The organism is Candidatus Nitrosopumilus sp. (assembly GCF_028278985.1).
GTDB lineage: Archaea > Thermoproteota > Nitrososphaeria > Nitrososphaerales > Nitrosopumilaceae > Nitrosopumilus.
In genome coordinates this window covers 1-114,396 of record NZ_JANQTA010000013.1, presented here as the reverse complement: position 1 = coordinate 114,396, position 114,396 = coordinate 1, and the positions used below count along the sequence as shown (strand labels likewise).

Annotated in this window: 132 protein-coding genes, 2 tRNA genes and 1 pseudogene (1 of these 135 only partly in view); 42 read left to right on the top strand and 93 right to left on the bottom strand. The window is 33.6% G+C overall.

Annotated features, from left to right (window positions below; genetic code table 11):
• Positions 1-1,249, top strand: the 3' portion of a protein-coding gene (locus Q0941_RS04650) for an NAD-dependent succinate-semialdehyde dehydrogenase (protein WP_367277471.1). The gene continues 143 nt to the left of window position 1, outside the view; only the last 1,249 of its 1,392 coding nucleotides appear in the window; its start codon lies beyond the left edge, outside the window; its stop codon occupies positions 1,247-1,249.
• Between the two features lie 134 nt (positions 1,250-1,383).
• On the opposite strand, the gene Q0941_RS04645 is transcribed toward Q0941_RS04650, so the two are convergent.
• The 14 genes from Q0941_RS04645 to Q0941_RS04580 all read right to left on the bottom strand — a co-directional run bounded on the left by Q0941_RS04645 (position 1,384) and on the right by Q0941_RS04580 (position 9,715).
• Positions 1,384-1,686 (bottom strand): hypothetical protein, encoded by a 303-nt coding sequence (locus Q0941_RS04645; protein WP_299291834.1) that lies wholly within the window; start codon positions 1,684-1,686, stop codon positions 1,384-1,386.
• 5 nt (positions 1,687-1,691) lie between these two features.
• Positions 1,692-2,246 carry a hemerythrin domain-containing protein gene (locus Q0941_RS04640; RefSeq protein ID WP_299291832.1) on the bottom strand — a complete coding sequence of 185 codons (555 nt, stop codon included), beginning with the start codon at positions 2,244-2,246 and terminating at the stop codon, positions 1,692-1,694.
• Positions 2,247-2,342: 96 nt separating this feature from the next.
• Positions 2,343-2,615 carry a hypothetical protein gene (locus Q0941_RS04635; protein WP_299291830.1) on the bottom strand — a complete coding sequence of 91 codons (273 nt, stop codon included), beginning with the start codon at positions 2,613-2,615 and terminating at the stop codon, positions 2,343-2,345.
• A 36-nt stretch (positions 2,616-2,651) separates the two neighbouring features.
• Positions 2,652-3,308, bottom strand: a complete 657-nt coding sequence (locus tag Q0941_RS04630) for a 2,5-diamino-6-(ribosylamino)-4(3H)-pyrimidinone 5'-phosphate reductase (protein ID WP_299291828.1) — start codon at positions 3,306-3,308, stop codon at positions 2,652-2,654.
• Complete coding sequence (locus Q0941_RS04625; RefSeq protein ID WP_299291825.1) at positions 3,295-4,485, bottom strand: amidohydrolase family protein; 1,191 nt, start codon at positions 4,483-4,485, stop codon at positions 3,295-3,297. Before Q0941_RS04625 ends, Q0941_RS04630 begins: the two co-directional genes overlap by 14 nt.
• Positions 4,479-5,228, bottom strand: a complete 750-nt coding sequence (locus Q0941_RS04620; RefSeq protein ID WP_299291823.1) for a GTP cyclohydrolase IIa — start codon at positions 5,226-5,228, stop codon at positions 4,479-4,481. Before Q0941_RS04620 ends, Q0941_RS04625 begins: the two co-directional genes overlap by 7 nt.
• On the bottom strand, positions 5,225-5,641 hold the full coding sequence (gene ribH / locus Q0941_RS04615; protein ID WP_299291821.1) for a 6,7-dimethyl-8-ribityllumazine synthase: 417 nt from the start codon (positions 5,639-5,641) through the stop codon (positions 5,225-5,227). Before ribH ends, Q0941_RS04620 begins: the two co-directional genes overlap by 4 nt.
• 2 nt (positions 5,642-5,643) lie before the next feature.
• Positions 5,644-6,309, bottom strand: a complete 666-nt coding sequence (gene ribB, locus Q0941_RS04610) for a 3,4-dihydroxy-2-butanone-4-phosphate synthase (protein ID WP_299291819.1) — start codon at positions 6,307-6,309, stop codon at positions 5,644-5,646.
• A gap of 78 nt (positions 6,310-6,387) precedes the next feature.
• The gene (locus Q0941_RS04605; protein ID WP_299291818.1) at positions 6,388-6,972 is read right to left on the bottom strand and encodes a riboflavin synthase; all 585 of its coding nucleotides are present in this window, start codon (positions 6,970-6,972) and stop codon (positions 6,388-6,390) included.
• A 167-nt stretch (positions 6,973-7,139) separates the two neighbouring features.
• Positions 7,140-7,367 (bottom strand): hypothetical protein, encoded by a 228-nt coding sequence (locus tag Q0941_RS04600; protein ID WP_299291816.1) that lies wholly within the window; start codon positions 7,365-7,367, stop codon positions 7,140-7,142.
• A 138-nt stretch (positions 7,368-7,505) separates the two neighbouring features.
• A complete protein-coding gene (locus Q0941_RS04595) occupies positions 7,506-8,018 on the bottom strand; it encodes a hypothetical protein (protein WP_299291814.1) in 513 nt (170 codons plus the stop codon).
• 11 nt (positions 8,019-8,029) lie between these two features.
• Positions 8,030-8,746 (bottom strand): hypothetical protein, encoded by a 717-nt coding sequence (locus Q0941_RS04590; RefSeq protein WP_299291812.1) that lies wholly within the window; start codon positions 8,744-8,746, stop codon positions 8,030-8,032.
• Between the two features lie 17 nt (positions 8,747-8,763).
• Positions 8,764-9,072 carry a winged helix-turn-helix domain-containing protein gene (locus Q0941_RS04585; RefSeq protein WP_299291811.1) on the bottom strand — a complete coding sequence of 103 codons (309 nt, stop codon included), beginning with the start codon at positions 9,070-9,072 and terminating at the stop codon, positions 8,764-8,766.
• 169 nt (positions 9,073-9,241) lie between these two features.
• A complete protein-coding gene (locus Q0941_RS04580; protein ID WP_299291809.1) occupies positions 9,242-9,715 on the bottom strand; it encodes a hypothetical protein in 474 nt (157 codons plus the stop codon).
• A 195-nt stretch (positions 9,716-9,910) separates the two neighbouring features.
• On the opposite strand from Q0941_RS04580, the gene Q0941_RS04575 reads away from it, so the two are divergent.
• Complete coding sequence (locus tag Q0941_RS04575; protein ID WP_299291807.1) at positions 9,911-10,069, top strand: hypothetical protein; 159 nt, start codon at positions 9,911-9,913, stop codon at positions 10,067-10,069.
• Between the two features lie 42 nt (positions 10,070-10,111).
• Here Q0941_RS04575 and Q0941_RS04570 read toward each other — a convergent pair whose 3' ends face one another.
• Complete coding sequence (locus Q0941_RS04570) at positions 10,112-10,366, bottom strand: hypothetical protein (protein WP_299291805.1); 255 nt, start codon at positions 10,364-10,366, stop codon at positions 10,112-10,114.
• 95 nt (positions 10,367-10,461) lie between these two features.
• Here Q0941_RS04570 and Q0941_RS04565 point away from each other — a divergent pair, with 95 nt between their 5' ends.
• The 5 genes from Q0941_RS04565 to Q0941_RS04545 all read left to right on the top strand — a co-directional run bounded on the left by Q0941_RS04565 (position 10,462) and on the right by Q0941_RS04545 (position 13,429).
• Complete coding sequence (locus Q0941_RS04565; RefSeq protein WP_299291803.1) at positions 10,462-11,136, top strand: hypothetical protein; 675 nt, start codon at positions 10,462-10,464, stop codon at positions 11,134-11,136.
• Between the two features lie 483 nt (positions 11,137-11,619).
• Positions 11,620-11,766, top strand: a complete 147-nt coding sequence (locus Q0941_RS04560; RefSeq protein WP_299291801.1) for a hypothetical protein — start codon at positions 11,620-11,622, stop codon at positions 11,764-11,766.
• 129 nt (positions 11,767-11,895) lie between these two features.
• Complete coding sequence (locus tag Q0941_RS04555) at positions 11,896-12,054, top strand: hypothetical protein (RefSeq protein WP_299291799.1); 159 nt, start codon at positions 11,896-11,898, stop codon at positions 12,052-12,054.
• A gap of 109 nt (positions 12,055-12,163) precedes the next feature.
• Positions 12,164-12,541, top strand: coding sequence for a hypothetical protein (locus Q0941_RS04550; RefSeq protein ID WP_299291797.1), 378 nt, complete (start codon positions 12,164-12,166; stop codon positions 12,539-12,541).
• Positions 12,542-12,874: 333 nt separating this feature from the next.
• Positions 12,875-13,429 (top strand): DNA-3-methyladenine glycosylase I, encoded by a 555-nt coding sequence (locus Q0941_RS04545; RefSeq protein ID WP_299291876.1) that lies wholly within the window; start codon positions 12,875-12,877, stop codon positions 13,427-13,429.
• On the opposite strand, the gene Q0941_RS04540 is transcribed toward Q0941_RS04545, so the two are convergent.
• Both Q0941_RS04540 and Q0941_RS04535 read right to left on the bottom strand, forming a co-directional pair.
• Positions 13,430-13,870, bottom strand: a complete 441-nt coding sequence (locus tag Q0941_RS04540; protein ID WP_299291796.1) for a very short patch repair endonuclease — start codon at positions 13,868-13,870, stop codon at positions 13,430-13,432.
• Between the two features lie 12 nt (positions 13,871-13,882).
• On the bottom strand, positions 13,883-14,698 hold the full coding sequence (locus tag Q0941_RS04535; protein WP_299291794.1) for an LlaMI family restriction endonuclease: 816 nt from the start codon (positions 14,696-14,698) through the stop codon (positions 13,883-13,885).
• A 102-nt stretch (positions 14,699-14,800) separates the two neighbouring features.
• Between Q0941_RS04535 and dcm the strand changes: the two genes are divergently transcribed.
• Entirely contained in the window at positions 14,801-15,787 is a 987-nt protein-coding gene (gene dcm, locus Q0941_RS04530; protein ID WP_299291792.1) for a DNA (cytosine-5-)-methyltransferase, read from the top strand.
• 4 nt (positions 15,788-15,791) lie between these two features.
• Positions 15,792-16,076 carry a hypothetical protein gene (locus Q0941_RS04525; RefSeq protein ID WP_299291789.1) on the top strand — a complete coding sequence of 95 codons (285 nt, stop codon included), beginning with the start codon at positions 15,792-15,794 and terminating at the stop codon, positions 16,074-16,076.
• Here Q0941_RS04525 and Q0941_RS04520 read toward each other — a convergent pair.
• The 7 genes from Q0941_RS04520 to Q0941_RS04490 form a co-directional block, all read right to left on the bottom strand.
• Positions 16,073-17,092: a site-specific DNA-methyltransferase gene (locus Q0941_RS04520; RefSeq protein WP_299291788.1), complete on the bottom strand. Its 1,020-nt coding sequence runs from the start codon at positions 17,090-17,092 to the stop codon at positions 16,073-16,075. The two genes, Q0941_RS04525 and Q0941_RS04520, sit on opposite strands and share 4 nt — an antisense overlap.
• A 97-nt stretch (positions 17,093-17,189) precedes the next feature.
• Entirely contained in the window at positions 17,190-18,473 is a 1,284-nt protein-coding gene (locus tag Q0941_RS04515; RefSeq protein ID WP_299291786.1) for a hypothetical protein, read from the bottom strand.
• A gap of 4 nt (positions 18,474-18,477) precedes the next feature.
• A complete protein-coding gene (locus Q0941_RS04510; protein ID WP_299291784.1) occupies positions 18,478-20,601 on the bottom strand; it encodes a sensor histidine kinase in 2,124 nt (707 codons plus the stop codon).
• Between the two features lie 77 nt (positions 20,602-20,678).
• Positions 20,679-21,791 carry a site-specific integrase gene (locus Q0941_RS04505; RefSeq protein ID WP_299291782.1) on the bottom strand — a complete coding sequence of 371 codons (1,113 nt, stop codon included), beginning with the start codon at positions 21,789-21,791 and terminating at the stop codon, positions 20,679-20,681.
• A gap of 59 nt (positions 21,792-21,850) precedes the next feature.
• The gene (locus tag Q0941_RS04500) at positions 21,851-22,555 is read right to left on the bottom strand and encodes a tetratricopeptide repeat protein (protein WP_299291779.1); all 705 of its coding nucleotides are present in this window, start codon (positions 22,553-22,555) and stop codon (positions 21,851-21,853) included.
• 55 nt (positions 22,556-22,610) lie between these two features.
• Positions 22,611-22,754, bottom strand: coding sequence for a hypothetical protein (locus tag Q0941_RS04495; protein ID WP_299291777.1), 144 nt, complete (start codon positions 22,752-22,754; stop codon positions 22,611-22,613).
• Between the two features lie 89 nt (positions 22,755-22,843).
• Positions 22,844-23,194 (bottom strand): response regulator, encoded by a 351-nt coding sequence (locus tag Q0941_RS04490; RefSeq protein ID WP_299291775.1) that lies wholly within the window; start codon positions 23,192-23,194, stop codon positions 22,844-22,846.
• A 58-nt stretch (positions 23,195-23,252) separates the two neighbouring features.
• On the opposite strand from Q0941_RS04490, the gene Q0941_RS04485 reads away from it, so the two are divergent.
• A complete protein-coding gene (locus tag Q0941_RS04485) occupies positions 23,253-23,864 on the top strand; it encodes a transcriptional regulator (protein WP_299291773.1) in 612 nt (203 codons plus the stop codon).
• Positions 23,865-23,874: 10 nt separating this feature from the next.
• Here the strand turns inward: Q0941_RS04485 and Q0941_RS04480 are convergent, their stop codons facing one another.
• The 13 genes from Q0941_RS04480 to Q0941_RS04420 form a co-directional block, all read right to left on the bottom strand.
• Positions 23,875-24,729, bottom strand: a complete 855-nt coding sequence (locus tag Q0941_RS04480) for a CoA ester lyase (RefSeq protein WP_299291771.1) — start codon at positions 24,727-24,729, stop codon at positions 23,875-23,877.
• A 7-nt stretch (positions 24,730-24,736) separates the two neighbouring features.
• On the bottom strand, positions 24,737-25,813 hold the full coding sequence (locus Q0941_RS04475) for a zinc-binding dehydrogenase (RefSeq protein WP_299291769.1): 1,077 nt from the start codon (positions 25,811-25,813) through the stop codon (positions 24,737-24,739).
• 41 nt (positions 25,814-25,854) lie between these two features.
• Positions 25,855-26,139 carry a DNA-binding protein gene (locus tag Q0941_RS04470; protein WP_299291767.1) on the bottom strand — a complete coding sequence of 95 codons (285 nt, stop codon included), beginning with the start codon at positions 26,137-26,139 and terminating at the stop codon, positions 25,855-25,857.
• Positions 26,140-26,146: 7 nt separating this feature from the next.
• Positions 26,147-26,599: a 30S ribosomal protein S19e gene (locus Q0941_RS04465; RefSeq protein WP_299291764.1), complete on the bottom strand. Its 453-nt coding sequence runs from the start codon at positions 26,597-26,599 to the stop codon at positions 26,147-26,149.
• A gap of 31 nt (positions 26,600-26,630) precedes the next feature.
• Positions 26,631-26,897 carry an RNase P subunit gene (locus Q0941_RS04460; protein WP_299291874.1) on the bottom strand — a complete coding sequence of 89 codons (267 nt, stop codon included), beginning with the start codon at positions 26,895-26,897 and terminating at the stop codon, positions 26,631-26,633.
• Between the two features lie 83 nt (positions 26,898-26,980).
• Positions 26,981-27,054 (bottom strand) — tRNA-Gly (locus Q0941_RS04455).
• Between the two features lie 22 nt (positions 27,055-27,076).
• Positions 27,077-27,745, bottom strand: a complete 669-nt coding sequence (locus tag Q0941_RS04450; protein ID WP_299291762.1) for a ribosome biogenesis protein — start codon at positions 27,743-27,745, stop codon at positions 27,077-27,079.
• Positions 27,746-27,747: 2 nt separating this feature from the next.
• Positions 27,748-28,866 carry a hypothetical protein gene (locus tag Q0941_RS04445; RefSeq protein WP_299291760.1) on the bottom strand — a complete coding sequence of 373 codons (1,119 nt, stop codon included), beginning with the start codon at positions 28,864-28,866 and terminating at the stop codon, positions 27,748-27,750.
• 46 nt (positions 28,867-28,912) lie between these two features.
• A complete protein-coding gene (locus Q0941_RS04440; RefSeq protein WP_299291758.1) occupies positions 28,913-31,564 on the bottom strand; it encodes an adenosylcobalamin-dependent ribonucleoside-diphosphate reductase in 2,652 nt (883 codons plus the stop codon).
• A gap of 204 nt (positions 31,565-31,768) precedes the next feature.
• On the bottom strand, positions 31,769-33,919 hold the full coding sequence (nrdD, locus tag Q0941_RS04435; RefSeq protein WP_299291756.1) for an anaerobic ribonucleoside-triphosphate reductase: 2,151 nt from the start codon (positions 33,917-33,919) through the stop codon (positions 31,769-31,771).
• A gap of 178 nt (positions 33,920-34,097) precedes the next feature.
• Positions 34,098-34,259, bottom strand: a complete 162-nt coding sequence (locus Q0941_RS04430) for a hypothetical protein (RefSeq protein WP_182126295.1) — start codon at positions 34,257-34,259, stop codon at positions 34,098-34,100.
• Between the two features lie 70 nt (positions 34,260-34,329).
• A complete protein-coding gene (locus Q0941_RS04425; RefSeq protein ID WP_299291750.1) occupies positions 34,330-34,695 on the bottom strand; it encodes an OB-fold domain-containing protein in 366 nt (121 codons plus the stop codon).
• Between the two features lies 1 nt (position 34,696).
• Complete coding sequence (locus tag Q0941_RS04420) at positions 34,697-35,851, bottom strand: thiolase domain-containing protein (RefSeq protein WP_299291748.1); 1,155 nt, start codon at positions 35,849-35,851, stop codon at positions 34,697-34,699.
• Positions 35,852-35,928: 77 nt separating this feature from the next.
• Between Q0941_RS04420 and Q0941_RS04415 the strand changes: the two genes are divergently transcribed.
• A complete protein-coding gene (locus Q0941_RS04415; protein WP_299291747.1) occupies positions 35,929-36,375 on the top strand; it encodes a DNA topoisomerase in 447 nt (148 codons plus the stop codon).
• Here the strand turns inward: Q0941_RS04415 and Q0941_RS04410 are convergent.
• The 5 genes from Q0941_RS04410 to Q0941_RS04390 form a co-directional block, all read right to left on the bottom strand.
• Entirely contained in the window at positions 36,359-37,165 is an 807-nt protein-coding gene (locus Q0941_RS04410) for a carbon-nitrogen hydrolase family protein (RefSeq protein WP_299291745.1), read from the bottom strand. The genes Q0941_RS04415 and Q0941_RS04410 overlap by 17 nt on opposite strands.
• Positions 37,166-37,329: 164 nt before the next feature.
• A complete protein-coding gene (locus Q0941_RS04405) occupies positions 37,330-37,506 on the bottom strand; it encodes a tautomerase family protein (RefSeq protein ID WP_299291743.1) in 177 nt (58 codons plus the stop codon).
• Between the two features lie 33 nt (positions 37,507-37,539).
• Positions 37,540-38,301 carry a rhomboid family intramembrane serine protease gene (locus Q0941_RS04400; protein WP_299291741.1) on the bottom strand — a complete coding sequence of 254 codons (762 nt, stop codon included), beginning with the start codon at positions 38,299-38,301 and terminating at the stop codon, positions 37,540-37,542.
• A gap of 200 nt (positions 38,302-38,501) precedes the next feature.
• On the bottom strand, positions 38,502-40,379 hold the full coding sequence (locus Q0941_RS04395; protein WP_299291739.1) for a plastocyanin/azurin family copper-binding protein: 1,878 nt from the start codon (positions 40,377-40,379) through the stop codon (positions 38,502-38,504).
• A gap of 31 nt (positions 40,380-40,410) precedes the next feature.
• A complete protein-coding gene (locus tag Q0941_RS04390; protein ID WP_299291737.1) occupies positions 40,411-42,438 on the bottom strand; it encodes a hypothetical protein in 2,028 nt (675 codons plus the stop codon).
• Between the two features lie 97 nt (positions 42,439-42,535).
• Here Q0941_RS04390 and Q0941_RS04385 point away from each other — a divergent pair, with 97 nt between their 5' ends.
• The gene (locus Q0941_RS04385; protein WP_299291735.1) at positions 42,536-43,867 is read left to right on the top strand and encodes a hypothetical protein; all 1,332 of its coding nucleotides are present in this window, start codon (positions 42,536-42,538) and stop codon (positions 43,865-43,867) included.
• On the opposite strand, the gene Q0941_RS04380 is transcribed toward Q0941_RS04385, so the two are convergent.
• From Q0941_RS04380 to Q0941_RS04335, 10 genes are all read right to left on the bottom strand, one after another.
• Positions 43,868-45,196, bottom strand: a complete 1,329-nt coding sequence (locus tag Q0941_RS04380; protein ID WP_299291733.1) for a hypothetical protein — start codon at positions 45,194-45,196, stop codon at positions 43,868-43,870. It lies immediately after the preceding gene.
• A gap of 18 nt (positions 45,197-45,214) precedes the next feature.
• Positions 45,215-46,165 carry a VWA domain-containing protein gene (locus Q0941_RS04375; protein ID WP_299291731.1) on the bottom strand — a complete coding sequence of 317 codons (951 nt, stop codon included), beginning with the start codon at positions 46,163-46,165 and terminating at the stop codon, positions 45,215-45,217.
• Complete coding sequence (locus tag Q0941_RS04370) at positions 46,165-47,043, bottom strand: DUF58 domain-containing protein (RefSeq protein ID WP_299291729.1); 879 nt, start codon at positions 47,041-47,043, stop codon at positions 46,165-46,167. Before Q0941_RS04370 ends, Q0941_RS04375 begins: the two co-directional genes overlap by 1 nt.
• Before the next feature lie 2 nt (positions 47,044-47,045).
• Entirely contained in the window at positions 47,046-48,068 is a 1,023-nt protein-coding gene (locus tag Q0941_RS04365) for a MoxR family ATPase (RefSeq protein WP_299291727.1), read from the bottom strand.
• 72 nt (positions 48,069-48,140) lie between these two features.
• Complete coding sequence (locus tag Q0941_RS04360) at positions 48,141-49,406, bottom strand: peptidase (protein WP_299291725.1); 1,266 nt, start codon at positions 49,404-49,406, stop codon at positions 48,141-48,143.
• Complete coding sequence (locus Q0941_RS04355) at positions 49,360-49,860, bottom strand: winged helix-turn-helix transcriptional regulator (protein WP_299291724.1); 501 nt, start codon at positions 49,858-49,860, stop codon at positions 49,360-49,362. The genes Q0941_RS04360 and Q0941_RS04355 overlap by 47 nt, the downstream gene beginning before the upstream one ends.
• On the bottom strand, positions 49,853-50,272 hold the full coding sequence (locus Q0941_RS04350) for a hypothetical protein (RefSeq protein WP_299291722.1): 420 nt from the start codon (positions 50,270-50,272) through the stop codon (positions 49,853-49,855). Before Q0941_RS04350 ends, Q0941_RS04355 begins: the two co-directional genes overlap by 8 nt.
• Positions 50,273-50,308: 36 nt before the next feature.
• Positions 50,309-51,910 carry a peptidase gene (locus Q0941_RS04345; protein WP_299291720.1) on the bottom strand — a complete coding sequence of 534 codons (1,602 nt, stop codon included), beginning with the start codon at positions 51,908-51,910 and terminating at the stop codon, positions 50,309-50,311.
• The gene (locus Q0941_RS04340) at positions 51,867-52,073 is read right to left on the bottom strand and encodes a hypothetical protein (RefSeq protein WP_299291718.1); all 207 of its coding nucleotides are present in this window, start codon (positions 52,071-52,073) and stop codon (positions 51,867-51,869) included. The genes Q0941_RS04345 and Q0941_RS04340 overlap by 44 nt, the downstream gene beginning before the upstream one ends.
• 30 nt (positions 52,074-52,103) lie before the next feature.
• Entirely contained in the window at positions 52,104-53,822 is a 1,719-nt protein-coding gene (locus Q0941_RS04335; protein ID WP_299291716.1) for a peptidase, read from the bottom strand.
• A 115-nt stretch (positions 53,823-53,937) separates the two neighbouring features.
• On the opposite strand from Q0941_RS04335, the gene Q0941_RS04330 reads away from it, so the two are divergent.
• Together Q0941_RS04330 and Q0941_RS04325 are read left to right on the top strand one after the other, a co-directional pair.
• The gene (locus Q0941_RS04330) at positions 53,938-54,792 is read left to right on the top strand and encodes a CFI-box-CTERM domain-containing protein (protein WP_299291714.1); all 855 of its coding nucleotides are present in this window, start codon (positions 53,938-53,940) and stop codon (positions 54,790-54,792) included.
• Between the two features lie 59 nt (positions 54,793-54,851).
• Positions 54,852-55,733: a PEFG-CTERM sorting domain-containing protein gene (locus Q0941_RS04325; protein WP_299291712.1), complete on the top strand. Its 882-nt coding sequence runs from the start codon at positions 54,852-54,854 to the stop codon at positions 55,731-55,733.
• A 14-nt stretch (positions 55,734-55,747) separates the two neighbouring features.
• Here the strand turns inward: Q0941_RS04325 and Q0941_RS04320 are convergent, their stop codons facing one another.
• Positions 55,748-56,389 carry a hypothetical protein gene (locus Q0941_RS04320; RefSeq protein WP_299291710.1) on the bottom strand — a complete coding sequence of 214 codons (642 nt, stop codon included), beginning with the start codon at positions 56,387-56,389 and terminating at the stop codon, positions 55,748-55,750.
• Between the two features lie 91 nt (positions 56,390-56,480).
• Here Q0941_RS04320 and Q0941_RS04315 point away from each other — a divergent pair, with 91 nt between their 5' ends.
• On the top strand, positions 56,481-59,261 hold the full coding sequence (locus tag Q0941_RS04315; protein ID WP_299291708.1) for a CopD family protein: 2,781 nt from the start codon (positions 56,481-56,483) through the stop codon (positions 59,259-59,261).
• Positions 59,262-59,267: 6 nt separating this feature from the next.
• Here Q0941_RS04315 and Q0941_RS04310 read toward each other — a convergent pair whose 3' ends face one another.
• The 3 genes from Q0941_RS04310 to Q0941_RS04300 are packed head-to-tail and all read right to left on the bottom strand — an operon-like array spanning position 59,268 to position 62,281.
• Positions 59,268-60,122, bottom strand: a complete 855-nt coding sequence (locus Q0941_RS04310) for a metal ABC transporter permease (RefSeq protein WP_299291706.1) — start codon at positions 60,120-60,122, stop codon at positions 59,268-59,270.
• 15 nt (positions 60,123-60,137) lie between these two features.
• Positions 60,138-60,941, bottom strand: coding sequence for a metal ABC transporter ATP-binding protein (locus tag Q0941_RS04305; protein WP_299291704.1), 804 nt, complete (start codon positions 60,939-60,941; stop codon positions 60,138-60,140).
• On the bottom strand, positions 60,938-62,281 hold the full coding sequence (locus Q0941_RS04300; RefSeq protein ID WP_299291702.1) for a zinc ABC transporter substrate-binding protein: 1,344 nt from the start codon (positions 62,279-62,281) through the stop codon (positions 60,938-60,940). Before Q0941_RS04300 ends, Q0941_RS04305 begins: the two co-directional genes overlap by 4 nt.
• Positions 62,282-62,437: 156 nt before the next feature.
• Here Q0941_RS04300 and Q0941_RS04295 point away from each other — a divergent pair, with 156 nt between their 5' ends.
• The gene (locus tag Q0941_RS04295; protein ID WP_299291700.1) at positions 62,438-62,821 is read left to right on the top strand and encodes a CopG family ribbon-helix-helix protein; all 384 of its coding nucleotides are present in this window, start codon (positions 62,438-62,440) and stop codon (positions 62,819-62,821) included.
• On the opposite strand, the gene Q0941_RS04290 is transcribed toward Q0941_RS04295, so the two are convergent.
• On the bottom strand, positions 62,807-63,022 hold the full coding sequence (locus tag Q0941_RS04290; protein WP_299291698.1) for a hypothetical protein: 216 nt from the start codon (positions 63,020-63,022) through the stop codon (positions 62,807-62,809). The genes Q0941_RS04295 and Q0941_RS04290 overlap by 15 nt on opposite strands.
• A 10-nt stretch (positions 63,023-63,032) precedes the next feature.
• Entirely contained in the window at positions 63,033-63,443 is a 411-nt protein-coding gene (locus Q0941_RS04285; protein WP_299291696.1) for a hypothetical protein, read from the bottom strand.
• A 197-nt stretch (positions 63,444-63,640) separates the two neighbouring features.
• Here Q0941_RS04285 and Q0941_RS04280 point away from each other — a divergent pair, with 197 nt between their 5' ends.
• Entirely contained in the window at positions 63,641-63,820 is a 180-nt protein-coding gene (locus Q0941_RS04280) for a hypothetical protein (RefSeq protein WP_299291694.1), read from the top strand.
• Between the two features lie 89 nt (positions 63,821-63,909).
• Here the strand turns inward: Q0941_RS04280 and Q0941_RS04275 are convergent, their stop codons facing one another.
• Positions 63,910-64,107, bottom strand: a complete 198-nt coding sequence (locus Q0941_RS04275) for a hypothetical protein (RefSeq protein WP_299291692.1) — start codon at positions 64,105-64,107, stop codon at positions 63,910-63,912.
• 214 nt (positions 64,108-64,321) lie between these two features.
• Here Q0941_RS04275 and Q0941_RS04270 point away from each other — a divergent pair, with 214 nt between their 5' ends.
• Both Q0941_RS04270 and Q0941_RS04265 read left to right on the top strand, forming a co-directional pair.
• Positions 64,322-64,576: an Lrp/AsnC ligand binding domain-containing protein gene (locus Q0941_RS04270; RefSeq protein WP_299291689.1), complete on the top strand. Its 255-nt coding sequence runs from the start codon at positions 64,322-64,324 to the stop codon at positions 64,574-64,576.
• Positions 64,569-65,027: a metal-dependent transcriptional regulator gene (locus tag Q0941_RS04265; RefSeq protein ID WP_299291687.1), complete on the top strand. Its 459-nt coding sequence runs from the start codon at positions 64,569-64,571 to the stop codon at positions 65,025-65,027. The genes Q0941_RS04270 and Q0941_RS04265 overlap by 8 nt, the downstream gene beginning before the upstream one ends.
• Here the strand turns inward: Q0941_RS04265 and Q0941_RS04260 are convergent.
• The 5 genes and pseudogenes from Q0941_RS04260 to pyrB all read right to left on the bottom strand — a co-directional run bounded on the left by Q0941_RS04260 (position 65,008) and on the right by pyrB (position 71,234).
• A complete protein-coding gene (locus tag Q0941_RS04260; RefSeq protein ID WP_299291685.1) occupies positions 65,008-66,078 on the bottom strand; it encodes a tetratricopeptide repeat protein in 1,071 nt (356 codons plus the stop codon). The two genes, Q0941_RS04265 and Q0941_RS04260, sit on opposite strands and share 20 nt — an antisense overlap.
• 41 nt (positions 66,079-66,119) lie before the next feature.
• On the bottom strand, positions 66,120-67,715 hold the full coding sequence (locus Q0941_RS04255) for a spermidine synthase (RefSeq protein WP_299291683.1): 1,596 nt from the start codon (positions 67,713-67,715) through the stop codon (positions 66,120-66,122).
• Positions 67,716-67,786: 71 nt separating this feature from the next.
• Positions 67,787-68,161 (bottom strand): annotated as a pseudogene (locus tag Q0941_RS04250) (CFI-box-CTERM domain-containing protein); the annotation flags it as partial.
• Positions 68,162-69,554: 1,393 nt separating this feature from the next.
• The gene (locus Q0941_RS04245; RefSeq protein ID WP_299291680.1) at positions 69,555-70,265 is read right to left on the bottom strand and encodes an LON peptidase substrate-binding domain-containing protein; all 711 of its coding nucleotides are present in this window, start codon (positions 70,263-70,265) and stop codon (positions 69,555-69,557) included.
• 39 nt (positions 70,266-70,304) lie between these two features.
• Entirely contained in the window at positions 70,305-71,234 is a 930-nt protein-coding gene (gene pyrB / locus Q0941_RS04240; RefSeq protein ID WP_299291678.1) for an aspartate carbamoyltransferase, read from the bottom strand.
• Positions 71,235-71,274: 40 nt separating this feature from the next.
• On the opposite strand from pyrB, the gene pyrI reads away from it, so the two are divergent.
• On the top strand, positions 71,275-71,736 hold the full coding sequence (pyrI, locus tag Q0941_RS04235) for an aspartate carbamoyltransferase regulatory subunit (protein WP_299291676.1): 462 nt from the start codon (positions 71,275-71,277) through the stop codon (positions 71,734-71,736).
• A 43-nt stretch (positions 71,737-71,779) separates the two neighbouring features.
• Here pyrI and Q0941_RS04230 read toward each other — a convergent pair whose 3' ends face one another.
• The 6 genes from Q0941_RS04230 to Q0941_RS04205 are packed head-to-tail and all read right to left on the bottom strand — an operon-like array spanning position 71,780 to position 76,687.
• Positions 71,780-72,088, bottom strand: a complete 309-nt coding sequence (locus Q0941_RS04230) for an ATP synthase subunit C (protein WP_299291674.1) — start codon at positions 72,086-72,088, stop codon at positions 71,780-71,782.
• Positions 72,089-72,142: 54 nt separating this feature from the next.
• Positions 72,143-72,274 carry a hypothetical protein gene (locus Q0941_RS04225; RefSeq protein WP_299291672.1) on the bottom strand — a complete coding sequence of 44 codons (132 nt, stop codon included), beginning with the start codon at positions 72,272-72,274 and terminating at the stop codon, positions 72,143-72,145.
• Positions 72,274-72,906: a V-type ATP synthase subunit D gene (locus Q0941_RS04220; protein WP_299291670.1), complete on the bottom strand. Its 633-nt coding sequence runs from the start codon at positions 72,904-72,906 to the stop codon at positions 72,274-72,276. Before Q0941_RS04220 ends, Q0941_RS04225 begins: the two co-directional genes overlap by 1 nt.
• 4 nt (positions 72,907-72,910) lie before the next feature.
• Entirely contained in the window at positions 72,911-74,296 is a 1,386-nt protein-coding gene (locus Q0941_RS04215) for a V-type ATP synthase subunit B (protein WP_299291668.1), read from the bottom strand.
• Positions 74,293-76,071 carry a V-type ATP synthase subunit A gene (locus Q0941_RS04210; RefSeq protein WP_299291667.1) on the bottom strand — a complete coding sequence of 593 codons (1,779 nt, stop codon included), beginning with the start codon at positions 76,069-76,071 and terminating at the stop codon, positions 74,293-74,295. Before Q0941_RS04210 ends, Q0941_RS04215 begins: the two co-directional genes overlap by 4 nt.
• 1 nt (position 76,072) lies before the next feature.
• On the bottom strand, positions 76,073-76,687 hold the full coding sequence (locus Q0941_RS04205) for a V-type ATP synthase subunit E (protein WP_367277469.1): 615 nt from the start codon (positions 76,685-76,687) through the stop codon (positions 76,073-76,075).
• 77 nt (positions 76,688-76,764) lie between these two features.
• Between Q0941_RS04205 and Q0941_RS04200 the strand changes: the two genes are divergently transcribed.
• The gene (locus Q0941_RS04200; RefSeq protein ID WP_299291663.1) at positions 76,765-78,864 is read left to right on the top strand and encodes a V-type ATPase 116kDa subunit family protein; all 2,100 of its coding nucleotides are present in this window, start codon (positions 76,765-76,767) and stop codon (positions 78,862-78,864) included.
• Positions 78,865-78,905: 41 nt separating this feature from the next.
• On the opposite strand, the gene Q0941_RS04195 is transcribed toward Q0941_RS04200, so the two are convergent.
• From Q0941_RS04195 to Q0941_RS04185, 3 genes are all read right to left on the bottom strand, one after another.
• Positions 78,906-79,169 (bottom strand): hypothetical protein, encoded by a 264-nt coding sequence (locus Q0941_RS04195; protein WP_299291661.1) that lies wholly within the window; start codon positions 79,167-79,169, stop codon positions 78,906-78,908.
• Between the two features lie 96 nt (positions 79,170-79,265).
• On the bottom strand, positions 79,266-80,042 hold the full coding sequence (locus tag Q0941_RS04190) for a sulfurtransferase (protein ID WP_299291659.1): 777 nt from the start codon (positions 80,040-80,042) through the stop codon (positions 79,266-79,268).
• 73 nt (positions 80,043-80,115) lie between these two features.
• Positions 80,116-81,681, bottom strand: a complete 1,566-nt coding sequence (locus Q0941_RS04185) for an ammonium transporter (protein ID WP_299291657.1) — start codon at positions 81,679-81,681, stop codon at positions 80,116-80,118.
• A gap of 126 nt (positions 81,682-81,807) precedes the next feature.
• Between Q0941_RS04185 and Q0941_RS04180 the strand changes: the two genes are divergently transcribed.
• Genes Q0941_RS04180 through Q0941_RS04165 form a run of 4 tightly spaced genes read left to right on the top strand, consistent with a single transcriptional unit; the run spans position 81,808 to position 84,494 of the window.
• Complete coding sequence (locus Q0941_RS04180) at positions 81,808-82,485, top strand: hypothetical protein (RefSeq protein ID WP_299291655.1); 678 nt, start codon at positions 81,808-81,810, stop codon at positions 82,483-82,485.
• Positions 82,486-82,529: 44 nt separating this feature from the next.
• A complete protein-coding gene (locus tag Q0941_RS04175) occupies positions 82,530-83,561 on the top strand; it encodes a V-type ATPase subunit (protein WP_299291653.1) in 1,032 nt (343 codons plus the stop codon).
• Positions 83,562-83,568: 7 nt separating this feature from the next.
• Complete coding sequence (locus Q0941_RS04170) at positions 83,569-83,805, top strand: hypothetical protein (protein WP_299291651.1); 237 nt, start codon at positions 83,569-83,571, stop codon at positions 83,803-83,805.
• Between the two features lie 32 nt (positions 83,806-83,837).
• A complete protein-coding gene (locus Q0941_RS04165) occupies positions 83,838-84,494 on the top strand; it encodes a hypothetical protein (RefSeq protein WP_299291650.1) in 657 nt (218 codons plus the stop codon).
• 239 nt (positions 84,495-84,733) lie between these two features.
• Here Q0941_RS04165 and Q0941_RS04160 read toward each other — a convergent pair whose 3' ends face one another.
• The gene (locus Q0941_RS04160) at positions 84,734-85,288 is read right to left on the bottom strand and encodes a hypothetical protein (protein WP_299291647.1); all 555 of its coding nucleotides are present in this window, start codon (positions 85,286-85,288) and stop codon (positions 84,734-84,736) included.
• Positions 85,289-85,359: 71 nt separating this feature from the next.
• On the opposite strand from Q0941_RS04160, the gene Q0941_RS04155 reads away from it, so the two are divergent.
• Positions 85,360-85,713 carry a hypothetical protein gene (locus Q0941_RS04155; RefSeq protein WP_299291645.1) on the top strand — a complete coding sequence of 118 codons (354 nt, stop codon included), beginning with the start codon at positions 85,360-85,362 and terminating at the stop codon, positions 85,711-85,713.
• Between the two features lie 3 nt (positions 85,714-85,716).
• Here the strand turns inward: Q0941_RS04155 and pyrH are convergent, their stop codons facing one another.
• The 3 genes from pyrH to tmk are packed head-to-tail and all read right to left on the bottom strand — an operon-like array spanning position 85,717 to position 88,210.
• Positions 85,717-86,400, bottom strand: a complete 684-nt coding sequence (gene pyrH / locus Q0941_RS04150) for a UMP kinase (RefSeq protein ID WP_299291643.1) — start codon at positions 86,398-86,400, stop codon at positions 85,717-85,719.
• Entirely contained in the window at positions 86,397-87,632 is a 1,236-nt protein-coding gene (locus Q0941_RS04145) for an HD domain-containing protein (protein WP_299291641.1), read from the bottom strand. The genes pyrH and Q0941_RS04145 overlap by 4 nt, the downstream gene beginning before the upstream one ends.
• The gene (gene tmk, locus Q0941_RS04140; protein ID WP_299291639.1) at positions 87,629-88,210 is read right to left on the bottom strand and encodes a dTMP kinase; all 582 of its coding nucleotides are present in this window, start codon (positions 88,208-88,210) and stop codon (positions 87,629-87,631) included. The genes Q0941_RS04145 and tmk overlap by 4 nt, the downstream gene beginning before the upstream one ends.
• A gap of 77 nt (positions 88,211-88,287) precedes the next feature.
• On the opposite strand from tmk, the gene hsp14 reads away from it, so the two are divergent.
• On the top strand, positions 88,288-88,662 hold the full coding sequence (hsp14, locus tag Q0941_RS04135; protein WP_299291637.1) for an archaeal heat shock protein Hsp14: 375 nt from the start codon (positions 88,288-88,290) through the stop codon (positions 88,660-88,662).
• Here the strand turns inward: hsp14 and Q0941_RS04130 are convergent, their stop codons facing one another.
• The 7 genes from Q0941_RS04130 to Q0941_RS04100 form a co-directional block, all read right to left on the bottom strand.
• Entirely contained in the window at positions 88,663-90,207 is a 1,545-nt protein-coding gene (locus Q0941_RS04130; protein ID WP_367277468.1) for an ABC1 kinase family protein, read from the bottom strand. It abuts the gene before it with no gap.
• 5 nt (positions 90,208-90,212) lie between these two features.
• On the bottom strand, positions 90,213-90,593 hold the full coding sequence (locus tag Q0941_RS04125; RefSeq protein ID WP_299291633.1) for a hypothetical protein: 381 nt from the start codon (positions 90,591-90,593) through the stop codon (positions 90,213-90,215).
• Positions 90,594-90,799: 206 nt separating this feature from the next.
• A complete protein-coding gene (locus Q0941_RS04120) occupies positions 90,800-90,988 on the bottom strand; it encodes a hypothetical protein (protein ID WP_299291632.1) in 189 nt (62 codons plus the stop codon).
• Between the two features lie 186 nt (positions 90,989-91,174).
• Entirely contained in the window at positions 91,175-91,516 is a 342-nt protein-coding gene (locus Q0941_RS04115) for a hypothetical protein (RefSeq protein WP_299291630.1), read from the bottom strand.
• A gap of 45 nt (positions 91,517-91,561) precedes the next feature.
• On the bottom strand, positions 91,562-92,860 hold the full coding sequence (locus Q0941_RS04110) for a hypothetical protein (RefSeq protein WP_299291872.1): 1,299 nt from the start codon (positions 92,858-92,860) through the stop codon (positions 91,562-91,564).
• Positions 92,860-93,528, bottom strand: a complete 669-nt coding sequence (locus tag Q0941_RS04105; protein ID WP_299291870.1) for an ABC transporter ATP-binding protein — start codon at positions 93,526-93,528, stop codon at positions 92,860-92,862. Before Q0941_RS04105 ends, Q0941_RS04110 begins: the two co-directional genes overlap by 1 nt.
• Positions 93,529-93,556: 28 nt before the next feature.
• A complete protein-coding gene (locus Q0941_RS04100; RefSeq protein ID WP_367277470.1) occupies positions 93,557-94,714 on the bottom strand; it encodes an ABC transporter permease in 1,158 nt (385 codons plus the stop codon).
• Positions 94,715-94,861: 147 nt separating this feature from the next.
• Here Q0941_RS04100 and Q0941_RS04095 point away from each other — a divergent pair, with 147 nt between their 5' ends.
• Positions 94,862-95,764, top strand: coding sequence for a winged helix-turn-helix transcriptional regulator (locus Q0941_RS04095; protein ID WP_299291626.1), 903 nt, complete (start codon positions 94,862-94,864; stop codon positions 95,762-95,764).
• Positions 95,765-95,789: 25 nt separating this feature from the next.
• A complete protein-coding gene (locus Q0941_RS04090; protein ID WP_299291624.1) occupies positions 95,790-96,305 on the top strand; it encodes an NUDIX hydrolase in 516 nt (171 codons plus the stop codon).
• Here the strand turns inward: Q0941_RS04090 and Q0941_RS04085 are convergent, their stop codons facing one another.
• Entirely contained in the window at positions 96,306-97,286 is a 981-nt protein-coding gene (locus tag Q0941_RS04085) for a phosphate uptake regulator PhoU (protein WP_299291623.1), read from the bottom strand.
• A gap of 65 nt (positions 97,287-97,351) precedes the next feature.
• On the opposite strand from Q0941_RS04085, the gene Q0941_RS04080 reads away from it, so the two are divergent.
• From Q0941_RS04080 to Q0941_RS04050, 7 genes are read left to right on the top strand one after another with little or no spacing between them, the layout of a single operon-like run.
• Positions 97,352-98,263 carry a GHMP kinase gene (locus tag Q0941_RS04080; RefSeq protein WP_299291621.1) on the top strand — a complete coding sequence of 304 codons (912 nt, stop codon included), beginning with the start codon at positions 97,352-97,354 and terminating at the stop codon, positions 98,261-98,263.
• Positions 98,264-98,273: 10 nt separating this feature from the next.
• On the top strand, positions 98,274-99,038 hold the full coding sequence (locus tag Q0941_RS04075) for a 4-phosphopantoate--beta-alanine ligase (RefSeq protein ID WP_299291619.1): 765 nt from the start codon (positions 98,274-98,276) through the stop codon (positions 99,036-99,038).
• Positions 99,031-99,870, top strand: coding sequence for a 3-methyl-2-oxobutanoate hydroxymethyltransferase (gene panB / locus Q0941_RS04070; RefSeq protein WP_299291617.1), 840 nt, complete (start codon positions 99,031-99,033; stop codon positions 99,868-99,870). The genes Q0941_RS04075 and panB overlap by 8 nt, the downstream gene beginning before the upstream one ends.
• The gene (gene coaBC, locus Q0941_RS04065; protein WP_299291615.1) at positions 99,860-101,110 is read left to right on the top strand and encodes a bifunctional phosphopantothenoylcysteine decarboxylase/phosphopantothenate--cysteine ligase CoaBC; all 1,251 of its coding nucleotides are present in this window, start codon (positions 99,860-99,862) and stop codon (positions 101,108-101,110) included. Before panB ends, coaBC begins: the two co-directional genes overlap by 11 nt.
• Entirely contained in the window at positions 101,107-101,286 is a 180-nt protein-coding gene (locus Q0941_RS04060; protein ID WP_299291613.1) for a hypothetical protein, read from the top strand. Before coaBC ends, Q0941_RS04060 begins: the two co-directional genes overlap by 4 nt.
• A gap of 32 nt (positions 101,287-101,318) precedes the next feature.
• Complete coding sequence (locus tag Q0941_RS04055) at positions 101,319-102,125, top strand: methyltransferase domain-containing protein (RefSeq protein WP_299291611.1); 807 nt, start codon at positions 101,319-101,321, stop codon at positions 102,123-102,125.
• 11 nt (positions 102,126-102,136) lie between these two features.
• Positions 102,137-102,622, top strand: a complete 486-nt coding sequence (locus Q0941_RS04050) for a hypothetical protein (RefSeq protein WP_299291610.1) — start codon at positions 102,137-102,139, stop codon at positions 102,620-102,622.
• Between the two features lie 2 nt (positions 102,623-102,624).
• Here Q0941_RS04050 and Q0941_RS04045 read toward each other — a convergent pair whose 3' ends face one another.
• Positions 102,625-103,689: a Xaa-Pro peptidase family protein gene (locus Q0941_RS04045; protein WP_299291608.1), complete on the bottom strand. Its 1,065-nt coding sequence runs from the start codon at positions 103,687-103,689 to the stop codon at positions 102,625-102,627.
• 72 nt (positions 103,690-103,761) lie between these two features.
• Between Q0941_RS04045 and Q0941_RS04040 the strand changes: the two genes are divergently transcribed.
• Entirely contained in the window at positions 103,762-104,775 is a 1,014-nt protein-coding gene (locus tag Q0941_RS04040; protein ID WP_299291606.1) for a tRNA (5-methylaminomethyl-2-thiouridylate)-methyltransferase, read from the top strand.
• Between the two features lie 73 nt (positions 104,776-104,848).
• Positions 104,849-105,127: a cell division protein SepF gene (sepF, locus tag Q0941_RS04035; protein WP_299291604.1), complete on the top strand. Its 279-nt coding sequence runs from the start codon at positions 104,849-104,851 to the stop codon at positions 105,125-105,127.
• Here sepF and Q0941_RS04030 read toward each other — a convergent pair.
• Positions 105,119-107,056 (bottom strand): beta-CASP ribonuclease aCPSF1, encoded by a 1,938-nt coding sequence (locus Q0941_RS04030; protein ID WP_299291602.1) that lies wholly within the window; start codon positions 107,054-107,056, stop codon positions 105,119-105,121. The genes sepF and Q0941_RS04030 overlap by 9 nt on opposite strands.
• Before the next feature lie 7 nt (positions 107,057-107,063).
• Positions 107,064-107,705: an archaeal proteasome endopeptidase complex subunit beta gene (gene psmB, locus Q0941_RS04025; protein ID WP_299291600.1), complete on the bottom strand. Its 642-nt coding sequence runs from the start codon at positions 107,703-107,705 to the stop codon at positions 107,064-107,066.
• A gap of 68 nt (positions 107,706-107,773) precedes the next feature.
• Here psmB and Q0941_RS04020 point away from each other — a divergent pair, with 68 nt between their 5' ends.
• Complete coding sequence (locus Q0941_RS04020; protein ID WP_299291598.1) at positions 107,774-108,838, top strand: sn-glycerol-1-phosphate dehydrogenase; 1,065 nt, start codon at positions 107,774-107,776, stop codon at positions 108,836-108,838.
• A 2-nt stretch (positions 108,839-108,840) separates the two neighbouring features.
• On the opposite strand, the gene Q0941_RS04015 is transcribed toward Q0941_RS04020, so the two are convergent.
• From Q0941_RS04015 to Q0941_RS04005, 3 genes are read right to left on the bottom strand one after another with little or no spacing between them, the layout of a single operon-like run.
• Positions 108,841-109,572, bottom strand: a complete 732-nt coding sequence (locus tag Q0941_RS04015) for an FKBP-type peptidyl-prolyl cis-trans isomerase (RefSeq protein ID WP_299291596.1) — start codon at positions 109,570-109,572, stop codon at positions 108,841-108,843.
• Between the two features lie 41 nt (positions 109,573-109,613).
• A complete protein-coding gene (locus Q0941_RS04010) occupies positions 109,614-110,759 on the bottom strand; it encodes an alanine--glyoxylate aminotransferase family protein (protein WP_299291594.1) in 1,146 nt (381 codons plus the stop codon).
• 39 nt (positions 110,760-110,798) lie between these two features.
• The gene (locus Q0941_RS04005; RefSeq protein ID WP_299291592.1) at positions 110,799-111,293 is read right to left on the bottom strand and encodes a nicotinamide-nucleotide adenylyltransferase; all 495 of its coding nucleotides are present in this window, start codon (positions 111,291-111,293) and stop codon (positions 110,799-110,801) included.
• 61 nt (positions 111,294-111,354) lie between these two features.
• On the opposite strand from Q0941_RS04005, the gene rtcA reads away from it, so the two are divergent.
• Positions 111,355-112,377, top strand: a complete 1,023-nt coding sequence (gene rtcA / locus Q0941_RS04000; protein WP_299291590.1) for an RNA 3'-terminal phosphate cyclase — start codon at positions 111,355-111,357, stop codon at positions 112,375-112,377.
• On the opposite strand, the gene Q0941_RS03995 is transcribed toward rtcA, so the two are convergent.
• Positions 112,357-112,854: a CopD family protein gene (locus Q0941_RS03995; RefSeq protein WP_299291588.1), complete on the bottom strand. Its 498-nt coding sequence runs from the start codon at positions 112,852-112,854 to the stop codon at positions 112,357-112,359. The genes rtcA and Q0941_RS03995 overlap by 21 nt on opposite strands.
• 82 nt (positions 112,855-112,936) lie before the next feature.
• Between Q0941_RS03995 and Q0941_RS03990 the strand changes: the two genes are divergently transcribed.
• A complete protein-coding gene (locus Q0941_RS03990; protein WP_299291586.1) occupies positions 112,937-113,434 on the top strand; it encodes a hypothetical protein in 498 nt (165 codons plus the stop codon).
• Between the two features lie 4 nt (positions 113,435-113,438).
• Here the strand turns inward: Q0941_RS03990 and Q0941_RS03985 are convergent.
• Positions 113,439-113,512 (bottom strand) — tRNA-Val (locus tag Q0941_RS03985).
• An 83-nt stretch (positions 113,513-113,595) separates the two neighbouring features.
• Between Q0941_RS03985 and bluB the strand changes: the two genes are divergently transcribed.
• Positions 113,596-114,306, top strand: a complete 711-nt coding sequence (gene bluB / locus Q0941_RS03980) for a 5,6-dimethylbenzimidazole synthase (RefSeq protein ID WP_299291584.1) — start codon at positions 113,596-113,598, stop codon at positions 114,304-114,306.
• The last annotated feature ends 90 nt before the right edge of the window (positions 114,307-114,396 follow it).

The window sequence follows — 114,396 nt, the reverse complement described above, 5'->3', positions numbered from 1 at the left end:
AAGTTATGTCTATAATCTAGTTGAATATCTAAAAAAGAACAAGGTAGAACTTGCAAAAGTTGTTACTGCAGAAATGGGTAAAGTTCTCAAAGAATCTATTGGAGAAGTAGAAAAATGTGCTTGGGCATTAGAATTCTACGCAGATCATGGAGATAGTTTTCTTTCTGATGAAGTACTAAATACAGATGCTCGAAAGAGTTTTCTGACTTTTGAACCACTTGGAGTAATAGGTTCTATAATGCCATGGAATTTTCCTTATTGGCAGGCACTTCGATTTGCTGCACCATGTTTAATGGCAGGAAACGTCATTGTGATGAAACCTTCTAGAGTTACTATGCAATCAGGCATAGAAATAGAAAAAGCGTTTACTGAATCAGGAATTCCTGATGGAGTTTTTCAAACAGTAGTTGGCAGTGTAGATTCTGCAAATAGTTTGATTGATTCAGATGTAAATGCAGTAACATTCACTGGAAGCACCAATGCAGGTGCAAAAGTTGGAGAAAGAGCAGCTCTAAATCTAAAAAAATGTGTTTTAGAATTAGGTGGAAGTGATCCTTTCATAGTTTTAGATGATGCAATTATTGAAAAAGCAGCTGAAGGTGCTGTAAAAGGCAGATTCATCAATTGTGGTCAAAGTTGTGTAGCATCAAAAAGATTTTTTGTTGGAAAAAATATTGCAAAAGATTTCATTGAATTATTTATCAAAAAAGCTTCTCAATTAAAAATTGGAGATCCAACTTCAATAGAGACCGATATTGGTCCTTTGTCAAGTAAAGATGGTTTTGATACAATCTCAGAAATCGTTGAAGATGCAAAAGAAAAAGGTGCTGAAATCCTTCTAGGTGGAAAACAGAAAGGAGACAAGGGATATTTCTATGAACCTACAATCCTTACTAATGTAAAGTCAAACATGAGAATTGCCAATGAAGAAACATTTGGTCCAGTTGCACCTATTACTATTGTAGAAAATGAAAGTGAGGCCATTAAAATGGCAAATGATATTGAATTTGGATTAGGTGCTACTATTTGGACCAAAGATTTGGCCAAAGCAGAAAAAATCTCTAGACGAATTGAATCAGGAATTGTTAGTGTAAACAATGTAGTTGTTTCTGATCCAAGAATTCCATTTGGAGGAATTAAACACAGTGGATTTGGAAGAGAATTATCGCGTTATGGAATGCTTGAATTTGTTAACATAAAATCGGTTAGATTCTATGATAATTTAGTTCATCATCATTATGTGGAATAACTGTGAAAATCTACGCATCCCTTAAGTATGGTTTTTACTAATTATTAGTAGACGAGGATACTTGATGACATCGTTATTGAGTGAAGATCAGTGAGATCTTTGGAACGCCTTGGTCTCCAAGATACATTTGGAGTTCATGATTCCTCTGAAACATAGTCCTCGTCAAATTCTTCATCATCCTCTTCTTCATCATCACATTCTTCCATTTCAATATGGGAAGGATTTCCAGAATCGTCAAAGAATATTTCAACACAAATTTCTGTAGCCAATACTGAGCAGAGTGATTCGATTAGATTTTTTGGGAAATTGCCTAATCTACTGGGATCTGAAGAGTAACGATATGTTGAAACTTCATCCTCGTGATAAAAATCAACTTCGATATCATCATTAGAAAATTTTCTTACTCCTATAACCTGACCAAATACGCTATTTGTCAAAGAGATTACTCCTGATTTGCTACTTCCTTGGTTAGGTTTTCAGCTAATTGTTCATAATGATCTCTAGATTTTCCTAGATCACTTAGTCTTGAATCTTCAATTTCATTAAGTTCTTTATCGACTTTTTCAGAAACATACTGTAATCGAGCTTCAGCCATCATGAATAATCGATTATTTTCTTTCCACAAATGTTCTGTGATATGTTCGACATATTGTTTCATATGGTTAATTAGATTGGTAGAATCTCCTGAGGAAAGATATTCTTTAGCAGATTCTTCCATGTTATGTCCAATTTCACGTGAACGTTCATGATCCATCAGCATCATTGCAATAGGTCCCATGTTTTTGGGCATTCCTGCTTGTTCTAATGCAGGGAATAGAGAGTTTTCTTCTTTACTATGATGACAGACATCAGTAAAGTTTTTTGTAAAATCAATTACAGGAAGTAAAATTGATTCTGGGATTTGTTTTCCATCAGATAATAATTGAATAGTTGATTCCATTGCTTTTGTTACTTTTTCAATTAAATCATGATCTTTTCTTAATGATGCAGTTGACATAATAATTTCAAATAAAATCCAGTATCTATACCTTATTCATTATTTTAGAGAATTAAAATATAGAATTAGTTAACGACTAATCGTTAACCAGTTTGATTAACGGTTTGAAAGGCTTTTTGCTTTAACAAATGCCCAGATCTTTTTGGTCATCTCACTTGGTGCAATTGGTTTTTTACCAAAGATTTGTTCAGCAGTTTCTTTACGTCCTGCAAAATTTATTGCATATCCACCAAATGCTGGTTTCTTTGTTTTTGATTTAGTAGCCTTCTTTTTAGTTGCAGTTTTCTTTTTTGGTGCAACTTTCTTTTTAGTTGCAGTTTTCTTTTTTGGTGCAACCTTTCTTTTTGTAGCTTTCTTTTTTGCTGCCAATTTCTTGTAACTTTATTCTAAAATAAGTATAAGAACTTAGAGCTTGACATAATGTAACACAAGGTGATTTTTGAGCCTCCGTATAGATTTTAGAGATAATTTTGGAGAACCCAAAACTTTGGAGAAACCTTTTCCCTCTACTAACGAAATTGACTCAGAACCTCCAATAATGTAAGGGGAAATTGTAATGAACAGTTCATCAATTAAATTATTTTTAATGAATTCCCAATTTACAGTTCCTCCTCCTTCAACAAGGATTTTTGAAATTTTTTTCTTGTAGAGAATTTGTAATAAAGTTTTCAGATTTACATTTGTTGTTCCAGAGATAATTATCTCAACTGGAAATTTTTTTAATTTTTCCAAATTGGATTTTGAAATAGATTTTGAAACAGCAATAATTGTTGGAATAGTGTTACTGGTCTGTAAAATCTTTGCTTTTGATGGAATAGTACCTTTTGAATCAATAATTATTCGAATTGGATTTTTTCCTTTTACTTTTCTAACTGTTAGTAAAGGATTATCTTTCAAAACGGTATTTTTTCCAACTAAAATTGCATCAACTTCTGATCTTAATTTATGAACACGTTTTAGATCTTCTGAAGATGATAGTTTTGAATCACCATCTTTTGTTGCAATTTTTCCATCAATTGAAGTTGCAGCATTTAAAATTACAAATGGCTTAGATTTTGCCATGTACAATCTTTCCTCCAATCATTACAGCTTTGATTGCTGATTCAGATGCACGATGAACAATCGATGCATGTGGATTATGCATTGGTTCTAAATCAAGTGAGTGTTTATCAATGAAAATACAATCAGCAAGTTTCCCAATTCCAATTACTCCAATGTTTTTCTTCAATATTTTTCCTCCATTGACAGTTGCCATTTTTAGAATTTCTTTTGGATTGATTCTTTTCTTATGAATTCCCATTGTCACTTTCCAAAGAAAATCCATTTCTCTGAACATATCAGGAGAGTTTACCATTACATTATCTGTGCCTAATCCTAGAGTGCAACCAGCCTTTTTCATCAAATCAACATCTGGAATTCCCTCAGCCAAAGATGAATTGGCTCTAGGGCATACAACAATTCCTTGGGTTTTTTGTGCAGTTTTATGCAAATCACTTTTTGAAGCATATGTCATATGAACCACAAAATGGGGTTTCATAGATAGTGCTCTTATGGTTTCTGATTTTCCTGTGATTTTTTTAGATTTGGTAGTACTTTGCTTGGTTTCAGCTGAATGAATTGCTCTAATTTTTGTTGTTTTAGAATAGTGATTCAGAACGGAATTGCTATTTTCATTAGCCCCACTAATTCCAATTCCATCGCATTTTTTGATTATAGAAAGTAATTCATCATTTTTTTCTTTTGGGAATGGTTGATTTTTTCTAATTTCTGAAGTTGAACTGTAATTTTCTACTCTTCCTAAGATAATTGAACGAATTGGGACATCTTTTAATGCATTTTTTAGTATCGTTACACCATTTAGACCACCTTCTCTGAAATCAACAAATGTAGTAATTCCTTTTTGAATCATCGAATAACAAGAGTTTTTCATAAAATTTTCCAGATTTTCATTACTGGTATGCTTAAGAATCTTTGATTTTGCTCCAAAAACAGGGTGAATTTTTTTGTCTACTGAAGAATCTAGTGTAACATCTTTTCCGATAGAATCTCCAATATGTGTATGTGCATTAATGAATCCAGGAAGAACTAGTAATCCTTCACCATCAACAACATCCTCATTTGAATTTGGATGAATATTAGTTTGTATTCTTTTAAAGGAATCATTTTGAATCTGTAAATTAATTTTTTGAGTGAAATCTAATTCTTGACCTAATAATGCACTTACATTTTTGATTAACATGATAATTCATACACTTCAGGTTTTTCCTTTCCTGAATCTCTAATTTCTCTAATGGTATCTAGAGATTTTGTGGCTAATTTTACTGCCTGACGTGCATTTGTTGCATTTCCTATCCCACAATTAAGAATAATTTTGTCGTTCTTAATCTGATTAATGAATTCCTGTACAGAATTTTTGGCTTCTTGACTAGCAACTACCATAAAATTATCTCCACCCATAAAGAATGTTAGAGAATTTTTTTGAATGAAATATTTTGACATTTTTGAATACAATTCAAAGATCAAGGAAGATATTTCATAAGGTGAATTGGTATCTCGCTGTGACGTAAGATCATCTACATCAAGATGCATAATTGATACATCAAAAGAATCTTCATCGTACATGTATCCAAAAATATTATGTTCTTGGTTTAGGATTACGTTATTCTTTTTTGCATCATATGCTTTTAGGTTAGCTTCAAAGGGAGATTTTCCATATCCAATTGAAATGGTCAATCCTACTTCAAATGATTTTTCAAGTGTTTTTTGAATATTGATATGATCATCCAAAGAAAGGCCGTTTGACACTACAAAAAATTCATCTGCTCTGTTATGAAATACTAGACAGTTTTTTTCAGAAAATAATTTTTGAAGTTCTTTGTATAGTGTTGCTTGAAGCATCTGTAATTCATGTTCTCGATCACTACCAAGAGTAAGGGTCCAAGGACCATATCCAGTAATCTTGAGAATACTTAGTTGAATCATTTTTCCATCCTCTTTAATTCATTAGTAATTTTTACTACTGCTTCAACAGCCCGTTCTGCAACAGGTCTGATTCGTGCAAAAGCATGTCTTTCTTGCATTCCAGGTCCAGATATGCCCAGAGAAACAGGTTTTTGGTACTTTAATGACAAATCAGTCAAAGAGCGGGCAGCAGCATGAGAAATTACTTCGTCATGTTTTGTTTGGCCTTTGATTATAGCGCCTAATGTAACAACGCCATCTACTGATTCCTTTTGTAGTAATGAATCTACAATAATAGGCATGTCATATGCACCAGGCACATGACAGATATGTGTAATTTTGAGCTTTAATTCTTCTGCTTTTTCTTTTGCAACAGATAACATCCTAGATGTCACTTCTTCATTAAATTCCGAAACCACTACAGCAATATTCAATACTAATGCACCTTTGCGTATTCTAAAAGTTCTTTTCCATCAATTAATGGAATGCCATTTTCTTTGGCATATTTTTCTGCTTTATCAACTGATAATGCAGTATAAGTTTCTGCATCCATCATTTCACATATTGCTGTTATTGGAGTTAATCCTGCAACTTGTGTAAGATAAACAGACATTTCAGTATGACCTTGACGTGCAGCCAACAATCCTTTTGATGCAATTAACAATGGTACATGACCAGGAGTTTTGAAAGATGATGCAAATTTCTTTTGTTTATTTTCAAGATTGTAGATATTTGCCATTTCTTTAATTGTAAGGGCTCTATCTTTGTCTGTAATGCCAGTATATGTCTGATAATGATTTACTGATAAAGAAAAAGTTGGATGATCACCATATGGAGCTAAACCCATGATCATATCTTTATTTGAGATTGTAGATTCAGATAAAATCTCATGCATGTATTTTAATTCCAGAGAAGAAGCAAAATTATGATCTATTGCCATACAAAGTAATCCACCTGCATGTTGTCTCATTCTAGCAATATGTTCTGGAGTTACAAATTCTGCTGCAACTACCATGTCAATTTCATTTTCACGTCCTGCAGAATCAAATAATAATACAAATTCACCACGCTTGAGAGATTCTAAAGCAGATTCTAGAGACATGAAGAAAAAATCATTTGTTCTAATTATAAAGTTTACTTAAAAAGTGGTAATTACCAATAAAGTAGTAGAAAATCAAACCTATTTTAGAATATATTTTCCAAGAATGTCAGTTTCAATATTAACTTTGTCGCCTACTTTCTTTGTATGAAAATTTGTTACTTCAATAGTATGTGGAATCAAAGATACTGAAGCAAGTGTTTTTTTGATATCAACAACAGTTAAGCTGATTCCATCAACAGCAATTGAACCCTTCTTTACTACATATTTTGATAGATTTTTAGGAACTTCAAACCAAACTTGAACTTCTTTGGGTTTTTTGAGAATTTTTTTGATAATGCCTACACCATCTACATGGCCTAAAACAAAATGACCTTCTAGTCTGTCACCAGCTTTGAGGCTTCTTTCAATATTAACAACTCCGCCTACTTTGAGATTTCCCAAATCAGTTTTTTTTGTAGTTTCTTCAATCATCTCAAAAATACAACTAGATTTTGATAATTTGGTTGCAGTAAGGCATACACCGTTTAATGCAACGCTTTGTCCAATTTTTAATCCCTTAGAGTGCTTACCTAGGTTAACTGTCATTTGAATTGCACTGCGATTTTTAGTTTTTTTGGAAATTTTTTCTATTTTTCCTATGCCTTCAACAATTCCAGTAAACATTAGAGAATTCATCGTAATCTTGTATAAAATTATTTAGAGGTACTAAATATGTTGTATAAACAGATTTGATAGTTACTATTATTCGATATTGAGCAAACTCATTTAAAATATTTTAGTTTCTGGGATTAGTATTTACAACATAAATAAAGAATTTAAGATTGGGTTTACTATATTTTTTTAGAAAATCTTAAGACAATTAGGATCATTCCACCATAAAAAGAGATGGACCAAAATAATTCCCATAAACTAAATGGCCATTCATTATTAAAATCACCAAATGTCATGCTAGATCCAAATCTATTGGCTAAGGGTTCTAAATTTTCATCATTTATTAAAAAATCCCATAAAGGATCGGGAACATTTCCTGAAAAAGTACCTCCAAATGGAATCAACAAGAACATCACCTGGTCACAACAAGTCAAGTAAAAAGAAAACACATAGAGCATGTTTGAAAGACCAAAGAAAAAAAGAACAATTCCTATTATCAAAAATTGGTTTTTCATTTTTATATTAAATCTGTAACTATAAAAAAATTAGGAGAGAGGGATTATCTCTAATTGGATATTCTCACCTGTGATCAATAGTACACCCTTTTCTGGTTCTTCATAAACAAAGTATACTAATTCATAGGTTCCTGGTTTGGCATCTTCGGATATATTCAGTGTCATTTCTACACTTGATCGAAGATCTTTTCCTGTGTATCCATTATTAGTCAGATCAATTCTGCTTTTGTCCATTGTTACCGAAACACCATCAGGCAAACCTGAATTATCAGTAAGTATGCTATAGCCAATTTTACCTTCTAATGCAATTCCTGTTCTCAAGTTTAGAGTTTGTTCTTGCAAAGCAAGTAATTCAGCTGTCAGTACTTTTGAATCTCCCGGTGATAAAGTTAGTTTGGTTTCAGACATGACAGAATTATAATCTGTTCTGTATTCCTCTTTTGTTGGTTCTAATTCAGCACTTACAAAATTCATAGTAAATGCCATAGAACCTACAATGCCCACAATTAGGGCAACCATTGTAATGTAAGATTTTGTTTTCATTTCAATATCTCCTAATTACAAGTGGTGTCTATACAGAGTTCTTCTGTTTCTACCTTACGATCTGATGCATTCCAATAGTCAATAGTAGTAGTTCCACCAAATATGGTATTCAAGGCCCATACATGATGATATCCTGATACCCTTAAGTCGTGATTGCCTGCTCCTACTGAAGTTCGACTGGCAGTTAATGTACCATCGTGTGTGCAAGTTCCACTACAACTATTGTAGTAAACTACACCGGATGTTCCATATTTTTCCCATCCGTTATTGTCATGATTACGCCATGCTTGGACATAAATTTCAAGTCCACCAGTTGCACCTGTAGCATAGCTTTCGTAACCTTTAGCATAGTAATCAATTTTGTAATCCTTCGATACAGAACCAACTACGCTAACTTCAGGATTAGAACCGGGGTTATTGCTTGAACTGTCTCTATTGTTATGGGCATCTGCTTCTCTCAAAGTAAATGCACCAACTGCTTTGGCTACAGCCGTATTATCGCCACTTGATACAGCATTAGCACACTCACTGCTTGAACCTGAGCATGAACCAGGATCAGACCAATTTGGACTATAGGATCCTGCGAATGCTATGGAAGGCTCTACAACAAGTAATCCTAATGCAGTAGCAATAATTGCATACATCATAAGATTTCTGTTTTTGTAAGTCATTGTGTTTTCAAACAAAAATTTTCCTAATAACAGACGCTCCCTATATGGGAGCCCCAAATGGGGAGTAACTCTTATCAAGCTAAAGCAGAATTTATTACAAAATTATTTAATAGATTTTTTTGTTCAAGATTGTCTAGCAACTTTTTTTTTGCCATATCTATTCCAACAGATGTAAGACTGTATATTTGGAAATTATTTTCATCCTTTTCATGTTTTACAAATCCAGACGCTTCTAGATAATCAAGATATCGCATACATTTGTCATAACTCATGTTAGCATTTCTAGAAATTATTGTCCGTTTTGCAAAACCTAACTCATATAGTGTTATTAATACTCGTTCAAGAATATCCAGATCGACACGCTTTATCTTGTTTTTAGTCATAGTAATATCCTCATACTTTATTATTTTTTCATACTTGCACATATAAAACATTACGCATGTTTTCTATGAGGCACACAGATCAAAACATAACGGATTTAGGAATATAACATTCTGGTAATTCTGTAATTTTCAAATTTATTGCATATAAAAATAAAAAAGAGAAGATTAGTTATCTGAATTCGCATGTAACTTTCCATTTGGAATTTGGGTTGTTAAGGTGAACATATGATGCTTCACAATCAGCAATTCCGTTGATCTGAGGTAAGCTTACTACAGTAGAGTTTCGGATATTATTTCCAGAATCTTCTACACTTACAGACTTGTCTTGTATGTTTCCAGTTGTTGAATCACAGATGACTTTGCCAGTAATTTCATTGTCTATTCCACCATTTTCTATCCAGACGCTAAGAAGTGCCACATCTCCATTAATGCAACCCCCAGCTACGGGATTGACTGGTGGTGTAATTACTTGGTTTCCAATTCCTTCAATCTCTAGTAGTAATTGAGGAGGAGGCGCAGTTGGGTTTCCACCAGATTGAAAGTTTTTTTCTTGATCCATGACATTCTCACTTGTAAGTCCTACAGTAATTCCAACTAGAATTGCTGTGATTACAACAGAAAGTAAGATGCCTAGTTTTTCCATAAAATTGCTAAAACATTAAGTCATAAAAACTTAAACTCATATTTTGTGTGAATTTGTCGTTATAAAATAAAAAACAACATCCAAATCTAACAACTATGAACACTTTAGAAGATATTATTTAATAGAGACTAAATTATTTAGACGTATTATTTTGTTTGTATAATAGTTACAATTTAGCACGTTTATGGGGTAACAATGATTTGTTCTTCTTTCCAAGGATGTACTACAAACTCTGTAAACATAATTGGTATTGTATTTACTGTTATGGTTTTTGGAGTAATTGTTGAAGGATTAGTAGGATATTCAAAATGGATCATCAGAACTGTAGAATTTGTTTCTGATCTTTTCCAATAAACTAAACTTCAGTGCTCTTTTTCAGAAACACTTTGTCATATTCTACAAACTTTCTACGATCTTCTTCCCCTGAGATGTCAAATCATACAACCTTCCTTTCTTTAGTTTTGGGGTAAGACATACTGCAAGATCGTTTTCTAATAATTCAGCTAATGTGTTACTTACATGAGAAAGAGCAATTCCAGTTTTCTTTGAAATTTCAATAGGAGTTACTTTCTTTTCTGTAAGTGCTTTCATGATGTTAGTTCGGTAGTTGCTTGCTTTGATGTATCCAAGCAGAATGTCTGATTTTGTCAAGTGTTAATTCAGTACGTAAATTGTGACTATTTGGCAATTAGCACGCTTTAAATGCGGTTTACACACGAGATAAACACAGTATTCGAGGTGTCTGTTTGGGTAAAATAAAGAAGATAGGAATGGGGTTTGGAATAACAATAATTCTGTTTTTTGTATTAATTGTTGCAACGGTAACAAGTACCCCAAAAGCAGATGTTTCTCTAGTCAAGGAAAACAAATCACCAGAGATTAGCTACGAATTTACTGAACAACACGATAATGAAGACGAAGATAGTCTGCCAGTAGGATATATTGCTGAAGCACCTGAAGATTATCCAGACGAAAAACATCTTGAGATGACAAGGAGTCAAATTTTAGCAGAAATTCCAGAGGAACGACTTGACTGGTCAATTACCAGATACCTGTACCATCAATTGAAAACCCCTGAGCAGGAAGAGCAGTTCATAGACAAATATCTAGAAAACTACAACGGACAAGACTTCCAAGGAATGTCATTCAAAGAAGCATTAGCAATTACATTTCTCCAGATGCAAAACAATTCCAACGGAGACATCTATGATTACAAGTTAACAACTTTTAATCAGTGGGACATTCCGAATATCAAGAATCAGGGGTTGGAAGATACTGGTAGATTCGTAGTCATTCAGGCAGAATTTTTTGCAACATATGGAAGTGAAGTTATGACCTGGTACCTTGATCTTGACAAAGAACAGATCATGGCAGTTGCTGATGCAGAAATTTACTTCCTTGAGGTATTAGATACCACATAATGCATGTAATTTAAGTCTCTTAATCTGAAAATAAACTACTTACGATCTAAAATTTATTTTGAGTCCCATTTCAAAAGTTGTAACATATCGGAAATGAACTAGGCAAAATTATTGAAAATGCTTACAATAGTTTCTTACTATTCTAAACCTCATAAACAACCTGAAAAAAGTTAAAAATTCCAAAGATATCATAGACGTATCAATATGATAAACAATAGATTTGGTAGAGAATTTTCGATTGCAAATGTCAGTTTTTTAGGCACAATAAAGGGTTGTTGTGTATATATATTGTATATATATTACACTCTCTATATTTATTTTTGAGTAAATTATTTTTTATTTGTCATAAAATAATTATGAATTTGACTTTACTAGGAACGTGATCACCGTATACAACGGTAGTCTAAAAATAAATGCAACAATTCTATCATTATAGAACTTGACATATATACAACATATATACAAAGAGGAAAAAAATCTTTCATGGTCAAGACAGTAAGGATTGTTGATCACAAACTTCACAAAGAGTTGTTAAAGATCCAAGGAGAGTTGCAGGCAAAGTCAGGCAATGCAGAGAACATGGACGCAGTGATCACCGTTCTTTTGAAAAAATACGGAAGAAAAGTTTAGCAGAAAAAAATTTCAAGAAAAAAATTTCAAGAAAAAAGAATTCACCTGCGTAAAACAGAATAGAAGAATTAAAGTCACAAAGTCATAACCAGGCGAACTTTATCAACTATTAAAAATTACAATTCTCCAATGACTACAAAAATTGAAATTCGTCAAACAACAAAAGACGAGTTAAAAAAATATGGTGACAAAGATTCAACATGGGATCAAATCATTGTGGATATGATGAATCATGTATGCATCTGCGACGTGTATTGGGGTAACAAGGAATGGAACTTGCTACAGTAACACCGTACATGTTTGAGGGGCATCTGATATTGGGACTAGATCACAAATGGCTCCCACTGTTTGGAGGAATGCTGTCATTCAGAACGTTCGTCGACAAGAGGGGGAGACTTTGTTTAGTTTCAGAACAATGTATGAAATAATTGCATGGAGCATCTGGCAACGTGTTCTTTCATATGTGATACCCAAGAATGATCCTGCAGACTGGATGATCAGGAAATCAGTATCTGAAAAGAAACTTGTCGTCTGCGATTACAACGGACACTTTAGAGTGGTAGAGATACACATCTACGGTACCTACAAGGGAAAAACAGGTGTACTTACCTACCAACTATGGGGTGAAAGTTCTAGTAAAGAACTAGGGTGGAAGAGAATGCATGTATCAAAGATGCACAACCTGACCATTCTTGACAAAACATTTCCAGGAAGACGAGATGTCTCTGACATGCATACAAAATGGGATATCGTCTACATGCTAGTAGACGAGTAAAATACTTCGGACCTAACCCGAATATCCACTTTTTTTATTTTCGAAGTTACAGATAAAGATTGCATACAGAATACTCAAATCCGTGTCTGAGTTTCATTTGTCCCCTGTAGAAAATCTTATTCGTGATACTAAATATGAAAATTAGACGATGAGTGAGAAAGAATGTGTTTGTGGCAATTCCAAGAGAAGAGAGCAGAGGATATGCGATGAGTGTGACAATATTAAATCCAGCGGGAAAGATTACGCAAAGTACCTTACAGAAAAGATGAAAGAGTCTATGGAATGAATTTCAAGTAACAGTTACAGGTACATGATAGAGATGGGTTCTGTTTGATGAAAAGATGTAATTGGGTATACGATGAGATTCACATAAAGTATCACGACAAAGAGTGGGGTGTGCCACTACACAATGACAGAAAACTGTTTGAGTTTCTTGTGTTGGATTCGATGCAGTCAGGCCTTTCATGGAAGATTGTATTAAACAAACGCAAGTCATTCAAAAAGTCATTTGACAACTTTGATCCAAAAAAGGTTGCATGTTATTCAGAGAAAGATGTCAAGAGATTGCTATCAGATAAGGGAATAATCAGAAACAGAAGAAAGATAGAGTCTGCAATAAACAATGCAAAAAGATTTCTTGAAGTAAAAAAGGAATTCAAAACATTTGACAGATACATCTGGTCGTTTACAAATTACAAGACAGTCAAAGGAAATTTTAGAAAGTGGGATGACATTCCTGCAGTTACAAAGGAATCCCAAGCGATGAGTGCAGACTTGAGAAAGAGAGGGTTCACATTTGTTGGGCCTACCGTATGCTATGCATACATGCAGACAATTGGCATGGCAAATGATCACCTTGTAGGCTGTTTCAGAAGAAATCAGATTTGATTATCTTCTTTCTTTGAATTTCCTTTCTATTCTTCTCATGCACTTGTCAGGGTTTTTTTCAATGTCGTGTTCCCAGAATCTGAGAACAGACCAGTCTTCTCTTCGCAGTTTGCGTGTGTACTTCTTGTCGCGTTGCATGTTTGTCTCGATCTTGTCTCGCCAGAACTTCTTTCTGGGCTTCTTTTTCTCGTTATACTTGTAGCCGTGCCAGAAATCCCCGTCACAGAATATCACTATCTTCTTTCTTTTGTGGGCAAAGTCTGGATTGCCAAACATCTTCGGATACATCTCAAATCTGTATCTATGTTCTGTCAGCATTTGTTTCATCTTGAGATCTATCTTTGTGTTGGTTCCTCTAATCCTAGACATGACCCATGATCTTTTTTCAGGAGAGAAGATGTCTGTCAATGAATCAGATAGAATTGCCCAGTATTTTTTCATTGTTTTGTAGTGCTACGGATGTCTGCTTTCTACCCACGAATCCCAGAAGGAGTTACTAGCACGCCACATCGAGCGGTATCGGTCTGTTCCGTCGGCCCTAACGTCTTTCATTCCGCTGTCAAAAATAACGTCACCATTTTTTACAACATCTAGGAATTTGATTATGTCAAATGGGCCTCCAAACAATATTGAGTTGTAGATTCCATTTGAGTCCTGCAAGCACTTGAACCAGCCCTTGCGATTGAACTTTCTCTCGACCTTTAGCTTTATCATTTCCGAATCCCACTCTACTATTTTTAAATTCTCTTTCTGAAACATTTCAGGAACTATCTCATGCTTGTTTTGCCTGTTGTCGCGAGAATAGGAATATTTGATTACAATAGAGTTGTCATTGCTAACTGTCATTTCCTGACCAAAATCGTTGAATCCGTCAGTTACCCTTTTTGGACAAGGGGTTCCAGACCAAGAAAAAACTCCTTCAATTGCTCTGCCAAACGTACGCAAGAACACTGCCTTATTTTCTCTCCACAGTTGGTTTTTTCTTCTGCCAGTGATTCCTTTCAGATTAGGAAAATATCCCTCGTCTCGGAAAATGTAATAGCTTGCATTCCAGTCCCCAAACGAGGTCTTTGACTGCGTATTGTTCTTCATTTCATACCCAAGAAGATCTGGCGCATTGTCAGCGTTGTGGGCAACTTCCATCTGTTTCTCAAGCCAGTGTCCTTCTCTCCCCTCATGATCTTGATGGGATTCCGAAGTGTCGGGTTTTTTGCCGTATACTCTGTTCATGAATCGATCAATAATTTTTTGTTGTTCTTCTGAAACCAATTCGATACCGATCCGATCTAATACTTGACTATAAGTTGATCCAAGAAATCAGAAAAGATCAAATGTTATTGTCTGCAACGTATTTCATTAGGACGAGTAAGTATGAGAAGAAAATCAGGTTTTAAATTCATTGATCTTTTTGCAGGAATCGGAGGGCTAAGACTTGCGTTTGAGGATACAGGAGGCAGATGCGTGTTTTCTTCTGAATGGAATAAGTTCTCGCAGCAGACCTATGAGGCAAATTTTGGCGATGTTCCTGAAGGAGACATTACAAAGATTGACGAGAATGAGATTCCGGATCATGATGTTCTAGTTGGAGGGTTTCCATGCCAGCCATTCTCAATTGCAGGAGTAAGTTCAAAGAATTCTCTTGGCAGAGCACACGGTTTTGAGGACGAGACACAGGGAACCCTGTTCTTTGACGTATGCAGAATCATCAAGGCAAAAAAACCCAAGGCATTTCTTCTTGAGAATGTAAAGAATCTCAAAAGCCACGACAAGGGAAACACATTCAAAGTAATTCTCAAATCGTTGCGAGAAGAATTAGGTTATGACATACATTACAAAGTTGTTGATGCAAGTACGCAAGTACCGCAACACAGAGAAAGAATTTTCATAGTAGGTTTTGACTCTCCAACAGAGTTTGAGTTTCCCACATTGGAAGACAAGAGACCCGTTCTTCGAAGCATCTTGGAGAAAAGAGTAAACAAAAAGTATACTCTAACTGACGGGACCTGGAACTCATTACAAAGGCATCTTGAGAAGCACAGAGAGAAGGGAAATGGTTTTGGTTACAACCTTGCAGACAGAAAGGGAATTGCAAAGACACTCAGTGCAAGGTACTACAAGGACGGTTCAGAGATTCTAATCCCACAAAGAAACAAGAATCCAAGAAAACTTACACCAAGGGAATGCGCAAGACTTATGGGATTCCCAGAGGATTTTGTCATTCCGGTTTCAGACAGCCAAGCGTACAGACAGTTTGGTAACGCAGTTGTAGTTCCTGTTGTAAAAGAAATTGCAAACTCCATGATAGAATGCATGCAGACAGGAAAGAAAAGAATAACAATAATGGACTACGTCAAGTGATCATATGGAAGAGTTTGCAAGACCCTTGAAGAAGCCCGAGGCACGTCATAGGTACTGGCACATTTACAGGGATGAACGCGGCTTTTTCCCAGAGACAGGCAAGGTCTTCACTCTGGAGTTTGAAGGAAAGAAATTCGAGATGAAGGTAAACCACAAGGACGACATCATGACAGGACAGCTTTATGCTACTCACAGGTTTCTAGAAGGGGACAGGATCATTGTAAAAAAGATCAAAGAGGGCATTTATTCTCTGGAAGCACCAGACACCAAACTATATCCGGAAAACTAGTTCCTTTTTGCAACTGCCTTGACAGGTATTGGTTCGGATTCCAGTCTTTCCTGAATTCGCTTTTCAGCAATATCACATGCTTCAGGATTCTGATCAATTCCAATCCACCTTCGTCCAAGATTGTGTGCTGCAACTAGGGTTGTTCCGCTTCCGCAAAAGGCGTCAAGTACAATGTCCTTTTCGTTTGTGGACATCGAAATAATTCTCTCCAATAGTTTGATCGGTTTTTGTGTAGGATACCTTGTCGATTCCTTTCTTGTGTGCTGTATCGGCTTTATGTCGTCCCAGATGTCCTGAAGTTGGATTCCCTTCATCTCATCTAGGTATCTCTTTAGCATCGGCATGTTTCCTGGTTTTGTCTGGACAATCTTTCCTTCCTTGTAGAGTTGGTTCATTTTCTTCTCGCTGTACCTCCAGTATCTTGTTATTCCCAAGAAAGTGTAATACGGATCTCCCTTTGCAGCGCCTCCAGGTCCTCCAAGGTCTCCATGTGCATAGTATCTTCCAGTCTTCTCCTCCAGATGCTTGTAAGCCTTCTTGACATACTCTTCAGGATACTTCTGGTAGATGGGATTCCATGTTGGGCTCTTTCCTTTCGAGTAGAACAGTATGACATCGTGTATTCTTCCCATGTTGCGTGCTCCCTGTTTTGTATCGTTGTGGGAATTGTGTCTCTTCCACACTATCTCGTTTCTGAAATTATCATAGCCGAATACCTTGTCAAGTTCGACCTTCAGGTAGTGAGATGCGTGCCAGTCGCAGTGGACGTAAATGCTTCCAGTGTCCTTTAGCAATCTCTTACTATGCTCAAAGACATCATGCATTAAGCTAATGTATTCAGAAATTCCACCAACCCATTTGTCATTAAAGGAAGGGGAGTTTCCTTCGTGATTCTTTTTTTGAAAAATTCTATTGGCAAAGAAAGGCGGATCCAAATAAACAAGATTCACAGAATCATCAGGAAGTTCATCCAGATGGGATAGGGCATTTCCACACAGTATACGATTGGTTTTCACTAGGCCCATCTGTGAAATTTTGTTTAACCGATACGAAGTATAATATTCTAGGTTTCAAGTCAAATCAAGTGAACTCAGGCTTGATTATTTAATGACACTAATCGTTACTCATATGTGGTTGGTTGATAGGAGGCAGACCCAATCTTGTCGAGTAATTTGCAAATTGTTGCATAAAATAGGTGATATATGGAATATCCAGTCTAGAAATTCTTTTGTCAGAGAAATCTTTTTTGAATTCTGTAGAATTCAATGACATCACATTCTGAAAATCAAAGCACAATCCGAGGTATTTTCCTTCTGTTTCGCTAAAATTCCAAACAGGATGATATCTCGCATAACCGCTATGCAATGAATTTAATTGATCAGTAATATTTTTTTCATAATCTTTATCATTTTCAAAATTTTCTCTTTTAGGCATTTTGAAATCTTTTTTTATAGAGTAAATTGGGTGGTTTTTTTCTTTTAAGCTGTTAAAGTCAATTGCAAATCCTTTGCAAACAAGAAAATTTTCAGCTTTATTCCAAGCGATATCACATTCTGGAGTAATAACTATATGATATGACCAAAAATTCTCGGTTTCTTCTTTTTTGAATATATCACCAGTCCAAATTTTTTCTTTTTCATCAGGTGTGAAATACATGTTTCTGTTTTGTAATAGTAAATCTGAAATCTCAATAGCATTATCTTCATCATTAATTTCTTTCAGAAGATTTTGAAGATTTTCAAATTCACTACCTCGTTGCATGTATCGTATAACAAATCTCATCATATTTGATACAAATTCTCTAGGAAGTGATTCCTCATCAAAATCTTTTCCTATTGATTTAACATATGCTTTAATTTCATTTTCAAATTTTTCTCGCACAAATTTTTTTAATCCTAAATCTTTAGATTTATCAATTAGTTTTTCCCAGCTAACAATCAGCCTATAAACTTCTTTATCATCAATTATTTTTAAAAGTAGTTTAATGAGTTCATCTATTGCAGTACCTTTTTGAATTCCATCGATTCCTTCAATGTATCCAGCGAATGGAGTTTGGGTAACTTCTTCATATGCATCCTTTATACTTTGAATATCTTTTTCAACAAAATCTCGTGAATAAATAATTACAATGTAAGGACCTTTGATTTGTTCTAGTACCTTGGCAGCATTATAAAAGTAGAATTTATCACCTCTTACAGACTTACCATTTGTTAGATCTAGATCCAGAATTAAAACACGAATATTTGAAATTGATTCATGGAACTCTCCTTTGGAATCCCAGTATTGAACATGAAATCCTTTCTGTACAAGACTCTCGATTAGATTTTTTATGTCTTCATTAAATTGATCGTCGACAACTAACACTTTCCCAAGAAAAGAATGGTTTATCGAAGACAAAATTTTACTCCTTTGGAATCAAGAATCCTATATTTGCACCAGATAGTAGTCCAGGAAGATCATACTCATCAAATGATTTGAGTTTTCCATTATGACTTTTAGCAATTCGATCACAAATATACAGTCCAAGTCCCATACCTTTCGATTTCCTAGTAACAAAAGGATTTGTAAGGAAATCCAGATTGTCTTCTAATCCAAGACCATTATCAGAAACTATCAATGCATAAAATTTTTTATCGTAATCAATGAAATTTATTTTGATTTTCTTATTCTTGATCTTTTTTGATTTCAACCAGTAGAAACTATTGTCAATTAGATTAAGCAACAAAATGGAATAGAGTCGAAGAGCACCTACAATCGTATTTTTAGCCTTTATATCATAAGAAATTTCAACGTCTTCTCTTTTTCCGCGATTTCTCATAATGTCAACAACATATTGTATGGGTTCTTTAGCTTCAAATCGTTCTTCGTCTTTTGTAGATTGTGATATGTTCACAATTCCTTGTAATACTTCGTCTGCTTGATGCAGTTGTTTGATAACAGTTTTTATTTTTGCATAAGGGTTTTTGTCACCACCTTTGAGTAGCTTTTCTAAAGTAGCATACGAATTTTGGATTTCACGTTCAGCTTCATGTGTAGGAATCATATATGTAAGTCCTAATGCAGCTGCTGCTAACAACGGTTCTTCTAGATCTTGTAGAGTTTTGTCTACAGTTTTTTTGATTCCAAGTACTTCATGTTGTATTGCAGTTCTTGTTTTTGGACTAATTTTTTCATCACGTAAAACTTCTGAAAGATTTGCAAAATGCTTCTTGAGATCCTTTAATCTTTTATCTTCTCTTTTTACTGCTTTGATTTTTAATCGTTCTTCATTTCTTTCTGTTTGAAAGTACGATAATGCACACAATACCAAATTTTTAAAATCTCGAAAAGAATCATTATCTATTAATCCCTCTCTATCAGATTTGTCTTTTAATTCAGAGTTTTTCTTGAATGACAAATCAATAAGACCAATGACTTGATTTCGGCTAACATTTTCTTGAAATCTGCTAACCCTTCTTTTATCCATACTAAGCCAATCATTGTCTTTATTTCCATATGGAAGAACTCTGAAACCATCACGGAATACTTTGATCCCTGTTAGAGGTTTTACTGATTTTGTGTAAGTGATTTCTTTCGTAAAAGCATCTTTTTTGTCTTTTGTATCAAGATCCCAACAGTAGATTTGGAATTTGAATGGACCACATTCTATTTTTTTTCTTTCAGAAAAATAGTCTTCATCGTATTGTTGTAAATTTTGAGTGATTTCTTTTGTTCTATGCCATTGGGCATATGTTTTTGAACGAAAAGTATACGTCATTTTTGCATTTCCTTTTGAATCAACATCTGCTTCGAAAAAATAGCCTGATGTGTCAAAGATGTCCTGTAGGATATTTTCTTTCACATGTACGTTTATTCGGTTATCTGCAACTGATAATTTAATATCAAAATTTTGTAATGACGAAATTGGTGATTTAACAGTTGCAATAAATTGCTTTATGTCTTTTATCATTTCTTGCGTCCAATTTCTATGAAGATTAGTAATGGTGATTTGAGTACCATTAGGAAAATCCTCATCATCTTTTGGAAAAACAGTTGGAGGATTTACCTCCCAGTCTACTTTAATTTGGTTTAGAAATTTGTTATAATCTTCAAATTTTGACCAATCTAGTTTTAGTGTAGTTTCAGATTGTCCTTTGATTCGTTTTGTTATAATTTCAGTTGTTTGTCCTATTTTGTGGATGGAAAGACGACCTAGTCCTTTTTCACCTAAATAAGGACGATGATAGATCTCAGAGTATCTTTTTTTCTTATCTTTAGACGCTTTAGAGACTGTTCCGAGTTCAAGCCACGATTGTAAAAGTGATTTTTTTGTCATTCCATGACCATTATCTTTGATAATAACTTCGCCGATACTTTTGTTACTAACGGCTTTTAATTCTATTTCTACTTTTAATGCATCTGCATCATAAGCATTTTTGATTAATTCGGATAATGCCGCTAACTCATCTGTAATTAGTTGTTCGCCTAAAAGCGTCATCAATCTAGATCGAGCCTTAAAAACTGCCTTACCTTTGGTGGCTGCCATGATCTAGTTAATTTGAAGCAGTATTAAAATTTGAAATGTAACAACATAAGAAATTCTTAAAAAAGAACTATTGCTACCTAAATTTCTGGTATAGTAATTTTATTTTTTCTGAGATACTGTAATAGATCATTGAATTTTTCTTCCAACTGGGAATTCTTTTCCGAGATTTTCTTGATGTTCTTCTCAACTGTCTCAAAATCAGATAGTGTAAGATGAGGTTCTGCTTCCAAGTACATCTCTCTTTTCTTGTCTTCAGATAACTGATAGTAAGTATCCATGTAGAAACTGTGACCCATCAAGGCTTCTGCATAATCTCGTCCGCAAACATTTCCAAGAACAGTTCTGAAGTATTTTCTGAATCCATGAAAATGAATTGCAAGTCTGCCATTCTCATTTTTCAAAGAGAGATCTGGAATTGAGGCTAATTGTTTTCTTAATGATGCCTGCAGGGTCTGTTTTGACGCCTCAACAGGGTATTTGAGGAGAATTTCCTTGTTTTTCTTAGAGGTCCTTCCAAAAATCACTATATTTTGTAGGCGTAAATTTTGGTCTTCATCCTTCCAACCATAGTATCGTTTGAGATAATCCTTTAGTGCATTAGTTGTCTCGCTGGTGATAAAGGTCTCACGAGACGAACCTCCCTTAGCAATTTCTGCCCTAATATTGATCTTAACAGGTTCAGATTCAAAGTCAATATCAGAAATTTTGAGTTGGACAATCTCACCTATCCTAAGACCACTAGAGCATGATAACAGAATTGCAGTTTGGAGTTTAGGAGATGAGTTTCTGAGAATTCTAAGGATTATCTCTTTTGTGAGAGGAATCTCTCTTGTCTTTGTAATTCGTGGAATCTTTACTAATTGTTTGTAGTCATCTGAATTGATTCTGATTCCCCAGTGACGAAGGTATCCTTTGATTCCGCTTACATAGGATCTCAATCCTTGTGGGCGTATGTTCTTCTTGTCTAGATAAATTACAAAACTTCTTAGTGTTTGATAGATATCAAGTTCTTCTGATTTTATTTTTGCAACTAGTTCTGTTTCAGTGCAATTGTATTGTTTCTTTACAAACTCTTTGAAATGATTTAATGCAGACTGGTAGGTTATCTTTGTCTTTGTGCTGTGGGAGATCAGATACATAGAGTCTAGGAATTCTTCTTGTACCTGTTCTGGAGTCTGATTCACAGGCATGTAAGGGGTTACCGGTATATAATCATATATGTTATATAGATAATATATTTAATATAGAATTATTTAGAATCATATTCTACAAATTCATTATCACAGAATTGATGAAAAACTGAGCATTTGTTTTCTTTTGCATCATCCTTAATTTTTTGCATATTTTTGTTTAGTACTCCCTGAGCAGCTAGGAATGCTTCATCCTCCATTCCCAATTTTTCAAATAGTTTTGATTTGGCAATGGGAGCTTCCTTTATTGTTGCATCAGCTACTTGAGTTTTATCATAATATTCAATGGCTTCCTTGTATTTTTTCAAATGAGTTAAAGAAATAGCCTTGTTCATTAATGCAGTAGCGTCATTAGGCTCAATTTTCAATGATTTTTCGTAAAAATCAATTGCTTCAGAATGTCGATTTAATTCGTTTAATGATAGTCCCATGCTATTAATTGTCCAAACATCTCTGGAATTTGTTGAAAGGATCTCTTGACAAAGTTTTATGACATCGTCATGTTTTTTGAGATTTTCTAGTGCATAGATTTTGTTTTTTAATGCATACATGTCTGCATTTTTGATTTCTAAGACCTTATCACAATATTTGATAGCCTCTTCATATTTTTCTAAATATACCAATGAAAGTGAGATATTTTGCAAGGCGACCATGTCATTAGGGATTTTTTCAAGTAATTCTTTACAATAGTCATACATGTCTTGGTATTTTCCGGCATTAAACATTCTAGTAATGACGTTTGTTGGATCTAGAAGATTTACCATAATTATAACATAGAATTTTTTAGGCTTTAATCTATTCTAAAATATAGAAAAAGGATTATTTGAGAACTTTTCTCAAAGTTTCATTCAGCACTTTAGAGTAGCTGTATGATGATTGTTCTTGTTGAATTAATTTTGCCTGACGAAGTCGGATCTTTTTGTCAAGGTCATCATCAATCATTATTGTTACTCGTTTACTCATATTACTCAGAGAGAATGTATGACTTTTTTAATATAAGATTATATGAAAAGTTCCAGAAGTGGGAAGCGATTTTTACTCTCAAAAAAATTTTAATTTCTAATTATGGAAATAACTTGGTCCATTTTGAACGGTTTTTGGATTAAAGGGATATTCAGTTTGTCAAGTTTCTCTTCAGTAGAATAGCTTCCATCTGCTGTTACTGCAATGATTTTTGCTTTAGAATCGATTTCCTGAATTTTTTTTATTGCATAAAACCCACTTCCATTAGGCATGTTTAGATCTATCAATACAACATCAGGTTTTGTTTCTTTGAATAGTTTGACAGCAGTAACACCATCAAAACCATTACCGATTACATTAATTCCATTTTCTTCTAAAAATTCACTAAATAGTCTGACAGTATCTTCATCATCATCAATAACAATAACAGATTGTGTCATTTCTAGTGAGTATAAAAAAAGCAGTGCTTTAATATTTTCCATTATTTAGAAAATGTACATGGCTGGAATTGACAGATTAATAGCAACTTCATTGTCCACAGAAATTAAAAAAAGTCTGGATTTGGATATTTTAAAAAAAGTTGAAAGAGAATTATTTTTAGAGCATGGAATGTCAATTAAATTATCAGTAGAGCATTTTCAAAAATTTCTTTCTGTGCTTAAAAAAAATTCAAATTTAGATGTTAAAAAATTTGAAAAAGATTGTGTAAATAAAATTCTCAAAGTAAAGAAAAGAGAAAACAATTATTCTGTTACTATTATTAATTTAGAATTATCAGACTTGATTCTAGAATTATTTGGAGAATCTGAGACTAGAAAGATTATTTCATCTTTATTAGAAAACGAATATACAATTCCACAAATTCTTAAAGAATCTAGAGTTCCAAAAACATCAGGATATAGAAAAATTGAAAATCTAATTTTGCATGGATTGATTATAGAATCAGGTAAAGTTCTTAGTGAAAGTAAAAAGATTTCAAAATTGCAATGTGTCTTTCAAGACATAAAGCTGGACATCAAAAAAGAAAAAATCATAGTCAGTGGTTCAATATCTCAAAAGATGTTTGAAAAAAGTACCAGTATGAAGTCAATTATTGACACTTTTGTATGAAAATCGAAAATTAGTTAGTCAATTCTAAGAGGGCTTTTGCCTGTTTGTAATGAACCTCATCAATCATTTTTCCATCAACAGTTGTGGCACCTTTACCTTTTTTAGTTGACTTTTCATACTCTGTACAAACTTTTTGGGCCCAAGAAATTTCGGTTTTACTTGGATAGAATAGTTTGTGTGCAATAGGAATTTGGTCTGGATGAATAATGCTTTTTCCACCATATCCTAAACTTTTTCCTAATTTGCAATCTTTTTCTAGTCCCTTTGTATCTTTAAGATCTTGCCAAATTGCATCTATAGCTACAACACCTGCAGCATGAGCATCAACTGGGATCTTTGAACGGGAATATTTCTCTCCTTCAGAATTTTTGGTATACTCAACGCCAATATCATTTAAGAGATCAAACACTCCAAATACCACAGCAGAAACACGTTTGCTTGTTGATGCAATGGTGTAGGTGTTGACAACTCCTTCAGCTGATTCAATAGATGGGATAAGTTGGATTGGTTTTAGTTTTCTTGATTTTTCTAGTGAGTATAATGATTTTTCAATTTTTTTGAGTTCTCTAGTGTTGTTTACTTTTGGAATAACTATTCCATCAATTCCTTTTTGAACAATTTCTTTAAGATCTGCTGGAATTTTTCCAGAAAGTGGAGAATTTGTTCTTACAAAGATAGAGGATTGAAATGATTTTCTTTCTTTGAGTGCATTTTTGATAAGCTTTCTTGCATTTGCTTTTTCGTTATCTGGAACAGAGTCCTCTAAATCAAAACAAACTATATCAGCTCGAAGGTTTTTTGCTTTTTCAAGAAACCTAGGGTTGTTACCAGGAACAAAAATGAGACTTCTGAAGAGCTGAGTCATTAAATGACTAAGCGCCTTCAGGCTTCATAATGATTTTGCCAAAGAAGTCACCCTTTAGCATTTTTGTATGAGCCTCTGCTGCTTGCTCGAAGGTAAAGACAGAATCAACAATTGATTTTATCTTTCCTTGACCCATCCAGTACAAGCCTTGATCTAATTCAGCTTTAGTTCCTTGTGTTGAACCTAAGACATTGATTCCTTTGAAGAAGATGTGTCTAAGATCAATTTGTGCGTCATAACCTGTTGTTGCACCACATGAAACTAGAGATGCACCATATTTGAGCAATGTTAGTTGCTTGTTAAAGTGAGTTTGACCAATGTGATCAAAAGCAAGATCAATTCCAGGTGCTTCACCTTTTGTTTTTGCAATTTCTTTTGATATCTTAAAGACTTCTTTTTGCCAGTCGTCTTTTCTGTGGTCTACTGCATAATCTGCTCCAAGTTCTTTACATTTGTCTAACTTGTCAGGACTTGCAGTTGCAATTACATCACAGTTGTATAATTTTGCAATTTGAATTGCAAAGCTTCCAACACCAGAACCACCACCCATTACGAGTACTGTTTGTCCTGGAGTAATCTTTGCTCTTCCTACTAACATGTGCCATGAAGTAAGAATAGTCATTGAAGCTGCTGCTGCATCTTCATATGAAACTCCTTCAGGAATTTTTGAAACATTGACTTCTGGTAAGTGAATTTGTTCAGAGTATGCTCCCCAGAGTGGTCCTGTTTGGAAACCCCAAACTTGTCTTCTGGTACAGTCAAATTCTCTTCCATCTGTACATGCACTACAAACTCTGCATGCCAAATTAGAGTGAGAAACAACTCTATCTCCTACTTTGAAATTTTTAACATCTTCGCCAACTGCGATAACATCTCCAGCTACATCAGAACCGGAAACATGTGGAAGAGGAACTGCTACTGGAACTCCTCTCATTCCCCAAATATCATTATAATTTAGGGCAGATGCTTTATTGGTAAAAATTACCTCATCTGCTTTTGGTTTTGGTTCATCTATATCCTGGACTTTAAGGATCTTAGAATAATTATCATCTGGTGCATATTCATTGTATACGACTGCTTTCATGACTACATCGAAGCCTTACCCATAATTATATTTTATTGGGATCAGACTCGATTTATCTTAAAATCTCGTTTTGGTTGTTGGATAGATAATAGAATTTGCTTTAATTGGTCATCAGATAACTGACCTGGAAGTTTTCCCTGAGTTGCCATTCCAATCAAATATTGCTCTACCAAATCAGAGAGTTCAGGTTTTACCATTTTGATATTATTCAAACGCATTCTTGCTTCTGAACTCAAAATTTGTTTTAGAATTTGCTCTTTTTGAGCTGCTATTTCATTTTCTTGATTATTGTTATGAGGAGGTTCGTCAGATTCTGGAAAACTCATTTTGAATCTATGTGTAAACTTTGAGATGAGGATTTTCTACAATTAGTTCTTTGAGAATTTCAGTTGCTAACTTGTCTAGTTTTTGCATTCCTTGTTTTGAAACAATTCTTCCTTTTTTCTCTACTTTTTCAATGTAACCAAGTTTTTCTAAACCATGAACTGCGTTTCGTATGATTGCACCACCTGCATCTCTGTGATGTGCTGCACCATATCCAGATGGTTTTCCGCCACCATATTCTTTTCTTAATTCATTAATTCCAATTGGTCCATGAAGGTAAATTTTTCTCATTAATGATGCACATCTAGTATGCCACCATTCTCTATCTTGAGGAGGTTTATCGGCATGGGCACCAGTTTTAACAAATGGAATCCATGATGGTGCAGGAATATCTTCATTTTTGAGAATCTCTGCTAGTCTTCCAATCAATACATCTGCTGGTACATCGTATACCTTTGCCATGAAGACAAAAAATCGAGAATCGTCTTATAAATCATTGAGATATTATTTTGCGATAAGTATGCCCACACAGGTTACATGAAATTCTGATCGACTTGACAGAGGTTCTTCCAACACGGATTCTTGAATGTAGTCCAGGTGCAATAAAGGACTTACATTTTTTGCAAAAAACAATTCTCAAATTATAAGGCATGCGGATTTTGTGTCTAGTACTAATCCGTCTGGCTAGGAGAGCTTGTCTTTGTGAAAGTTTTGGATTTGATTTTGAATTACTGATTGCATTTTCAATTAGGATTTCCATTCTTTCAATTGCTAATTGCTGTAATGCAGGTTTCACAATGTAGTATAAAGTTACAAGTACTAATTCGTTATTATGAGAAAAGATGCAGTCAGCGGGATTCGAACCCGCGTCACAGGGTTGGAAACCCCGAATACTAACCAGGCTATACTATGACTGCAACAGAATGCAAAATTTATTGCCTACATAAAAATGGTTTTTTCGTATTCATACAATAGTCTAGCAACAACAACATGTCCTTCAAAAGAATCATCTCCAATAGAATAAAGTTCATTGAATGTACCTGAGACGGATCTAGAAAAATGTCCTTTCTGAAATCCACCAATAACAATGCATCCATCTTCTGGAATTTCTGATACTGATTGTTCATAAGTTTGTCTAGTCCCTTCAGTAGAAAATCCAATAATTTTCGAAGGGTTGATCTCTTGAAGTAACTCAGAAAATGTTTGGTCTTTAATTTGGAGTAAAGTTTCTTCATTTGATGAGACTTCTTTTTCTTTGTATAATTTTTCAATTAAACCTGCAAATCTATGATATGATTTTGGGATGTGGACATTTTGATTAAATGAAATCACCTTGTCATCAATTGTATGAACATAAAATTTGAGTTTATTTTTTTGATATAATGGAATTGTAGTTGCCTCAAGTATAGAAAAGTGTACTAGATCAGGTCTACCACGTTTTAGTTCATTTTCAATTCCTTTCATTGCTGCAAAATGCCAAGAATTGTCAAGTAAAATTTCTGAAGGACGTTTTCCTATTTTTCTTGCATGAGAAACAACCGATGGATGATGTTTTAATTTACTTGGAACAAGTTCGAGTGAAGATTCTGAAAGAATTAAAGAAATCATGTTTATTTGATCAATTCAATTTGATTTTTGAATTCTGTCCATGCAGGTTTTGGATTTCCATTTATCTCAATTAATCCTGCATTACAGACATAATGATTCAGTCGTTCAATTACATGATCACTGCTACCTAATCCAGAGCCGCCTCCAACTGAAATGCTTTCATCCCCCACATCTTGACGTTCTGATGCACAAGTTCCTTCTGGTTTATCATACTGACGATACCATGTCATGAATTCAATTTGAGATTCATTTTCTGAATAAAATTCAAACATTTCTTTCATAAATTCTTCTTGAGAAGATTTGTCACCACCTACAAAATCAGAAGAACTCCAACTAGTTTCAAAAAATACCACTTTTTTGTCTGGAACCATCTCAAATACTGTGGATAAATCATTTTTTGCTTGTTCTGGAGTTTTGATAATATCATTTAGACTATCAACTGGAAAGTAAGAAAATGCAACAAAATCACCTACTGCAAGATCAGTTACAATGTGATCTAAATCTTTATTCAATACATGGTGAAGACCAAAAGAGTTACCAAATTTTACATCAGGATGTTTTTGTTTTAGTTTTTCATATACTCCTAAAAATAATTCTTGGTACACTGGAATATTTTCTGGTGAATATCTAAATTGTGATTCTGTTTCTCCAGCAATGATTACGGTATCTACAATATGATATCTTGACAAAATTTCATCTAGAACTGTAACTAGTCTATCTTCACCAATTGAATTGATTGAAGGCTTTCCAATCCAATTTGGAAATGGTCCTAATGTTGGACCATTAATTACTGAAAAGTATAATGTTACTTTGAGATCATTTTTTTCATTCAATCCCATAAGGACATCAGATTGTTTCCAATCAAAATTTCCACGTTCAGGCTCTATAATATTCCAAAACAAGTAGACATTGCTTCTTCCAATACCTGTTGATGATGCATCAGTAAAAATTTCATCAATTTGTTGCAATGATACTGATTGAAATGGAGTATTAATCACAAGACCAATTTTTTCATTTGATTTTTGTGAAACAACTTCAGTATTTGGAAGAGTTAGAAATACTCCAGATATGATTGCAATAATTGCTACGCCTATAATTATGCCTGGAATTTTCTTATCCATGAAGAACGAAAAGGAAAAGAAAGTAAAAAAGTTGTGATTCTGTTATCTATCCAGAAGTACAACCGCTGTATCCACATTCAATGCAGATACTACAACCTTCAACAAATACGAGGCTGTTTTTACATGTTGGACATAGACGATCCTCTGAAACTTCTTCTTGTTTCTGAGGTTCAGCTACAATCTCTTCATCATGAACTTTGAGTGCAAGTGCAGCATTGACTTGAGATTTGATGTATGGATTTGTTATTGTTTCAGTAACAAATTTCGTAAGGTGTTCGGTTGGTGTTACATCAAAAGTCTTTTGTGCATTTTCACTTGTCATATGAAGAACCTGTTTGTGTCTAGAGCCATCACGATAAACTGTGATTCCTTTTAGACCAAGTTCATGTGCAAGAAGATATGCAGATTTTACATCTTCAGCTGTTACATCATATGGCATGTTGATTGTTTTTGCAATTGCATTTCCAATCCAATCTTGCCATACGCCTTGAGCCATCAAATGATCAGCCCAGTGTATGTCCATTGCTGTAACAAAGACATCTTGCATCCATTGTGGAATTTCTTCTATTCCTTTCAGTGAACCATAGTTGTCTGCAATCTTTGCAAGAATTTCATCATTGTAAAGACCTGCTTCTTTGAGTGCTTCTTCAACAATCTTGTTTGTGTAAAAGAATCTACCAACAGTAACCCTCTTCTCAAAGACTAGAGCAAATGCAGGTTCCATTCCGTTTGAGCAATCTGCAATCATAGATAGTGTTCCAGTTGGAGCAACAGTTGTTGTCAGTACATTTCTAATTCCATATTGCTTGATTTTTTCAATTAGTGCATCCCATTCATAGGAGTGAGCCTCTTTAGGTTTCTCATAATATCCAGCTACAGGAATCTTTCCTTCAGGATATTCTGTCTTTGAGCAAAGTGGGAATTCACCTCTAGACTTTGCCAAAGCAACACTTTCTTCCATTGAATAGTAAGTTAGGGCTTCAGATAGTTTTGATTGTAGTTCATAACCTTCTTTGGAATTGTATGGAATTCTAAGTTTGTATAATAGATCGGCTACTCCCATTACACCTAATCCAATTCTTCTTGATTCTTTTGATGCAACATTGATTTCATCAACAGGATAGTGATTTACATCAATGATGTTATCTAAGAAACGAGTTGTTTTTCTGATTGTCTCTTCATATCTTTGCCAATCAAATTCATAAGTTCCATCAGCTTGTCTTTTTACAAGATTTACCAAGTTAATTGAACCAAGATTACATGACTCGTATGGATAGAGACTTTGTTCACCACATGGGTTTGTAGCTCTTAGTGGTGCTTGTCTGGCTTTTGCAAATACATTGTATTTGTTAATTTGATCAAAGAAGATCAAACCAGGCTCTGCACTCTTCCAAGCGGATAATGCAATCAAATCAATTAATTGATGTGCATTAATTTCTTTGACAGGTTTTTTGTCACGTGGACTACGTAGAATATAATTTCCATCAGATGTATTAACTAGTGAGTGCCAAAAGTCTTCCCAGATTCCAACACTTACGTTAAAGTTCTCTAAGACTCCTGGTTCAGTTTTGTTTGTGATGAATTTCTCAACATCAGGATGCCATGCTTCAATGATTCCCATGTTTGCACCACGTCGTTTTCCACCTTGTTTTACGACTTCAGTGACTGTGTTGATGATGTTCATGAATGAAACTGGACCAGATGCTACACCTGAAGTTGATGCAACAATATCGCCTTCTTCACGAAGATCAGAATAGTTGATTCCAACACCACCACCAGACTTAAAGATTAATGCTGCATCTGAGGTAGATTTCATGATTTGTTCCATTCCATCTTCCATTCCAAGAACAAAGCATGCAGATAGTTGTCCTAGTCTTCCACCTGCATTCATCATTGTTGGAGAGTTTGGTAGGAAGTCTTGAGAAACCATTAGCTCAAAGTACTCTGAAATTTTATCAGAATAGTCATCGAGTTTCTTTGCTGCAAGCAATGTTAGAAGATCTTTGAAACTGATTTTCATTTGACCTTTGTTTGCTAGAGTGACATAGTGGTTGATTAAAGATCTGAAATGCCATTTGTTGAGATAATATTCTCCAATTTTGAATTTGTAATCAAAGGCATCAAGTTTTTCAAGATAAGATTTTGCTTCATCAATATCTTGTTTTGAGCTGGCTGACTTGTCAAAGATTTGTGAATCATACATTAAATCACCTACGCCTACTAGAATTGCAACTCTTTCAAACATTTGAGTTGGTGATTCAATAATCTCATTTTTTCCATTTCTGAAAAGATATCTTGATGCAAGCACTCTAAGGCAATTTAAATCAAATTTCTTAGATACTGGATCTAATGACTTGAGATTCAAGACCTTCATCTTCTCGTCTCTTAATTTTCTTCTCTCATGTCTGTAGACGATGTATGCTTTTGCGATATCGCTATTTCCACTATCGATTAGCGTTGACTCTACAATGTCTTGAATATCTTCAACTGTAGGTGTTCTAGAACTAGTAAATCCTTGTTCTACAAGTTTGTCAACTACTTTACCTGCGAGTTGATCGGCTAGGCCACGGTCGGCTTTAGAGGTGGCTGCCAATGCCCTATAGATGGCATTTGAAATTTTATCTTGATTGAAAGCCGTTACTGCGCCACTGCGCTTACGGATCTCATTGATCGTATTTTCTATTTGTGAATTATCCAATTATAATCTCCCCGCAAGGGTTATGATGAATGTGGATATAACTGATTCTGCAACTTTTTCTTAAATCTCGGTTCAAAAATATTGACACCGTTACTATGAAGTTCATACCGGTCAATTACATGCAGTGTTAACGATCATCGTCACATCTGAAATGGATCAAAAAGTTTTGAAAAATGATCGTTGTTAGTTTTTGATTAACGTTTTTCAGATAATGTATGGTGACTTGCACTTTGGACACTTATCATCAATTGGTTCATCTTTGAAACCACACTCACCACAAATTGCAATTTTTTTAACTGGTCTAAAGGATGAAGTTAGTTCTGCAGTCTTTTCAATAGATTTTTTGATATCGGCAACTTTGGCACCCTTGTCAATATCCAGATTTACTAGTAAACCACCATTAAGTAGTTTTGAGATTTTATTGCATTCACTGATAGGCTCACTTTTTGCAGTATAATCACCTACTTCTGATGCACTAATCACTACACCTTGAGAATAGGAATCTCCTTCCATTGAATTTAGAGCAGAATTTTTGCCATATTTTTCGCCATCAAGGGTTGCAAATCGCTCAGAACCCTCAGTTTCAGTCATGCAAATAGCCACAGAATCACCTAATTCCTTTCCCTTTTTGGCAGCAACATCAACTGCAGTCTCAATTACCTTATGGAGGATTTCTTTGCCTTCTTTATTGTCTTGGAATCCAAGAATGTTAAAGACTGCCTCTTTTAGTCCTACCAAATTAATCACAAGTGAAACTGAGCTTTTTTGCATGTATTGGGTATTTTTTGCAAGGATTGGGTTGAGACCTCGTCTTGTAAGATCAGAAATGTCTTTCTTTCTTAATGCCATAGAAGACAATGCTGGCTTCATCAACAAAGCAAGTCTTGCTCTAAAGTAGGTTTCATCTTTGTTTGATTCAAATGCAAGTCGTGGTAAGTTAATTGATACAGATTGTAGTGTAATTGCTAATGGGCCAGAACTTTTAGTTGAACCATTGGTAACACCATAGCTAGATGTTTGTCCTTTTGCAAACATTACTTTTCCTCCAATAGAAATAATCTCAGCAGCAGCTTCTGAAACATCAGTAATCTTTCCTTTATCACTATCAATGATCAAGCCAATTTTTGGTAGTGGTGTTAGCTTTGTGTAATTTTTGTATGCATTAATTATAGAAGTAACAATTTTTGCATCAGTTCCTAATTGTAATCGAATTGAAATATTTGTACTTGTTTTATTATATTTTGAAGTAGTAGATGCCGTTGCAAATGCATTTGTAAGTTTTTGTTCTAGTTCTCCTAATGATTTAGAATGTTTACTAAAGAGTTGTGGTAATCCATCAAGAACTATTTCTTGAGAAGCTTCTTTTGATAATAATGAAATTACAATTGATAATGAACTTGTAATTTCATCTAGTTGTTTTGATGCAGGAAGTCTTGAAACATCAAGATATTTTCCTCCAAGATCAATTCCATCATCTAAGAGTTCTTTAACATTTACAAAAATTGTATCAGGTATCATTGACCAGATTCCGGGATTTGTTATGTGTAAGTCACCAGAAAGATGAGAGTCTGCAACATCTTTTGGAAGAACGTTAGTTAGTAGATGTTCTGCAAAGACTCTTTGTCCAGTATTGAACAAAAGACCTTCAGCACCATTATCTACATTATCCAAGTTTGAAATCATTTCTTGGACATCAAATACAGGCAAGCCCAGGCGTGCAAGCTTGTTCCTGTATTCCTCATGACCATGCTCAAGAAGAACAGAATTGACCATTTCACGGATAAGTGAGCCTGTAAGATAGGTTGTTTGATATTTGTAAATTCTATTTTCAACTTCTTCAGTAATTTTTTGTGCTAGTTCAAGTGGAAGACTTCCTTCACGAACTAGAGATTGTATAATTTTATGAGAATTAAATTCTTCAATGGATTCATGTGATGTTCTGACATACATCTTTCCACTTTCAATGATTGAGCGTTCTTCAATTTGTCTTGCTAAACTTAAAACAAGTTTTCCAAGATTTGTAATTGTGTAACGTCTTTCAGATTTGTTTAATGCAACAAGTGATTGTCTTAATAATTTTCTCAAGTGGTATGCAAATTTTCCACTTTCTTTTTTGGATTTGAATCCGGCTAATGATTTTAGTTCAGAATAAGTCAAAGGTCCTTTGGAATTTAGAATTCTGAGGATATCGATTCTGTTTGGACTGGCCATAACAGAGAAGATCATTCTTACACGTTTTGATGTAGATTGTAAGATTCCACTTCTTTTTGGTGAATCATCTACATCGTCATCATCAAAATCTTCATCTAGATCATCATCCATATCCATTTCTAACTCTTCATCGCTCATTTTCATAACTGATTCTAAAAAAAGGAGGTAAATAAGACTTATGACTAGATCATTTGTCTTAATTTTTGATCATTGAGATTGTTGATTAAACAAAATTTTCATTTGATAAGATCAAAAATGATCAAAATATGATCAACAAATTTTCAAAAATGGAAAAAACGATCATATTGTGATCATTTTAGGATCATTTTTCTTGAACATCAAGAGAAAATTCAGATGTAGAAAGTTTTTGTCCACAAGATGGGCATTTTCCACTGTAAGGATTCATTACATCTTTGAGAGACTTTAACATTTTCATATTTGTGATCTTTTCGCCACATTTACCACATGTAACTTCAACAGACATGAATGAGATCATGAATACAAAATAATTAAGAATCGATTTTGAATTTTTTTAATAATTCAAGCAAAAATTTTTACTGTTTTTCAATCAAAATACCGCGTTCATCAAAACCAGTGATTTTAGCGGGTGTTCCAACAGGGAGATCATCAGGAGTGGCAATTCCCTCCATAAATCCAGATATTCTCAAGTCAGCATCATCTAATTTGAGGACCACAAAGGCATATGGAGTGAATTTCTCAAAGCCTGCAGGAGCCACAGTAATTATGGTATATGTAGCCACAGTACCCTTTCCATCAACTAAGACATCCTCAAATCCCTTACTTCCGCATTCTCTACAATAGTAAGCAGTTGAGAGATGAAGATAACCACATTCAGTGCATTTGTGAGTTAGAAGTTTTCCTTGTTTGGCATGTTCAATGACTTGTTCTTCAACAGACATTTTAGACACTCTGGAAAATGTGAACAGCACAACTTGCTCCAGTTGCACCAAAGTTATGAGTTAAACCAAGTTTTGCATCTTTAACAGTTCTTTCACCAGCGTTTCCAGTTAATTGATCATACATTTCTACTACTTGACCAATTCCAGTTGCACCAATTGGATGTCCTTTTGATTTAAGACCACCTGAAGGATTAATTGAAATATCTGAATTTAATTTTGTTCTCTCTTCTCTAACAGCTTGAATACCCTGTCCTTTCTCAAAGAATCCCAAGTCTTCAGTGTCAACAACTTCTGCAATAGTAAAACAGTCATGGACTTCTGCAAAGTCAATATCTTTTGAAGTTACTCCAGCCATTTTGTATGCAGCTTCTGATGCAATCTTTGTACTTGGAATAGTTGTCATATGATCACGACCTTGTAATGCAGCAGGCGAACCACCTCTACCTGAACCAATAACTTCAACATAATCGCCACCATGTTCTTTTGCAAATTTTTCTGAACATAAAACAACAGAGCTTGCTCCATCAGAAAAGGGACAGCAATCATAAAGTTTCAATGGACTAGCAACAACTGCAGAGTTCATTACATCATCAACTGTAATTTTCTTTTGCATGTGAGCTTTTGGATTAAGTACGCCATTATCATGATTCTTTACTGCAACTTTTGCAAAGTCTTCTTCTGTTGCATCAAATTCTGTAAGATATGCTCTTGCCATAGATGCAAACAATCCTGGGAAGGATGCACCGGCTTGACCTTCATAGAAAAAGTCAGAACAATATGCAAAGTATGTTGTTGTCCATTCTGTTCCAGTATGAGTTACTTTTTCAACACCGGTTGCAATAAGACAATCATAAAATCCTGCTGCAATGTTTGCATAGGCTTCTCTAAATGAAACTGAACCACTTCCACATGCAGACTCTATTGTTAATGATGGTTTATCAGGAATTCCTAGTCTGCTCATTAAGACTGGACCAATGTGGACTTGTTTGTCTGCTACTCCAAATACGTTAGAGATGTATGATGCTCCAATCTCTTTAGGCTCAATTCCAGCACTTTCAATGGCTGCAACTGAAGCTTGAGTAGTGATATCAGCAATACTATCTGCTAATTTACCATATTTCGTACTTCCAGCACCAAGAACACAGACCTTTTCCATGAAGGTCGTTGACCCAAGTCCCTATAAAAATCGTTTTAGTAAAGTCATCATAGAAAATGCCATTGAGAAAATCTAGCTTGCAAACAGTTCAGGTCAAAAGAACAGTCAAAAGACATGTTGTCAGAATAACTAAAACTAGAACTACAAGTTTCAAAAAAGAGATCACCCAATATCTTGACAGTAATGGTTTCTTGTCATGGTCTTCAAAAGAAAAAAAATACATTATTTTAGGAACAAATTCTCCAAAAAAAGGTCTTGTTCAATGTCCTGTTTGTAAACTAGGAGAATTAATGGTTATTCGTTCAAGAACTACTCGAAAAAGATTCATGGGATGTTCAAATTATTACGGAGGCTGTAAAGCATCATCTCCATTATTACAAAAAGCAAAGCTTCGTGCAACAAAAAGTCCATGTGAAGTATGTAAATGGCCTATGGTAATTTTTAGATATTCAAGAAAACAAAAATGGACAAAGCAATGTTCTAATTTTAATTGTGAAAGTAGAAAACCTAAGCCTTCAAAGTAGGATATACATCAGTTCTTCTATTCTTTAAAAGAGGCAAAACCTTTCGTGTGTCTTTTACTTTTTTCAAATCAATAGTAACAAATCCTATACCTTGTTTCTTTTTCATATCAATCAAAATCTTTCCATAAGGATCTACCACTATACTTCTTCCGCAGTAAATGTTACCAACTTGATCAGGTGCTACAACATAACATCCATTTTCAATTGCACGTGTCTTGTTGATTGTTAACCAATGCTCTTCTTTCATTTTTCCTTTAACCCAAGCAGAAGGTGCAACTAAAACTTCAGAGCCTGCTGCTGCAAGTGAACGAGACATTTCAGGAAAACGCAAGTCGTAACAGATCATCATTCCTATTTTTCCTACAGAAGTTTTTACTGGTTTTGAAATTTTAGAGCCTGAGGCCATCTTATCTGATTCTTTGAATCCTAGAGCATCATAAAGATGGATTTTCCTATAGGTAGAGAGAACTTTGCCGTTTTTGTCAATCACAAATGAAGTATCAAAAACTCTATCTTTTTTTCTGCTTTTCTCATAAAAGGAACCAACAACTTGAATCTTGTATTCTTTAGCAGTTTGAGCAATACTTGAAACAAAATTTCCATTTATTGTTTCAGATAATTCTGCAAGTTGTTTTGGTGTTTGTTTAGAATTTGTATAAAACATCATAAATTCTGGAAATGCACATAATGTTGCCTTTTTTGCTGCAGCTTTTGAAATGTAAGAAATAATTTTTTCTAAATTGATTTCTTTTTTTGTTGATGCTTTAAACTGAACAACTGCAACTTTCATGAGATTAAATGAATTGGTGAGAATAAAAGGATAAAGATATGGTACAATTACAAAATGTACCATTTTGTTATTATGCAAAGCTAGTATAAACAAATCATAATAGTACATGTGTGTATGTGCATACCTTTAGACTGGATTTTCCAGTCTAATCATTTTAAAAATAATTAAAGTTGGTTTCCTGCCAAAAACCAATTTTCTTTAGGATTGTCTTCAAAGACAACAATAACGTGATTTTCTTTTGTTTTAAGAATATCAACTGCAGCCTTTGTGATTGCTTTTGCGTATTCATCTTTTTGTTCCTGTGTTCTTCCAGGATACATTGAAACTGTAATCAATGGCATGAATTTCTCAAAAGATTACAGCGATTTATTCTTTCAATAATCTGGTCTGTAACCATAACGTGTTCCATATGTAAACTCGGAACTATGAGATTTCTTGTATAGATATCCCGTTGCAAATCCTATTGCAAAGCCTCCTATATGAGCCATATATGCAACACCACCTCCTGCAACACCAAAGCCTCCTATGAAGAAAGGCAACAAGTTTTGGAAGACTAGCCAGAAAGGTAAGAACCATCTAGCCTGAATGTGCATCATTCTCCAGAAAAATCCCAGCATGAGAAATGTTTGGATTCTAACTTTGGGAAAAATTGCCAAGTATGCACCTAACACTCCAGATATTGCACCTGATGCTCCAACTGCAGGAATAGTACTTGTTGGATCTAACACAATATGTGCAAGTCCTGCACCGACTCCCCATCCAAGATATATTAAAAGAAATTTTGCTTTACCAAATTTTAATTCAATATTGTCTCCAAATATCCACAAAAATAACATGTTACCACCCAAGTGCAACAATCCTCCATGCATAAACATCGAACTAAATAACGAAATGTATGACATGTCTGGACATGCAATTCCAGGTTGAATCATTGATGAGAATCCAGTTACACAAGCTGGAACTGCACCCCAATCAAAAAACATGAATGCTGCTCGTTGATTTGAGAATTCCCAAAACTGACCAGTTATAGCTACTTCCATAAAGAAAATTACGACATTAATTATGATTAGTGAAATTGTAACTTTAGGTTTGAATCCTGGAGGATGGGGATTTTCATCTCTAAGTGGAAGTAGCATAAGTTAATTTGAATGGTTAAAAATTGTATAATAACATTATTCAACAATTGTTACAAATTTATCAAAAAAAACAAAAAAAGATGAGAAACAGGCAAACAAGATGACTCCTCCACGTTTCTCATCAAACTATGGTCTGTATACTAGTAATTCAATTAAGATGATAAAAACAAGATTGGTTCATTTCTAAAATGTACTAGAGATTATACTGTAATTATTCCATTTTTTATCATCCACTCTATTCCTTTAAGGAATTCAGAGTCAGATAACAAGTCATCTGCCCACCACTTTGCGGTATTTCTAAGCCAGTCTGGAATTGAGCTCTCAGATGATTCAACTTCAGCATTTTTTGGAACACTGATTACATTTTCTTTAATTAAAAATTCTAGTCCTGTTGCAAAGTCGGAATCATTGATTTGTCCTTCTCCCCACCATTTGGCATTATTTTTTACCCATTTAGGCACATTAGGCTCAGAATTACCCACAGTTAGAGTACCTACCATCCAAGGATGTAGAGCACAAAAGTAGTCAAAGGTACCATCATTTTCAAATTTGAATGAGAAGGTTTCACCCCCAGCAATAATACTGCTATCAAAAACTCCAGATGCCCCCTCATCAGGACTGCCTGAAGTTACAGTATGTGCAACATCATCTATGTTATCCCATAAAACAATCTCATTTGGTTGAATCGTGATAGATGATGGCAGATAACAAGAGTCATCTTTTTCACATCCAGGGAGGGAAGTTCCAATAGGAATCTCAACATGGTGATCAGCTGTCAATTCAATTTTTGGTTCAGTGACTTTGAATGAGAATTGTCCTGAAGTATCAAAATTATTTACATTTGAAATTCTAACAATTACAGCTCCTACATCATCAAATGAAACTTTGATTGAATCTCTTCCATCAGGTGATTCTTTCTGAGTTATTGATTCGATAATTTTGCCGTTTAGAAAAACATCAAGATCATAAGTGTTTTGAGGGATTATGGAATTTGTTACAGGATCATGAAATTCTAAATTTAATGTAATCTGTTCACCAGGATTGATTTTTCCAGCGGGAGATAATGAAAGATGAAATTTCCAATCTTCTTCAGTAGATAATAAAATTATTTTGTCACCATCTTCAAGGGATGCATCAGATTTCTGAACTTCTCTTTCTTTGCCAGATTCAATTCCAAAAGTCATTACATCTATTTGATCAGAAGGAACATCATCAATCATTTTCAATAATTTTGAAGAAGAAAGCAAGAAATGAACAACTATTTCTTCATCACCAGAACGATCTATCGTTCCAAAATATGAAATATCGTTTACGGTCAAAATGATTTCATAGTTCTCAAAAATATCTACAGTTTTTGGTATATAGTATTCTGCATGAACAAATGGAATTGATTTGATAAATTCTTCATTCCAATTAAATGGCATGTATGCAGTTAACTTTTTTTTATTCTCATCAAAATGGAATTGCTCAATATTTTCAAAATATGTAGCAAACATTAGATCTGTTGGAGTTTCATCAATATCTATAGAAAATGGAATGAATTCACCCATTGTAAATCGAATTTGAAAGGTTGTATTAGTTCCTGAAACAGGCTCAGAATCTATTGACAGAATTGTAATATAGACATCAACAAGTCCTCCTTGTTGAAATAGAGGTGCATTTACCGTTAATGGTGAATTGCTTGAGCCAAGCCAAGAGCCATTTTCAATGGTATCTCCTGAAAAATTGATCTGAGAAGTTGGGACAATTCTTGTATGCAATTTATCATCTGGTGAGAATGCAGTATAATCTACAATCAAATTGTTTTTGCTATCAAAAACCTCAACTTTGTATTCGACGTTTGAAACAATTTCTTGAGTATCATCGTTAATTGTTGAGATATTGAAAACTACATTGTCTTCATTTCCTTCTAGAACTGATGGTTCTGTATCTAGTGTGACTTTGTAATAATTATCATTAATGAATAACACATCACTTTCTTCACTGCCAGAACCACCTGCAAACGCAAGTTGGATTGAACTAATTGTAAATAATAAAAATAAAGAAAATAGTAAAGATTTTGTTTTCATTTCATTCATTTAACAAAATAATTTTTTGTCAATAAAAGTTCTATACTTTGATTAGACCTGCTGAAATTAGATATTTGATTCCGTTTGCAAAGTCAACATCAGTTAGTTGGCCTTCAGACCACCATGATGCGTTATTTCTAACCCACATTGGAATGGATGTGATATTTGCATCATCAGCTTCTTCAGTTAATTCATCTGTTTTCTTTATGTCAATAATATTTTCTTGAACCAAGTATTCAATGCCCTTTGCAAATTCTGGATCATTGATTTGGCCATCTGACCACCATGATGCGTTCTTCTTTACCCATGTTGGAATTGAAATTTCAGATGAAACTGGAGTAATTGAAACTATGTTAGATTTTGTTTCTTGAATCTTTTTGATTCCTTCATAACTTTTAGAATCTATAGAAATATCAGTGATGGTTGAAGATGTATTGACAGTTGAGACTTCAGCTAATGGATTATTTACATCATAAACAATAGTTGTTGCTTGAATATCAAATGAATCAGCAGATGTATGTGGTTCTGGTAAAGTCAAGTCAATGTATTCTACAGTGATTGTATCACCGTCATTAACTCTCAATTCGTCAAGTTCTTGTGATTCATCATCTAGGGTTACATAGAATTCACCTTCAAGTACGTTGATGTAGTGAGCACCATAGCGTCCTTCAAATTCATCAACAGGTGTATCAAAGGCATGATGTCTTGGTACTATTTCTTCAATAATTGCTTCAGGAGCAACTTGGAAAGAAAAGTCTTGTTCAATGTCATTTCCAAAGATATTCTTTATCACTATTTTAGCAGAACCTCTTTCAGCAAAGTTAACTTTTTCAATTCCCTGTCCTTCTCCAGAGAATCTGTCACTTCTAACATCAATTAATTCACCATTAAGATAGATTTCCATATCATAGCTAAGATGAGTTTGGTGAATGTCAGTCATTCCATCATGGACCATAATATTTAGATCATAATCTTGATCTACACCAACAACACCACCCGGTTGCCACCAAAAGTAGATCTTGTATTCTCCATCAGGAGTATACTTTGTTAATGATGATGCTGCAGGTTCAGTTAATTTTGTAGTAACTCCCTCGTATTGAGGTTCTGCACCATGATCATGGTTAGGTTGGAATTGTACTGGAACAAAAATTCCTGCTTGATCAGAATCAGAGTAAACTCTCATCCAATAAGTGTAAAAGTCTGCATGGTGAATCCACAAGTCTGCATCATGTAATGTAAATCTAATTGGTTGATCAACTGTGTACATGTCTTGATGGAAGTAAAGTTCGCCTGTTCTCCATTCCCATGTAGCACTCTTTGTTATGACAGTGTCTTCATTTGGTTCCCATGATACAGTTACTGCACCATTTTGCAAATCAGTTGGAACTCTAACTGCAACATCTAAGGCACTTCCAATTACTCCTTGAGTTGAACAATCAGGTGTATGACGATGCATCATATGATGTTGAGCATATGCGGATGGGATAATGTCAGTCATAATTGTTGAGAATAGTAATGAGTGTAATTTGATTAATGGAATTAAAAATCCATGTCCATGTCCATGTCCACCAGATGATGCATTTGGATCATTGCAATCTTTTGAAACTATAGTTCCAAAATTACTTGATAAATGGCCATGTCCTGAAACTTCAGAACCATTTTGATCATGAACTGTAAAGTCTTGACCACTTAATTTCACTACACCAAAGAAAACTCCAGTGTCTGGACCTGTTTCTGCAAAGACAGCAGTATCAACTGATTCTGCTCTAGTAGTAACTGTGATTGGTGTGCCCTCTGATTCACCAATTCTATCAATTTTATCAGAATCATTATTCCAGCCAGGTGCCCAAATCAATACATTGACTCTGTCAGTCCAGGTATAGCCATCATATTTTTCAACACAGTCAGCTAGTGTAATTGCCTGATTTTCACAGAATTTCATAATTACACCAGTTGCTTTCTTTACATTAGAAAAGCCACTATCTGAAAATCCAGATTGGACAGGAATAGAAGTAACTAAGACGCCTGCAAATACCATTACTGCAAATAATTGTAATTTCTTGTGCATTCTAGTGATCTTACAAATTAAATTTTGAATAAAAGAGAAATGGTCCATTCGAGAAATGTACCAATTATTTATTTATTTTAAAAAGAAACCACGGATCGTGAAAACTAGTTCTTATACACTTATTGGATTAGTGCTAACTTTGGTTTTAATTTCATTTCAAATTGAGGCCTTTGCTGAAAATGATTCTATTTTTCCTCAATGGATCAGACAAACTACAGAGATTTGGGTTAAAGGAGACATTACAGATGCTGAATACTTAGCATTAATTGAAAATGTACTGAACAACAACATTCTACCAATTGAGATTGTCGATGAGATAAATCTTAAACATACTGCCAAAATGGTTGTAAAAGACATTCCGGAATTATCTCAAAATGTGGATATTGATTTAATTCCACTTTGGACAAAAGATCGTGCTCAATGGTGGGTAGAAGGAAAAATTACAGATGAACAATTTCTAAGAACAATTCACGTTCTAAGAGAATCCGGATATTTGGAATATACTCCTGAAAAAAGTTACTTTACTCAAGAGCAAACATTTCAATCAAGTCTTGAAAAATATCTGCTAACCGAAAAAGAAATTCTAAATATCATTAAACAAACTAAATGGAGAATCCTTTCTACGGAATATGAGTTTGAAGAAAAAGAAGGAGTAATGGATTCTGTAAGAATAATGTTCACAGATATTACTAGGGTATATGATCCAGCTTTCTACCAATACAAAGTTCCATCATTGATTTTACAAATTGCCGAATTTAATGACCAGAATGATCTTGCTAATTATTGGAATTCATTTGATAGAAATAATAATGCAACAATTTTTGAAACATCATACTTGTCAACTGATCTTAATGAGAATTCTCAATGTTTTTTTGATTACAAAATAAATGGCGCAATGACTTCCTGTAGTTATGAAAACATGATTTTTCATGTAGTAATCTTTGATGAATATGCTGAACATTACGATTATAATAAAAATGAAATCAATTTGGATGAAACAGAACCAACAACTAGATTTGCAAGTGAGATACTAAACAAAATTAATTTTTTTCATAACGATAATGTAAATACACTACTTCACAAGACTATGCAAAAAGAAACAATACCTGAAACTGTTGAAGAACCAGAATTGCCACAAAAAGTTGTTCCAAAGTCAGTTGAGCCTGAAACCTCATCTATTCAAGGAGTTGAAAATTTCTCATGTACAAAAGATGATTTTGGTCTAGTGACAGTTTCTGGAATGTACAACAATGACAATATCAAGCGTGATCAGGTTGACTTGATTATTTCATTTTACGACAAAAGTGGAGAAATTTTAGGCAAAACAGGCACAACATTTTATGATTTAGAAGAGTTTGAAGTAAAGAGATTTTTAGGCCATACAAAATGGAATGGCAATTTCCATAATTGCCAGATAGAAATAAACTAATTATGAAATAGTCTTTGAGAATTCTGCTAGTGCATCTTTGAATGCCATCTCGTTTGATGGATACTTTGCAAATTCAACGCTACCACATAACAACAACCAATTTCGAATCTTTTCATAGTCTGAGTTTTTTTCTTTTCTCACATAGTCTATCAATTCAAAGTTTGTAACATCTTTGAAAATTTTCAAATCTTGTGAATAGTAATATCTAATTGCCTGACTAAGAACTTCATGAGCTTGTTTTTGTTTATGAGAGTTGTAGAGTTTCAATGAATTATTCAGCATATCTTGTGTTAACTCTTTGTAGTTAACCTGTGGTTCTGTTGTTATCAATAGTTGTTCTTCCATAGTTCTTTGGGATAGTTTTCTCTTCATCAGGTATCCAAATATTGCCAATCCAACAAATATTGGAATTAGAATTAACCATGGGCTATTTACAATGTCTGTAGATGGTTGGAATATCTCAATTGGTCCACTTTGTAATGAATCACGTACATGTCGAGTGTTTTCAAATTTAGGTTGTTCAAATTTGAAATTATCAAATATACTTTGAGATTCTCGTGATGGAACAGAAACAGTAATTTCTGATTCTGATTGTAATTCAGATTGTAAAGTATTTCCTGACATAATGTCTGCAAATGTTTCTGAACTTTGCTTTGATAATGACTCTATCATCTTTTCTTGAATTTGTTCTTTGTTCATGTGTAAGTGATTAATTGCATATTGTCTAAGATCAACACCACCTTCACCAGTTGCTTGGAATTCTTCCATTAGTTGTCTACCAAGTGTAAATTCTTTTGGAGAGAAGATATCATTTGGAATTGCTTCAAGGTTATCCAAAGAATAACCTCTTTCAATTACAAATAATTCAAGATTAGAGTTGGGATTATGATCAAGGGAACGTCCTTGAATGAGATATTTGCTTTCACCAATTGGGTTTAAAAGTGCCTCTGCAACCTCTACATAACCGTCTGAAAATCTATCATAATACTTGATTTTGTGCTTGAAACTCTCTTTTTGTAGTTCTTGTTGCTCAATTATCATTCCATTGAGCATTTGTCCTTCTTCAGATTCTATTGTTATCTTGTAATCACCAATTGAATACTGATTGTTTGTTACAAACTTATCATAAATTGGTTTTTTTGGTTTTTCTTCTACTAGTTCTTCATATGATGAAACAATTTCAGCTTCTTCAGAAGAAATTTCTTGCTCATTAATTTGTCCCTCTATAATCCAATCCATTTCAAAATTCATTTCTTCAGCAAAAACTGGATTCAAAAGTAAAGTAGAAGAGAGTACAAAAAATAAACTAAAGATGAATATTGATTTCAAAAACTCTCACCAAAAACTCTAGGCAACTATCCTGTATCTTCCGTAAATAATGTAGGCATTAATTAGCATCAAACCAATAGCTGCAGCATAAAACCAATCTCTTATAGTAGAATATTCCATTTCAAATTCTAAATTACTACTTAGTGTTACAAAAATATCATTAAGTGTTTTTTCATCAAGTGATTTGTAATAATTTCCACCTGTTTCATTTGAAATTTTCATCAAAGTTTCTTCGTCTAGCTCTGCATATTGTGGTTCACCATAGATATCATCTCTAAGATATACTGGTTCAATAGATCCTAATCCAATAGTATGAATTTGAACATTGTTTGATTTAGCATACTCTATTGCTTCATCAGGAGTTACAAAACCAGAGTTGTGAACACCATCACTTAGTAAAATTACAATACTTTTTTTATCAGGAATAGAAGATGACATATCAATTCCTAATGATAGTCCATCACCAATTGCAGTGGCTCCTTGACCTTGTTGAATTGATGAAACAGCATTGATAGTTTTTTGTTTATCAGGAGATAGATAAGAAATCGTTGTGGCCCCTGATTCAAAGAGTACAACTCCAACATTATTTTGAGGACCAATTTTTGTTACTAGTTTACTTATTGCATCTTTTGCAGCATCTAGGCGTGTTGGATTGTAATCAGATGCTGCCATACTCTCAGAACCATCTAAAACTACGCTCAAATTGATGCCTTTTTCAAACGTAACAGAAGGAATTTGAGGATTTGCAAAGCCTACGATGATCAGGCCTAATACACCCATCATCAATACAAATGGTAAATGTTTTCTTGCAAAATTTTTACCAGTAATTGATTTTTTGATAATTTTAAGAGAACTGAATTTTAGTACTGAATCTTTTTTTTCTGAATTATATTTTGCATACAAAAAATACAATCCTGGAATCATTAATAGTAAAAACAAAACATAGAGATATTCAAAGTGTAAATCCATTATAGTCTTCTCCTGATTTTATTTCTAATGTAGCGATTGAAAGTAATATCAAATGATTCTTCGTTACTTAGATTAAGATAATCAATTCCTAGTTTTTTTATTTCATATTCGTTTTCAGCTCTTGTTTGCTCAATCTGTTTTGTATATTCTTCTTGGAATTTTTTATCTGAAGTGTTTACAAGTATTTGTTCTCCAGATTCTGCATCCTCTAGATAGACATGACCAATTTCAGGAATTTTTGTCTCTCTAATGTCTGAAATATTTACCAGAACTACTTGATGTTGTAGTTTCAAATATTTTAATGGCTTTTCAAATGAATCAGAGATAAAATCTGAAATAACAAAAATAACACTTCTTCTTTTAAGATATTTTTGTAAGTCTGATAATGATTTTAGAATGTCTGTGTTTTTGTTTTCTGGAGTATGGTCAAGTAATTGTTTTAAAATTTCCATCATGTGTTTTTTTCCTTTTTTAGCAGGAACAAATTTTTCCAATCTAGTTGTGAATAATCCCATTCCAACTCTATCATTATTTTTTAATGCAGAAAACATCAATGAAGCTGATATTTCAAAACCCAATTCTTTTTTACTTTTCTTAAAACCAAAATCGTTACTTGATGATAAATCCATTATCACATAGACATTAAGCTCTTTTTCTTCAACAAACTCTTTGACAAACAAATCATTGTATCGTGCTGAAACATTCCAGTCAACCCTTCTTGCATCATCCCCAGGCGTGTATTCTCGAACTTCAGAAAATTCTATGCCGCCGCCACGAAATCTGGACCTATAGGCACCAGATTCCATGCCTTCAACGATATTTTTGGTCTTTATTTCGAGATTTTTTACTTTCTGTAAAATCTCAGATAGTTCGGTCATTTCTATGGAGAATTAATTTTTTCTAAAACAAAGTCAATAACTTTGTCAGCATTCAGTCCATTTGCTTCAGCTTCAAAAGTTAAGATAATTCTATGACGTAAAACTTCATGAGCAACTGCCTTTACATCTTCAGGAATGATAAATCCTCTTCCATTAAGTAATGCATTTGCTTTTGCAGTTCTCATCAACCAAATTGATGCTCTTGGTGATGCACCAAATTCGATCATATTCTCTAAATCTAAATCATAGTCTTTTGGATTTCTTGTTGCATTAACAATGTCAGCAATATACTCGGTGATTACTTTATCAGCATAAATTTTCTCGTTAAATTTTTGAATTTCTAAAATTTCTTCTGGACTAACTATTGTTTTAATTTCTGGATTATAATCTGAAGAATTTCTTTCGATGATTTCTAATTCATCTTGTTTTGATGGATAATCAAGTAGGATTTTTAGAGCAAATCTATCGACTTGGGCTTCAGGGAGCTTGTATGTTCCTTCATTTTCAATAGGGTTTTGTGTTGCTAGGACCAAAAATGGTCGTTTTAGCTCGTATGTATCACCATGAATACTCACGTTCTTTTCTTGCATTGCTTCAAGTAATGCAGATTGGACCTTTGGTGGGGCACGATTAATTTCATCAGCTAGAACAAAATTGTGAAAAATAGGACCCTTTTGAGTGATAAATGAACCCGAAGAGTTTTTGTAAATTTTTGTTCCTAAAATATCTGCAGGTAAAAGATCTGGTGTAAATTGAATTCTGACGTGATCAACATTGAAGATTTCTGCCATAGTTTTTACCATCAAAGTTTTAGCAAGACCAGGAACACTTTCTAAAAGTACATGACCATCTGCAATAATTGAGATTAGAATTTTGTGTAATGCATCTTCTTGTCCAATAATGACTTTATGAGTTTCATCAAATATCCCTAAAAGTTTTTCAGAATATTTCTGTGCTTCATTACTTAGATTTTGAATCTCTTGATTAGATACAGAATAATTTGTATTATTTTCGTTAAGTGCCATGATCCGCAGTACTTATTTTTGATAATTAGCACAGTGGTTCATTCGAAAAATGTACCAATGTGAACGTTGAGGCTAAACTATTAAGATCTCACGTTTTACAAGATTTTCAATAATGTTTAGAAATTCATCATCAGAAATTTTATCTTCAGACCACCAACCGGCAGAATTTTTTACCCATGATGGAATTTTCCATTGAGATTCTGCTACTACATCTCTTTCAGGAACTGAAAGAATTTGTTTTTCAAAAAGAAAATCAATTCCTTCTAAAAACTCTGAATCAGAAATTTGTTGAGTTGTCCACCAATCTGCATTTTGTTTTACCCATGTTGGAATTGTAGGCATTTCAGGAGGAAGTCCTTTATCAAAACCACTAATTTTTACAACACCTTGTGATGTAGGTTCAACAGTATATGCAACATGCCAAAATCCCATTTCATCCATACTTTGAATAAATTCAATTGGTTTTCCATCCATTGTTACTGAAAACTTTTCATTTCCAGAAATTGGTGGAAATTCAAAATTTGCATACGTCTCTAATGGATAGCTATTGTATCCTCTCATAGTCATGCTTGTTCCTGATTCATCAAACTTTGCTGCTGAATACCACGCACCAGAATCATATCTAAAATCAAATTCACCACCATTTTTCTTTGCAATAACAGGAATTACAGTAGTATCGACTGGTGCAAAGCAGCTATAGTAAAAGACCTCATCAGTTATGGAAGGATCGGGATACATGGTAAATTCAATAATTTCTCCAGGTTCTATTTTCTCAATTTGTTCTACATTTTGACCAATATCTAAAACTCTTTCATATCCATGAATCACTGCATAGATTTTTGGATTGTAGATGATTTGATCACCAGTATTTTGGATTCTTCCAGTAAGATGACCATCATCATGTTTGATCAAAGTTTCATCATACAAAACTTCAATTGGAATTGGATTTTTTGTAGTTATTTCATAGATAAATTCTGCAGGAAGTAGTTCTGGAGATTTACTTACTACATCGTAAAATTTTATTTTGAAAGGAATTTCAGTATTTGTTGCTAATGGAACATGCAGTATTGTTTTTGATAGAATGTTTCCATTATCATTTACTGATACAGTAATTGTTGGAAGAACTGCGTATTCTAGTTCATTTTTGATATTTCCTACAACAGTATAGATTCCATTTGAATCAAAATATCCAACATACTCATGATCAGGAATAAAGACTTCAGCAAAAGAAAGAGCTGGTGTAAATGAAAATAAAATTACAAAAAATCCTATTGTAGAAAGATTTTTGAAATTAAAGAGCGTTGACGATATCTTCGAATCCTGATGTTGGTTTGTCAAGCAAGCTTGGTCTATAGTCCTCAATTAATTTATCAATAAGCTCTCTTGCTTTAATATAATATCGCTTTTTTAGCTCAACAATTTTGATTTCAACTAGTTCATCTTCGACAATTTGTGAGAGATAAAGGGAAACTGTAGATGGTGATTTCTTTACTTTTTTAACTAATTGATTGAATTCTAATCCATCATTTTCAATTAATGTAAGTAGTATTGAACGTGGTGTATCTTTTCTGAGTGCTTTAATTACAATTGATTCTTCTTCTGTAATTTTTGGTGGAAAGAATCTTGCTTGTCTTGGTCCACGAACTACTTTGATAATTCCATTTTTTTCTAATTTTCCAACATAGTGACTTAGAACACCATTTTTCAATCCAGATGATCTCATCAATTCACGGAATTGGATTCCTGGATTTTGTTCGATAATTTGTTGTAATTGAGAATCTCTATCAGTCATTTCTAAACACTCCTAACGCTAGTAATCCTAATGTTCCAAAGGTCAATAAATGTCCTACCTCAGATAGAGGCATAAATTCAAAGTCAAATACTGAAGGCCATGTAGCATCTATGAGCAAGGCAAATTCTGCTGCAATAAAATTTCCAAACGCTATTGCACTTAGTAACAATCGCTTTGTTCTCAATCGATAATATGCTAAACCTGCAAGAACTGAAATGAATACTGCAAGTGAAATTCCGCCAACATGCAAGAAAATGTGTGCAATGTGATATCCATGGAACAAATGAGGAATGATAATTGGTAATGCTAGAATTGCAACAACTCCAGTAACAACTATTGAGAATAAAGCAGATTTTCTTTCTACAATTTTTTCAGGTCGAAACAATGTGATCAAATTATCTGATTTTACCATTTAAAACGACTGGTTCATTTATCGAAGGACATGCGATCAAACACGAATGATTCCTTTTTGAATCAAATATTCTAATCCTTGAACAAATGTTTGATCATCAATCAATCCATTTCCCCACCATTCTGCATTGTTGCGAATCCATTCAGGGATGTCTTTTGATTCTGAATCTTGCTGTTGTGTTGGAGGGATTTGAATAATTTCATTTTTTATGAGATATTCAATTCCTTGAATGAATGTTGTATCATCTATCTGGTTGTCAGACCACCACAATGCGTTGTTACGAATCCACTCAGGAATTGTAATTGGAGTTTCACCAATTTCTCTATCAACTACAACCGGAATTGTTGTTCGTGCTAGATCATTTCCATCCAAATTATAAAAATTTAGATTTATTATTCCAGTTACATCTTCTGGAATAAAGAATTCTGCTACATTATGTTCATCTTTTGAATCAGTACTAATTCCACTTTGTTGATGTAAAATTTTGTTGCCTTGTGAAATTGAAAAATCATAATTCGCGGAGACAGGTCTATTCTTTAGAAAAATATCAGTTACATCAAAATTTATTTTTGCATTAGAGTTTGATTGTAAATTATTTGGCTCCCAAGAAACAAGAATTCTAAATTGACCATTCTCAGTAACAGAACTTAGATGAAAATATTCTAGGTTAGGTCTAATTTTGAAATTCATTTTATCGTCATTAGAACCATTTTCTAAAATGTTCAAAAGTTCTTTCTGATATATGATAAAATGAACTACTCTATCGTCAGTGAAAAAATCATCAATATTTACAATGTCTTCAGATAGGTCTATACCATTAACATTCATGATAAAGCCTGAAGCAAGCAAGTCTCCAAAAGACTTTGGAATGGATAATTCTTCATGAACTACAGATGTTTGGTTAATGTTAGTCTCAGTCCATTCAAATGGCATTGTATAACTAATTTCTCTCAAGTCAGAATTGTATTCAAAATTTGAGATTTCATCATAGTATGTAATAACATCAACTGTTTGAGATCCAAAATTTTCATCATTGATTGTATGACTTGTAGTTTGAGCTATTGATATTCCGGCATTAAAGACAAGGGGCTCTGCAAGGACATTAGAATATCCATCTGCAGCAAGGACATAAACATCAAATTTGTACAATCCTCCATTACTAAGATTAGGTCCTTTAACGTGAATCATTCTACTTTCCAAGCCTAATAATGAACCAAAGAAATTGCCACCAGTTTCTTCTTCTACAATTATTTTATCTGTATCTTCAGATACAAAATTAAACACTAGAAATCCATTGTCTGCATCAAATTCTTTTTCAAAAAGAAATTTTTCTCCACGTTCAGCTGAAATTAAAAATTTTACATCTCTTAGAGTGATTTTAGAATCAAAATCAATAAAAGAAATTGAAATCTGTTGATCGTCATTTGCTTCTGGATCATTTTGAGAAGAAGATACTTCTAGTGTTACTTGTTTTCCATTAAGATCAACTGGAGGAAATGTTTCGCTTCCTACCCCATGACCAAACACATCATCAATACTAGATGTTAATCCCAGTGATAATGTAAGGATTGTGAATAAAAGAATTATTTTCAAGCTAGGTCCACTTGTCAGAATTTTTTTTCCAAATTTGTTTTCCATCTATTGTGACAGAATCGTTTTCTTCAAAAACTGTATGCCATTTACCATTACTTGGAAAAATTTTGTTCATTTCTTCAAATTTTTCATTTGTAGGTGGTTTGTTCATTAAAGCTCCCCATTTCATGTTAGGAACTTTTGGCATAATGTCGTTGATGTCTTTCATATTATCACTTGTCAGAATTTATTTAAAAACTTATGATTGGATTCTCATTATTCCTTCTTTGATAAGGAATTGAATTCCTTGAATGAAAGAGTCATCATCGATAGATCCTTCTGCCCACCATCCTGCATTGTTTTTAATCCATCCAGGGATTTCATTAGAGCCATCACCAGAACCTTGTGTAGTTGGTGGGATTCTTAGAATATCTTCTTCAATTAAGAATTGAATTCCTTGTACAAAGGATGCATCATCAATTGCGCCATCTGCCCACCATTCTGCATTATTTTTTATCCAATTAGGAATAGATTTTTCTTCAGTTGTAGGAGGTGGAGTTACAATAGAACTTGGTGCACCTGGACCAATTTCAATAATTGCTGAACCAATTCCAGAATAAGTTGGATCATAATCCAAGCCAGTTCCATAAACTAGAATGTCAATTCTCATTTGACCTTCAGAAGGAACAAAAATTCTTTGAATGTCAATTCCTTCAGTTGCGAAAATTCCAGGATTATTAGGATCATCTCCATCGTAACGGGCAATTTCGTTATTATTTTCATCTAATGCAATGTATGAATATCTAACATCTCTTAGCAACTGTCTATCTTCTTTGAAGAAAGTAAATTCAAATGGAATTTCTCCATTTGCACCATATTTTCCATCCCAAGAAATGTTTACAGTTGTTGCAACTTCTTCAAAGTTTGTAGTGTCTACAAGATAGAATTCTGTAGAACTTTTTGATGCTTCATCTAATGGAACTAATTTCAAATTCATGTTTTTAGAATCAAAATTCTCAGGACCAAGTTCTTCGTTAATTCTTGTTAACTCAGCATTAGTTATCAAAAAGTGAACTACATTTGTATCATCATAAGAATATGGATCATTTAGTAATGCACGTTGATCAACTTCTATTCCATTTACATATCCTTTGAATTGTTTACCTTCTGCATATGGAACAAATGATTTTGGAACTCTAACTTCTTCATGTACTACTTGAACTAAATCAACATAGTCTGGACTCCAATCAAAAGCCATATCAAAATTAATTGAATTATCAGAAGTATCAAACTGGAAATTTTCAACATCATCATAGTAAGTTTTAACGATAATTGGAAGTTCTTCAGCAGATGCAGTTTGAACTAGGAAATTTTGTTCTTGAGCAACACTGACAAAAGTGTCATAACTTAACAAGATTGGCAAGAGTGTTTTTGGACTAGTAGCTCCTTCAATATCTATTCGGATATTATACAAACCACCTTTTTCAAATATAGGTCCAGTAATAGTTGGTCGAGCACAAATTTCTAGATTATCATCATTACAATCTTCACCAAATACGAAAAGTGCACCAGGAGCAGTTACATGCTCCGAACCACCGTAAACACTACATTTCCACAAGTCTGCTTCATTACAGTTTGCTTCAGGTCTAATCTCAACATCTAATCGTCCATCAAGATCATAAAACAGATTTCTAGCAAGTAAATCTCCACTTCTCCAGATTTCAATTCTATACGTTACTTTCTCTAAAGTCGTATCAGTCAAAGTATCAAAGAATCTAACTTTCATGTTTACATCATCAATATCCTCTACTGTAATATCAGAGGGAGTTAGATCAGTTCTTACAGTAACTTCCATTCCTTCAAAACTAATTGGAGGTGCTTGATCTCCACCAAGTCCATGACCAAATGCGTCAGGAATTAAAGCTGGAATAGTAAAGATTCCAATTATTGTAATGAATAATCCAAACTTATGGTACAATGATAAAATTATGTAATATCCATATTTAAAGCTGGTACAGTATTTCTACGCATGAAAAATTTTCTGATTTAGAAATTGGAGTAGAATTTTTATTTGCCAAATTAGGAATTGATGTATGAAACTCCTTTTTGCATTATTACTAGTTCCATTTTTACTAATTCCTGCATATGCAGAAACACAAACTTTACCAACAGACAAAGGGACTTTGGATGTAAAATTATATCACGATCCAATAGAACCAAATGCTCTAGCTAGAATTAATGTAGATTTCATAAATCCACAAACGCAAAAAGTTCAAGAACATATTGATTATACAATTGCCGTTTCAAAAGATGGTAAAACTGTTTTTGGTCCAATTCCATTAACACACACATCTCCTGGCACTGTAAAAATTCCGATTGAATTTAATTTAGGAGAAGGAATCTATACAATGGATTTCGAAGTTGAAGGAATTTTGTTCCAACCAATTCCAAAAGAAGTTGTATCGTTTGATATCAAAGTAGGAGAAGCAAATGCACAACCTGTTACACCTCCAGAAGAAAAACCAGTTTCCCCTCCAGAAGAAAAACCAAGTGAAAATACAAATGGAGAAAATGGTGGTTGTCTAATTGCAACTGCAGCATTTGGTTCTGAATTAGCACCACAAGTTCAACAATTAAGAGAACTTAGAGACAATACTGTATTGCATACCAATTCTGGTGCTGCATTTATGACTGGATTTAATCAATTCTATTATTCATTCTCACCAGCAGTAGCTGATTATGAAAGAGAAAATCCAATGTTCAAAGAAGTTATGAAAATAGCACTAACACCCATGCTTTCATCATTATCATTGCTAAACAATGTAGAAATTGATTCAGAAGAAGAAATGCTCGGATACGGAATATCTCTAATCCTGCTAAACATTGGAATGTATGCTGGAATTCCTATATTTGGAATTGTAAAATTATATCAATTTAGAAAAAACTAGAATCCAGTAACTGGAAATTCCAGTGAGGTTTTTATGTATCCGAACTAGTAAACTGTCTAATGAAGACTATAGCAATTAGCTCTTTCTTCGTACTATTTGCATTAGCAGTAGGTGTTGGATCACCAGCTTTTGCAGATCACTCAGAAGTTACTGTTGCAGCTGCCGATGGTTCGGGAGCTCCAGGATGTGAGGAGACAGATGAAGGATGTTACATTCCAAGTACAGCTACAGTTGATGTAGGAGGAGTTGTAATATTTACAAACCCTGATACTGCTGCACACACTTACACATCAGGAAATCCAGGCGATGGACCAGATGGTGTATTTGATAGCAGTTTAGTTATGGCAGGAGGTTCATTTGAATGGTCTCCAACTGAAGTTGGTGAACAACATTACTTCTGTATGGTTCATCCTTGGATGCAAGGAGTAATCATTGTACAAGAGGTAGGAGCTGCTGAAGATGATCATGATGATCACGGTCATGATGACCACGGTGATCATATGGACGACAAAGGTCACTTGATCACAGAAGCATCTGCTACAGGTATGATGTCTGACGGAACACAAGTTTCAGTCTGGACTTCTGAACCAATGGCAGGTGAGAGAATGCAAGTTCATGTAGAATTTGTAGACGCAGAACATGTCAACCATGACATCACTGTTACACAAAATGGTGAAACAGTTCTAGATGATATGGGTGCACACCATCACGAGGGCTCAGGAATGCACGAAACTGCACCACTAAGCTCCGCTGATCCAGTTGACATTACCATTACCTTCCAAGGTTATGGTATTGATGAAATGACAGGACCAGTTGGTGAACAAGTAGTATTCACAAATGTTGTTCCAGAATTTGGAACAATTGCAATGATGATACTTGCTGTTGCAATCATAAGCATCGTAGCAGTTACTGCAAAATCTAGAGTCGTTCCAAGATTTTAGGAATTCCTCTTTTTCTATTTTCTTTTTACTAAAGCAATGATTGCCAAGATAATAGCTGCTGCTGCAATTGACAATCCAAATATTGCAAAGTCATATGCAGCTCCGCCATCAGAAGCTGTAACTTCAGTTTCACCAGACTTTAGTTTGGTCACATCCTGTTGTAGAGATGAAATTGCATTCTTTAATGCTGCAATGTCAGTGTCTCCAGCACTGCTTGATGGAGGAAAATCCAGAATTGCAGTTGGTTCTACATCTTCAATTGGAATTTTGACATCAACTGGAACTCCTCTAATTTCTCCCTTCAAATCAACCATGTATGTTCCAGTTTTAGTTGGAATGATTGGAGAGAAATAATATCCCGGTCTTGGATCAGAATTAATAGAAATTCCTTTTGATGCACCACCAAACATGACAGTTGCATCAACACCTTTGAAAACACTAGTAACACCAGTGTATGTACCCTCATTTTCTCCACGTTCAATAATTTTGAAAACAATATTGTTTCTTATTCCAACAACTGGAGGTTCAGTTCCCCATCCTGCTTCAATTTCGTAAGGATCTACATGAACTGTAGTGTGAGCAAATGATGGAGCAATCATACCTATTGAAAATAATAATCCAATAAGGCCAAAAAGTGCTATCTTCACGACCATCATACCATAATAGCACATTATTATCTTTATCCGAATTGGTACAAATTTGGAAATATGTAAACTGTTAAAATATCAGATGTGGACTTTACAGTAAATGAAAAAAATTCTATTCATATTATTTACACTATCATTAATTTCAATTCCATTTGCAGCTGCACATCCTTTTACTGAACAAACTATTCCTAACATTTCATCAAATGGGCCAGTTGGTACAACTGAAGTAATTGTGTATTTTTCTGAAGCAGTTGACATTGATTTTAGTGAAATGAGAGTTTTTGATCAAAATGGAAATCAAATTGACAATAGAGACACTAGTTACTACGAAGGTGAGCTATCAATCATTGTGACAACTCCTCCACTTGAAGAAGGAGTCTACACAGCAACAACTAAAGTTCTTTCCAAAGTAGATGGCCACTTGGTCCCAGGAGCCTTTATCTTCGGAATAGGGGATGTAATTATAGATGTTGAAGATATTCCTGAGGGTACATCTGAGTTAGTATTTTTGCCTGAAGCAGGAGCAAGATTTCCTGGACTTGTTGGACAAACAATTGTGTTAGGTTCTGTAATTGCTTCGCTAATCATCTGGGGTACTCAAAACAAAAATCTAATCAGAGAAGAATTGGGAAAAGTTCATAGTTTCTATCATGATAAATTTATGTCAGTAACAGGAATTGGACTGATACTTGTTTTCATTTCAGATATTCTAATGATTGCTGTTCAAACAATCAGACTAGAAGCGTCACCTATTGATGTAATTCAAACATACTTTGGAACAGTTTGGTTTGCAAGAATGATTCTCACTCTTGTATTACTAGGTATTTGGTTTGGAATGGATAGAAGAAAATCATTATCAATAAAAAATCAAATTCCAATGCTTGCAGTTTCTCTTGTATTAATCTCAACAACTACATTGATAGGTCATGGTGCTTCAACTGAGCAGCTTGGAGCAGTCGTATTAGATTACATTCACAATTTAGTTGCAGCAGTTTGGATTGGAGGAATAATCTATTTTGTATTTACTTTACTTCCAACATTTTCTCAATTACAAGAAAAAAATCGAGAAAAAATGAGTTTAGTAATGATTCCAAGATTTTCAATTGCATTTATCATATCAGTAGGAATTGTAATTATTACAGGCCCAACTCTGATGTGGTTTGTTGAAAGTGACGTTGGATTAATCACTGCATCAGTATTTGGACAACTAATCATGCTGAAAATTGCAATCGCTGCAGCCATGGTTGGATTAGGGGGATTCTTCCAATTTAGACTACAAAAAAATGCTGAAAAGAATTTCTCATCAGGAAAAATTACTGTACATAAAAAATTGAAAAAATCTCTCAAAGTTGATGCTGCTTTAGGAATAATTTTGCTAGGGGTAGTTGCATTACTAACTAATGGAACACTACCTGCAGGAGAGATTCAAAGAGTTGATGCACAGGAAGCAGTATATGGTTTTAACACAATTGAATTTACTGAGAATACAAAGTTTAACATTGAAATTTCACCATTTACAAGCGGTTCAAACACAATTACTGTAAAAGCAACGGACTTTGATGGAAATCAGCTTTATGACTCAGAACAAGTAAAAGTAAAAATTTCAAATCCATCAAAAAATATTTCTCCAATTGAAATTCCTATGGAAATAGTTAAACAAACTGAAAACAAACCAATCGAATTCCAAGGAGAAATTACATTTGGATTTTCTGGTGAATGGTTAGTAGAAGTTGAAGCTCAACGAACCGAAAACGCAAATGAATCAAAAATTCTCAATTTACTTGTAAAGCCACGACTTGGAGATATTCAAATGCAAGTTGTAGAATATGAATTACCAGAAGAATCAAAACCACTTTACGCATTGTATGATGGAAAAAATTCCTTATGGGTAAGTGATGCATCATCTCCAAGACTTTGGGAATTCTCACTTGATACTCAAGAGTTTACACCATATTCTTTTGATGGATTGGGAACAACTTTTCTTACACAAGACAATAACGAAAACATTTGGTTTGTTGATACTCCAAGAAATCAAATAGGATATCTAAATCTTCAAACAAAAGAAATAACAACTAAAACACTTCCAAAATTAGATCCTGTAATTTCAGATAACACTCCTCTCTTTATTCAAGCTGATTTTGATGGAAACATCTGGATTACAATTGTAAACAAGGATAAGATTTTGAAATATTCTCCTCAAAGTGATACTTTTGATGAGATTACTTTACCTGAAAAAGAATCATTGCCATTTGCCTTGGGTATTGACAGTGAAGGAAAAATATGGTATACAGCAACTGGTTCAGGAAAAATAGGCTATATTGAGCCTGAAAATAATGAATTAACCCAAATTTCATCAGATACAATTCTTCAAGGTCCTGAAGCATTGCTATTTGATGAAGATGGAAGTATATGGGTAACAGAGCACACTGGATTAGCCTTAAGTAGATTTGATCCAGTTTTAGAGACTTTTGAAAAAGTTACAGTTCCAGATAGTGAATCACTTCCATTTGGAATGACATTTGATAGATATGGTAATGTTTGGTTTGCTCAACATGTCATTGATTCAATTGCAGTTTATGATCCAGATAACAATAATTTATTAGAAATTCCTATTCCAACTGAAACATCATTTACTCAATTTATGACATCAGATGGAAATGGTAATGTTTGGTTTGTTGAACAACAAGAAAGTAAGATTGGTACAATTAAAATGACAGAAATTCCAGTATCTTCAACAAAAATACAATCAACAGATGGAACTGAAATAAAGTATACAGAACTTGCATCACCACTAATAGCTGCAGGAATAATTGCAACTTCATTATTTTATGTAAAGAGCATACATGACAAGCGAAGACTAAACGATTTGATTGATTCTTAGATTAGTTTAGCTGTTATGTGAAATTTCAGATTTTTTCTTAATGTCGACCTTTCTTATTATTCCTGCAGATCTTGCTATAAGAATTCCTACCAGTATTGAAACTGCAACAACCACAATAATTCCTGATGGTGCAAGATTGTAATAGTATGACAAAAGAATTCCACTAACCACAGATACAACTGAAATTAGCATCGATATTCCAACTGTCTGTTTGAATCCTTTACCAAACATCATTGCACTAATGTTAGGAATTACAATTAATGCGGATATCAACAAGATTCCAACCAATCTCATAGAAGTTACAACTGTTACAGCAGCCAAAATTACAAAGGCATAATTTAACAGAGTGACTGGTAATCCTGAAATTTTTGCTTGCTCTTCATTAAATGTAATCTGTAAGAATTGTTTTCGTAATGCCACAAGCGTCACAATAATTCCTGTACTAATTGTTAGAATTATCATAGTATCATCATTGCCAATTAGCAGTATACTTCCAAACAAGAAACTAAACAAATCTACTGAGAAACCACCAGATGAGCTTACCAGAATTACGCCTACAGACAATCCTGTGACTAAAACAACAGCTACAGCAGCATCTCCTGAAATCTTTGTACTCTGTCGAAGTTTTTGAAGTCCTATTCCTCCAGCTATTGCAAGAAGATACGCAGTCCAAATTGGAAATATTCCTAAGAATAATCCAACTGCTACTCCACCGAATGAAACATGAGCAATTCCATCTCCAAACAAAGAATAACGTCTCAATACAAGAAATGTTCCCATAAAAGAGCAAATTATTGCAACAGCAATTCCTGAAATGAGTGCTTTCTGAATAAATCCATAAGATAGAGCTTCAAGAACCATTCATTTCACCTGTAGTTAATGCATGTCATGATTATGCATGTGCATTTGCATTGATGATTCAGTATATGTTCTTAGAAGATCTTTGTTTGAGAAAAATTCTTCTTTTTCTCCATGGAAAAATAATTTTTTATTCATACATGCAACTCTACTTGCATATTTTGATATTGCATCCAAGTCATGCGATGACCAAACAATTGTAATTTGATTTTCTTGATTGATTTTTTTAATCAATTCATAGAATTTTTTCTGTGATTCTGCATCTACACTTGTTACAGGTTCATCGAGAATTAACAACAAGGGATCCTTGACAAGAGATTTTGCAATAAAGACACGTTGTAATTCTCCTCCTGATAGTTCTCCAATTCTTCTATTTTTCAGAGATTCAATTCCTACAGTTTTAAGAGATCCCATAACCTTCTTGTAGTTGCTTCCAAGATCACTGTAAAAACGATTCCAACAGCAACCACATTGTTGCACAATCTTTGCACCTTTGAGAAGTTTTTTGTTAGGTATTATTCCCATAGATACAACATCAAAAACTGTTGCAGGAAAGTTTGGCTCAAAAATTACCTTTTGTGGAACATATCCAATCAATGGAATTATTGAATGATACTTTGAATCCTCTAACCCAAACATTTTGATCTTTCCAGAATATTTCTGCAAGCCTAAAATTGCTCTGAACAATGTTGTTTTTCCAGCACCATTGGGGCCTACAATGCCAAGAACATCACCTTCTTGAACATCAAAACTAATTTTATCAACTGCTAAATGATTGTCGTATCCTATTACGAGATCTTTTACTTCTAAAACACTTGTCATTGACACTCAAGGGCCACCTTTAGGGAATCCATATTTTGTTCCATCTTTTCGATGTATGATATGTTTTTCCCTACTTCTTCAGGTGCTAATGCCTCTAATGGACTGAACAGCATTACTTTTGCGCCAGACTCTTCTGCAATGATTTCTGCTAGTCTTGGGTCAACTAACTCTTCATTAAAAATTACTTTAACATCATTTTCTCTTACAAAGTCAACAAACTCTTTAATCTCAGCACCTGTGGCCTCTGCTCTAGGAGCTAATCCACCAAGAGCCATTACTTTGAGATCATATCTTTCTGCAAGATATGTAAATGCATTATGATATGGTACAAAGGTATCTTTATTGCATGATGCTAATGATGACTTGAATTTCATATCTAAGTCATCTAGTTCTTGATTGTATGTCATAGCATTTTGTTCATATTGTTCTTTGTTTTGTGGATCGGCTTCAATTAGTGCATCACGAATATTGTTTACTTGTTGTTTTACCAAGATTGGGTCCAACCAAATGTGTGGATCAAATTCAAAGTCGTGGTGATGATGGTGATGTCCACCTTCGTCTCCATGATCATCATGGTCATCATGATCTTCTTCTTTAATTTCTAAAACAATATGATGAATCTCTTCAAATCCTTCTTCTGCACTCATATGTCCATCTTCAATTTCATGTATGACTGCTTCAATTTTTTCAATAGTTTCATTTCCGTGATCATGTCCATCTCCTTCATGCTCACCTAGAATCTCTTCTAGTTCAGTAAGTGCTTTAGTGGAATCAATGTGACCATGCTCAAATTCTTCTACAACATGTTCAATCTCTTTTGCAAAGTCTTCAGCATGTGCATCATGGCCTTCTTCTGCATGATCATCATGTTCGTCTCCATGATCATCATGGTCATCATGATCTTCTTCAGGTTTTATCAGTTCAACTCCTTCAGATACTTTGACAAACAAAACATTGTCAAATTCACCTGAATCAATCATTTTATCAATATAAGGTTCCATTCCTAATCCATTATAGACAAAAACATCTGCATCTTGCAACGATTTAATCTCTTGAGGTCTTGGTTCCCAATCATGAGCTTCTACACCTGATGGCATGTACTGAGAAACTGTTGCAGAGTCTCCTGCTACATTTTTGGTAAACTCGTAATATGGGTAAAACGAAGCTAGAACTTGGATCTTTTCAACCTGTTCAGTAACACTAGTTTCAGTTGTCTCACCCATAAAATTTTCAGAAACTTGTGGACTTTCAGAAATTCCTCCTGACATTGTCAAAACAACTGCAATAACTATGGCTGCAGCAATTCCTCCACCTATAGCAGCAATTGACGAGCCCTTCATTAAATCACTTAATTGTGCAATTAATAATAATACAATATAAATTTAATAATATTTGAGAAGTGGGTTTTGATGTTATTAATTCAACAGGCATAAATTTTGCCGAAATTATTAAGAAATCCATTTAAATTTAAATAATGATTAATAACATTCAATCTAATGCCAATTGTTTCAATCTCACTTAACGATGAAATTTTAAAAGAACTGGATAAATTGCAGGGCTCAATGGGATTTACTGGTAGGTCTGAAATTATTCGGGCAGGTATCAGAACTTTTGTACAAGAAGAAAAGCAAAAAAGAGAATTAAAAGGAAAACAGAATGCAGTACTAATTGTACTTCATGCTGATGAGTACGATGATCGAGTTTCAGGAATAAAACATGATTATGAAGACTTGATTAAAACACATCTTCACAGCAAACTTGATGGAGAGAGATGTATGGAGATGTTTTTCTTGGACGGAGATTCAAAAAAAATTCAAGCAGTCACAAAAGGATTTCTTACTGACAAGAAAATGGATTCAGTAAAATTAGTTGCTTTGTAAGCCTGTATTATCAATTTGAATCAGATCATCATCTATCATTTCAGTTCTAAATTTTGAAAATAGGTATCGAATCTTGTTTTCATGATCTGTAAAGACTATTTTTTGAATTAATTGCATGTCTACTTCCAAGGCTTCATCTTCAACTAAAATTTCAAAGTCACCTTCATGATCAAAGTATATTGTTTTTTTATCTAGATACATAATTCTCTACCTACTCTGTAATGGCTAATTGCTTTATTCGATATCCTCTTTCATAATCTTCTTCAAGTTTGTAAATTTCTTTAATCTCTTTAGCTGATGAAAACATGATTCTAAGAACAAACAGCCAACAATAGATATCTTTTAGTTCACCTTGATGAGAATCCCATTCCCCTGTACCTGGTTGAAATCTTATCACATTTCCTTTTCGAGCAACTAAATCTTGCAACATCTTACTTCTAATATAATATAGATTGACATCAGTAAGATTTCCATCAGAAAAATAATACGCAGAATAAAAATAATCAGAATCCTCAATTTGGTAAATATTTGCACTTCCTGTGCCACTAACATTTAGAACACTACAAAAGAGATCCTTTTCTCGTTCTAACTTATAGACATGATATCTTGATTTTTCATCCATTTTGTTACCTCCAAATTATTAGATAATGCCATGCGAAAATGCGCATTCTGTCAGGGCTGCATCTGGTTGAAGCATGGCATTATGCTCTGATTTAGCACTTGAACTATTTATCTCTTATTAAGAATTATTTTATTTTTAATAATTGTTAATATTAATTATGCATCATTTTAATATACGCATGCACGCTTGAAGAGGGCATGGCTAAAGAATGGATTGCTTACGATGTAAAAGCAAGAAAGAAAGTCAAGATGGTAGACCCTAAACTTGTAACCTTGAAGAATGGTAAAATGGCTTTAAAGGGTACAAGTGCAGAGACTGGAATTTCACTCTTTAGGATCATTGGTCCTGAGGATGCTAAAACTTTCAAATCTCAGTAGAATCAATTTCAAAAAAGAAAAAACCATCAATCATTCTTTTTTCATTCAAAAATAATTGTCTAGCTTGAATTTCTTTGAAATAATTAAAATTATTTTTCTAGCCAAGTTTTCTGTTTATGTTCCACTACCCATTCTTTTGCCATAGGAAGTAGTTCATCAACATCTACTTTTTTTGATTTGAGTGTAATTGCAAAATTATTGTTATGAGTTGAAGATGAATCATTTATTTCGATTCTGATCTCATTTGCAATTGTATTATCTTGATCATCTTGTTTGGTTAATTTCATTGTATCACCATAATGTTAAAAACTGAAAATCTTGCCGTGTAAAATACATGTGGTTGACAATATGAAGGAATGGCAATCATTTCAGCTTCTACAGAAAAACATATCATTTACTAGTTATTAAAAATTATCCTAATTTTAATAATATTTAATTTAATACAAAAATAATTAATATTATCAAAACTAAATAATGTTTGAAAATTAATGGAGGAAAAAATTGCCAGCAGCATTTGTTTTATTGAATTGCACAGAAAATAATGAAAAAGAAGTCATCTCAATTCTTAAAGGAATTTCTCAGGTCAAGGAAACACAATGTATTACTGGACCATATGATGTTTTTGTTAAAGTAGAAGCAGCAACATTAGAGGAGCTTAATGAGACTATAACTTGGAAGATTAGAAAGATCAAAAATGTTAGGTCTACTTACATTCTAAAGATTAACGAAGAGGCAACTGACTGTAAAGATGACTAATGAAGAAAAGCTCTATGTTGGAACTGCTCCAGAAGAGCATGTTGAGATGTATCTAAAAGCAATGTGGTTAACAAAGGAAAGCAGTAAACCAATCAGAGTAAGTACAATTGCTAATTTGTTAAGAATCAGACAACCAAGTGTTGTACAAATGATGAAAAAACTAAATGATATGAAATTGATAAAATACACTAAACTAGACATTCAGTTAACAGACAAAGGGGAAAAAATTGGTTCTAACATTGTTAGAAAAAGTAGATTGTTAGAAGTTCTTATGGTAAATCACCTTAAGATCAAACCAGATGATAAAATTGTCTGCGGTATGGAGCATCATATGAATGATGAATTTACAAATTCACTTTCAACAATTCTCGGAGATCCAAAAATATCTCCAAATGGAAAACCTATTCCATCTAATCCAAACAGAATTTCAACTAATGAAGATTCTGAATAAAGGATGAATAGATTTTTTCTTTTTTCACTTTTGCAAAATGTGTGTCTTTGAGAATTTTGTCTTTTAGGGACAAATGTGAATGATCATGATGTTCATGATCATGATGTTCATGATCATGATGATCATGAGTATTTTCTTTTTTAGCAATCTTGCGAAGTAAAGATATTGCTTGAGTATGTTTGCCAATTTCAACTAGGCATTGTGATTTATGGTACATTGCATCAGTATTTTGCTTGTCAATTCCCAAAGCTTTCTCAAAACATGAAATTGCATGCTTAAATTTTTCTAATGTAATGTATGCAAGTCCTTTGTTAATTAGTGCGTCAGTATTAGAACGATCTTTTTTTAGAACTTTGTTAAAACATAAAATCGCCTCTCTTGGTCTATTTGTATTTGAATAAGCAACCCCCAATCTAAAACATGCATCAATATCAGAGGGTTCTATTTCTAAAGCAGATTCAAAACATACAGCAGCCTCACTAAAATTGTCAAGTTCTGCCAAAGAATTTCCTTTATTACATAAAGTATCCATATCTACAGGATTAATCTTCAGAGATGCATCAAAGCACTTTATTGCTTGTTTATGTCTTGATTTTCCAGCAAAAACGATTCCTTTGTTGTTAAGAATTATAATGTCATTTGGATTTATTTTCAAAGCTTTATCATATGTTGATATTGCTTGCTTATGTTTGCCAAGAGCCACAAGTGTATTTGCCTTGTTACATATTGCATCAGAATTTTTTGGTTGAATTTTTATTAATTTATCAAAGATTTCGATGGCATCATCATACTTGTCCAAATCATACAAAGTTGTACCAAGATTAAACAAAGTCAAAGGTTCATTCGGAATAATCTTTAGTGCCTTATTGTAATAGGATAATGATTTTTTATGAAATCCAATTTCTGCTAAAAGATTTGCTTTGTTAAAATTTGCCTGAAAATTTTTTTTATCTATTTTTAAAATGGAATCACATGTGGTTAATGCTTGTTTGAATTTGTTTTGTAAGATAAGAGTTTGAATTTTTTTTAATAAATTATCAGTCTTGGTCATATTGAGTAATACTAGACTTGTAATAAAAAGTTGAGGGATTTTTAAGAATTTTCTGAGGATGGAGAAAATAATTCTACAAGAAATTCTTTTTCTGTAATTCTTTCTCTATCTGGAGTGTAAAGATTTAGTGCAGTATTTGTTTCTAAAACAGTCTTATCATCTGTGTTTAATTCAGTTTTTCTTGGTTCAATATCATAATCACTTCCGATGTAATATTTATCGTAAATTGGCAAAATTGGTTGTTTACTTCCTATAAACAACAATGAGTCAACAGTTGAATCAAGATTATTGTAAATATGAACATGGGGGAAAACTGAATTGTATGTGTTATAGAAAATAAAAAAATCATCCATTGTCATAGTATACATTGGAACCCATTGGGAAGATATTCCATTCTCAGATAAACGAAGTTTTTGAAGTTCAAAATATTCCTTGGTAAACAAACTACTATGACTATCATAGGGCTCATATGGTTGCCCAGTAATAACATCAAAAGTTTGATTTGTCCTCAACAACCAATTTCTACCATCATCTATGACTAGATTATGATCAATGTACTTTGGTGAGAACTTTTCATTTACCTCAATTACCGCAGGATCAATTTCAAGAGTAGTTACATCAATTCCATGAATAGCAAACCATTGAGAAGTGTCCCCACATCCTAATCCTACATTTAACGCAGTTTTTGGAAAGGTTTTGAAATTATGATAATAAAGTTCACTTGGTAATTTGGCAAGATTTACACCATCTCGAAAAATACCCATTGGTCCAATCGCACATTGAGATTTTCCATTAATGTGTAATCTTTTGAGATCAGTTTCAATTACAGTAATTGTTGAGTAAGCACTCTCATCATAATGAAGTAGTTGTTGATTATCAATCATATGTTGATAGGAATTAACGCTCATTTTACCTTCATTCAGAATTTGATAAAGGGGTAGAGTAAGAGGTTCAACATCATAGGTTGGAAAAATTATGAAAAAAGGAACCAAAATTACTGCTATTGCCGACAAACATCGAAATTTGATGAATCTATTTGTTCCAATTATGATTGTTCCCATTCCTAAATTAATTAAAGCAGTAATTATCAAGCTGGCTTGAATACCTAAAAACGGAATCAAAATGAATCCAACAACCAGTGTGCCTATTACAGCACCAATACTATTTGCAGCATCTAACTTTCCAACGTCATAACCAATTGATTCAAATTTCTTTGCATATGCTTTAATCATAATTGGTAATGTGGTACCCATCAAAATTGCAGGAATAGATATCAAAAGAATTGACAGAAGAATTTGTACAATGAAAAATAATATTTGATTTGGAAGAACAGCTTGATAAATTGCCAAATAAATTGGAGGTAATGAACTAAAAACAGGTAATAACAAAACACCATAAGTTCCGATGCCAATTTGAACAAATGCAAAAAACTTTAGTGGATTAGAAATTTTATGTGAGTATTTTCCTGCAAGCCAGCTACCAATTGCTAGACCAAGAATAAACGACGCAATAATAGTAGATACAGCGTAAACAGTTGTTCCAAAAACTAGTGATAATGGACGAATCCAAATAATTTCATAAAATAATGCAGTAACGCCTGAAAGTCCCAGAAGTAATATTATGATATTTCTTTTCAAATTCTTACTTGAATTTGGATTTTATGAATCTAAATAGTTCTTGATAGTTTGATGTATGTACCACTAAGAATTCAAAATCGCTTTTTGACTTTCCATGCAACAATTACAGGTGCTACAATATACATTCCCAAATTTAGTACAATTACTGAAATTCCTATTCCTAACACTTCAATTTCTGAACTACTATCAGCTATTGTCATAATCGATAAAGTTGATACCATTGGAGTAATGAATGCTCTAACTGCTTCTTGGAACATTGGGTTACCTCTTTGCCAATCAGCAATAGTTGGTGAGAATGAATAGTACAATTGGTTAAAGCCTGTCATGAATGATATTCCAGATGAAGTGCTCATTACAGTATTGTCTCTAACTTCTCTCAAGAATTGCACTTGAGGGGCTAATTCTGTTCCATATGCTGCAGTTGCAATAAGACAACCTCCGCCTTCTGCTTCAACTTGAAGATTATCTGATTTCTGTCCTTCATTTTGAATAGTTTCTGAAGAATCTTCAATTTCATTTGGAGCATTGTTTAATGAAACCGAAGTAGGTGCTATCACAATTCCAAATTCAGTTTCTTGACCTGTGTTTCTAATATTTTCAAATTTAATTATTGTAGGACCTGTTTGGGTTTGATCAAAAGTGAATTTTTCAAATTCTCCGCCTACTTGGGCTTGACCTAATGCTCTATGAATTTCCTGACCACGTTGAAGAATTACAAATGTATAGTCAGAATTTCTAAGAGGTTCTCCAGTTGGACCATCACGAACAGTAAATACAAAATTTGTATTTAATCCAGGTATTATTTCAACAGGATCCCATGAGAGATTTATTTGAAAATCTTCACTTTTTGTATATGCAGTTAATGGAAAAGATACTTCTTCATTTGTAGCTAGTGTAAATACAATATTTTCTGGTAATGGATCTCCAGATTTTTTCATTTCATTTTTTATAAATCTCAAATGATCTTGCAATAAAACAAAATGAACAATCCTTTCATCTTCTTTAGAATAATCATCAATTGTTACTGAAGCTTTGAACAACTCTATTCCATTTGCATGTCCAGTATAGCTTGGTGACAAGAATTCAACAAAGTCTTTAGGGAAATGTACTTCTTCATGAACAACGGGAATATGTGACATTTTATTTTCGCTCCAATCAAATGGCATCTCAAATGTAACTAGTTTTGTTTCAGGATTGTATTCAAAAGCTGAGATTTTATCAAAATATGATTTCATTCTAAATTCAACATCATTTGCTTCAGAATCTTTTTCAATGTATGATGATGTAGTTGCTACACTCAAATCAGCCACATGAACACCAGAATTTTCAATGATGTTTGTAGGCTCATCAATTGTTCTTACTTCAATTTCAAATGTGTATAATCCACCTTCATCAAATATTGGTCCTGCAATCTCAATAGGAGAAGATTCAGTTCCATGATAGGCTCCAAGAAGAGAATCTTGTTTGCCATTAATTACAAAATTATCATATCCTGATTGAGATGAAATTTTGAGAGGTAAAACTCCATTTTCTGCAAAAAAGTAATTTCTAAAAATCATTGTATTATCATGAAACAAGCCAATAAGAAAGGTCACATTTTTTGCATTTTCTTTGGTTTCATCTTCAGTTGCAGTTAAAGTAATTTGATCTTCACCATTTTCAAAACTTAATGGCATTTCAACAGAAATAGAAATTTCTTTTCCTTGAATATCAATTGATGAAATTTTATCTAAACCCAGACCATGTCCAAACACGCTGTTTGCTGGAAAAAATACTGTAATAGCAAGAAATAGTATTGCAAATTGTTTGTAAGACATCATCATAATTCCAATTGTTCCATTATTTTATTGTCAACAATGTCTCTGTTTTTTGAACCAATTCTTCCATGTTAGTAGCTTCTAGCAATGGCTGTAAATCATTTGGATCCTTTGCACCCAATGCAGAAAGAGAGTAAATGTAATCAATTGTAGGGGTATCTGTAATTAGGTAGTATTGTTGTAAAACATGATCTAATGCATGAGGTTCAACAACTTGAGGTAAAGCTTGTTGTACAATCTTCTTTTTCCATAATTCAACAAGGCTTTGCCATTTTTCAAGTGAAATATTTTCGTCAATTTCAGGGATCATTACAACTTCAGCTTGAATGTACATTTTTTCTTCAGTTCCAATCTTTTCATGTAATTCAGAAACTTGTGAATGACCTTCTACAGATAATGGATCATAGTTTTCAGGTTGTGAAATTGCAGGTTCAATAATTTTTTTAATTTTAAATGAATTTCTTCCTAGAGTTTCAATATGTAATTGAAGGCCATCTAGTTCAACGTCTTCACATTTAGTTATTTTTGCAACGGTTCCAATAGTTTTTGGTGCATTCCAACCCTTTACAGAACCAGTTTCATCAATTAGGCAAACGCCAAACAATCCATCACCAAGCATGCAATCATCAACTAATTGCTTGTATCTAGGCTCAAATATTCTCAAAGGTAATTCTTGTCTTGGAAACAATACAAGGTCAAGTGGGAAAATTGGAATTACTTTGGTTTGAGTCATTAGATTTAATGAAATGTTTCTAGATATATGGAATACGGATTAGAATCCGTTTTCATTAAGCGTTAGGCCCAACAATGCTGCTCTTGTATGCATTCCGTATTCAGCTTGCTGGAAATATTTTGCATTTTTAGTTGAATCAACATCAGTTGAAATTTCATCTATTCTTGGAAGGGGGTGCATGATGATTGAATCATCTTTCATTTGTTTAAGTAAATCTAATCCAACAACATAACTTCCTTTAACTTTGAGATATTCTTCTTCATCAGGGAATCTTTCTTTTTGGATTCTTGTTACATACAAGACATCAAGGTCATCAATATGATCTTCAAGTTTGGTAGATTCAGTAAAATCTAATTTCTTTTTAATTTCATAAACAGAATCAGAACGTATTCGAAGTGATTCAGGAGAAATTAGTCTAACATCAACATCATAATTTCCTAGTCCATACAACAAAGAGTAAACTGTTCGACCATATTTCAAATCACCTACAATTCCAATTTTTAGTCCATCAATCTTTTTCTTTTCTTTTTTCATTGTAAACAAATCTTGAATTGCCTGAGTTGGATGTTCTTCAGTTCCACTACCAGCATTGATTACTGGTTTTTCAGAAACCTCTGCAGCAAAACGACTAGAACCATCAAGTGTATGACGTAAAACGAGAACATCTGAATAAATAGACATAATTTTTACAGTATCAGCAAGACTCTCTCCTTTTTGGGTTGATGATGAGGAAACATCTGCGATTCCTAGTGAATTCCCACCAACTGAAGCCATTGCAGAATCAAAACTAAGTCGAGTTCTGGTACTTGGCTCATAGAACAAATAGCCGAGAGTTTTTCCTTTACAAATTTCTCTTCTTTCAGTAGGACTCAATTGCATAATTTTGTCAGTAGATGAGAAGATTTTCTCAAGTTGATCTTTGTTAAAATCCTTAATTGATATGATGTCTTTGTTGAAGAACTCGTTCATCTTTCAATAATATATACAGGTCACTATACAAAGTATTCTGATGGAGCAGTCTGAACTTCTGGTTCGACGTATCAAAGAAGGTACTGTAATAGACCATATTGATGAGGGTAAAGGTCTCAAAGTCCTTAGTGCTTTAAGAATTGACGGAGGAGACGGAAGTTTGATTACAATTGCTCTAAATGTTCCAAGTGGAAAATTCAAGAAAAAAGACATTATCAAAGTTGAAAATAAATTCCTCAAAGATGATGACACAAACAAACTTGCTTTGATTGCTCCAAAAGCCACAATCAATATGATAAAAGACTACAAGTTAGTTGAAAAAAGAAGAGTTTCACTCCCAAATGAAATTGATAGAATTTTCCAATGTTCCAATCCTGACTGTATAACTAACAGTACAGAACACATTGAGCCAGTTATGGATGTAATTGATAAAGAAGGAAGAGTTCTCAAGTGCAGATACTGTGCAAGAGTCTTAGATGTAAACAAGCTAAAATACAATTAATTATTAAAAAATTGAAAAATTTGAAAAAGATGTGCGACTGGGTCTATTGTCCCAGGATGATGAACATCATGACTATACCGTAGATAGCGATTGATTCGACCATTCCTACGAAGATGAATACTTTTGACTGTAAGGCTGGATTCTCACTAATTACAGCAAGACCGGCTGCACCTACTTGACCTAAACCTATACCGGCACCAAAAGCTGCAAGACCGAAGGCCAAACCTGCACCGAGAATTTTCAGTGAGTCAGAACTTCCTGCTGCATCATCTTCTGCTGCGTATGCAAGTCCAGTAGATCCTGAAATGGATATTACTGCGGCTGCCAAAAGTAGCAAGACGATAGGTTTCATTTTATGATCTCGTCCCCTTTAGTTCCATATTTAAATCATGATGATGAAAAATCATCAAATTCGATCTAGGGTTTTCTTTTTGAAAGATGATAAATCATCTTTGATTGATTTTGAAAAGTTATCGTGATCTTGTTCAATTACTTTTTTAGAATTTTCAACTAATTTTTTAATTTCTTCTTTTCCCATTAGTTTCCACTTTCCATCTTTTCCTTCACTTTTTTTAACTTTGCGAATTCTTCTCTTTCACGCTCTTCAAGAGTGGCAAGAATGAATCGAATGTTGTCCTTGTATTGAGGAATAATGACATTTTCTAAAGCATTTAGTAATTTTTGGGTCTTTTCTAATGCTTTTGCAAGACTAAAGATTGAATTTTCGTATTCTGCAGCTTTACAAATTTTTGGTAATAATTCTTTGATTTGTTTTGATGCTCTATCAATTGAGGAATTGGTATCAGCAAATCCGTAAGGCATTGATTTTGTATCTTTTTCAGTAACAGTTAGTGCTTGAATTTTTACATCTACAACTCTTCTTACATTAACATCTACTTCCATGACTGGAGGAGTAGACTCTGCAACAGAGTCAACAGTGTTTGTTCCTAATGCAAGATATGCTTCATTAACTGATTTGTAGATGTCTTGTAAGGGATCCCAAATTCCACCTCTTGCTTTAGAGGCTTCTTGAATCATTTCTTCAATATTTTTTAAGAGAACTTTACGCTTATCATCTAAAATTTGCTGAACCATAACAGCAATTTGGCTTGATTTTTTGTATTTGAAAAGTTCAATCTTAGTTGCTGCAACGTTTTGTCCAAATGACATTTAGTTACTCTTCCTTGTAATATTGTTCTACGTACTTGTCTTTGATTTTTGTAATCTCGTTCTTTGGTAGTTTTGAGACAATCTTCCACATCAAAGTTAATGTTTCTTCAATTGTTCTGTTTTCATCAGTTGCCTGTGTAAGGAATTCTTTCTCAAATGTATCACCAAGGTCCAAATATTTTAGGTCAATTTCAGTAAGACCTGCTTTACCAACGATACCTGCTAATGCTCTAACCTCTTGTGCTCTAGAATAGGCATCATAAACTTGGTTAGAAATTTCACCATGATCTTCTCTAGTACTTCCTTCACCAATACCGTCTTTCATCAATCTACTAAGACTCATCAAAATGTTGATTGGTGGATAAACTCCTTGTCTAAACAAGTCTCTACCAACTACAATTTGTCCTTCAGTAATGTAACCTGTAAGGTCTGGGATTGGGTGAGTAATATCATCAGAAGGCATTGACAAAATTGGTACTTGTGTAACACTTCCTTTTTTGCCATTGAGTTTTCCTGCTCTTTCATAAAGTGTGGAAAGGTCAGTGTAAAGATATCCAGGATATCCTTTTCTTCCTGGTACTTCTTCTCTTGCTGCACTAATTTCTCTAAGTGCTTCTGCATAGTTTGTCATATCAGTAATTACAACAAGAACGTGCATTCCTAATTCAAATGCCAAATATTCTGCTACTGTTAATGCTACACGAGGAGTGATGATTCTTTCAATTGCAGGATCATCTGCTGTGTTTAAGAATAGAACACTTCTTTTTAGTGCACCAGATTCTTCAAGACTTCTTCTGAAATATTCTGCTTCACTGTATTGCACACCAATTGCTGCAAAGACCACAGCAAAGTCATCATCAGTTCCAACAACACTTGCTTGTCTTGCAATTTGTGCTGCTAGTAAGTTGTGAGACATACCTGAACCTGAAAAGATTGGAAGTTTTTGTCCTCTTACAAGAGTCATCAAACCATCAATTACAGATACACCAGTTTGGATGAAATCTTTTGGATATTCACGTTGTTCTGGGTTCATTGGTTCACCGTTAATGTCAATAAATTTATCAGCAATTGGATCTGGGAGTCCGTCTTTTGGTCTTCCTAATCCATCAAATACTCTACCAAGTACTTCTTTTGATACTGGCATTTCCATAACTTTTCCAACAAATTTTGCATTTGTTCCAGAAATTGATAATCCTGTGGTTCCTTCAAAGACTTGAACGATTGCTTTACCGTTTCCTACTTCGAGAACTTTACCTAGTCTTCTTTCACCGTCTTTAGTTTCAACTTCAACTAGTTCGTCAAATGCTGCATTATCTACATCATCTACAATTACTAGAGGGCCTTTGATTTCGGCAATCTTACTGTATTGAACTCCACCTTCAGCGCTCAATTTGATACCTTTACTCCTGAGATTGATTTGAATTGTTCTTGCATGTCTTTGTCTAGTTGATCTAGTTTTGGCATTTCATCATCTTTAACATCCATTCTTGCTTTGAGTAAACTGCTTACAACTCCTAATTCACGAATGTCAGATAATGATGCTCCTTCTTTGAGTGCTTGTTGTCCTTTCTTGTAAAAGTCAACACATAATTTCATTAATTTGAATTGTTTTTCTGGGCTACAGTAAGTATCAACATCATCAAATGAGTTTTGTTGTAACAAAGCAATTTTTACCATTCTTGCAACTTCAAGAATTAATTTTTCTTCATCTGGTAATGCTTCAGGACCTAAGAGTCTGACAATTTCTTTTAGTGTATCTTCTCTTTGTAAGACACCATAAGTTTCACTTCTAATGTTAAACCATTCTTCACTGATGTTCTCACTCCACCATTTTGCAATATCTGCAAGATATCCGGAGTAACTGTTCATCCAGTTAATTGATGGATAGTGTCTAGAGTATGCTAGCTTTGCATCCAAAGCCCAGAAAGTTTTGATAAATCTCATGGTGTGAGTTGTTACTGGTTCTGTAAAGTCACCACCAGATGGAGATACAGCACCAATCAGTGTAACTGAACCATCACGGTCAGGACTTCCAGCTGCTCTAACACGTCCTGCTCTTTCATAAAATTCTGCTAATCTTGATGCAAGATATGATGGATAACCTTCTTCTGCAGGCATCTCTTCGAGTCTACCACTCATTTCTCTGAGTGCTTCTGCCCATCTACTAGTAGAGTCTGCTACAAGAACTACGTCTTTACCCATATCTCTGTAATATTCTGCAATTGTTACACCAGTGTAGATACTTGCTTCTCTTGCTGCTACTGGCATGTTACTAGTGTTAGCTACAAGGACTGTTCTGTCCATGAGTGGTTTTCCACTTCTTGGATCTTTAAGATGTGGGAATTCAACAAGTACTTCTGTCATTTCATTTCCTCTTTCACCACAACCGATGTAAACTACAACTTGGGAATCTGCCCACTTTGCAATTTGGTGTAGTGTTACAGTTTTGCCTGTACCAAATGCTCCTGGAATAGAACCAGTTCCTCCTTTTGCAATTGGGAAGAAAGTATCGATAACTCTTTGACCAGTAAGAAGAGGTACAGTTGGATCGTATCTATTCTTGTATGGTCTTGGTTTTCTAACAGGCCATTTGTGATACATCTTAAGAGAGATAGTTTGACCATCTTTCTCAGTTGTAGCTAGTTCAGTTTCTAAATCATAATCTCCTTCTGAAACAATGTTTGTAATTTTTCCACCTTGATGATCTGGTGGAACCATGATTGAATGCTCAATCAAATCAGTTTCTTGAACAGTACCAATTACATTACCTGCAGCAACTTCATCACCATTACTTACAGTTGGAACAAAGTGGTATTTTTTTTCCATGTCAACAGGGGATGTTGTAATACCTCTGCCAATGAAAGAACCTGATGCTTTTGATAATTCTCTTAGTGGTCTTTGAATTCCATCATAAAGTTGTCCAATAATTCCAGGACCTAACATAACACTAAGTGGGTTACCTGTACCAAGAACTGGTTCACCTGGTTTTAATCCACTTGTTGATTCGTATACTTGAATAAATGCGACATCGCCAGTTAATCTAATTACTTCACCGACTAGTTTAGAATCGCCTACAACAACTGTTTCGTACATTTTTGCATCAGCCATTCCATCTGCTCTAACAGCAGGACCACTGACCCAAACGATTCTACCTTGTGCAGCCATTCTAATTACTTACCCCGAATTTTGCTGCAATTTCTTTCCTTATTAAAGGCTTCAGACGTTCAATTCTTGCATCGATCGTATTATCAAAAGTCATAGTACCATCTTTGGATTGGATCTTTACACCACCAAGACAATCAATTGTTTCAGATGATAATTCTGAACCAGGATAATTTGGTAATGCTGATTGAACTGCATCTTTATCTTTTGCATTTGTAAAGACAACGACTTCAGTAGTTCCCAAGATTTTTGTTGATTCATCAAGTAAAGATTTGATTAGATTAGAATAATCACCACTGCGATCAGTATTTGCAATTTGATCTAATGCTTGTGTAAAGACCTTGTCAACTGCTTCTTCTAAGGCCATCAAGTGCTTGTTTCGGGCTTCAATATCAGAACTTCCCATAATTTGTTTTTCAATTTTGTCGGCTTCTTTTTTGCCATCAGCAACGATTTTGTCATATTCCTGCTCTAATTTAGGAACAGAATCATCTAATGTTTGATAGGAATCAGTCAAGGCAGATTCAATATTTGATGAGATCTCTTTTTCTGTTTGATTAAGGATTTTATCAATAGTCTGTTCTAGAGCAGAATTTGCCAATGGGTGCCGTTCATTCATAATAGATTTTAATGTTTGGGAATGTCTGAGATGATTCAGAAAGATATTAAAAACTAAGAATTCTCCGAAGGATTATCTTGGGAGTAGCCGATCTAAAACTTGGAAGTGTGATTTTACCAAGGAGTGAATCTCCACGAGCAATTTCTAGACTTACTGAATTTGAGTGGTTTCACAAAATTGATACAGAAAATGACATAGTCACCCCAGAAATTGATGATTTGCTATTAGAGGCTCAAAAAACTTACCAATCGATAGATGATGTGGTCAAAGGATTAGGTGTTCCACCAACTGTTGGAATTTTAGAGATTCTTTTCAAAGGAACTATTATCAAGAAAAAAGACTATGAAATTGACGAAATTGAGGATATGGTAGCTGATCTCCAAAAGAGAACTCCAGGTGTTATTGATGGACCAGCAAAATTACTTGAAGAGAGAGCAGACACAAAACGTTCTCTTGATGAATACACATCACTAAAAGAGACTCTTGAAGTTGCCAAGAAACTAAACATTGATCTTTCTGGATTTGGATTAATGAAGTATTTTTACACAAATCTATTTGTCATCAACTCTTCAGACTATGAAGAAATTAGTCGTGCACTTGAAGGAATTACATTTTACAAATATGATCTTGCTAGCAAAGAGAAAGCTGCAATTCTAGTTATTGCAGGAACTAGTGATTCTGAAAAAACATTAAAAGTTCTTAGAAGTTTCAATGCCAATCCATTTGCTATTCCTCAAGGATTTCCTCAAGTCCCATCTGAAGCATATGCACTTGCAGAGTCAAAAATCAAAGAACTTACAGCAAAACAAAAAGCAAATGCAAAAGAAATTGCAAAAGTTACTAAAAGCATTAGAAGAGATATTCTCGTATTATTTGAAGAAGCACAAATTGCAAAAGATGTTCTAGAGACTGTGAGAAAACCAGGTGGAACCAAAAACTTTGCAGTTATCCAAGGCTTCATTCCAAGTAAAATGGAAGAGAAATTCAAGAACTCAACCAAACAATGGATGTCAGTAACAGAAGAAATTACAGACCCCAAACTACAGGCACAAATTCCTACATTATTTGATAATAAAAAATTCGTAAGAACATTTGAAGTAATTACCGAAAGTCAGGGAATTCCTCGAAAGGGAGAATCTGACCCAACTCCAATGATTGCTCTCATGTGGCCAATTTTCTATGGATTGATGTTTGCAGATATGGGTCACGGATTGCTCTTAATGGGAATGGGACTATTATTCAAAGTCAAAGGACAAGGTAATCTTTCAAGATGGGGAATGCTCATTGCAATTTCTGGAGGGGCATCTGCAATTGCGGGTGTTGGTGCCGGAGAAGCATTTGGATATCACTTGGAATACTTTGGTCCAATAGGAACATTATTGGATGAAGGTGGAGCTTTGCATTCACTTAGTTGGATTGTAGGAATTCTTAGTGTTGCAGAATTAACATTTGAACAAGTAATCAACATCCTAAAGGTTTCATTATTCATCGGAATCATTCACTTGGTTTGGGCTATGATTCTTAGAATTCAGAGATTAGCCAAAGAAGGACACAAGATTGTAATGTACATGGAAGCAATTCCAAACATCACACTTTACGGCGGAATCGTTGTAATCATGATGTGTGCAATTGGTTCACAATATGATGTAATGAACATGTATTCCAAAGTACACACTGAAGCTGTTCCTTGGGTAACAATTTTCCTCGGTGATTGGGCCCAAGTTTGGATTGTTACAAGAATTGCAGTTGTAATTGTAATTGCATCAATGGCTATGATGATGGTAGGAGGAATTTTGCATGCAAAGAAACATCCTGAAGATGGAGGTTCGGCTGCAAATGTCGTAATGGAAGTATTCTTAGGAAAAACAGTTGAGAGTTTAGCACATACAATTAGTTATGCTCGATTGGGAATTATGTTACTGGTGCACGCAGCACTTTTGCTCACAGTCAATAATGCATTCAAATCACTAGGTGGACCTGAATCATTTGGAGCATGGGCAATGATTATCGGTGGTAACTTGGGAATCATGATGATTGAAGGTTTGATTGTATACATTCAGTCTCTCAGATTGCACTTGTATGAATACTTCACAAAGTGGTATGATGGTGGTGCTCAACCATTTAGACAAATTAGACCTGAAATGATTTACAATCAATTCATCTGGAAAAGAAAATAAATTTTTGAAAAATAATTAAAAAAATGAAAAATAAAACTCGTTTACTGAGTTTTTGAAGCTCGTTTTGCGGCTTTTATGTGAGCTGCTTTCTTCTTTCTAGCAGATTTTTCAGCAGTTCTTAGTGCTTTTTTGAGACTCTTGACTTTGTTGTTTGCTTTTAGTAGCTCACGTTTTCTTTTGTTTGCTACTTGAGTTGCTTTTCGTTTTGCCTTGCTAACTGGTTTTGATCTTCTTACAGTTTTCTTGGCTTTGGAAGCAGTTTTTCTTGTAGTCTTTCTTTTAGCAGCACGTTTTTTTGTTGCCATAAAATCATCCCCATTTTACTAAACTAAATACACGTTACGTCAGATGTTTTTCAGAAAAGATCAACTAATTTTATTTCAATTTGTCTGAAACATGAACTATTTTTCTACTGGCAAATCCATTCGATTTCCCCATTCCCCCCAAGAACCAAGGTAGACTTTGACATTTTCAAAACCTAGTTTTTTGAGAATCAAAAAAGAATTAGCTGCTCGATATGCTCCTTGGCAATAAGTTACAACTGGAGTATCTTTTGGAAAATCATACATTTTTGATAATTCCTCATCAGTTTTGAAAGTCCCATCTTCTTTGAGGTTTTTGCTCCAATCAATATTGAATGCGTTTGGAATGTGGCCTGATTGGGCTGCTCTAACTGTACTTCCATCATATTCACCAGGAGAACGTGCATCAAGGATTTTCAGAGAATCTAGGTTATCTCGAATACTCTCATATCCAGTAATAATTTCTGGATTTATTTTACCAGTAAAATCTGATGGTTTGAATCCATTTGGTTTTGTCTCAATTGGCAGATTTTCATTTAGCCATTTTGAAAGACCGCCATCTAACATTGCAACATCTTGATGAGAAAAATACATCAACATCCAAACTCCTCTTGCAGCTAGCATTCCAGAAACTGAATCATAGAATACTACTTTTTTCTCTGGGGTTACTCCCAAAATTGAAAGGATGTTTTGTGTTTGTTTATTGAAATTTTCAATTCCTTCTTTTGATGTGTCAATCCAATGAAATGCAAAAACATCAAGATGGACAGCCCCTGGAATATGGTACTCAGAATATTCCTTGAAAGATCTAGTATCAGCGATTATCAAATTTGGATTATCTAAAATGGAATTTAGTTCAGATGTAGAGATTAACATGATTTGGATAAAATGATCAAATCTAAATTGATTTGGATTGAATAATAAAAAGAAGAAAAAGAAAAGGATTTTCCTATTCGTTTACGTATGCTCTTTCGCCGTGTTGGGCCAAATCGAGACCAATCTCCTCTTCTTTTGGAGTGACTCTGATTCCGCCAGGCCATACTGCGTCCATTACTTTGAGGATTACAACTGTAACACCGAAGGCGTATGCAATTGAGACTACTGCACCAATGATACTGATTGCTTGTTGTTCGTATCCTTGTGGTGTACCAGTCCATGCTCCCCAACCATCACCTGTATCCCAGATGTGAGGACTTGCTAAAGTACCAGTCAAAATTGCACCTGTAAGACCACCCATTCCGTGTACTCCCCATACATCGAGTGCGTCATCCCACTTTCTTGCATTCTTGAAAGCTACTGAACCATAACAGACTGTTCCGGCTGCGATACCGATGATAATAGCTGCCATTGGACCAACCCAACCAGAAGCTGGTGTGATTGCTACCAATCCTGCTACTGCACCTGTTGCAGCGCCGACAATACTTGGTTTACCAGTATGTGCCCAGGACATTAGTACCCAGGTAATAGTTGCCATGCCGGTTGCTGTATTAGTTACAACCCATGCGCTGACAGTAATACCGTCAACCATTACTTCACTTCCTGCGTTGAAACCGAACCAACCAAACCAGAGAATAGCTGCTCCGAGAACAACCATTGGAATGTTGTGTGGTTCCATTGGAACTTTACCATATCCGAGTCTTCTGCCAAGGATCATGGCACCTGCCAATGCAGAGAATCCAGAAGTAATGTGTACTACAGTACCACCAGCAAAGTCTAGTGCGAACGAAGCTTCTTCGATTTCAGGGTTGAGATCGATTCCACCGCCACCGATGAATCCGCCTCCCCATACCCAGTGGGCAACAGGGTCATAAACGAATGTACCCCATAGGAGAACAAAGATTACCAGTGCACTGAACTTAATTCTGTCAATCAAACCACCAATAATTAGAATTGGAGTAATGATTGCGAAAGTACCTTGGAATGCTGCGAACATAGAGTGTGGAACTGTACTAGGCCAACTATCTCCACATGCTTCTTCAGCTTTGAACTGCTGCATTTGGTACGCATTCGACCAAATGTCGCCGTCACAGGCTGTTGGAGCACCTAGAGGTGCATAGTTTGAAACCATGTTAAATCCTGCATAATCAAGACTTCCCATGAACATGTTGGCTCCTTCATCAGCGTTTGGAGCAAATGCTAGAGAGTATCCCCATAGCACCCACTGAACTGCCATCAAACCCATAACAATTAGGGTCATTCCGAGAACATTTGTGATGTTCTTTGAACGTGCCAGTCCGCCGTAGAAGAATCCTACACCAGGACTCATGAAAAGTACCAATGATGTTGCGGTTAACATCCAGGCGGTATCACCAGTATCGATGTAACATGGTAAGTATCCATCTGCATCGTTACCAACCCAACATTCGTTAGGGTTGCCTGTGTAAATTCCGTGTTCTGCATATCCGTCCATTCCATCAGTAACTTGTTGTGCATATGCTTGAGACATAGCACCAGTTGCTGTAATGGCTACTGCGGCCACAAGTAATAGAGCATACTTGTGGTTCCTAGAATTCATTAAATTTATCGAAATTGAAAATTATTTAAGGCTTCGAGACTGAAAAACTACCAAAAATGTAAATTATTATATTTTAGTATATTCTGATAGTAACATAGAAATAAAAAATTATGATATGGTGATCGCATGAAAGTGAAATCTAATTCCAAACTAGCGATTTTTGATACTTTCAAGACTAAAGATGGAGATCTTACAGGAGAGGCAAATAGACAGAGAGCAATTATCATGATCCTTGCAAATAGTGCAAATCCAGCTGAAAGAACAAGAACAGGAATCTCTCAAAAAATTGCCAAAAAACATGGGATTACTTGGAAGAATATCTATTCAGGAATTTTCAGAGATCTGGATGAAATTCTGCTCCCAATGGAGATAGCAGAAGAAGATGGAAGATTACCATTAAAACGAGGTCCAAAAGCCCTTCAAGAAAAGGGAATTCCATTTTATCATTTAACAAAGAAAGGGATTCTGATCGCTTTGTCAATTAGTGAGGTAAAAAATAGAGGAGATTTGCTAAAGATGTTTTTCTCACAGTCTGAACCATCAGAAAAAGAGTTTGAGAAAATTCTATCTACTCTACTTCAAACTAGCCCAAATTTCACATACTCGATTTTTCAGAAATATGTAAAGGCATTTTGTGACAATAAATTCAAAGATTTACTCCCATTTGAACTGTCTAAATTAAAAGAAATTTCTGATGAGTCGTTAGTAATCCAAAAAGAGATTCTAGAGGCATTTACAAAATTATCCAAACAAGACAAAGATGACGCCTTGAGATTCCTAAATGAGATAACTTCTGAGAAATAGTGATCGCCAAACATTAAAATCCGTTGCTCATTCAGATTTTTTAAATGGGCAAAAACGTCTATGCATCTGTAAAGTCATACAGTCAGAGAGGAAAATTACTGAAAAAGGCTGATTTTCAGACTTTGGCAGAATCAAGAGATCTTGAGGAATTAATGACTAGAATCAAAAATACCATTTACGGAGAGGCTGTTTCTGATGTCCAAAAACCATACACTTCACAAGGCATTGAATCAGCACTTAGAGGTCATTTAGCAGATGTTCATTATTCAATTGCAAAGACTGCAGGAGATTCAGACATCTTAGATGCATATTACATGAAATTTATCATCTCAAATCTTAAACAAATTCTCAAAGGTAAAGTACTTGGAAAATCCCAAGAAGAGATTGAAACTCATATCAATTTGCGAGCTGAAGAATTGATAAAACAAAGAGACATTATCGTTAAAGCCCTAGTTTCAAAAGATCTTGAGGAAACTGTTGCGAGTCTAAACTCTGTACAATTTGGAGAAGAGATTTCTAAAGCAGCAGCACTTTACAACGAAAAGAAGAATATCCAAATTTTTGACACATATTTTGATAAAATATTATACCAACAATTAGGACGTGCTCTAAAAAATACTAGAGACAGGGATGTCATCAAACTAGTTGGAACCGATGTAGATTTTTACAATCTTCTAAGTGTAATTAGAGGTAAGTTTTGGGGTCTTGATGATTCACAAATTGAAGACTTGATTGTTACACAAACACCATCTGTTCCAAGAGAACTTCTAGGAAGAATGATGTCTGCAGCATCAGTTAGAGATGCATTTGCTGAGTTATCAAATACAAAATACAAATCTCTAATCCCAGAAGTTGAAAACGAATTAGACGCTGTAGCAGAATTTGAGAGAGCATTTGAAATGTCATTGTATCATTCTTCAGCAAGAGCATTTACCAAGATGTTCAGCTTTGCCACAATTATCGGCATCACAAAATTAACAGCATTTGAGGTCAGAAATATGGCAGCAATTGCTTATGCAGTTGAGCAAAAGATTCCAACTGAAACTACAATGTCAAAAATGATTTTGGAAGAATAATCTCAAAATGATTAGATTTCCCAAGAAAAAGAACGATATTTCCACTGAGGTTGTAATCAATACAATTTGGATTAGTGCCTTTATGGGTATGATTTTCTCCTTGCCACCACTAGGGATTTTCTTAGGCATCTATTTTGGAACAGGAAATCTTATCGTAGGAGCAGTTCTTGGCTTTGGGGTTCACTTTGTCACTTTAGCCTTTGCAGGCAAAATATCGAAATTTTTGACCCAGATAATGAGTTAAAAATAAGAGGAAAAAGGAGAAGGTAGATTATCATGATGGGAGATAGAGATTTTCGAACAATTATCAAAAATTCACTTGATTCGATTGGTAAAGAATTAGACATTGAAATCGACCCAAAAGATATTCAAAAAATCCACCTTCAAGAAGTTGTCAGATGTCTAAGACGTTCTTATTATGACAGAATTGAACCTAGAGAAATTGAGAGAAGAGGATTCAATGAGTTACTTTCAGGATTACTAAGAAAGCTACAATATGGTAGTGACCCAAAAGAATTTTCACTAGATGACATTCAGATAAAAGCTCAAGCAGATATGATAGTTGATGATTCAATTTTGCTTTTCAGATCAGCAAATGAAGAATTAGAAAATCCTCTGGCAAATGATCTTCTGTATCTTAATGCCTGTTTGTGGATATATGACAAACTAGATGGAATGATTATCTACATTACTGGAGATAGAAAAGAAACAACATTTTCACTTACGAGAAACAAAAAGATGTTTGAAGAGGTCATTCGAAGAGTCAGAGTCCTTAACAATTTGTTAAAAGAGCAAAAGGCTCCAATTTTAGAGCCATCTGTAGAATGCAGTGAATGTCAATACTATTCAAAGTGTTATACAAAGAAGACCAACACCAAACAAGTTACTCTTGCTGAAATGTTGGGACTTGGCAAGAAAGATTTGAATGAATAAATGAAAAATATTGTAAAGGAAAATTCCTTTTTTTAGTCTAGTGGTTCTGGATGTCCTTTACCACGTAATGCGAAGGTTACTACTGCTAATGCAATTGCAACTCCGGCTGCTGCGCCATATGCGGCCATTCCTGCTTCTGCCATTGTTAAAAGCCCATGAAACGTGCTTTTATAACTTTGCCAATAATTATTCTCTAAAAACAAATTATCACAATATTCAAATTTTATGATACAATAGGTCTATTTTGTGAATTCAAAGGACAATTCATTTTCTTGTCCACTTGTCATAGAACTCAAGTTGTAAAATACATCTCCAGAAACTCTCCATGTTGCAGTATTACTTTCTAATGCAGACCATAGCTCAGGGGTATTTCCAGAATTCTTCAAAGTAATTTTATCTCTCAAAATAATTGAATTCTCACCAAGTAAAGTATAGTAATTTGATCCAAACTCAACCATTCCTTCAGGACGACTTCCAATTTGTCCACCAGAAATTTGTTCAGTATCTGAATACCCAGTTTCAAATAATTGGTAATCCATTACTTGAACAATCATAGAACGTTGATTTGGATTAAAAATTTTAAATGCTATTTCTATTGTGGCTGATCGTTCTGAGATTTTTGTCACTGAAATATCATCTAATTCTATCTGAAGAGGTTCTGCTTGAGGAATGATTTGTTCATCAGTAGTTCCAATTTGATCTTCAATAGTTATTGAAGGTCCCATCATCAGTATTCCTCCAAGAATTACAGCTAGTGCTGCAACTGCAGCTCCGACAAAAATCTTAGGATTCAATACTTTAGCCCCATCCCTAGATATCTTAAATGTTGAGATAGTTATTATACCATGTCAGATTCAAAAAAATTATGCAATATTTTCAAGCTGTTCAGAAAGGAAAACAACGTGCTGCAAAATCACAAATGAAAATGTTTGATTTAGCAGGTTTTTCAATGCTAACTCTAACTACAAAAAAGATTGATGGGAGCTTTCAACCAGTTGGAGAAGAAGAGTTGGCAGCTGTGATAAATTCTCCAGATGGATATGTTGCAATTATTGTAGATAATGATGGATTTACTAAAGCACAGTCAAAGGCTGTAGAAAAAGAAGAGGCATTATCAATATTCAAAAAATTACGGGATTCAGGCATGGATGAATATCCTGGGAAAGAAATCCAGATTTGGTCTGAATCAAGACCTACAATTCAAAACGAAGATTCTTGAATATTATTTTGAAGGAAGAATAATTTCTGTTCCTACGTCGCTTCCCTTAATTGCTTTTTCAATAATTTTGGGATTTGCTTTTAGAATTCTAGTTTTAATTTTTGAGCGTTCAATAATTTTTAGAGCAACAATATCCATTAGATCATAACCGCCAGCAACTGAATCTTCTTGAACAAGCATATTTTTGAGATTTTTCATATCAATTCGTTTGAATTTTTTGGCTTTTTTGTATTTGTTAGGATCCATATCATAAACACCATCAACATCAGTTGCATTAAGAAACTGTTCTGCCTTTACTTTTTCAGCAATCAAGGCAGCAGTACCATTAGTGCTCTGTCCTGGATGTAATCCTCCTGCAACTACAATTAATCCATCATCAACTGCATGTCTAACTTCTTGTAAAGTAGTTGGTGGATGAGAATATGCTTTATTTTTTAGAGCATAGATTAACAATTTTGCATTTAGTCTAGAAATTTCAATTCCTAATTCATCTAAAGTAGATTCATCTGCACCAGATGAACGTGCATGGGAAATATAATGTCGGGCAATATTTCCTCCACCAGCAATTACAATTGGCTGACAAACTTTGCTGATTTTCACCAAAAATTGTGCATAATCCTTTAGAACTTTGACATTATCAATTCCAAAAACTCTTCCAGATAATTTTATTACAATTCGTTTTTTCACTTTAACTCACCAAGTATCGATTTTGCGGCAATTTCAACTTTTTTTCTATTTTTCTGATGTGTATAGACTCTAAGTATGTTCATAAATCCAGAAATCGCCGAAACCACAGGGATTTCAGAAATAGGCATTTCCTGAGCCTTGGATTTTCCATTTTCATTAGTCACAAGAACAATAGATTTCGATTCATTTTTCGAAGGTGCCAGGGGGATTGAAGGAGTTACAGAACTATCTACAAAAATTTCAGTTTCACTAACTTTAGATTTTTTTGAAATTTCATCTCTAATTTCATTCACACGGTTATTCTTCAAATTGTTAGGGCTAGTTAGAATTCTCTCATATACACATTTGAGTAATTTACGATTTTGATAATCTATTGCAAATTCTCTAGCACGTTTTAATTTTGATGATTTTGAAGAAATCAAAGACGATAAAACATATTCATCAGTTAGATTCACAAATTCATCTAAATTAAAATTGGAAAAACCAAATTCGTCATCAGATAATCTTAGTGCTTCAAGTAACATGACCTCAGCAGCTCTTACTGTTTTATGAAAATACACTGCTTTGAACATTTGGTATCTTGAATGCATCATAGATTCAAAGGAGTATAGTGCTGAACGCTCTAATGCTAATTTTTTCTTGTGAATATCAAATGATTGTGTAATTCTTTTATGATCTACTTTGGCATGTTCTGCTCCAGTAAAGTATCCATCTCTAAGTAAGTAATCCATCATGTCTGCACTTAACACACCAGAAACAATTTCATTGAGATACTGGAATTTGGATTCTCCAAATGCAATTTTTGCTACAAGTTTTTTGTCAAATCCAGTTTTAGATAAGATATCTCCAATATCAGATTGAAGAATAATTTTTTTCCCATAATCTTCATGAGAAATTTTTTTTTCTTGAATAATTTCTTCAAAAAGATGAGAAAAAGGTCCATGACCAATGTCATGTAACAAAGCGGATAATCTTAGAACTTGGACATCATCTGAATTCAGATATCCTTTTTCATTTAGAACAAAACCTGCTTGACTTGCAATGTGCATTACGCCCAAAGAGTGTTCAAATCTAGTGTGTTGCGCTGAAGGATATGTTAGGTGTGCACCTGAAAGTTGTCTGATTCTTCTTAATCGCTGAAAAATAGAGCTTTCAATTATTGGAAGTTCATAGTCATATACTCTAATGAAATCATGAATAGGATCAATTATGTCAAGATAATTTTTTTTCATAATCCTATTTTCTTGGAGAATGCTTTTAGAATTTCTTCGTGAACTTCATCTTTGGATTTAGTTGCATCAATAATCTTCCATCGCTTATTCATGGCAACTTTACGATAAATTTTCGAAATTCGTCTCAGAAATTCTTCATTCTTTTCAAATTTGTCTCGATTGGTTTTTTGTCTTCTAAATGATTCCTTTTGTGAGACATCAAGTAAGATAACTAAATCAGCCTTGGGTAGTCCATCATCTAGACTTTCAAGCCATTTTGGCTTCATTCCGTTTGCAATTCCATAAACAAGATTAGAATGATAATACCTATTCATTATTAGAACAGAATTTTTTTCTTGGGCAGAGGTGATTTCCTGTAATTTTTCCCATCTATTTGCTGACAAAAGGCAGTGAATTACTTGTGGGGGAAATTTCCTTTTACCATCTAGATATTTTCTGATTTCTTTTCCAATTGGAGTTTTGTAGTCAGGAAAATGAAATAATTTTGTTTTAATTTTTCTTTTTTTCAAAGCTTTCTCAAGCATTGTAGACTGGGTTAATTTTCCTGCTTGGTCTCCACCCTCAATAACAACTATCATAAGTTATAGAATCAGGGTAATCAATTAATTAAAAATCTATCAAGGTTTATAACCAAAAATCAAGCAATTATCTCAAAATGGGATTAGTAAAAGAAGTCATTAAAGAAATTGGAAATAAATCTAGAGAATTCTATGAATTTGTTCTACCTCCAATTGACATGTATCTAAGCAAAGATAGTCTCAAGTTAGTAATTGATATTCCTGGTTTCTCAAAAAAAGATATCAAACTAGTCTTGTGTGGAGACATCTTATCTATCAAAGCACAAAAAGAAATCAAAGAAGATGAATCATTGATTTCAAATCAACGTCCAAACATTATCGATAAAAAAATCAAACTTCCTATTGAAATCAAACAAGGAGAAGAACAAATTGATTCTGCAAAATACGAAAATGGTGTTTTGACATTAATCATTCCTGTAAAAAGTTCAGGAAAAGATATTTCAATTGAATAACTAGTATTTTCTGAAAAATCCTGAAACTGCCATTATAATTCCTGAAGAAATCATTCCTGCTAATCCAAGAATTTCATGTGATTGAATTAAAAATACAGATCCAATAAAGAGAGCAGATGCAAAGATGCTTCCACTTATCAAAACCATTGGTTTTCCTTTTTTCATAAAAATTTGAGCTTCATCCATCAGTTTTTTCATTTCAGGTCCCATTCGTAATGCAGAATCAATGGATTTTGAGAAATTATCAAATGAAATTTTTAATTCTTCTACATATGCTCTTGTTATCAAATTTTCTTCTTGTAAGATATTTTTTAGAACTTTAACAAATTTGAAATCTACATCATGTGTTTTGTAAATTCCTTCAATGATTGATGCCATTCTCATATACAGAGCTAGATTTTTTGGTAAAACAAAAGGAAATTTACTCATTGTTTGATTTGCTAGTTCCATCAAGCTTTGAACTTCCATTTCATCAGGTTTATTTCCATGCATAGCACGAATTGAAAGTTCAATTCCTTTTTCAATTACTTCACGATTGTATCCAGGAGTAAGCATTCCAAGTTCATTCATTGCATTAACAACTCTTGGAGGATTACGTTCAACTAAAGCAAGATAAAGTCGAATAAGCTTGAATCTGGTCTCATTATTGATTCGTCCAACCATCCCATAATCATACAAGATTAGTTTTCCATCATCTGTGACTGAGATATTTCCAGGATGAGGGTCAGCATGGAAAATGGAGTGCTTTAGAAGCATGGTAAAGAAGACTTTATGCACATCAATGACTAGCTGTTCTCTATCAACTCCTACCTGGTTCAGTTCTTCAACATTTGTGACCTTAATTCCTGGCAAATATTCCATGGTTAGAACATTTTTTGAGGAAAAATCATCATAAACTGAAGGAACTACAACTTTGCTAGAATTTTCCATATCAGATTTTATTCGTTTTAGATTTGATGATTCATTTGTATAGTCCATTTCTTCATGAATGGTTTCAATAAATTGTGAAAGCATAGCTTTTGCAGAATAGCGTAAGTTTGGATCAACAAATCGTAGTGCTAATGGAAGAATTTTTTTTAAAACTTCTAAATCTTCAGCAACTATTTTTTCAATTCCAGGTCTTTTTACTTTAACAACAATTTGTTGTCCAGAGATAGAACCTCTGTAAACTTGACCTAGAGATGCACCAGAAATTGAATTAGGATCTATATTATCAAATTTCTCATTAATGGGACCAATTTCATTTTCTATGATCGGTTTTACTTGTTCAAAGGGAGCTGGAGGAACACTATCTTGAAGTTTAGCTAATTCTTCCAAGTAAGGTTGGGGTAAGATATCAGCTCTAGAAGACAACCATTGACCTAGTTTGATGTAAACTGGACCTAATGAAATAAAGGTATCAAGAACTTTTCTGGCATTTTTTCTAAATTGCTCAGAGTCTATTTCATTTTTTGATTGTTTAATCCATGTCTTTCTATCTTTTCTTAGAGCTAGAATTGAAGGTAGAAGTTTTACTAACACTTTGATTGTTCTAATTTTTGACAAAATAATCACTCCAAGTAATTTTTTAATTTCTTTGTAGCTGCATATCCCACATAACCGGAGATTAGCGAAGTAAGTAAAGTAGCAGAAATTGAAGATTTGTTAGATTTTTTCTTTAAAAATTTTGCAACTTGTGTACCACCAAATATTCCACAAGCCAGACCAATCAAAAATTCAGGAGCATCTTTTACAAGATGACCCATTGGATCTATTCTAGGATCAATTTTATCAGTATGAACTAAAAATTTGTCATCATATTCTCTAATGTGTAAATTACCATAACGATATTGTTTCTTGGCTCCATTTTTTTGTCCTAGGAATGTTTCTTCAGCTCCATCAAGCATGAATTCACGTAATTCCTTTGGGACTTCAATTTCATTCCCTGGCATGATCGCAAGATCCAGTAATTGTTTATAATCTTACGGTAAACTGCAAAATATTTTGAGGCTAAGGTTAACTAGACATAAACATTGTATTTAGAATATTCGAACAAGTTCTACGTTTTTCTTTTATTGAATTTTTCAACATCAAATTCAAATAGATAGGATGGAGGCTTTTTCCCAAAAAAAGACCTCACACCATCTATTGAAAATTTTTAATCATTTATCTTATCTTTTGTAAACAATACAAAACTAACTCCAAAACAAAGCACCATTACAATTCCAGTGACATATGCATAATTGAAACCAACTCCGGGATGATCTGTTTCATGATAATGGTTTATCAGAAATGTTGCAACTAACAATATGGCTCCAATGTACGTTAATTTTCTGTGTAATTCCACAAAATTTTCATTACTAGAAACTATATGAATTTAGAAAAATCTAAAACTCTCAAAGAAGAGGAGTCGTGATAAATCCAACGATACTACCTACTAGAAAGAGAAATACACCCTTTGCCATACCCAATATTACTTACTTAAGATATGATATAATAATACTGATTATTTCCCATATGTGGAAATGAAAATTTATTGATCGCTTTCCATTTCAGACAATTTCTCGATTACTTGCTCTAATTCCTTCTTATTCTCATTTATGACTCGTTTAATGACTTCAATTTCTTCATTAATTTTTGCAAGATTTTCATCATCTGAATTAGTAATTTGACTTTCTAAATCTGTAAGAATTTTCTGATTATTTTGGTTAATTTTTTCTAATTCTATTTTGTAATTTTCTAATTTCTCATATTGACTTTTGATTTCAGGTAATTCAGCAATATCTCCCAGTTCTTGATTTGTAAAATAACCAAAGGCTGCAAAGATTGAACCTCCGACAACCACAATGATGAGTGCAATGATTGTAATTCTCAATTTTATCAGTAGTTATTCCCTAGTTTTAGATTAAAAATTTAATCACTATGTAATTGACTGTTTTTTACGCCTGCGCATCAAGAAGAAACCCACTCCAATGGCAATAACAATTGGGATTATCACTAAGGAAGCATCTGAACCATTTTCTTCTTCATTTGAAATCTCTTCAATGAAGATTGTGGTATCATGATTTAGAAAGATTTCATCACGAACTCCATCTTTGTATCTTACAGTAATTGTTACTTCATGTTCTCCATATTTCGGTTCACCATCGAATTCTAAAGGAAGATTGAATGGAACTGGAGCATCAACTTCTATTTCATCAATAAATTGAGATTGGGGTTTAATGTTAGAATCTCCTCGTGATTGAATTGATGCAAAGCCAAATAATCCATCTTGATTTCCTTCATTAATAATTTCACCAACTACCATTTGAGTTCCAGATAATTCAATAACTTCTACATTGAACACTGTTAGATCAATTAATCCCTTAATATAGAAGTCTACAACTTTTGCAATAATTTCCTGATCTCCATGTGCGTTAAAATATGAAATAGATAATGGAATTCGTAATGTATCTCCTTTAAGAGATTCTGGAACATATACAGTAGCAGTTAGGAATTTTGCAGATTGTGGTTCTATTGTTCCAATGTCCCAATTTGATTCTAAGATTACAACATTTTCAACATTTGTAGTTGAAGCTGCTGTGGATGCACGCTCTGTTTGTGTATTTGTTGAAACAATATCAACACCAGAGATTGGTGCAGTTCCATCATTTGCAATTTCTATAACAACATTATTTGTTGTCAATGATGTCAAAAATGGTTCTAGTGCTCTTACATTGATGACACTATCTCCAGTAACTTTGAACTGGAAATCAGCAAAGGCTGTTCTAACTCCAGACTCTCGTAATCTAGAGTAATCAACTTTAACTGTACCTGGAAATTGTTGATTTGGAGTATTATCAGCAATGTTTACAAAAAATGTTAGATGGAAATTGTCTCCTGCAAGTGAATTTGAATCACTATCAGCAAGAATAATTGAACCTGGTCCATCTGCAGGACTAAAACCAAATGGTAATGATAATTGTCCTTTGATTCCAGTAATATCCTGAGTTCCAACATTTGCAAAAACTACAGTAAATGGGACATTTCTGTCTCCAGCTTCAACTTCGATTTTTTGATTTAATGTACCAAAGTATGAATCAAGGAATTTTACATCACCAAAATCACGTTCAAATGGTGATTGACCAAATCCACCTGAGGTTATTTGACCATATGAGTCATTTACAATTAATGGTAAAAATCCAATCAACATAATTGATAGTAATATTTTTTGATTTATCATGCTAAAACCTCCATCTCAGATGGTTGATCACCTTCAAATGCTTTACCATCTTTAATTGTAATTACTCTATCAACATCTCCAAAATGATGTCTATCATGTGTAACAATAATGAAAGTTTGATTAAGTTTTTTTGCCATTGATTTCATCAAGTCAACAATTGTTTGGGAAGTAACTGAATCAAGATTTCCAGTAGGTTCATCAGCTAAAACTATTGATGGTTTATTTACTAAACCTCGTGCAATGGCAACTCTTTGAGCTTGTCCACCAGAGATTTTATTTGCTCGTTTTTTAATTTGAGATTCTAATCCTACAGAAGTTAACAAGTCAATTGCATCAGATTTTGCTGTCTGAGTACTTCCACCAATTTGTCTAGGTAATAGAACATTTTCTAGAACGGTAAGATCAGTTAGAAGATTGGAAAATTGGAAAATAAATCCTAATTTTTTATTTCTAAATGATGAGATGTTATCATCATTTAATGTTGTAGTATCAATACCATCAATAGAGATTTTACCATTTGTAGGTCTGTCAAGTAATCCAATCATATTGAGTAATGTAGATTTTCCTGAACCAGAACTTCCAACAATTAATACAATTTCTCCTTGTTCAATTGAAAATGAAACATTATCAAGAGCTTTTACTTGATTTTCGCCCTCTCCATATATCTTGCTAACATTATTGATTTCAAGTACTTTAGACAGTTCTCATCGCCTCCACAGGTAGTAATTTGGTTGCCCTATACGACGGGTATAACGAAGCAATTATGGCTAGAGTAAATGATGTTAAGGCTGTTTGAGTAATTTTGCCCCAATCATAACTTACCTCTAGAGGCAAACTGTTATTGAATGACATTTTGGTTTCTTTTGCATAAAATGTATATCCCAATCCTGCAGCAGTACCCACTCCTGCTCCAATTGCTCCAATAATCATTCCTTGGAAGATAAAAATAATTAAGATGTCTTTTCTTTTTGCACCAATTGATCTCATTACACCTATCTCTCTAGTTTTGCCATTTACTAGCATCATTTGAATAGTAACAATTGCAAATGCAGATGACATCATTCCAAAATATCCAATCATATTGATCATTGCAATTCCAGATCTAAATCCGGCTAATTGTTCTTCAGCAGATTCTTCTATAGTTTCAGCTAAAAAGTCATCATTAGGAAATGAACGTAAAAAGAATTCTTTCACTTCGAATGCTTTTGTAGGATCATTTAGTTTTACCATTAATGAACCAGTATCACCTTGACGACTCATCATATCTCGTAGTGTATCAATATGAATTACAGCAGTATAATCAAAACCTTGACCACCTGGAGATGCTGCAATTCCAACAACAGTAAATCGTCTAAGTTGATCTTCACCATATCTATCAACAACTAAAACTTTAACACTGTCTCCAACTTCTGCTCCACCTAGATCTCTAGCAACATTAGAACCTAGGACAATTGAATTTCTAGAAAATACATAGGATCCATCTGAAACAGTTTCATGAACTGTTGAAGCTCTAATGTCAGTAAAAGGATCAACTCCTACAATTGGGACACGTGTTTCTTCAACTAGTTTTCCATATTTTGTCATATTCATTTCGGCAGTTGATGAAAGCCGCGGTGTCGCCGCTTCAACATATGGAATTCTTTCAAACCAATTTACTAAAGACAAATCAGATTTATCGATATAATCAGCATCATCTGTAACAAGAATATCTCCATTTCTATAATCACTAATGTCCCGGACAATTGCATCAAAGAGTCCTTGAAAGATTACAAAATTGACATGAATAACTAAAATTCCAATGGTGACAGCTAAAACTGCTCCAATCAAACTCCCTTTTTTGTTAAACAGCATTCTTTTTGCTAGGGTTAATCTGTATTCCAACGATCAGAATAAAATAGTCTAGTATTTAATGTATAGGATACATAGTGCTAACATAGTAGACAATTTTATATAAAATTAGTTTTTTATATATTTCATGGAGATACTTTAGGTGACAAAATGGACATTTTAGACATGAAAATTTTGAGCAGGCTTCTGAATAATTGCAGAGAATCTGATAGGCAAATAGGCTTAGAACTAGGTATTTCAGGTGGTGCAGTTCGTGCTAGAATCAAAAAAATGGAAAAAAATGGAATTATTGAGGATTTTTTCATTAAAGTCGAACCTCCAGTTTTAGGATATGGGATTTTGTACTTTGTAGTATCTGGAGAAGATATCAAAGAAATTTTAGAACAAGTTAGTCTTGTAGGTGAGCCATTCATTGTTGTTCCATGTGTTGGAGGGATTACTGTTTGTGGAATTGTGATTAAAGAGAATTTGGAGCAAAAAGTCGAATTGGCATCAAAACTAATGAAGGATGTTAGAGTATTAACAATTTTTGAAGCTGATAATACTGGATTTAATTCAAATCTCACAAAAACAGATTTAGAAATTTTAGGTGAATTGATCAATGAACCAAGACAAAAAATTGAAGATATTGCAAAAAATACAAATCTTTCAACTAAGACAATTACAAGATGTATAGAAAAGCTTCAAGAAAATGATGGAATTCAATTCACATTAGTTTATGATCCACAAAAAATTGAAGATTTTATTCCACATGCTGTTCTTACATGGATTGAAAATGATCTTAAAGGTACATTAGAAAATATGAATAAAGTATTTTCAGATTCTTATTTACAAATTCCATTTATTGCAAAAAATCAAATTGTTTTGTTTATGTATAGTGACAGTATTTTCAAGATGGATGAAATTACTCAAAAGGTAAGAAACATCAAAAATGTAAAATCAGCAGATTTGTTTATTCCTAAAAAAATATCATTTTATGATAAATGGTTAGAAAGAGCAATAGAGGATTTCAAGAAATCGCCAACATTACACTTAGCATATGAAACAAATTAAATAATAAGAATTTTTCATTAAATCAATGAAAAAAACAAAGATCTATGATGGAAAAATTTTAGGATTAAGTGTATATGATGGAAAAATTGAAGGAAGAAAAGTAAAACGAGAAGTAATAGAACACAGAGGTGCAGCAGCAATGCTTGCATTTGATGAAGACAAAAAGTTGATTTTAGTGAAACAACATAGATTTCCACATGGTTATGTTTTAGAAATTCCAGCAGGTACATTAGAGAAAAATGAGGAGCCCATAAAATGTGCATTTAGAGAATTAGAAGAAGAGACTGGATACAGAGCAAAAAAAATGACACCATTAATCACATTCTATCCCTCTATAGGCTACAATTCAGAGATTATTCACTGCTTTTTAGCCTCAGGATTAAAGAAAATTGCCGATTTGAAGCTCGATGAGGATGAAATTCTATCAGTAGAAAAAATAGATTTGAAAAAAGTTCTAAGAATGATCAAAACAGGTAAAATCCAAGATTCTAAAACTATTTGCGCTGTTTTGACATATGCATCAAAGAAAAAACTCTATTGATTATTCGTTGTAAATAGGTTTTACAAGATCTGCAACATCGGCCCATGATTGAATTACTTTTTCAAACATATAGATTAAATCAAGGAAATCAATTGGAATTTCTTTTTTCTTATCTAAACTAGCACGCAAAGAACCAAGTTTATCTTCTAATTCTTTGTAAGATGAAATTGTTTCAATTGCTAATAATCTATCAGGCTTTGTAAAAGCATCAATAGATTTTTCAGCTAAAATACTAAAATTCTTTACAACAATGAAAATTTTCTTTGTGTGCTCTTTTGATAATGATGAGTTGTAAATCAAATTAGATAATTCAACAATTGAATCACCTGCATTTTCCAATAGATTTGCAGCAACTCTGTAATCCAAAATATCAATATTTTCTAGATTAAAAGTAGTTGCTAATCTTCTATCTACAAGAGTACTTCGAATTAATCTAACTAGTAAGAAATATTGTCGATTAACTTCTACATCACGATTAGGAATTGTTTGCAAATTTGATTTATCATCTGATGTCAAGCCATTTGTTGCATCATCATACATTCCCAAAGCAATTGAACTCATTCTTTTGAGAATTTTTTGTGGATTAAGTGTTGTAGCATCTAAAAGAAATTGCATGTTTATATGATAAGCATCTTCTTCAATGATTTCCATTCCAACAAGACGTCTCATCGAATTACGAATTTGTTCTCGATCTTCCCCTGGAATTATTGATTTTGAATTAATTTGAATAATATCATATCCTAAAAGATATGCACCAGTAATGTCTGCAACTATATTTTCCTCCTTTGGCAAGGGATATGAAATTACTAATTCTTTTGTTGGGCGGATTTCTTTGTTAGCAGAAATAGAAATGCTGTCTTGTCCAGTTTCAAGTTCTACCTGACTACTTTTATCCAAATTATTTGCATCAACCCATTCTTTTGGAAGTGAAACTAGAATGCTGCTTCCGATTCTTTGTAGGCGACGAATGAATTTAGTCAATTTATACTAATTTAATTAATTTAAGCCATATTCTTATATTTTGTGTTAAATTTAAACTCAGATCAATGGAGGCAAAGGCATTTTGTCCTGCACATATCACAGGTTTTTTCACAGCTCATTTAGATGATTCTCAAAAAATTTCTGAAAATCTTGGTTCAATGGGAGCAGGATTTTCGATCAAACAAGGGGTTACAACTAGTGTAAGTGTAAGTGAAAAAAAAGGACAAAAATCAAATTTTAAAATTTCAACAATTGGTTATGAATCAGATAAAACAGATGTGTCAGAATTTGTTCTAAATGAATTTCTAAAATTAGGAGATTTTTCAGATAGATTTTTTGATATAAAACACGAAATTACAATTCCAGTGGGTTATGGTTTAGGATCAAGTAGTGCAGTTGCTTTATCACTTTCATTTGCATTAGATGAAGCACTAGAAACTAAACTAGATAAAACATTCATTGGAAAAATTGCTCACAATGCAGAAGTAAATTGTAAAACAGGTTTGGGTGATGTGTTGGCTTCATACCACGGTGGTTTTGAAATTAGAGTTAAACCCGGAGCTCCTGGAATAGGAAGCGTTGAAAAAATTTCAACTGAAAAAATTTCCATAATTATGATTTGCTTTTCTCCAATTTCTACTAATAAATTCATCAAAGAAAGATTATCACAAATCAATGGACTTGGTGGAAAAATGGTTAACAGATTATTAGAATCAAAAAATTATGAACATTTTCAAGATATGTCATTAGAATTTGCAGAATATATTGATGTCATGACACCAAAAATGCAAAAGCTAGTTAATGAATTATCAGATAATAATATCAAATGTGGGATAGCATTATTTGGTGAAACCATTTTTACAATGATTCCAAAAGATAAGCAAGATGAGGTGTTAAAAATTTTAGAAAAATATTCTGATGGAATTATTATAAAATCAGAATTAGATAACATTGGAGCAAGAATTCTAAATAACTAATTGAAATCATATGCCACTTATTCCAAAATCTCATCCAAGAGCAAAATCACTGTTAATAAGAGAAAAACTAGTTGATGGTTTTGATAACGGTTTAGTTGCAAAAGAAGGACTTTTGGCTCAGGGCAGGGGCGAGGCATTTGATTATTTACTTGGAGAAAAAACAGGAAAAGCAGCCAAAAAAGCCATAAAGGCAGCAGCAGCTCAGATAATCCAGGCACAAAACCCAGTAATTTCAGTTAACGGAAACATTGCAGCTTTGTGCCCAAAACAGATAGTCAAACTGGCAAATCAGACAAAGGCAAAGATTGAGGTAAATCTCTTTTATGCAAATGAGAACAGGAAAAAAGCTATTGTTAAAATTCTAAAGAAGAACGGTGCCAAAGAAATTCTCGGTACTAATCCAAAATCATCAACAAAACTAGTTGGAATTGATTCAGAAAGAAGAATTGTTGATAAAAATGGAATTTTTGCAGCTGATGTTGTTATAGTTCCATTAGAAGATGGTGATAGAACAATGGCATTAAGAAATGCTAGAAAAACTGTAATCACATTTGATCTAAATCCACTCTCCAGAACTTCGCAAACTGCAAATATAACAATTGTAGATAATGTCACAAGAGCAATTGATTTGTTAATTGTTGAATGCAAAAAACTGTCAAAATCAAATCCAAAAAGATTAGAAAAAATCATCTCTGATTTTAATAATAAAAATAATCTTTCTGAAAATGTAGTTCAAATAAAAAATAATTTAACAAGGAGAGCTAGAATTGCATAAATCAGTTCAAGATATTCTAAATATGAAAAAAGAAAAAAAGAAAATTTCTGTAATTACTAGTTATGATTACACATTAGCTTCACTTTGCGATAAAGCAGGAATTGATATTTTGCTAGTTGGTGATAGTGCAGGAATGGTAATGCTTGGATATGAAAATACAATTCCAGTAACTATGGATCAAATGTGTATGTTTACTGAATCAGTAAGTAATGCAAGAAAATCCTCCTTACTAGTAGCTGATTTACCATTTATGTCATATCAAGCAAGCATAGAGGATGCAATAAACAATTCAGGCAAATTAATCAAAGCAGGAGCAGATGCAGTAAAATTAGAAGGAGGATCAATTATGGCTGAAACAATTAGTGCAATTGTAGATGTTGGAATTCCAGTGATGGGACATATTGGATTACAACCACAAACAACAATGCTATCACAAGGATACAAAGTACAAGGAAAAACAAAAGAGGCTGCAATGAAGTTGATTCAAGACGCAAAAGAGCTTGAAGAAGCAGGTGTGTTTAGTATTGCAATAGAGATGGTAAGTCACGAAGTTGCAGAAATAATTTCTGAAACAGTTAGTGTTCCAATTATTGGAATTGGTTCAGGGGTAGGATGTGACGGGCAGGTATTGGTTGTTCATGATTTGTTGGGCATGTATGATAAGATCAAGCCAAAATTTGCAAAAAGATACATGAATTTGTCTGAAGATATTGTAAAGTCTCTTGAGAATTACAAAAATGATGTTTCATCAGGTACATTTCCTGCAGAAGAAAATTGGTTTTCAATGGATGAGACAGAATTGAAAAAATTACGTGATCACTTTGGTAGCTAAGAAAAAAATCAAAAAAAATGATCATCCATCATTAGATATTGTTTCATCTCATGGAACAGAACTATCAGGAAAGAAAATTGTTCTATGTGTAGCAGGAAGTGTTGCTGCATACAAAGCAATTGAATTAGCTAGATTGTTAATGAGACATGGAGCAGATGTAACATGTGTAGCAAGTAGTGCTGTTACAAAATTAATTCAACCCGATTATTTCAAATGGGCAACAGGTAATAATGTCATTACAAAACTTACTGGAAAATTAGAACACATCAAATTAGCTGATTACAAGCAATCAAATTTACTAATTGTCTATCCAGGGACAGCAAATACTCTTGGAAAATTAGCAAATGGTATTGATGATACACCAATTTCCACTGTTCTTACAGTTGGATTTGGTTCAAAAATACCAATAATGATGTGTTTGGCAATGCACGAATCAATGTATGAAAATTCTGCAGTAAAAAAGAACATTGAGTTTTTGAAAAACAAGATTCAGTTTGTCAGTCCACAAATGATTGAAGGAAAAGCTAAAGCTCCTGAGCCTGAATATGTTTTAGAAAATGTTCTAAACAAATTTGGTTCATCGCCAATTCTTAAAAATAAAAAAATTCTGATAACAGCAGGGCCTACAATTGAATACATAGATCCTGTTAGAGTTATCACAAATGTTAGTACAGGAAAAACTGGAGTTCTACTTGCATCAGAATTAATTTCTGCAGGAGCCAAAGTTTCTATGATTTACGGACCAGGAAATGAAAAACCACCAAAAGGTGCAAAGATAACAAATGTAAAGACAAGTAAAGAAATGTTTGATGCAACAAAAAAAGAACTAAAGAAAAAATTTGATGCTGTTATCATGGCAGCTGCTGCATCTGATTATACTCCAGAAAATTTCTCTAAATCAAAAATCAAAAGTACAAAAAATTCTCTAAATATTAGGCTCAAAAAAGCACCCAAAATCATTGATTTGGTAAAAAAGTATCAAAAAGACACTTTTCTTATTGGATTCAAAGCAGAGACAGATATTTCTCAGAATTATCTTATAAAATCAGCTCAAAAAAAGATGAGAGAGTCAGATGCAGATATGATTATTGCAAATGATATTGGTAAAAAATATCAAAAAAATCCAAGTATGAATAAAGTTTTGATCATTGATAAAAATTATGTCAAGATATCAGGTTGGAAGAAAAAAGAATCAATTGTGAAATTTATCAAAAAAGAGATTGAAAATAAATTAAAATGAAAAATTCTGATTTAAAAAAATTGATTTCACAATATTTTGAAACAAAACAAAAGATGAAAAAGAAAAATGCAAATACTTTCAAACTTTCTGAACAACTTAAAGAAATTGAGCATAGATTTTATCATGAAACAGGAAGAACATTAAAATCAGAATTAAAAGATTTGAAAGAGAATTGAAATTAAATTCATTTGATTATAAAAAAAGAAATATGAAAATTTGGAATGAAGTTGCTCCTAGATATCATAAACGATGGGCTACTGCAACTTATGGTCCATTTCAAAGTACAAAAAAATTAGTTGAACATGTTAATGTTCAAAAAGGATTCAATGTATTGGATGTTGCATGTGGAACTGGAGTAGTTACTAAAAGATTAAGTCAAAAAGTTGGAAAATTTGGTCATGTCATTGCTGCAGACACATCAGTGACAGCAATTAAAATTGCAAAAAAATACAATAAAGAAAATTCAAATATTTCATTTGTAAATTCTGATGCAGAAAATTTTTCTTTTAATCAAAAATTTGATGCAATTACTTGTCAATACGCTTTGTTTTTCTTTCCAAATGCAGTCAAGGCTCTCAAAAATATGAAGAAAAATCTCAAAAAATCAGGAAAATTAGGCATATCTGTTCATGGGCATAGGGATAATGTGCCATTTTTTGGAGCAATATATGATGCAGTAACTCAATTTATTCCAGATTACATCCCTCGAGGAACTCCAGATTTAGATAGATTTGGAACAAAAAAATCTCTAAGAAATGAAGTAAAAAAATCAGGATTTTCAAATATTTCAATTCACGAATATGTTTTCAAATACAGTCCAGGAAAATTTGATGATTATTGGACAAATTACATAAAATATGTTGCAAAACCAATCAAAGAAAAATTATCAACATTAGATAGATCACAACGAAAGGAACTCAGAGACATGGTAAAAGAAAATACTAAACCATTTACAAACAGAAATGGAGTAATTCATTTCCCTTGGGAAGTTTTAATTCTAACTGCAAAAAACTAGATGAGAGAAAGATGGGAAAAGATAGAAAGAAAAAAGAGGAAGAAAAACCAAAAAAGAATGATTTTAAGGCATTTCTCAAAAAAAGAGCACCCATTTATCTTGGATTAATTGGATTATTCATCATTTTTGCAGTTCCTGAATTAACCAAAGGAGACCTAGAAGGTTCATTACCAGAACTTTCAGCTGAAGATAAACAAGTAGTTGATATCTTGATGGGCTATAATGGTCCAAATGGAGCTGGACTAACTGTTATGGAGGCATTATCAAATAAAATAGCAGAAGAATATCCTGATGAAAAAATTTATGATAATAAAAAAACTAGTGTAGATCTTATCGTTTCAAAAATTAATTCAGAAGAATATCAAGTAATGTTTGATTTCAAGTCACATAAAGGAGAAATGAATTATGACTGGAATGTTAATGTAAACTCTAATGAAATAGATGCAAACAATGATGATTCAAAATACATTTTAGATTTAGTAGATTTTTATGATTAGCCTCAAATTGTGACTAAATCTTTAGTAAATTTGTGCATTACAAGTCCACGATCCCTTACAATTAGAGAATCTTCAATTCGTATTCCAAATTTATTTTCGATATAAATTCCTGGTTCAACAGTTATTGCCATATTTTTTTTCAATTTCGTATCACTTTTGTATGAGACAGTAGGTAATTCATGTACTTCTAATCCAATTCCATGACCTGTTGAATGAATAAAGTATTGACCAAAATTTTTGTCATCAATAAATTTTCGACAAGCCGCATCAACATCTTTACAATTTATGTTTGGTTTTACAGATTTTAACCCTAATTTTTGTGATTCTTTAACAATTTCATAAGCTTCATTGGCATCAGTAGAAATTTTTCCTATTGCAAATGTTCTAGTAGCATCTGAAACATATCCTTTGTATCTTAAAGTTAGATCAGTAACTACAAGATCTCCTTTTTTGAATTTTCTTTGAGTCACTTGTGCATGAGGAAGTGCACCATTTGGACCTCCAGCAATAATTAAGGGATTCAAAGTGGATTTGTATCCAGTATCAAACATTCCTTGTTCCATAGCATATGTCATTAGAATTGTTTGTAGTTCTGATTCTTTTTGGCCTACTTTCATCTTTTTTGTACATAATTCGAACATTTCATCTATGATTTTTGATGCTTTTTTGAGAATTTTGATCTCATTTTCGTCTTTAATTATTCTAGCATTGTAAAATGGTTCAGTGGAAGATTTGATTTTTGGAATTGATTTTTTCAGACTAGTCATTATTTGATAATTCTGACAATCAGTACAAACTTTGTTTTTCTTGATTTTTTTGATTAGAGATGTGATTAATCCTATTCCACGTTCAGCAGTAATTACATCACAATCTTCAGATTCATCTTTTGCCCTACCTACCTCTAGTTCAGGTGCAATGATGGTTGTTTTACCATTTTTTTCTAACAGCCCTATTGCTTCTCCCCAAAATCCTGTCAAATAGAAGAGATTTTCAGGCTCGAATGTGACTAGAGTATCACAACCGATCTTTTGTGCGTGTTTTAGAAGATTTTTTCGACGCTGCTTCACAACAAATCATCTGACTTTTCTCAATTTATGTATGATGCAAAGTTTGTATATGGAAATTCAGAGGAATTTCTTGTGACAGAAGAAAAAGAAAAGAAAAAAGTTGTTGCATTGCTATCAGGCGGATTAGATAGTCAGTTAGCAGTTAGAATGATGCAAGAACAAGGATTTGATGTATCAGCTGTTGCAATAAAAACACCATTTTGTGATTTTGATTGTGGAAGAGGTTGTGGTTTTGAAATTAGAGAGCGTGCAGATGATCTTAATGTAAATTTGAAAACAGTTTATCTTGGTGATGAGTATATTGAGATGTTAAAAAATCCTAAACATGGAATAGGTGCAGGATTCAATCCATGTGTGGATTGTCGTTCAATGATGTTTGATGCTGCAAAAAAACACATGGAAGAAATTGGTGCAGAGTTTATTATTTCTGGAGAAGTATTAGGACAAAGACCTATGAGTCAACATGCACCTTCACTTAGAACAATTGAAAAAGAATCAAACCTGGTTGGAAAAATTGTTAGACCACTATCAGCAGGACTGCTACCACCAACAGATCCAGAGAAAGAGGGCTTGATCAAAAGAGAAAATTTAGGAATGATTAAAGGAAGAACAAGAAGAACTCAGTTAGAAATGGCAAAACAATACGGGATAGAAAATCCACCAAATGCTGGTGGTGGATGTCTATTAACAGATCCCGCATTTGGAATTAAAGCTAAAGATTTGTTTGAACATACTAAAACTCCTACAATTAATGATATTGATTTGTTAAAGATTGGAAGACATTTCAGATTAGATGAACAAACAAAATTTGTTGTTGGAAGAAATAAAGATGAAAATGAGATGATTAAAGCAATTGCAATGCCAGGAGATATTTTACTTGAAGCAAAAGATCACGTTGGACCAATTTCAATTATTCGTGGTAAAAATGCAAAAGAACATCTTAACTTTGCATCATCAGTAACTCTAAGATATTCTGATGCTCCAAAAAACGAATCAGGCATAGTTTTAATCAAATCAGAAAATAATTCTGAAGAAATTTCAACCAAAAGAGCTCTAGAAGAAGATTATCTAAAGTTTAGAATCTAGGCGTGAAATTTTAAAAAAATTAGTTAAAACTAAGGAAGAGTTTTTGAGGAAGTAGATCGCATTTCGAAATAGAATGCAAAAACAAGAAAATCCAACATATCTGAAAGCAATTACAATCAGAGACGTTAGTGATGTTCATTCAATCAAAGAGGATATCAAAAAAGATATGATTTTGATTCTCAGGGTTACACCACTGGCACAAAAAGATGTAGAGCAGCTCAGAAAAGTGGTTGAAGAATTGTATTCTATTGCAAAAACAGCTGGTGCAGACATAGCTAGATTAGGAGAAGAAAGAATCATCGTAGCCCCATCTAGTATAAAGATCTGGAAACCAGAGTACGATCTAAAATAATTTTATTGCTTCTTGAATTTGAGGATAATGTGCAGGAACTCGGTGCATACGTCTAATGTTCATTGCAAGATTTTCAGATTTCTTACGTTCACCATGATTAACTAAGACTCTTCTTAGTTTTGGTCTGAGACGTTGTACAAAAGACATCAGTTGGTTGTAATCACTGTGACCACTGAATCCATCTAATTTTTCTACTCCACAATTAATTGTGACAACTTCAACCTTTCCTTCTTTTCCAAGCATTGAAACTTGTTTAGATCCATCTAAAACTCGTCTTCCAAGAGTACCATTTACCTGATAAGATACAAACAAAACTTTGCTCTTTTTATCAGGTGCAATATTTTTGAAATATTCTAAGACAGGCCCACCTTCAAGCATACCTGATGTGGCTAAAATAATACATGGCGAATCTTCTCTCATTGGTTCTTCTCTTGCATCTGCGTGCTCAATGTTCGTGAAATATTCAGAATCAAATGGATTATCATCAGTTTCAAGAATCTTTTGTTTTAATTCCCTGGCTAAATATTCTGGATATGATTCATGAATTGCAGATGCCTCAGAAATCATTCCTTCTGTAAATACTGGTGCTTCAATCATTTCACCAGATTTCATGTAATGATCAATTACCATCATCAATTCTTGTGCACGTCCAACAGCTGGAATTGGAATCAAAACTTTACCTCCATCTGCTAATGTGTTGTTTACAGCATTGATAAAAGCAGATTCAACTTCTTGTCTACTAGGCTGAATGTCTTCTTTAAGACCATAAGTACTTTCAATTAGTAATGTTTCAACTCTTGGGAAATTCCAACTAGCTGCTTCAAACAAAATACTTTTTCCAAATTTGATATCTCCCGAATAAACAAAGTTGTGATCACCATTTCCAATATGGAAATGACATAATGCAGAACCCAAAATGTGTCCAGCATTTGCAAGTACTAATTTGATGTCAGGTGAAATATCAGTTACAGTTCCATAAGGCAACGTAATTGTTTGTCTCATGATTTGTTTTACATCACGTTCAGAGTAAATTGGAGTTCTTCCTTGTGCAGCTGCTACTTTGATTGCATCTAACTGAATCAAGTTCATCATTGGTAAAGTTGGTTCAGTACAATAGATTGGTCCTTTGTATCCGTATTTACAAAGTGTTGGTAAAAAGCCAGTGTGATCTAAATGAGCATGTCCAATTACAACTGCATCAATTTCATCTAATGTCATATTCAGAGAATCTAATCTTGGAAATGCATCCATAGGAGAACGAGCACCTGGATTAATTCCACAATCTATCAAAATCTTACTTTCTGGAGTTGAAAGAAGTAATGAGGAACGCCCGACTTGACCAAATCCACCTAGAGTGTATAATGAAACTTCAGTTCTTTGTGATAATCTAGGTCTAAAAATTTCATCTCCAACTTGTTTTAGCTGCTTACTACGCTCAGATGAGGCTTGTTTGAGTGTAGCATTAATGGTTTGAATTGTTCTGGAAGGTACTGTAGTAGCCTTTCTAACTCTTAATTTCCATCCAATTTTCTCAGTTATTTCTGCGTGATTGAATTCTTTTGCATCTCTTTGCAATAACCAGGGTCGTTTAGCTTCAACTGAAACCTCACCAGTGGCTGTATCAAATATTGTTCCTTGTAGATTTGCATCTTTTGGAACACAGTCTGCTAAAATTTTTCTAGCTTCATCTTCAGGTTTACGAATTGATTCATCGGTTCGAACTACAATTCTTTTTTTAATTACATTAACAAGATTTGAGATTGTTTCATTATTTTCCATCAAGTATCGTGGAGAATTTGTATAAAGTGCAATTCTAGGTCCTTCATATTCTATTTTTGTAACACTAGCTTCTTTAGGAATACTTTGCAGTATGGTGGCCATTATATTTTGGCTAGAAGGTAATTCTTTAGATGGTTGTTTTCTTTGCATTAAATCACTAAAGTTCGATGACAGCTTTCTTTTGCTCATCGGTCAAAAGACGGAAGCCGTCTTTATCCATGATGGCGACATTAATTCCATCGCCTGTACCAATATTTCTAACAATAGCAGCTTTAACTGCACGTAAAGCAATTTTCTTTGCTTCTTCTACAGTAAGGTCTGCTCTATATTCGTCTTCAAGTAAACCATAAGCAACTGGAGATCCACTTCCTGTTGTTACATATGATTTCTCTTCAACTGAACCGAACATGTCTATATTGAACAATGCAGGTCCTTGTGCATCATAACCGCCAACCAAAATATCAGCCATAAATGGATAGCCTCTATTCTGATGAAATATCAACGAACATAGTCTTGCTAAAGAGTGAATTGAGATGGGTCCTTGTTTTTCCACTCTGTGTAAGTTAGAATGATAACGTAAGATATCAACAATATTTTGTGCATCAGCTACACCACCGGCTAAGGTTAAACCAGCATGATGATCAATTTTTTGGATTTTCATAGTATTGTTGTTTGCGATAAAATAGCCTGCGCTTGCTCTCATATCAGCACACAAGACGATACCGTCTTTTGCTTTGATACCTACTGTGGTAGTCCCGTGCAGAATTTTTTCTTCGACATTATTTGACAAAAAATACACCTATTAAGATAAAGTAAGTGGCATGTCACCCTTTTAAATAACTTTTTGATCCGTTGAAATCATAAATAATGAGAAAAAATCAAGATCGCATGCATTCACATACAATGGAATTACCCAGGCTCATTGAAATAGGTGAAAAGAATATTGCTGATTTTGGAAAGTTCTTGAAAACTCTAAACAAGCCAAAAAAAGTTTCGTTGATTTCTGGAACAAATGTTCAGAAAGTATTAAGGAAAAAAATAGAAAAATCTCTAAACTCAAATAAAATTAAATTTGTTTGGCATACTTCAATTGATAACCAGATAGAATCACTTAACCAAATTCAAAAAAATGTAAAAAAAGACAAAGCAGATCTAATTGCTGGAATCGGAGGTGGGAGGTCTGTTGATACTGCAAAATTAATTTCTTATAATTTAGAAATACCATTTGTTAGTTTGCCAACTGCTGCTTCTCATGATGGAATGGCTAGTCCATTTGTTTCTGTAAAAAGCGACAAGCCGCATTCAATTGTAGCAACAGCACCTATGGGAGTTTTTGTAGATATAGATATTATCAAAAAAGCACCAAAAAAATTACTTGCTAGTGGATGTGGAGATTTGATTGCAAATATTATCGCAGTAAAAGATTGGCAACTTGGTCATGAAAAGAAAAAAGAGTACTATGGAAGATATGCAGCAGATTTGGCTTTGATGAGTGCCAAAATAGTAATGGAAAATTCATCAGAATTTGCAAAAAAAGGTCCAGATGCAAGAGTCATTGTAGAGGGATTAATCAGTGCAGGTGTAGCTTCATGTATTGCAGGAAGCAGTAGACCATGTTCTGGTGCAGAACATTTGTTTTCACATGCACTTGATAAAATTGCACCTGGAATTGGATTACATGGTGAAAAATGTGGGATTGGTTCCATTTTGATAGGAAAGTTACAAGGACAAGATTGGAAAAAAATTGTTAGTACATTAAAAAATGTTGGAGCACCAACTACTGCTAAAGAAATTGGATTAACTGAAGATATGGTAATAGAAGCACTAACAATTGCTCAAGAACTTAGACCTGAGAGATATACAATATTAAAAGAAATTAAAATGACAAATATCAAAGCAAAAAATCTTGCAAAGAGTACTAAAGTAATCTAAGTTTAAGCAGCTTTTTCTTTTGTTTCAGGTTTCTTTTCTTGAGTTTGTTTGTTGACATGTGTCTCAACAAAACTTACTTTTTCAAGTGTTGGAACAAATTTGAAAACATCAAGTTGGATAAAGTGTTTCATGATTTGTAAACCATCAGCACGTAAAATCTCTTCAGGTACTGAAATGTTTGCTTCTTTATCTTTCAAATCAAATGAAATTTTAGAATCTTCAACTGGTAATCTATTTTTTAGAATTCCATCAACTTTGTCATTTGGAGAATCAAGTGATTTAATGACGTTAACATCAAAGAGGATGGTTTTTCCAGCGTATCTGTGATTGTAATCTACTTGAACTCTTCCAGATCCGATAAATCGAATAATTCCTCTTTTGTTATCTACTTCAATTGTATCTCCAACTGAAACTTTCTCTGCATCTTCACCCAATTTTCTAATAGGAATCATTCTAACTTTGCCAGAATCACGTTCACCAAATCCTTTGTCAGGAGTAACTTCAACTGTTAGTTTATCACCAACTGCAGTTTTTGCTAATGCCTCATCAAGACCTTTTAGAACAGGATAAGATACTTCGCCGATTGAAACTAGTTTTGGTTGATACTTGACATTTTGTTCATGAATTGAATGTTTTTTTGCATCCTCTTCAATTGTTGTGTCAAATACTTCCTCACTATCTTTCACTTTTGCAGTGTAATCTACAAGGATAAGTGAACCTTTATCGAAAGTCAATGTGATCGGTCTCGAATTTCCTTATATTAAGTTAACAGGATTTAGAGAGCTTTGAGTTTTTCTTCAGCAGCATTGAATCCTGCTTTAGCATCTATATCATAACCCATCATTGCTAGGGTTGATGAAATTGCAGAGATGGTTCTCATAACATGATATGGACTTACTTCACCCATACATCCAACTCTGAAAACTTTACCTTTAAGATTTCCAAATCCACCTGCAACTAAAACTTTGAATTTGTTTGCAAGAGTGTTTCTAAATGTCTTGTCTTCAAGACCATCCAAGTAATTTAATGCAACAATTGAAATTGAACGATCTTCTTCTTTTGCAAATGGTGAAAGACCCATGGCACTTAAACCAGAATACAAAGCATCAGAACATATTTTGTGTCTGTTAAAGACATTTGGTAATCCTTCTTCTAATAGAATTGCTAGTGCTTCTCTATATGCATAGAGTAATGGTAATGCTGGTGTGAAGGGAGTGTGTTTTTCTTCATCATAATATTTGAAGTATCTTGCTAAATTGAAGTACATTGTATTTGGAGGATTTTCTATCATGTATTTTTTGGCTTTAGCACTAACAGAAATTGGTGAGATTCCTGGAGGTGCAGCGATTGCTTTCTGTGCACCTGTCATACATACATCAATATTCCATTTATCAACTGGAAGTGGTGCTCCACCCAAAAGGGAAACGGAATCAACTACATAGAATGCGTCATTTCTTGAAGTCAAATCAGATACTTTATCGAGATAATTTACCATAGTACCGGTTGATGTTTCATTGTGAACTACATAGAATGCTTTAACATCTTTGTTATTATCAAATGCTTCTTTAACTTGATCAAATGTTGCATTTTGACCTGGTGGGGTTTCAAGTTTTACAACGTTTGCACCTTGGCCTTCAATTAATTGAGATAATCTATTACTAAATTCACCATTTACAGGAATGATAACTTTGTCACCTTTCTTTACAAGATTTACAACGCCGGCTTCAACTGCTCCAGTTCCTGATGCTGATAGTGCAACAATATCATTTTTAGTTTCAAAAACTTGTTGAGTTTTGTCTACTACGTCAGTGTATAATTCTACAAAATCATCACTACGATGGTTAATGATTGGTGCAAGCATTGCCCTCATTACTCTATTAGGTACATTTGTTGGGCCTGGAAGCATTGAAAGGTATTCCATGATTGTCTAGAATGGGTAGTATGCGGGGTTTATTTATAATTAGAGATTTTTCAAACGATCTTTGGCACTATTTTGAATCAAGAAATTTTTTGTTCCTTCAGGAACTAAATGCTCCCATTTTTGATCGCTGAGAATCAAATCTCGAATATTTGTTCCAGATAGATCATCTCGATTCAAAAAAGGTATTGGAATAACTTGAACAGATCTTTTTGAATACAGATGATCTGTCAATGGATCATTTGAAAAGACAATTTTGAATTGGGGAACGATATCGTCTATCATTTCAATCCATTTTACATGATTATCTAAATCAGGAATAAAATAGATTGAAATTTTTTCTTTCAACGAATCATCAATAGAAGATAAAATCATTTGTTTTCTTTCTTCAGCTGAAAATGGATTATTTTTCTCCATAGGTTTGTTAGAACTTCCCAAACCTAACCATAAATTTTCAACTTTTGTAAGCGCAAATCTTAATGCATCAAGATGGCCAAGATGAAATGGCTGAAATCTTCCAATTAGTAGACCATCCATACTTTACATAAGAAAATTGTTTTTAAAAAACTATCATAAATGGTGTTTTTCCAAAAAAAATATGGATTTTGTAGAAATTAATGGTGGACATGGAGAAGGTGGAGGCCAAATTATTCGTTCAGCAACTACATTATCTTGTATTACAAAAAAGCCAGTACATATTGTAAATATTAGAAAGTATAGAAAAGTTTCTGGACTTAAGCCACAACATATTACAGCTATCAAAATTTTACAAAAAATTTCAAATGCAGAGGTAATTGGGAATTATATTGGATCAACAGAATTAAAATTTATTCCAAAAGACATCAAGAGTCAAAAATTAAATGAAGATGTAGGAACTGCTGGAAGCATATCATTAATTTTACAAACAATTATTCCTCTTGCAGTAGTTCTCAAGGAAAAATTACAGGTGAAAATTAGAGGTGGAACAGATGTTTTGTGGAGTCCAACTATTAATTATTCAGAAAAAATTTTGAAAGAAGTTTTTAGAAGAATGGGTTTAAAATTTTCATTAAAAATTACAAAAAGAGGATATTTTCCAAAGGGGGAAGGGGAAGTAGAGTTAGAAGTTTTTTCTTCTAAAGTAAATTCAATTTCATTATCTAAACGAACTTCAAATGACATTTCAATTTTGTGTACATATTCAAAAATTCCTCTAGAACTAATTTCAAAAGAAATTGAAAAAATTGAAAGTAAAATAAATGAAAATTTTACAGTTGATATAGAAATTAAAGAAGAGAAAGCAATCGATTCAGGTTCTTCATTATTAGCATACAGTATTGATGAAAAAACAATTTTTGGAATAGACTCATTATTTGACAAAAAAAATAAAAAATTTGATTTTGATGTAGAAAAATTTTTGGAAAATTCATCGGCTATAGATGAAAATCTAGCAGATATGCTCGTATTACCAGCTAGTTTAGCCTCAGGAAAAACAACTTTTGAAGTAAAAGAGATGACTTCACATTTAGAGACAAATCTGTTTGTTACATCAAAAATTACTGGATGCAGATACGGAATAGGTAAACTGCCAAAGGGTTATCAAGTGATTATAGAAGGAATATCATACTCCAGCATCAAGTAACGCTGCAAAGAACAAAATGGCTACAGATAAGACAACTGTGACTTCACCAAGAATGATAATTTTTTTTCTTAATTTTTGAATTTGTTCTTCAGGCATTTTATTTGACATGATTTTATCTTCTACATCTTTTCGAATTACTCTAACATGTACTGCATATGTGATGATAAGTAAGATTACTAAAATGATTTTTATGATTAGAAAATTTCCATAACTAGTTTCAACTAGGATATCTGGTTTACTTAATAGCTGATGTGATGTATAAAGTCCTGTAGCCATCAAAATAATTAGTGAAGGAACAGCAATTTTGTTAAATCGTCTTCCTACACGAATCATTATTTGCATTCTTTCTTCAATAGAATTTGACATGGTTTTGAGAATTGGAGAAAATACAATTCCAATAAACAGCGAACCACCAACCCAAATAGCTGCTGAAACAAGATGAATCCAAGTAATTATCGCCTGTTCTATGGCAGCCATGAAATAAGATACTTCAAATCAAATATTATGTATTTGGATCTTGACAACCTTTTTTAGTTGTACACAATCTGATACCATTGAAATGGCACTTCAAAGCAAAATGACAGTATATGCTGCAATTGCAGGTGTTTTAGGATTAATGGGTGGAATTGTTTACTATGCAAGTTTAGATAATGAATCGCTTGAGCAAGCTGAAATTGAACTAGTAAATATAGAATTAAGAGATGTTAATTCTCTGAAAAATCAAGCAAAATTTGATGTAACTTTTCTAGTTACAAATCCAAGTGAGAAAACATTTACCGTTTCACAAATTGGTTATCAGCTTTATGGAGATGGGGAATTATTAGGTTCAGGACAATATTCTACTGCAGATATAGCACTACCAGGTAGAGCAATTTTTTATTCTGGAGCATCAGTTCCTCTGAAAAGTACATTTGTTCTTAGTATGTCTGAAGAAAATTCAGGAGTATACAATTCTATGATAAATAATGAAATCGCAAATTTCATGGCAGATGGAAGTCTAACAACTGAAACTTCTTGGAGTGTCATTGAAAGTGAATTCAAATCTGAATTAAAGTAAAAAGTGGGCCGAGAGAGATTCGAACTCACGATCACCGCCGTGTCGAGGCGGTATCCTAACCAGCTAGACTACCGGCCCATTGAAGTACAAAACTAGATACTGGCATTATTAACGTTTAACAAAAGAAAGAGTGAATAAAAAGAGAAAAAGGCGTGAAATAGTTGACTGAAGATTTTACTGAAAGTGAGAAAAATGGATTCTACAAGGCAATCTATTCTAGAAGGGATGTTAGATCTCATTTTGTCTCAAAGGCTATAGAAGATGAAAAATTATCAAAAATTCTAAATGCAGCACATCATGCTCCATCTGTAGGATTTTCTCAACCTTGGAATTTTATTTTAATCAAAAATTCTGAAACTAAAAAGAAAATTAAAGAATCATTTGAAAAAGAAAAAGACCGTTCATCACAATTAGTTGAAGAACCAAAAAAATCAAAATATCTTTCATTCAAACTAGAAGGAATTTTAGAATCTCCTGTAAATCTCTGTGTTACATATGATCCATCAAAATTTGGTCCATTTGTTATAGGTCGCTCAAGTATTCCTGAGGCTGGATTATACAGTGTATGTTGTGCAATTCAAAACTTATGGTTAGCAGCTAGAACAGAAGGAATCGGATTAGGATGGGTAAGTATTTTATCAAATGATACTTTGAAAGATGTTTTAGAATTACCTGAACATGTTGTTCCTGTTGCATACTTGTGTCTAGGTTATGTTGACGAATTTGCAGAGAAGCCAGATCTTGAAACTGCAGGATGGTTACCAAGATTAGAACTCAAGGATGTTGTATACTTTGAAAAATGGAATGAACAAAAAAATTCTGATTGGGATAATATTTCAAAATTAATTAAAGAAAATCTTGATTACGCTTAAATAATTAAGAATGTTTTTTTTGCTGGGCTTGTGGCGCAGAGTCAATTTGACGCGAAACATGGATAGCGTGGTAGCCTCCTAAGTTACAGG

Excerpts from the sequence above, each read along its gene's own strand:
- Q0941_RS04450 (WP_299291762.1), bottom strand. The coding sequence starts at position 27,745 with ATGATTTCTTTAATTCTTTCAGAATCTTCACTCGAACTTGTTCCAAGT.
- Q0941_RS04310 (WP_299291706.1), bottom strand. The coding sequence starts at position 60,122 with ATGGTTCTTGAAGCTCTATCTTATGGATTTATTCAGAAAGCACTCATT.
- Q0941_RS04080 (WP_299291621.1), top strand. The coding sequence starts at position 97,352 with ATGGAGGCAAAGGCATTTTGTCCTGCACATATCACAGGTTTTTTCACA.
- pyrB (WP_299291678.1), bottom strand. The coding sequence starts at position 71,234 with ATGAACGAGTTCTTCAACAAAGACATCATATCAATTAAGGATTTTAAC.
- Q0941_RS04005 (WP_299291592.1), bottom strand. The coding sequence starts at position 111,293 with ATGGATGGTCTACTAATTGGAAGATTTCAGCCATTTCATCTTGGCCAT.
- Q0941_RS04075 (WP_299291619.1), top strand. The coding sequence starts at position 98,274 with ATGCCACTTATTCCAAAATCTCATCCAAGAGCAAAATCACTGTTAATA.
- Q0941_RS04060 (WP_299291613.1), top strand. The coding sequence starts at position 101,107 with ATGAAAAATTCTGATTTAAAAAAATTGATTTCACAATATTTTGAAACA.
- Q0941_RS04340 (WP_299291718.1), bottom strand. The coding sequence starts at position 52,073 with ATGAAAGACATCAACGACATTATGCCAAAAGTTCCTAACATGAAATGG.
- sepF (WP_299291604.1), top strand. The coding sequence starts at position 104,849 with ATGCAAAAACAAGAAAATCCAACATATCTGAAAGCAATTACAATCAGA.
- Q0941_RS04460 (WP_299291874.1), bottom strand. The coding sequence starts at position 26,897 with ATGGAAATCCTAATTGAAAATGCAATCAGTAATTCAAAATCAAATCCA.
- Q0941_RS04275 (WP_299291692.1), bottom strand. The coding sequence starts at position 64,107 with ATGAAATTAACCAAACAAGATGATCAAGATAATACAATTGCAAATGAG.
- Q0941_RS04625 (WP_299291825.1), bottom strand. The coding sequence starts at position 4,485 with ATGTTAATCAAAAATGTAAGTGCATTATTAGGTCAAGAATTAGATTTC.
- Q0941_RS04095 (WP_299291626.1), top strand. The coding sequence starts at position 94,862 with ATGGACATTTTAGACATGAAAATTTTGAGCAGGCTTCTGAATAATTGC.
- Q0941_RS04545 (WP_299291876.1), top strand. The coding sequence starts at position 12,875 with ATGAAAAGATGTAATTGGGTATACGATGAGATTCACATAAAGTATCAC.
- Q0941_RS04470 (WP_299291767.1), bottom strand. The coding sequence starts at position 26,139 with ATGAGTTTTCCAGAATCTGACGAACCTCCTCATAACAATAATCAAGAA.
- Q0941_RS04030 (WP_299291602.1), bottom strand. The coding sequence starts at position 107,056 with ATGCAAAGAAAACAACCATCTAAAGAATTACCTTCTAGCCAAAATATA.
- Q0941_RS04505 (WP_299291782.1), bottom strand. The coding sequence starts at position 21,791 with ATGCCTGTGAATCAGACTCCAGAACAGGTACAAGAAGAATTCCTAGAC.
- Q0941_RS04280 (WP_299291694.1), top strand. The coding sequence starts at position 63,641 with ATGGCTAAAGAATGGATTGCTTACGATGTAAAAGCAAGAAAGAAAGTC.
- Q0941_RS04445 (WP_299291760.1), bottom strand. The coding sequence starts at position 28,866 with ATGGATAAGAAAATTCCAGGCATAATTATAGGCGTAGCAATTATTGCA.
- Q0941_RS04050 (WP_299291610.1), top strand. The coding sequence starts at position 102,137 with ATGGGAAAAGATAGAAAGAAAAAAGAGGAAGAAAAACCAAAAAAGAAT.
- Q0941_RS04260 (WP_299291685.1), bottom strand. The coding sequence starts at position 66,078 with ATGACCAAGACTGATAATTTATTAAAAAAAATTCAAACTCTTATCTTA.
- Q0941_RS04555 (WP_299291799.1), top strand. The coding sequence starts at position 11,896 with ATGACTACAAAAATTGAAATTCGTCAAACAACAAAAGACGAGTTAAAA.
- Q0941_RS04145 (WP_299291641.1), bottom strand. The coding sequence starts at position 87,632 with ATGAAAAAAAATTATCTTGACATAATTGATCCTATTCATGATTTCATT.
- Q0941_RS04090 (WP_299291624.1), top strand. The coding sequence starts at position 95,790 with ATGAAAAAAACAAAGATCTATGATGGAAAAATTTTAGGATTAAGTGTA.
- Q0941_RS04390 (WP_299291737.1), bottom strand. The coding sequence starts at position 42,438 with ATGCACAAGAAATTACAATTATTTGCAGTAATGGTATTTGCAGGCGTC.
- Q0941_RS04010 (WP_299291594.1), bottom strand. The coding sequence starts at position 110,759 with ATGGAATACCTTTCAATGCTTCCAGGCCCAACAAATGTACCTAATAGA.
- Q0941_RS04480 (WP_299291771.1), bottom strand. The coding sequence starts at position 24,729 with ATGACTCAGCTCTTCAGAAGTCTCATTTTTGTTCCTGGTAACAACCCT.
- tmk (WP_299291639.1), bottom strand. The coding sequence starts at position 88,210 with ATGATAGTTGTTATTGAGGGTGGAGACCAAGCAGGAAAATTAACCCAG.
- ribB (WP_299291819.1), bottom strand. The coding sequence starts at position 6,309 with ATGTCTCTAGAATCTGCTTTAGAATCTCTCAAGCGTGGTGAATTTGTA.
- Q0941_RS04580 (WP_299291809.1), bottom strand. The coding sequence starts at position 9,715 with ATGGAAAAACTAGGCATCTTACTTTCTGTTGTAATCACAGCAATTCTA.
- Q0941_RS04265 (WP_299291687.1), top strand. The coding sequence starts at position 64,569 with ATGACTAATGAAGAAAAGCTCTATGTTGGAACTGCTCCAGAAGAGCAT.
- Q0941_RS04365 (WP_299291727.1), bottom strand. The coding sequence starts at position 48,068 with ATGGCACTTAACGAAAATAATACAAATTATTCTGTATCTAATCAAGAG.
- Q0941_RS04165 (WP_299291650.1), top strand. The coding sequence starts at position 83,838 with ATGATGGGAGATAGAGATTTTCGAACAATTATCAAAAATTCACTTGAT.
- Q0941_RS04190 (WP_299291659.1), bottom strand. The coding sequence starts at position 80,042 with ATGTTAATCTCTACATCTGAACTAAATTCCATTTTAGATAATCCAAAT.
- Q0941_RS04175 (WP_299291653.1), top strand. The coding sequence starts at position 82,530 with ATGGGCAAAAACGTCTATGCATCTGTAAAGTCATACAGTCAGAGAGGA.
- Q0941_RS04640 (WP_299291832.1), bottom strand. The coding sequence starts at position 2,246 with ATGTCAACTGCATCATTAAGAAAAGATCATGATTTAATTGAAAAAGTA.
- Q0941_RS04305 (WP_299291704.1), bottom strand. The coding sequence starts at position 60,941 with ATGACAAGTGTTTTAGAAGTAAAAGATCTCGTAATAGGATACGACAAT.
- Q0941_RS04220 (WP_299291670.1), bottom strand. The coding sequence starts at position 72,906 with ATGTCATTTGGACAAAACGTTGCAGCAACTAAGATTGAACTTTTCAAA.
- Q0941_RS04180 (WP_299291655.1), top strand. The coding sequence starts at position 81,808 with ATGAAAGTGAAATCTAATTCCAAACTAGCGATTTTTGATACTTTCAAG.
- Q0941_RS04155 (WP_299291645.1), top strand. The coding sequence starts at position 85,360 with ATGCAATATTTTCAAGCTGTTCAGAAAGGAAAACAACGTGCTGCAAAA.
- hsp14 (WP_299291637.1), top strand. The coding sequence starts at position 88,288 with ATGGGATTAGTAAAAGAAGTCATTAAAGAAATTGGAAATAAATCTAGA.
- Q0941_RS04020 (WP_299291598.1), top strand. The coding sequence starts at position 107,774 with ATGAGAAAAAATCAAGATCGCATGCATTCACATACAATGGAATTACCC.
- Q0941_RS04485 (WP_299291773.1), top strand. The coding sequence starts at position 23,253 with ATGGCTGGAATTGACAGATTAATAGCAACTTCATTGTCCACAGAAATT.
- Q0941_RS04620 (WP_299291823.1), bottom strand. The coding sequence starts at position 5,228 with ATGATTCAACTAAGTATTCTCAAGATTACTGGATATGGTCCTTGGACC.
- Q0941_RS04560 (WP_299291801.1), top strand. The coding sequence starts at position 11,620 with ATGGTCAAGACAGTAAGGATTGTTGATCACAAACTTCACAAAGAGTTG.
- Q0941_RS04500 (WP_299291779.1), bottom strand. The coding sequence starts at position 22,555 with ATGGTAAATCTTCTAGATCCAACAAACGTCATTACTAGAATGTTTAAT.
- Q0941_RS04345 (WP_299291720.1), bottom strand. The coding sequence starts at position 51,910 with ATGGAAAACAAATTTGGAAAAAAAATTCTGACAAGTGGACCTAGCTTG.
- Q0941_RS04285 (WP_299291696.1), bottom strand. The coding sequence starts at position 63,443 with ATGGATGAAAAATCAAGATATCATGTCTATAAGTTAGAACGAGAAAAG.
- Q0941_RS03990 (WP_299291586.1), top strand. The coding sequence starts at position 112,937 with ATGGCACTTCAAAGCAAAATGACAGTATATGCTGCAATTGCAGGTGTT.
- Q0941_RS04300 (WP_299291702.1), bottom strand. The coding sequence starts at position 62,281 with ATGAAGGGCTCGTCAATTGCTGCTATAGGTGGAGGAATTGCTGCAGCC.
- Q0941_RS04210 (WP_299291667.1), bottom strand. The coding sequence starts at position 76,071 with ATGGCTGCACAAGGTAGAATCGTTTGGGTCAGTGGTCCTGCTGTTAGA.
- Q0941_RS04370 (WP_299291729.1), bottom strand. The coding sequence starts at position 47,043 with ATGACCGAACTATCTGAGATTTTACAGAAAGTAAAAAATCTCGAAATA.
- Q0941_RS04575 (WP_299291807.1), top strand. The coding sequence starts at position 9,911 with ATGATTTGTTCTTCTTTCCAAGGATGTACTACAAACTCTGTAAACATA.
- Q0941_RS04055 (WP_299291611.1), top strand. The coding sequence starts at position 101,319 with ATGAAAATTTGGAATGAAGTTGCTCCTAGATATCATAAACGATGGGCT.
- Q0941_RS04185 (WP_299291657.1), bottom strand. The coding sequence starts at position 81,681 with ATGAATTCTAGGAACCACAAGTATGCTCTATTACTTGTGGCCGCAGTA.
- Q0941_RS04320 (WP_299291710.1), bottom strand. The coding sequence starts at position 56,389 with ATGATGGTCGTGAAGATAGCACTTTTTGGCCTTATTGGATTATTATTT.
- Q0941_RS04375 (WP_299291731.1), bottom strand. The coding sequence starts at position 46,165 with ATGGATTTACACTTTGAATATCTCTATGTTTTGTTTTTACTATTAATG.
- Q0941_RS04245 (WP_299291680.1), bottom strand. The coding sequence starts at position 70,265 with ATGACTCAAACCAAAGTAATTCCAATTTTCCCACTTGACCTTGTATTG.
- Q0941_RS04230 (WP_299291674.1), bottom strand. The coding sequence starts at position 72,088 with ATGAAACCTATCGTCTTGCTACTTTTGGCAGCCGCAGTAATATCCATT.
- pyrI (WP_299291676.1), top strand. The coding sequence starts at position 71,275 with ATGGAGCAGTCTGAACTTCTGGTTCGACGTATCAAAGAAGGTACTGTA.
- Q0941_RS04630 (WP_299291828.1), bottom strand. The coding sequence starts at position 3,308 with ATGGCAAAATCTAAGCCATTTGTAATTTTAAATGCTGCAACTTCAATT.
- dcm (WP_299291792.1), top strand. The coding sequence starts at position 14,801 with ATGAGAAGAAAATCAGGTTTTAAATTCATTGATCTTTTTGCAGGAATC.
- Q0941_RS04405 (WP_299291743.1), bottom strand. The coding sequence starts at position 37,506 with ATGCCATTGATTACAGTTTCAATGTATCCTGGAAGAACACAGGAACAA.
- Q0941_RS04330 (WP_299291714.1), top strand. The coding sequence starts at position 53,938 with ATGAAACTCCTTTTTGCATTATTACTAGTTCCATTTTTACTAATTCCT.
- Q0941_RS04195 (WP_299291661.1), bottom strand. The coding sequence starts at position 79,169 with ATGGCAACAAAAAAACGTGCTGCTAAAAGAAAGACTACAAGAAAAACT.
- Q0941_RS04490 (WP_299291775.1), bottom strand. The coding sequence starts at position 23,194 with ATGACACAATCTGTTATTGTTATTGATGATGATGAAGATACTGTCAGA.
- Q0941_RS04350 (WP_299291722.1), bottom strand. The coding sequence starts at position 50,272 with ATGGTAAAATCAGATAATTTGATCACATTGTTTCGACCTGAAAAAATT.
- Q0941_RS04605 (WP_299291818.1), bottom strand. The coding sequence starts at position 6,972 with ATGTTTACTGGAATTGTTGAAGGCATAGGAAAAATAGAAAAAATTTCC.
- Q0941_RS04170 (WP_299291651.1), top strand. The coding sequence starts at position 83,569 with ATGATTAGATTTCCCAAGAAAAAGAACGATATTTCCACTGAGGTTGTA.
- Q0941_RS04595 (WP_299291814.1), bottom strand. The coding sequence starts at position 8,018 with ATGAAAACAAAATCTTACATTACAATGGTTGCCCTAATTGTGGGCATT.
- Q0941_RS04205 (WP_367277469.1), bottom strand. The coding sequence starts at position 76,687 with ATGAATGAACGGCACCCATTGGCAAATTCTGCTCTAGAACAGACTATT.
- Q0941_RS04355 (WP_299291724.1), bottom strand. The coding sequence starts at position 49,860 with ATGACTGATAGAGATTCTCAATTACAACAAATTATCGAACAAAATCCA.
- Q0941_RS04100 (WP_367277470.1), bottom strand. The coding sequence starts at position 94,714 with ATGCTGTTTAACAAAAAAGGGAGTTTGATTGGAGCAGTTTTAGCTGTC.
- Q0941_RS04495 (WP_299291777.1), bottom strand. The coding sequence starts at position 22,754 with ATGAGTAAACGAGTAACAATAATGATTGATGATGACCTTGACAAAAAG.
- nrdD (WP_299291756.1), bottom strand. The coding sequence starts at position 33,919 with ATGAAAATGAGCGATGAAGAGTTAGAAATGGATATGGATGATGATCTA.
- Q0941_RS04395 (WP_299291739.1), bottom strand. The coding sequence starts at position 40,379 with ATGAATGAAATGAAAACAAAATCTTTACTATTTTCTTTATTTTTATTA.
- Q0941_RS04425 (WP_299291750.1), bottom strand. The coding sequence starts at position 34,695 with ATGTCTGTTGAAGAACAAGTCATTGAACATGCCAAACAAGGAAAACTT.
- Q0941_RS03995 (WP_299291588.1), bottom strand. The coding sequence starts at position 112,854 with ATGGCTGCCATAGAACAGGCGATAATTACTTGGATTCATCTTGTTTCA.
- rtcA (WP_299291590.1), top strand. The coding sequence starts at position 111,355 with ATGGATTTTGTAGAAATTAATGGTGGACATGGAGAAGGTGGAGGCCAA.
- Q0941_RS04400 (WP_299291741.1), bottom strand. The coding sequence starts at position 38,301 with ATGCTACTTCCACTTAGAGATGAAAATCCCCATCCTCCAGGATTCAAA.
- Q0941_RS04290 (WP_299291698.1), bottom strand. The coding sequence starts at position 63,022 with ATGTATCTAGATAAAAAAACAATATACTTTGATCATGAAGGTGACTTT.
- Q0941_RS04430 (WP_182126295.1), bottom strand. The coding sequence starts at position 34,259 with ATGTCTGTTGAAGTTACATGTGGTAAATGTGGCGAAAAGATCACAAAT.
- Q0941_RS04510 (WP_299291784.1), bottom strand. The coding sequence starts at position 20,601 with ATGGCAGCCACCAAAGGTAAGGCAGTTTTTAAGGCTCGATCTAGATTG.
- Q0941_RS04540 (WP_299291796.1), bottom strand. The coding sequence starts at position 13,870 with ATGAAAAAATACTGGGCAATTCTATCTGATTCATTGACAGACATCTTC.
- Q0941_RS04125 (WP_299291633.1), bottom strand. The coding sequence starts at position 90,593 with ATGCCAGGGAATGAAATTGAAGTCCCAAAGGAATTACGTGAATTCATG.
- Q0941_RS04325 (WP_299291712.1), top strand. The coding sequence starts at position 54,852 with ATGAAGACTATAGCAATTAGCTCTTTCTTCGTACTATTTGCATTAGCA.
- Q0941_RS04475 (WP_299291769.1), bottom strand. The coding sequence starts at position 25,813 with ATGAAAGCAGTCGTATACAATGAATATGCACCAGATGATAATTATTCT.
- Q0941_RS04295 (WP_299291700.1), top strand. The coding sequence starts at position 62,438 with ATGCCAATTGTTTCAATCTCACTTAACGATGAAATTTTAAAAGAACTG.
- Q0941_RS04315 (WP_299291708.1), top strand. The coding sequence starts at position 56,481 with ATGAAAAAAATTCTATTCATATTATTTACACTATCATTAATTTCAATT.
- Q0941_RS04585 (WP_299291811.1), bottom strand. The coding sequence starts at position 9,072 with ATGACTAAAAACAAGATAAAGCGTGTCGATCTGGATATTCTTGAACGA.
- Q0941_RS04525 (WP_299291789.1), top strand. The coding sequence starts at position 15,792 with ATGGAAGAGTTTGCAAGACCCTTGAAGAAGCCCGAGGCACGTCATAGG.
- Q0941_RS04465 (WP_299291764.1), bottom strand. The coding sequence starts at position 26,599 with ATGGCAAAGGTATACGATGTACCAGCAGATGTATTGATTGGAAGACTA.
- Q0941_RS04410 (WP_299291745.1), bottom strand. The coding sequence starts at position 37,165 with ATGAAAGTTGCAGTTGTTCAGTTTAAAGCATCAACAAAAAAAGAAATC.
- Q0941_RS04225 (WP_299291672.1), bottom strand. The coding sequence starts at position 72,274 with ATGGGAAAAGAAGAAATTAAAAAATTAGTTGAAAATTCTAAAAAAGTA.
- Q0941_RS04420 (WP_299291748.1), bottom strand. The coding sequence starts at position 35,851 with ATGGAAAAGGTCTGTGTTCTTGGTGCTGGAAGTACGAAATATGGTAAA.